We start from the raw sequence: 114011 nt of genomic DNA, 5'->3' as shown, positions 1-114011 counted from the left end.
GCCGGTCGCGGCCAGGACGAAATGGCGACGGTGCCATATGGGGAGAACGGAGCAAGACGACAACGTGCTGCTGGATGCACTGAGGGAGCTCAATGGTTGGGTAGCGGATGATGCCGGCCGCCTGTCGCGGTCGCTGCCGCTCGACGATTCCCAGCACGCGGAGCTCGCCGAACACATCAAGATCTTCGCCGACACGCTCGGCGTCAGGCCGGACGTCTCGCGCACCGATGAAGCCACGCTCATCGTGCTCGCCAGCGAAGGCGGGTTCAGTCTCACCGACGTGACCTTCGCGGGCCGCGTCGAGACCGCCTACATCACCATCGCAGGAGAGCTCGCGGCACAGCAGGACCCGAGCTCCAAGGGCCGCTTCCGCTGGCTCAGACGGGGCGAATGACCCGAACCGCACGGCGGATCGCCGGGGACCCCACCTCCCCGCCGGTCCGCCTTCTTCATGCCCGGGCACGCCTGCACTGACGCGAATGGCGCGGCACGCTCACGGCATGGCCGCGCCCTCTCAGGAGGGCACCACGGCCTCCGGGTCGTGGCCCTGCGCCGAGCGGGCGCCGTCGACCGGCAGCACGGCGCCGCTGATGAACGACGACTGCTCCGAGAGCAGGAACGCCACCGTGTCGGCCACCTCGCCCGCCTCGCCCGCCCTGCCGAGCGGATGCAGCTCCTGCATGGCCGCCTCGACCTGCGCGTACACGGCCGTACCGGAGTCCTCCAGCGCCCGCAGCCGCTCGGTCGCCACCGACCCGAGCGCGAGCGCGTTCACCCGCACGTTCCAAGGGCCGTAATCGACCGCCAGCGCCCGCGTGAGGCCCTCGATCGCGGCCTTGGCGGTCGCGTAGGGCAGCGCTCCGCGCACGGCCCGCTGCGCCTGATGGGACGAGATGTTGACGATGCTCCCGGGGACACCCTGGACGCGGAACGCGGCCACTGCGGCGGCCGACCCGGCCAGGCACGGCTGGAGGTTGCGCCGGACCAGCTCCGCGACGGCCGCACCGCCCGCCTCGTGGAGCCAGGCGTCGCGGAACACCGCGGCGTTGTTGACCCAGCCGGTGAGCGCGCCGAGGGATTCGGCGGCGGCGACGGCCCGCGCGGCGACGGCGTCGTCGCCCGCGTCGCCCACGACCACCCAGGCCCGGCTCTCGCTGATGGCCTCGTCGAGCCATTCGAGCTGCTCGTCGTGCAGCTCGATGACGACGACCGCGCGGTCGTCGCCGAGGAGCCGTTCGGTGATCGCCCTGCCGATGCCCTGCCCGCCGCCGGTCACGACCGCGACTTCCCGCTGTCTCGGCTCACGCTGCATGGCCCACCTCCGAATCGAAGACGCCGCGACCGAACGTCGCGGCGTCAGATTCCTTAGTGCTCAAGGAAAGGCGTGTTTAAACCTGGGCACGGCGGGATTGCCGTGCCTCGGAGCCCGAAGGCGCTGCCGCGCACGGGGTCTGCGTTCCCGGAAGTGGCGAGGTCTACACGTTGAAGCGGAACTCGACCACGTCGCCGTCGGCCATGACGTAGTCCTTGCCCTCCATGCGGACCTTGCCGGCGGCTTTGGCGGCCTGCATGGTGCCGGCCTCCATGAGGTCGTCGTAGGAGACGATCTCGGCCTTGATGAAGCCGCGCTGGAAGTCGGTGTGGATCTCGCCGGCGGCCTCGGGGGCGGTCGCGCCGCGCGGGATGGTCCACGCCCGGGTCTCCTTCGGGCCCGCGGTCAGGTAGGTCTGGAGGCCCAGCGTGTGGAAGCCGACGCTCGCGAGGCGGTCCAGGCCCGGCTCGCTCTGGCCGGTGGACTCCAGCATCTCGCGGGCCTCGTCGGGTTCCAGGTCGACCAGTTCGGACTCGAACTTGGCGTCCAGGAGCACCGCGTCGGCGGGCGCGACGAGGGCGCGCAGCTTGGCGGCCAGCGCTTCGTCGCCGACCTGGTCCTCGTCGACGTTGAACACGTAGATGAACGGCTTGGCCGTCAAGAGGTGCAGGTCGTAGAGGTGCTCGGTGTCGAGGCCGGCGGCGAACACGGTCTTGCCGCCGTCGAGGACCTCCTGGGCCTGCTTGACCGCGGCCACCTTCGGGGCCTTGGTCTTGTCCATGCGCGCTTCCTTCTCGAGGCGCGGCAGGACGTTCTCGATGGTCTGGAGGTCCGCGAGGATCAGCTCGGTGTTGATGGTCTCGATGTCGTCGATCGGGGAGACGCGGCCGTCGACGTGGGTGACGTTGCCGTCCTCGAAGACCCGCACGACCTGTGCGATGGCGGAGCATTCGCGGATGTTGGACAGGAACTTGTTGCCCTTGCCCGCGCCTTCGGAGGCGCCCTTGACCAGGCCCGCGATGTCGACGAAGGTCACGGTCGCGGGGAGGATCTTCTCCGAGTCGTAGACCTCGGCCAGCTTCGGGAGCCGGGCGTCCGGGACGGCGACGACGCCGACGTTCGGCTCGATGGTCGCGAACGGGTAGTTCGCCGCGAGGATCTCCGAGCGGGTCAGCGCGTTGAACAGCGTGCTCTTGCCGACGTTGGGCAGGCCGACGATACCGATGCTGAGTTTCACGAGGGTCAAGTCTAGGCGGGCCCGTGGCGCCGTTGCACGGCGCGCGCGAGGATGGAGTGGGGGCCCACGCCCCGGCGGGGGCCGGGCGGCTGGTTCGGCGTGGCCGGGGCGCGGGACCCGGCTCTGTCAGGCGAGCAGCAGGCCGATGCCGAGGGTCACGACGCCGAGGGCGAGGCTCGCGGCGCCGACGAGGACGATCGCGATGAACCTGTTCGGCGCGGTGCGGCCCGCACCCGCCATGGCGGCGAAGAACCCGCCGGACATGAGGACGGCGGCGGTGGGGATCGCGATGCGGGCGGTCCAGCCCCAGAAGCCGTCGAGGCCGGTCGCGTCGGCGAGGATCAGGCTGACGAGGCTGAGGATGACGAGGACGCCGGCGTGGGCGTGCCCGGCGCGGGAGAAGGACTTCTGGAAGTCGGTGAGCGGGACCTTGCCTGCGGCGATCCTGAGCAGGAACATGCCGCCGAACTCGATGGTGACGATGGTGAGCAGGCCGATCCCGGCGATGATGCGGGAGGCGTCGCTCAGGGCGAGAGTGGACTCGAACATCAGGGGCTTCCAATCGTGTGTGGTGTGGAACCCAACGTACGCCCCGGTCTTGACAGTGTCAAGTTAGTTGCCTCGGTGGCCGCAGTGGTGTTTGACACTGTCAAGATCCGCGCTACAGTGGCTCTCGTGACCGATCGCTACCACCACGGCGACCTGCGCCGGGCCCTCATCGACGCCGCCGTGGCGTCCATCGCCGAGACCGGGCCGAGCGCGCTGAGCCTGCGCGCCGTCGCCAAGCTGGCGGGCGTCTCGCACGCCGCGCCGGCCCACCACTTCGGCGACAAGGCCGGGCTCCTGACCGCCGTCGCCGCCGAGGGCTACGACCGCTTCGCCGACGCGCTCGACACCGCCTGGGCGGCCACGGGCGACTTCGTCGAGGTCGGGATCGCCTACGTGCGCTTCGCCATCGACAACAAGGCGTATTTCGAGACGATGTTCCGACCTGAACTGCTCCATGAGGACGATCCCGACCTCGCCCGCGCCGAGGCCCGCTCGCGCGCCGCGCTCGTGCGCGGCGCGGGGGATGCGAAGCCCGGGCCGGACGGGGCGCCGCCGGACTTCAACGCGAGCGCGCTGGGCGCGTGGTCGCTCGTCCACGGCTTCGCCGGACTGCTCATGACCGGCAACTTCCCGCCCGCGGTGGTCGCCGATCCCGAAGGCGCCCTGCGGGAGATCGGGCGGCACGTCCGCTTCGGCCCGATTGACTAGTGGCTCACAACTAGATTGCGCACAACTTAGTTGTGCGCTATGTTCGTGTGCATGGACAAGACACCCCGGCTCCGGGAGCAGGCCTGCTTCGCGCTGTACACCGCCTCCCGCGCGGTCATCGGCCTGTACCGGCCGATGCTCGACCAGCTCGGGCTGACCTACCCGCAGTTCCTGGTCCTCATGGCGCTGTGGGAGACCGACGGCCTCACCGTGACCGCCCTCGGCGACGCGCTCCAGCTCGACTCCGGCACCGTCTCCCCGCTGCTCAAGCGGCTCGAGGCCGCCGGGTTCGTCGAGCGCCGCCGCGGTGCGGACGCCGGCGACGAGCGCCGCGTGACCGTGCACCTCACCGAGGCCGGGGCCGCGCTCGAGAGCCGCGGCTGCGAGGTCACGCAAGTGGTCGGCGGCGCCTCCGGGATGTCCTATGAGGAGCTGGTCGCCTTGCGCGACAAGCTCAACGAGTTCACCGAGTCCATCCGCACCCGCGAGACCACCGAGTGAGAAGGAGACACCATGAAGGCGCTTTACACTGCCCATGCCGTTTCGACCGGCGAAGGCCGCAACGGCCACGTCACCGGCGGCGACGGCCTCATCGACTTCGACGTCCGCATGCCGCCCGAGCTCGGCGGCCCCGGCGGCGCCCCCAACCCCGAGCTGCTGTTCGCCGCCGGCTACGCGGCCTGCTTCCACAGCGCGCTCCAGAGCATCGCCCGCTCGGCGAAGGTCGACCTCGGCGCCTCCGAGGTCCAGGCCAGCGTCGGCATCGGCAAACTGGACGGCGGCGACGGCTTCGGCCTGAACGCCATCCTCGAGGTCTCCATCCCCGGCCAGCCCCGCAGCATCGCCGAAGGCCTCGTCGCGCAGTGCCGGTCAGCCCGGCTGCCCGCTCTTCCCCTTGCGGAAGATCTTGCGGCCCAGCCACACCAGCGGGTCGTAGCGGTCCCCGGCGACGCGCTCCTTCATCGGGATGATCGCGTTGTCGGTGATCCTGATGTGCTCGGGGCACACCTCGGTGCAGCACTTCGTGATGTTGCACAGGCCCAGGCCCTGGTCGTCCTGCGCCTGCTCGCGGCGGTCACCGCGCGCGTCCAGCGGGTGCATGTCGAGCTCGGCGGCCCGGATGAACAGGCGCGGGCCCGAGAACGGCGGCTTGTTCTCCTCGTGGTCGCGCACCACGTGGCAGGTGTTCTGGCACAGGAAGCACTCGATGCACTTGCGGAACTCCTGGCTGCGCTCCACATCGACCTGCTGCATCCGGTACTCGCCCGGCTCCAGGCCCTCCGGCGGCGCGAACGCCGGCATCTGCCGGGCCTTCTCGTAGTTGAACGACACGTCCGTGACGAGGTCGCGCACCACCGGGAACGTCCGCAGGGGAGTGATGGTCACGGCCTCGCCCTCCTCGAAGAGGTTCATGCGGGTCATGCACATTAGCCGCGGCATCCCGTTCACCTCCGCCGAGCACGAGCCGCACTTGCCGGCCTTGCAGTTCCACCGCACCGCGAGGTCGGGCGCCTGCTCGGCCTGGATGCGGTGCACCACGTCGAGGATCACCTCGCCCTCGTTGACCTCGACGTCGAACTCGGCGAAGCCGCCGCCCTCGGCGTCGCCCCGCCACACCCGGAAGGTCCTCTCGCTCATCGGCTCTCCTCCTCTGTCGACGAGGACTGGTACTCCTCGGGGGTCATGTACTTCGCGAGCTCCGTCTGCTCGAACAGGCCGAGCAGCTCCGGCGTCATCGCCGGCACCGCCTGGCGCTCCAGCCGCACCCGGCCGTCCTCGAGCGAGGCCACCAGGTTCACCTTGCGCCACTGCGGGTCCATGCCCGGCGCGTCCTCGCGGGTGTGCCCGCCGCGCGACTCGTCCCGCTCCAGCGCGGCCATCGCGGTCGCGACCGAGCAGACGTACATGTTCCGCAGGTCCAGCGCCAGGTGCCAGCCGGGGTTGTAGGCCCGGCCGCCGATCGCGGTGACGTTCGCGATGCGCTCCTCCAGCGCCGCCAGTTCGGTCAGCGCCTCCTCGAGCTCGCCCGCGCGGCGGATGATCCCCACGAGGCGGCCGTTGATCTGCTGCATCGCGTCCTGCAGCGCGTACGGGTTCTCGCCGTCGTTCCCGAAGGGCCGCAAAGCGTCCTCCACGGCCGCCGCGATCGCCGCCTCAGCGAGCTCTGGAGGTTCCGTCGCCGAGGCGTGCGCGGCGGCGTACTCGCCCGCGCGCTTGCCGAACACCAGCAGGTCCGAGAGCGAGTTCCCGCCGAGCCGGTTCGAGCCGTGCATGCCGCCCGAGACCTCCCCGGCCGCGAACAGGCCCGACACCGCCGACGCGGTCGTGTCGGCGTCGACCTCGATGCCGCCCATGATGTAGTGGCAGGTCGGGCCCACCTCCATCGGCGCCGCCGTGATGTCCACATCGGCCAGCTCCTTGAACTGGTGGAACATCGACGGCAGGCGCTCGCGGATGTACTCGGCACTGCGCCGGGACGCGATGTCGAGGTACACGCCGCCGTGCTCGGTCCCCCTGCCCGCCTTCACCTCCGAGTTGATCGCCCGCGCGACCTCGTCGCGCGGCAGCAGCTCGGGGGGCCTGCGGTTGTGGTCGGGGTCGGTGTACCAGCGGTCGGCCTCCTCGGGGTTGTCGGCGTACTGCGCCTTGAACACCTCGGGGATGTAGTCGAACATGAACCGCACGCCGTCGGCGTTCTTCAGCACCCCGCCGTCGCCGCGCACCGACTCGGTGACGAGGATGCCGCGAACCGAAGGGGGCCAGACCATCCCGGTCGGGTGGAACTGGATGAACTCCATGTTGACCAGCTTCGCCCCGGCTCGCAGGGCCAGCGCGTGGCCGTCCCCGGTGTACTCCCACGAGTTCGACGTGACCTTGAAGGACCGCCCGATCCCGCCCGTGGCGAGCACGATCGCGGGGGCCGCGATCGCGATGAACCGGCCCGTGCCGCGCCGGTACCCGAAGGCGCCCTTGACCGCGCCGCCCTCGGTGAACAGCTCGGTGATCGTCGTCTCGTCGATGACCTGGAGCCGGTCGGGGCTCTCGCCCACCGCCTCGTCGTCCTGCTGGAGCGAGACGAGCTTCTGCTGGAGCGTGCGGATCAGCTCGAGCCCGGTGCGGTCGCCCACGTGCGCCAGGCGCGGGTACTCGTGGCCGCCGAAGTTGCGCTGGCTGATCTTGCCGTCGGCGGTCCGGTCGAACAGGGCCCCGTACGTCTCGAGCTCCCAGATCCGGTCCGGCGCCTCCTTGGCGTGCAGCTCGGCCATCCGGTAATTGTTGAGGAACTTGCCCCCGCGCATGGTGTCGCGGAAGTGGACCTGCCAGTTGTCGTTCGCGTTGACGTTCCCCATGGCGGCTGCGGCGCCGCCTTCGGCCATGACGGTGTGCGCCTTGCCGAACAGGGACTTGGAGATCACGATGACGCTCTTGCCCGCCAGCCGCGCCTCGACCGCGGCCCGCAGGCCCGCCCCGCCCGCGCCGATCACGAGGACGTCGCAGGCCAGGTGCTCGACCTCGGTGATGTCGTTGTCGCTCATGCCCATGCCCCTTTAACCGATGAACCGGAGGTCGGTGATCCAGCCGGCGGCGACGGCCATGACGTAGCAGTCCGTGAGCGCCAGCGACGCCAGGGTGATCCAGGCCCACATCATGTGGCGGCTGTTGAGAGCGCTGGAGAACGTCCACAGCCGGTACCGGACCGGGTGCTTCGAGAAGTGCTTGAGCCGCCCGCCCATCACGTGGCGGCAGGAGTGGCAGCCGAGGGTGTAGCACCACAGCAGCACCACGTTGGCCCACAGGATGACGTTCCCCAGGCCCAGGCCGAAGCCGTCGGGGGAGTGGAACGCCAGCACCGCGTCCCAGGTGTTCACCAGGGAGATTGCGACGGCCAGGTAGAAGAAGTAGCGGTGGAAGTTCTGCAGCAGCAGCGGGAACCGGGTCTCGCCGGTGTAGCGCGGGTGCCCGTCGGGGACGGCGCACGCGGGCGGGGAGAGCCAGAACGACCGGTAGTAGGCCTTGCGGTAGTAGTAGCAGGTGAGCCGGAACGCCAGCAGGAACGGCAGGCTCAGCGCCGCGTAGGGGATCAGCGGGTGGTCGGGGAGGAACCGTCCGAAGTGGGCGGATTCGGGGACGCAGCCCTCGGAGACGCAGGGGGAGTAGAACGGCGTCAGGTAGTGGTAGTCCGCGACCCAGTAGTCGCCTTGGTAGAAGACCCGGAACGTCGCGTACGCGACCCAGGCGGTAATGCCGAGCACCGTCAGGATCGGGCCCCGCCGCCAGTTGTCGGTCCGGAGGTTCCGCGCGGCTATGGCGGCCCGGGGCGACGAGACGGCACTGTCTTCGGTCGTGGTCATCAGCGCAGGATATCCCTGAACCTGTGACGTAAGTCCATGGGGTACATCACAATCGCGAGCATTATTCCGACTGGGGCTGTAGATTGCAAAGTTTCATTTGAAGCCTTGTCATGTCTCCTGCGGCGCAAGTGAACCGGGACGGCCCCGCGCTGGCTAGGCTTGCACCCATGAGCGCACGCGGCATCCGCCCACCCGTCACCCCCCACCGCCCTGACCGGAGCAGGCGCTCGATCCTTTTCGTCCACGCCCACCCCGACGACGAGACCGTCGGCACCGGCGCGACCGTCGCCCACTACGCCGCCCGCCCCGACGCGCACGTCACCATCGTCACCTGCACCCTCGGCGAAGAGGGCGAAGTCCGCGTCCCCCACCTCGCCGGCCTCGCCGCAGACCAAGCCGACCAGCTCGGCGGCTACCGCTACTGGGAGTACCGGCAGGCCACCGCCGCACTCGGCGTCCAGGACACCCACTTCCTCGGCGGCGTCGCCCGCTACCGCGACTCCGGCATGATGGGCCTGCCCTCCAACCGGCACCCGCGCGCGTTCTGGGGCGCCGACGTCGACGAGGCCGCCGCCGACCTCGTGGCGCTCATCCGCGACCGCACCCCCGAAGTCCTCGTCACCTACGACCCCGACGGCTTCTACGGCCACCCCGACCACATCCAGGCCCACCGCGTCGCCATGCGCGCCGCCGAACTCGCCGCCGACCCCGCCTGGCGCCCCGCGCTCGGCGCACCCCACGACATCCGCAAGATCTACTGGACCACCATGCCCCGCAGCATCATCGAAGCCCAGTTCGAGGCCTTCGCCAGCGCCACCGACAACCCCTTCGCCGACGCCGCCTCCGTCGACGACCTCCCCTTCGGCGTCCCCGACGACCAGATCCACGCCTGCGTCACCGGCGACCCCGCCCGCAAACGCGAGGCCATGGCCGCCTACGCCACCCAGATCGCCCCCGGCGACTGGCTCGACGTCCTCGGCGACAAACTCGGCGACGACGCGCTCGCCGCCGAGCACTACCGCCTCGTCAAAGGCGAGCCGGGCCCCGGTGACGGCGAACACGGCTGGGAGACCGACCTTCTGGCCTGACCTGGGATTCCGCGAGGCCCGAAAGGGGTACCCCGGGGAGTTATGGACCCTTGGACTTATCTCGGCCCCCTCGGACTCGCACTGCTGCTCGGCCTCGTCGTCGGCGCCGAACGCGAATGGCAGGGCAAGCCCGCCGGCATGCGCACGCACGCCCTCATCGCCGTCGGCACCTGCCTGTTCGTCCTCGCCGGCCGCTTCGGCTTCCCCGAGACCGTGCCCGGCACCGCCGGCGTCGACCCCGCCCGCATCGCCGCGCAGGTCGTCACCGGCATCGGCTTCCTCGGCGCGGGCGTCATCTTCTTCAACAAGAACATCGTCCACGGCATGACCACCGCCGCCTCCATCTGGTCCACCACCGCCATCGCCCTCGCCTGCGGCGCCGGCCTCTACTGGGCGGCCGTCGCCGTCGCCGTCGCGCAGCTCGCCATCGTCGCCGGACTCGCCCCCGTCGAGAACGCCCTCGCCCACCACGCGAGGCACGCCGGACGCCTCCAGGTCCGCTACACCAGCTCCGGCGCGCTGGCCGCGGTGATCGCCAAATGCACCGAAGAGGGGTACAAGGTCACCGAGATGCAGGGCGAGGACGGCGACGGCTACGAGCGGACCACCGACTTCGTCCTCTCCGGCCGCGGCCAGGTCGGCGAACTCACGGTGAAGCTCAGGACCATCGACGGCATCGAAAGCGTCAAGTACCACGAAGAGCAGTCGGACATCGTCTGAGGCGGGCACGGCCCGGCTAACGTCCAGCGATGAGCCCCGCGACCGCACGGGAACGGGGCCACCTCGGCTGGACATCGGACAAGGGGCACGACGTTGCGACCACACCACCTCGCCGCACCCGCCCTGGCGGCGATCGCGGCCGCCCTGCTCGCGGCATGCGGTGACGAACCCGCGCCCGCGATGACGACCACTGGCGAGCAGGTCGCCGAGAGCGTCGTCCGAACGCTGGAGGTGCAGACCGGCGTGGTGTTCGAGGCCGACTGCGGCGACGAGGAGGGCCTCGTCGTCGCCGACGACCTGGAAGTTCCCTGCACCGTGGTCGATCCCGCCACCGGCGTCGAGCAGGACGCCACCGCCGTCTTGGAGATCATCGGCCGCAACGAGGGATGGCGGACCAGGGTCGAGATTGCGGAAGGGCCGAGCGCCGCCAGTCCGACCGGCCCCGAGGGCGGATCCGACTAGGCGGCGTTCGAAGTCTGCTACGGGCGTTGCCACGAAGGCCCCAGAGGCGGGGATTGAGGCGGTGCAGGCTTGGTCGATAGGAGCGCTACCTGCGAGTCTGGCGCGCCCGGCAGGATTCGAACCTGCGACCATTGGATTAGAAGTCCAGTGCTCTATCCAGCTGAGCTACGGGCGCCGGGCGGGGCCGCACAGGGCGCCGCGCCAGCGCAAGAATACCTGGGCACCGGCCCGTGAGGGTACCGGGGAGTCCAGAAGAGGGCATGGATACGGGGCGTCGCAAGAACACCCCAAACGATTCTCCACGACGCCCCGGAATTGCTGACCCACATCAATGAGTAGTCCTTGCGAGCCTGAGTGTCAAGCGCCGCAGGGCGTGTTGACGCCGATTCGTTATCTCGCCCCCTTGTGGGCGGCAATGCCCGCTATGCGTCCGGACCGCTTGGGGCCCTTGCGGACTTCCAGGGTGAAATCCGGCACCGGCCTGCCGCCGCGGCGCGGATCGGCCTGGGGCCGTGCCGTTCGCGCGCAGCCGCCGCCGCTGGCGCGGCCGTGCCACACTTGCACCAGAGCCAACCGTGAGGAGCGGGCATGAGCGAGGACCAGTCACCGGGCGAACGCGGTCCGGTCGAGGCCAGGGACCAGGCTCGCGGGCCGGTCATCCTGCGCGGCATATCGACTCGGGCCTGGGAGCACCCCGCCGACCGGGGCGCGCTCGTCGCACTGCGGGAGCTGCGCGGCTTCGACATCGTCCTGCGCAAGGTCTCCGGGATGGTCTCCGAGCGGGCCCTGCGCCTGAGCCTCATGGGCTCCTCGATCCGCGTCGACCGCCACCAGTACTCCCGCGTCTACGAGGCCTACCAGCAGGTGGGCGCCGTGCTCGACGCCTCGGAGCTGCCGGAGCTGTACATCACGCGCGACCCCGACCTGGGCGGGATGTGCATCGGCATCGACAAGCCGGTGATCGTGATCAACTCCGGTTCGATCGAGCTGCTGGACGACGCCGAACTGAAGTTCCTGCTCGCGCACGAGCTGGGCCACGCCCTCTCCGGGCACGGGCTCTACCGCACGCTGCTGATGGTGCTGGTGCGGCTCACCACCTCGGTCGCCTGGATCCCGGTCGGCGTGGTCGGCCTGCGGGTCATCACCGCCGCGCTCTACGAGTGGAGCCGCAAGTCCGAGCTCTCGGCAGACCGGGCCGGCGTATTGGCGGTGCAGGACCCGGCCGCGGCCATCCGCGTGATGGCGAAGCTCGCCGGCGGGGGCGATCTGCACGATGTGGACACTGCGGCGTTCCTGGAGCAGGCCAAGGAGTTCGAGACCGGCGGGGACCTTCGCGACAGCTTCCTCAAGCTCATGCTGCTGGAGCAGCGCAGCCACGACTTCGCCGTCGCCCGCGCGGCCGCGGTCAAGTCGTGGATCGACGACGGCGAGTACCGCGAGTACCTCGCCGGCGACTATCCGAAGCGCGAGGACGACAAGGACGCGTCGATCGCGGCCGAGGCCAAGGCCGCCGCGAACTCGTACCGCCACGTCTTCCAGACCTCGGGCGACCCGCTCGCCAAGGTGCTGCGGAAGGTCCGCGAAGGCTTCTAGACGCACGGCAACGGGCCCGGTCCAATGAGGACCGGGCCCGTTCGCGTCCGCTAGCGCTTGAGCTTCTCCAGCAGGAGGGCCTCGGCCACGCAGACCCGCTCGAACATCGCGATGTCGAGCGACTCGTTGGGGCCGTGCGGGTTCGAGTACTGGTCCTCCACGCCCGTCACCAGGATCGCGGCCTCGGGGAACAGCTCCTGGAACGTGGCGATCATCGGGATCGAGCCGCCGACGCCGATCTCCACCGGCTCGGTGCCGTCCCAGGCCTCCGCGAACGCCGCGCGCGCGGCGTCGTAGGACGGGCCGGTCGCGTCGATCGAGCACGGGTCGCCAAGGCCGCCTTCGGGAGTCACCGTGACCTCGGCGCCCCACGGGGCGTTCGCCAGGAGGTGCTCCTCGACGGCCTTGAGCGCGTTCGCGGCCGAGTCGCCCGCCGCGAGCCGGAACGAGACCTTCGCGCGCGCCCGCGGCTGCAGCGCGTTCGCCGACTCCGCGGCGCCCGGCGCGTCGATGCCCAGCACGGTGGCGGTCGGCTTCGACCACAGGCGCTCGGTCAGCCGCCCGGTGCCGATGAACTCGGCGCCCGGCAGCATCCCCGCCTCATGGCGCAGCGCCGCCTCGTCGTAGTCGAGGTCCGAGCTGCGGCCGGTGACCAGGCCCGCGACGGCCACATCGCCGGCGTCGTCGTGCAGGGTCGCCACGAGCCGCGCCAGCGCGGTCAGCGCGTCCGGCACCGGCCCGCCGAAGAGCCCGGAGTGCACCGCGCCCTTGAGGACCGCGACCTCCACGTACACGTTGATGACGCCGCGCAGCGTCGTGGTGAGGGCCGGGACCTCGGTGCGCCAGTTCTGCGAGTCGGCGATGACCACCACGTCGGCGGCCAGGAGTTCCCGGTGCTCGCGCAGCAGCGCCTCGAGCGTGGGGGAGCCGAACTCCTCCTCGCCCTCGATGAGGAGCTTCACGCCCACGGGCGGCTTCCCGCCGTAGGCGCGCAGCGCGGCGACGTGCGCCATCACGCCGGCCTTGTCGTCGGCGACGCCGCGGCCGTACAGCCGCCCGTCCTTCTCGACCACGGTGAACGGGTCGGGCTGCTCCCACTTCGCGAGGTCGCCGACCGGCTGCACGTCCTGGTGGGCGTACAGCAGGACCGTCGGCTGGCCCGCGGGGGCGGGGAAGTGCGCGTACACGCTCGGCTGCCCGCCGCCGTGGGAGAGCTGGCGGGTCTCGGCCGCGCCGGCCTCCTCGAGGAGGCGCTGGACGGCGTTCGCGCCCTGGCGGACCGGCTCGTGGTCGAGTCCTTCGAAGGCGATCGCCGGGATCTTGACGAGGGCCTCCAGATCGGCGCGCACCGCGGGCATGGCGGCGCGCACCGCATTCACTACATCGCTCATGAGGCGCAAGTGTAGAGCGGGTCTAGACTCGGCGGCGTGATGCAGCGGTACCGATTCGTCCTCGCACCTCGCTGGCTCCTGCTGACGCTGGCGGGCCTGGTCGTGATGGTCGTGTGCGTGCTGCTCTCCCAGTGGCAGTGGGGCCGCGCGGTCGAGCGGGCGGCCGCGAACGACGTCATCGAGCACAGCCGCGAGGCCGCACCGCTCGACGCGACCCTGCCCCCCGGGGAGGGCCTGGACGACGACGTGCGCTGGACCCTCGTGGAGGCCACCGGCGTGTACGACGCCGAGAACGAGATCGTGCTGCGCGCCCAGACGAACAACAGCCTCAACGGCTTCGAGATCGTCACGCCGCTCGTCCTGGAGGACGGCACCGCGATCCTCGTCGACCGCGGCTTCGTGCCCTCCGAGAACACCGGCAGCGTCCCCGACTACCCCGAGGCGCCGAGCGGCGAGGTCACCGTCACCGGCCGCGTCTACGAGTACGAGGAGTCCAGCGGCGGCGTCAGCGAGACCGGCGGGCACCTCGAATCGCGCCGCCTGAGCATCGACATGCTCGGCCCGCACCTGGACTACGAGCTGCGCTCGGCGTGGATCGCCGACATCGAGCCGGCCGAGGGCTTCACCGCCCTGGAGACGCCCTCGTTCAAGGACTGGCAGAACTACTCGTACGCGGTCCAGTGGGCGCTGTTCGCGGCCATGGTCCCCCTCGGGTGGGTCGTCCTCGCGCGCCGCGAGCGCCGCGACATGGACACCGAGGACGCCGAAGCAACGGCAACGGCCCCCGGCGGTGAGCCGGAGGCCGCTGCGTCGTCCGAGGCGGTCAATCCCCGTACATGATGTCGTGTGACGGGGGTTTGAACTTGACCTCCTCCACGCCCTTCAAGGCGTCCCTGAAGATCTTCCCCGCCGTCTCCTTCGACTTGGTCGTGTTCGACTTGCCCACCGGGTTGAAGATGTAGTCCGGGTCGGCCATGAACGCCCCCACCGTCAACTGCGGCGTGTAGCCCAGGAACCACGAGGCCCGGTCGCCGTCCGTCGTACCGGACTTGCCCGCCACGGGCCTCCCGGCCAGTTCGCCCACGACCCGCGAGGTGCCCCAGGGCCCGCACTGCGCGCCCTTGCGCTCGGTCTCGGTGACGCACCGGCCGGCGTCGGTCGCGGCCCGCGCCACGTCCGCGTCCAGCTCCTGGTGGCAGCGCGGCGTGGCCGCGTCGAGTTCCTTGCCGTGGGGGTCGATGATGCGCATCGCCGGTATCGGCTCGCAGTAGAGCCCCTCGGCGGCGAGCGTGTTGAAGACGTTCGTCATCTCGATCGGCTGCACGTCCGAGACGCCCAGGGTGAACGGCCCCCAGCCCGAGCGCCGCTCCTCCGAGGCGTAGTACGCGTCGCCCTCGGAACGCCACTGCAGGCCCATCCGCTCGGCCATCTCCACGGCCTTGTCCGCTCCCACCCGGTCGATGAGCTGCGCGAAGTACGTGTTCACCGACATCCCGAACCCGGACCACATGTCGCGGGTGCCCGCCATCGCGGCCGAGCCGTTCTTCGGGCACCACCTGCCGCCGCACGCCGTGGTCGCCGAGACGAAGCTCGTCGCCACCCGGTTGGGGGAGTTGATGTTGTAGTCCAGCGGGTAGCCCGCGTCGAGCGCCGCGAGCATCGTGAAGACCTTGAACGTCGAACCGGCCTGGTAGCCGCCCTCCGCGCCGCCGCCGAGCACCGGGTTCACGGTGTTCGGGTAGTTGCCCTTGCGGTCGAAGGACGGGTTCGAGTGCGGGCCGTTGTGCTTCTGGTCGTACGAGAAGGTCCGGTTCAGGCCCATCGCCTTGATCCGGCCCGTGCCCGGCTCCATCACCACCGCGCCGTGCGCGAGCCTCGACTCCTGGCCCTTGGCGCTGTTGACGTGCTTGTTCGCCGTCTTCTGCAGCTCGGGGTCGAGCGTGGTGATGATCGTGTACCCGCCCTGGCGCAGCTCGCGCTCGCGCTCGGCCGGGGTCGCCCCGAAGGCGTCCTGCTCCCGCCACCAGCGGCGGAAGTAGTCGCAGAAGAACCCGAACTCGGTCGGCGTGCCCTGGATGCCGATGCACGAGTTCGGCGGGTCCGAGACCGCCAGCTCGATCGGCAGGCCGCGCACCTCTGAGGCGTCGCCCCGCGAGAGGTAGTCGATGTCGACCATCCGGTCGAGCACCCAGTTGCGGCGCTCCAGCGCCCTCGACTGGTCGGAGGTGATCGGGTCGTACGCCGAGGGGGCCTGCACGAGCCCGGCGAGCGTCGCCGACTCCTGGAGGTTCAGTTCGGACGGGTGCTTGGAGAAGTAGACCTGGGCGGCGGCGAAGATCCCGTACGCGTTGTGCCCGAAGTACGCCTGGTTGAGGTAGCGCTCGAGGATCTCGTCCTTGGTGAGCTGCTCCTCGACGGCCATCGCGAGGCGGGCCTCACGGAGCTTGCGGGTGGCGGTCTGCTCGGTGGCCTCGATGACCTCGTCGATGGACTCGGCGTTGAGCTGGAGCGCGCCGCGCACGTACTGCATGGTGATCGTGGAGGCGCCCTGCTCGACCCCGCCGGAGGAGTTGTTGGCGACCATGGCGCGCACGATGCCCCGGTAGTCGACGCCGTTGTGCGTGTAGAACCGGGCGTCCTCGGCGGAGACCATGGCCTGCTGCATGACGGGCGCGACCTCGTCGAGCGGGACGTGGCGGCGGAACTCGTCGTAGAAGAGGCTCACGAGCGTCTCGCCGTCGGCCGCGTACACGTACGAGGTCAGCGGCGGGTCGGTCTCGGTGACCTCCACGGAGAGCGTGTCGATCGAGTCGAAGCCGGCTTTCGCGCTCAAGCCGGCCATCGCGGCGAGCGGGAACACCAGGGCCGCGATCGCGAGCCCAGCGAGCAGGCTCGTGCGCAGCAGCGCGTACACGCCTTCGGCGGATGGTCCGGGTTCGTCGCTCCCATGTGCGGACAGTCCGGGCACACGGTGCTGGCGGGGTCGATCACGCATATATCCAGCCTAGGGCACATGGAGGGCCCCAAGGTGAAAAAACTCACGAGGGCCGGCACCGCTTTCCCGAACGCCTCGAACGCAATGCGAGCTCGCATAACTCTGGCCGAATCGCGCATCGCGGGTTTCGCGTAACAGGCTCGCAATCCGCCGGTTAGATGCTCGCGACGAAACGCGCATACGCTTGTCGAGTCTTAACGGGGGAGTGCTGGAGGAGGCACACGTGTCGGTCTACGAGATCGGGCTGCGGCTGCAGGGCAAGTCGGTGCTCGTCGTCGGCGGCGGTTCCATTGCCGGCCGCCGGGTGCCGCGCCTGCTGGCCGCCGGCGCCCGCGTCCTACTGGTCGCCCCTGAGGCCACCACCACGCTCTCCGACTACGCCGCCGCCGGCGAGATCCAGTGGGAGCGGCGCGAGTGGCGCTCGGGCGACGGGGACGACGCCTGGTTCGTGCTCGCCGCGACCGACGCCCCTGACGTGAACGCGGCCGTCGCCGCCGAGGCCGAGGCCCGCCGCACCTGGTGCGTGCGCGCCGACGACGCCGCGGCCTCCGACGCCTGGACGCTCGCGCACACCGAGTTCGACGGCGTCGCCGTGGCGGTCTCCGCCTCCGGCGACCCGCGCCGCGCCGCCTCGATCCGTGACTCGATCGCCGCGGGCCTGCGCACCGGCGACATCGACGCCCCCCGCAGCCGCACCGCCCGCCCCGCGGGCGTGGCCCTCGTCGGCGCGGGCCCGGGCGACGCCGACCTCATCACCCTCCGCGGCCTCGAGCTGCTCCGCCAGGCCGAAGTGGTCGTCTCGGACCGGCTCGCCCCGCAGGAGCTGCTCGACATGCTCGGCGAGGACGTCGAGATCGTCGACGCCGCGAAGCTCCCGTACGGGCGCCACACCACGCAGGAGCAGATCAACGCCGTCATGGTCGAGCGCGCCCTCGAAGGCAAGTTCGTGGTGCGCCTCAAAGGCGGCGACGGGTTCGTCTTCGGCCGCGGCGCCGAAGAGCTCGACGCGTGCCTCGAAGCCGGGGTGCCCGTCGAGGTCGTCCCGGGCCTCTCCTCCTCCATCGCGGGACCGGCCGCCGCCGGCATCCCCGTGACCGAGCGCGGCGTCGTGCACGACTTCACCGTCGCCACCGGCCACGTCCCGCCCGGCCCGCAGAGCAAGGTCAACTGGGCCGCGCTCGGCGCCGGGAACGGCACGATCGTGTTGCTCATGGCCGTCAAGAACCGCGCCGCGATCGCCGCCGCGCTGATCGAGGGCGGGCGGGCGCCGCAGACGCCCGTGCGCATCGTGGAGAACGCGACCACGAAGAACCAGACCGTCCGCAATTGCGTGCTCGCCGACCTCGGTGTCACCGAAGCGCACCACCCGTCCGTCATCGTCATCGGGGACGTCGCCGGGAGGGCCCGCGAACTGTGAGTTCTCGCAGGTAGACCCTGAAATTGCGGCGGCGCCGGAGGTTCACTCCGGCGCCGCCGCAGTTTTACCTGATCCACTCTTTACAAGCCCGACCACAGGCCGTAATATTCGTCCATCAACAGCGCAGCGATCGTTGCGCTAAACCACCGTGGTCACGTTCTGCACCACCGGTGTACTTCCATTCAAGCGGGTGCTCCCGCTGACCCTTTCTGTCCTTTTTGGAGTGTGCATGCGCATTCGTGAGTTCTCCGCTGAGCTCGCTTCGCGGCTCAAAGTCGCCTACGCGGTCCGGAATGTCGACCTGACATCACCCGGGCTGACCCTGGTCGACGGATGCGCGCCCCGACCCGGCCACATCCTGGCCGCACGGGTCGACGCGATCGGCCACCACAACTGGCTCGAGCTCGGCAACGGCCGCAAGGCCGCCATCTACCCCGGGGACGAGATCCTCCTGGCCTTCGGCGAGCGCTACGCGCCCGACCAGTACGAGTCCCGCGTGCCCGAGGTCCTCGGCAGCTCCGTGGACCTCGTCGCCGCCGGCGGCGTCGCGGGCGAGGTCCTCTCGCGCCACGGCGACATGCGCCCGCCCACCCGTCTGGAGCCGCTCGGCATCCTCGCCGACCGCGAAGGCGTGCCGATCGACCTGCGGCGCTACAACGTCCTCGCCCCGTTCGGCCTCGGCGACCACCCGCCCGTGGTGTGCGTCGTCGGCACCTCCATGAACGCCGGGAAGTCCACCACCGCCGCCAGCGTGATCCGCGGCCTGTCGCGCGGCGGCCGCCGCGTCGCCGGCATCAAGATCACCGGCACCGGCGCCGGAGGCGACCCCTGGATGTTCCGCGACTCCGGCGCGGTCGTCGCCGCCGACTTCACCGACGGCGGCTACCCGACCACCGCGGGCATCCCGGTGCCCGAACTCGCCGAACTCGCCCAGACGCTCTACCACCACGCCGCCGCGCACGACGTCGACGCCGTGGTCATGGAGATCGCCGACGGCATCCTCCAGTCCGAAACCTCCGCGCTCCTCGAGCACCCGCTCGTGCGCGAACTCGTCGACGGCGTGGTCCTCGCCGCGGCCGACGCCGCCGGAGCCCGCTACGGCGCGATGCACCTGCGGAGCCTGGGCCTCCCGGTGATCGCCGCCTCCGGCAAGCTCACCCAGTCCCAGCTCGCGATCCGCGAGGCCATGGCGGGCATGGACGCCCCGGTCTACACCCCCGGCGACCTCGCCGAGGCGCACGTGGCCCAGGAGATCCTGGCGCTCGCCGGCGTCGCCCGCGCCCGCCGCGCCGGCGTCCTCGAGCTCGGCGAGGCCGCCTAGCGAAGACCCATGCGAAGACGGCAATCGGCGGCGTCCAGAACGTCGCCGAACGAGAACAGGCAGGCAGACGACCAAGGCGGTGCGTACAACGCACCGCCGCTTTGTGTTCTCAGGACACCATTTGCACTGGCCGTACGCATCGGTAACGTGACCCGCTCAGGCCACTTTGGCCCACCCCGGACCGATACCGTCTTGTGACAATGGCAGCCTAGTCCTAGTTGCGCTGACGAATTAGGCTCGGATTCGTGTGCCGCCCCCGAGGCACCACCAGGGGCCCTTCTGGCGCTCGCGCCCCGAACAACCGGCATAGCTGACCCCGCAGAGGATTTCCCCCTTATGACCATTCGCAACGTCGATGCCCGACGCCTCAATGTCAAGGGCCTGCTCATCGCGATAGGCCTGCCGGTGGTGCTGGTGGGCGCGCTGGTCGCGACCCTGCTCGGCACGGGTGCGTTCAGCCGCGACAGCGAGTTGGAGGATGAGAGCCTGTGGCTGTGGACGACCCCGGCCGGCGAGATCGCCCGGGTCAACGGCCTCACCGCCGCCACCGACGTCCGCTTCCCCCTCACCGACGCGGCCGGCAACGAAGTGCAGATCGTCCAGACCGACTCACACCTCCTCCTGCGGGAGATCGCGTCCGGCAAGGTCTCCGCGATCGACCTCTCCACCCTCGAACTGACCGGCTCGGCCGAGACGGCCCCCGGCGAGGGCGTGCGCCTGGCGCTGGCCGATGAGGGTGCGTTCATCATCGACCAGACGCAGGGCCTGGTGAACCAGGTGGATCCGAGCAGCCTTACGGCGATCGGTGATCCGCTGCAGTTCCCGGCCGGGCTCACCGGCGGTGCGTTCGACAAGTCGGGGAAGTTGTGGGTCGGCGTGCCGCGCGAGGGCACGATCGTGCAGATCGAGCCGAAGGACCAGGGCGCGAAGACGGTGGCGACCGAGGTCGTGGCCGAGCCGCGTCAGGAGCTGGCGCTCACCGTGCTCGGTGACGGTGTGGCGGTGTTGAACTCGACGGCGAAGCAGATGACGACGCTGCGCTCGGATGGGCGCAAGTCGGTGACCGATGTCGAACTGGTCGGACCGGCCGAGACGGCGGACACCAGCCCGGGCACGATCGCCTCGGTCACGGTCACGGACCCGCCGTCGGTGATCACGGTGAACGATGAGGAGTCGAAGCACTTCTCGATCGCGGCGGCCCCGTCGAACCTGCTGGGCGCTTCGGTGGAGTTCCATCAGCGGATCTATGTGCCGGACGGGTCCTCGGGCCTCGTGTGGGTGTACGACCTGGACGGCAAGGAGCTGGACCGGATCGAGATCGACGCGGGCGGCGGCCCGGTGGAGATGTACCACACCGGTGACACGCTGTTCGCGAACGCGGTGAACACGAACGCGGCCGTGGTCGTGTCCTCGGACGGGAACGCCCGGCAGGCCGAGAAGGACCGCGACGACATCCTCGGCGGCAACGCCCCGCCCGAGGACGAGGAAGCGACGGGCGACGAAGGCGACGAGGAGGGCGACGAGGAGTCCGCTCCCCAGATCGGCCCGCCCGGCGCGGTCACCAACCTCCGCGGCACGGTCGGCGACGGCCTCATCAACCTCTCTTGGGACGCCGCGCCGAACAACGGCTCCGCGCTCACCAAGTACACGATCGAAGGCGCTGGCGAGACCTGGGAGATCGCCCCGGACCAGCGGGTCCTGGAGATCGGCGACCTCACCAACGGCACGCCCTACACCTTCACCGTGACCGCCCACAACGCCGAGGGCCAGGGCGACAGCGCCACTTCGCCGACGATCACGCCCTCGGCCGACGTGCCCGACCCGGTCGGCAGTGTCGAGGCAACCGCCAACAAGGACGGCACCGTCACCGTGAAATGGGACGAGGCCAACGGCCAGGGCAACGACGTCAGCGGCTACCAGGTCGAGGCCATCGCCTCCGGGACGCAGGTCGTGGTCGGCCAGTCCGACTCGACCTCCTTCACCGTTCCCGAAGGGGGTGGGCTCGACTACGGCACCCAGTACGTGTTCCAGGTGACGACCCTCGCCGGAGCCGCGGCCTCGTCGCCTTCGGCGCCGTCGAACTCGGTGACGCCGTTCAACGTGCCCGACGCGCCGAGCAGCCTCCTCGCAGAGACCGCGAGCGATGCGGCCGGATCGATCGACGTGACCTGGCAGCAGCCGTCCAACAACGGCCGCGACATCACCGAGTACATCGTCAGGGCCGGCGCCCAGACCGTCTCGGTCGCCGGGAACACTACGACTGCCCGGGTTTCGGGCATCGAGAACGGCGCCACGGTGCCGGTCTCGGTCGTCGCGGTGAACGAGGCCGGCGAGTCCGCGCCCGCCGAGACCACCTCGAACACGATGAGCGAGCCGACCGTTCAGATCAGCGGCCACTCGGCGACCGCGGACTCGATCACCCTGAACCTGACCTCCGATGACGGCGGCGGCGAAGCGACCTGCCAGCTGCTCCGCGACGGCCAGACGCCCGTCACGGAAGGTTCGTGCGACAGCCTCACCCAGAACGGACTGAAGGCCTCGACCGAGCACACCTACACGGTGAAGATCACCAACCCGGCTGGTAGCGCCACCACCGGCAACTACACCGCGAGCACCTCAGTCGTCAACGGCCAGATCTACTTCGGCTGCGACGAGGGCATGGACACGAGGTACTGCAGGTCCGCCGACGGCATCGCCGTCTACTCCGCCGCGACCAACAACGGGGACTCGATCGGGAAGACGCACTCCGGCGACCGGCACAAGGCCTACTGCTGGACCACCGGCAAGTTCGTCGCGAGAGGCGGCCAGGAGAGCGACGGGAACAACGACTACCACCCCGGCAAGAACGACTCCGACAAGTGGATCAAGATCGACTACGCTGCCAATGCGTACGTTCCTTTCGTCTGGATCAACATCGACGGCGTGGACAAGAACTCCACCGGCGACCTCCCGGCCTGTTAGCGAGCGAGAGAGATGACAACCCATGCACGACACCGAGCACACCCATCCGCTGCGAGTGCCTAAGCGCATGCAGCAGCCGGTGACGCTGGGCGCCGCGCATGCCGAGCAGTTCGCGGCGACCTTCGAGGCGCTCGCCGCGGCCGTCGACACCGTCCTGCTCGGCAAGCAGGAGGTCGTGCGGCTGGCGCTGACGGCGATGTTCTCCCAGGGCCACATCCTGCTCGAGGACGTGCCCGGGACCGGCAAGACCACGCTCGCCAGGACGATCGCCGCCGCGGTCTCCGGGCAGTGGCGGCGCATCCAGTTCACGCCGGACCTCCTGCCCTCTGACGTGTCGGGCGTGACGATCTTCAACCAGTCCAGCGGCGCCTTCGAGTTCCACCCCGGCCCGGTCTTCGCGAACATCGTGATCGCCGACGAGATCAACCGGGCCAGCCCGAAGACCCAGTCCGCGCTCCTGGAGGTCATGGAGGAGGGCCGCGTGACCGTGGACGGCAACCCGCACCAGGTGCCGCAGCCGTTCCTCGTCGTGGCCACCCAGAACCCGGTCGAGATGGACGGCACCTACCGCCTCCCCGAGGCCCAGCTCGACCGCTTCCTCGTGAAGCTCTCCGTCGGCTACCCCGTGGAGGCCGCGGAGATCGAGGTCCTGCGCGGCACGCACCAGCGCAGCCCCGAGCACCTGGCCCCGATCGTCGACACCGAGACGGTGGCGCAGATGGCGGAGATGGCGAAGAACGTCTACATCGCCGAGCCGCTGTACGCGTACCTCGTGCAGCTCGCGAACGCGACCCGGAACCACCCGCAGGTGGCCGTGGGCGTCAGCCCGCGCGGCCTCATCGCGCTCACCCGGGCCGCGAGCGTCTTCGCGCTCTCGCAGGGCCGCACGTACATCATCCCGGAGGATGTGAAGGCCCTCGCCGGACCGGTGTTCTCGCACCGCATCCAGACGGCCCCCGACGCGGCCATGCGCGGCATCACCGGTGCCCAGATCGTCGCGGACGCCTTCGACCAGGTGCCCGTGCCGCTGCCGGCCTCGGCGGCATGAGCGAGACCGGTCAGGCCACCGGAGCCGGACCGGGCGAGGTCGATAAGTCCATTTTGTCCCGTCGGAGGCGCGGGCGCCGCAGCGCCGCAGCCGGTTCGAGGTCCGCGTCGCGCGTGCAGAACCTCGCCCTCGCCGTCCCGGTCACCGGACGCGGGGTCGCCCTCGCCCTCGCCGCGGTCGGACTGCTGCTCGCCGGCTGGGTCTGGGGCTACCCGGAGTTCGCGACCCTCGGCGCCGCCGCCGCGCTCGCCTGCGTCGCCGCCGGCTCGGTGATCGCCGCGAGGCCGCGCCTCGAAGTCGAACGCTCCGTCACCCCCGACCGGATCTCCGTGGGCCACACCGCCACGATCCACCTCAACGTGCGCAACGCCGGCCGCTGGCGCGCCGTGAACGCCCGCGCCGTCGACGCCTACGGCGGGAGCGGCCTCGAGACGCGCCGCGTCGCCGTCCCCCTCGCACGCCTGCGCCCGGGCCGGAGCGCCGGGGCGAGCTACGAGATCCGGGCCGAGCGCCGCGGCGTGGTCGACGCCGGGCCGCTCGGCATCGGCAAGCGCGACCTCCTCGGTCTCGCCGCGACCGCAGGGAACTTCGGCCCCACTGCGCGCCTGTGGATCCACCCGCGCCTCCACCAGCTCGCCCGCACCCCGGACGGCCTCGCCCGCTCCCTCGAAGGCACCGCGGACAAGGTCGAGCAGGGCTCGCTCACCTTCCACGCCTTGCGCGAGTACGTGATCGGCGACGAGCTGCGGCACGTCCACTGGCGCACCTCCGCGCGCATCGGCAAGCTCATGGTGAAAGAGCACCTCGACACCTCGCTGCCGACCGTCGCCATTGCCATCGACGACCGCGCCGAGGCCTGGGCCGCCGAAGGCGCGCCGGCCGGGCAGCCCTGGGCCGCGCCGTTCGAGGCCGCCTGCGAGGCCGCCTACTCGGTCCTCACCGCCTGCTTCCGCGCCGAGTACCACGCCGCGCTCGTGCCCGCCTCCGGCGCGGTCGTCTCCGGGGCCGGCCGCGACTCCTACGGCGACCTCCTCGCCGAGCTGAACCCGGACGCGAAGGACTCGCTGAGCACCTACGTCTCCCGCCTCACCGCCGCCCGCTACGGCGACACGCTCGTGTGGATCACCGGCACCGAGCCGCCCACGGACCGCCTCGCGACCCTCAAGCGCGCCTACCCCACGGTGATCGCCGTGCACCTGGCGACCGGGCTCCCGACCTCGGCCTCGCTCGCCGGGGGCGTGCCCACGATCCGCGCCGCCGACGGCGAGCAGTTCGCCGCGGCCTGGAACAACGGCGGGACCCGGCTGTGAGCACGGCGAACACGAACCAGAGGCGGCAGCGCCGCGCCCGCTACCGCCTGCGCGTCGCCGCCGTCGCCGCCTCGCTCACGCTCATGTGCCTGGTCGCCGGCACCGTGGCGGCGCGCGTCTACCACGGCCGGATGCTCCTGCTCCTGGTCGCCGGGGCCGCGTTCGCGGCGTTCGCGATCGGCTTCGCGCTGCGCAACCGGCCCGCGTTCCTCGCCCCCGGCGTCTCGGCCGCGGGCCTGGCCGCCTACCTGCTCGGGGCCATCGCCCTCACGAGCGACGGCACCGACCCGCTCGGCGTGACCGCGGTCGACGCGCTGGTCAACGCCGTGCCGCGGACCTTGACCGCGCTCATCCCCGTCGAGCCCGTGCCCGACACCGTGGTCGTGCCCGTCTTCCTGACCTGGCTCGCGGCGACGCTCTCGTGCGAGTTCGCGATCCGCTACGGCCGCACGCTCCTGGGCTGCCTGCCGCCGACGCTCCTGTACGGCGCGGGCCTGTACCTCGTCGGTCCGAACGCCGACGCGGGCCCGCTCTACGCGATCGCCTACTGCGTGCTCGCCGCCGTCGCCCTGGCGGTGACCGCTGCGCCGCCCGAGCGGCGGCCCGACCGCGACGCCACGGTTGAGGGCCAGGCGCCGTCGCGCACACCCGCCCTCGTGGGCGCGGTCGTCACCACCACCGTGCTGGTCGCGGCGGTCGCGGTCCTCGGCCCGGCCGCGGCCCGGCTGGTCACGACCAGCCCCGGGGACCCGCGCGAGTACGTGGAGCCGCCGCAGCTCACCGACATCGACCTCAACCCGCTCGTGCGCATCGCCGAGTGGGCGCAGTCCCCCGACAAGGAGCTGTTCAAGGCGGACACGAGCGCGGACGCGTGGATGCGCCTCGCCGTGCTCACCGAGTACGACGGCACCACCTGGCAGTCCACCGGCGACTTCCGGACCGCGGGCACCGTGGTGCCGGGCGCGGGCGAGGCCACCTACTCGGCCGACGTCGAGATCATCGGGCTCGGCGGCAAGCTCGTGCCGGCCCCCGCCGATCCCGCGGGCGTCACCGATCTGCCGATCGCCGTGAACCTCGAGACGAAATGCCTGCTCACCCCGGACGGCCTCGCCACGGGCACGAGGTTCCACATCGACGCCGCGCTCGTGGGCAACGATCCGGCCGGCGCCGAGTCGGCCCGGCCCGACCTCTCGGACGCGACCACGGTCGCGGTCCCGCCCGGGACCCCGGAGATCATGGTCCAGATCGCCGAGTACATCAACGCCACCTACGACACGCCTTTCGAACGGGCCCAAGGGCTCGCGGACTTCCTCTCCCAGCACTACGCCTTCGACGCCGACGCGCCTTCAGGCCACGACATGCCCGCCCTCGGGTTCTTCCTCGGCAGCCCGGTGACGGCGGGCGGCCAGCGCGGCACCTCGGAGCATTTCGCCTCCGCGTACGCGGTGATCGCCCGCATGGCGGGCCTGCCGAGCCGGGTGGTGGTCGGTTTCGACGTGCCCTCGGGCGCCAGTACGGTGACGGCCGCGCAGGGCCAGGCCTGGCCGGAGGTCGCGTTCGACGGGCCGGGGTGGGTCCGGTTCGATCCGATGCCTGCTGCGGGGGTCGCTCCGATTCCGCCGGAGGACACGTTGGAGAAGATGGAGGAGGAGACGCCGAGCCCTGAGGAGGCCGAGGGCGGCGGCGGTGAGGCCGAGGACTTCAACGACGAGGCGCTGGAGCAGGACGGCGACTTCAACGAGGAGGCCGGGCAGGAGGACGCGGGCATCCCGCGCTGGGTCTGGTACGCGGCGGCGGCGCTGCTGCTGGCCTGCGTCCCGTTGGCGCTCAAGGCGAGGCGGGCCCTGCGGCGGCGGCGCCGGCTCCGGAAGGGGACGCCGGCCGAGCGGGTCGCGGGGGCCTGGGCCGAGGTGCTGGCGGAGGCCGGCCGGGCGGGTGTGCGGGTGCCCGCGCATGCGAACGCGGAGGAGGCCGCGGTGCGGCTGGCCGCGCTCGAGGCGGATGTCGGGGCGCTGCCGCGGCTGGTGAACGCCGCGGCGTTCGCGCCGGGGGCGGTCTCGGACGCCGACGCGGATGCGGCCGCGGCTCTGGTCGCCCCGTTCTCACGGACAATTCGGCATCAAGTGAATTGGGTGAGGCGTTTCCTCACTTAACTTGTGGCCGTTACGAGTTGTTTCGACCGTCGAAAATTGATCTAGGGCGGGCCGATCCCACTCCGTGGTGTTGACCTGGCAGACTGTGACGTATGGAGAACCCCTTCTTCTCTGTCCGTTTCCGCGGATACGACCGTGCCCAAGTCGACCGTGCGGTGGCCCGCATCAGGCAGGCCACCGATGCCGGCGCGCCTCCGCACCCCGACTCCCTCAAGAACCTCGGCTTCCAGTTGACGTTGCGCGGCTACGACACCAGGGAGGTCGACGAGTACTTCACCGAGGTCGCGAGAACCCTTCGAGGCGGCTAGTCTGGGGGCGTGACCGCGCAGGACCCGTACCAACCTCACATGCAGCAGCCGCCTCAGGCGCCGCCCGTTCCGCCGGTCCACGGCTACCCGCAGCCGCAGCCGCAGCCGCAGTACCAGCACCTTTATCCCATGCAGCCGATGCAGCCCGTCTGGCAGCCGATGGCAGTCCCCGCACCTGTCCTCGTCGACGGCTTTCCCCTCATGTTCCCGCGGCTCAAGCCGATCCCTTCAGGTCCGGCCATCGGTTCGCTGGTGGCCGGGATCGCGGGGATCGGCGGTGCCGTGCCCGGGCTGATCGGCGCGATCTTCAGCCCGTGGGCGGGCCTCACGTTCTTCATGTCCGCGGCGCTCTTCGGCATCGGCTCGGTCTCCCTGGCCGTGTACGCGAAGCGCCAGATCCGGTACGCGCAGGGCGGCGTCTCGGGCAAGGGCATCGCGACGACCGGCCTGATCCTGGGGCTCGTGGCCTGCGGGCTCGCGCTCCTGGTCGGTTTGATCTCCCTGGTCAACGCTTAGGCGACACGGAACGGCGGCCCGCTCGCGTTGAGCGGGCCGCCGTTCCGCGCGTCTAGCAGTAGGTGTTGAAGTGCGACTGGATCGCGCTCTTCTCGGCGGCGTTCACCGTGAGGTCGTACAGGTACTTCACGTGCGTCCAGGCCTTGACGTAGTCGCAGCGCACGGAGGTGTTCGGCGGCATCCACTCGGCGGGGTCCTTGTCGCCCTTGGCGGAGTTGATGGAGGTCGTGGCGATCCACAGCTGCGGCGAGCTGATGTCGTTGGCGAAGGCCTGGCGCTCGGAGGTGCTCCACTGGCTCGCGCCCGAGGCCCAGGCCTCGGAGAGGGCCACGACGTGGTCGACGGTGGCGTTGGAGACCGTGGAGGTCCAGACGTTGTCGAAATCGGACTGCCAGGAGCCGGAGTCGGGCTGGCAGTCGGAGCCGGTCTGGACGTTCGAGCCGTCGCGCTTGAGCACGTACTGGCGGGCGGTGCAGCCGCCGCCGACCGAGGACCAGTGCGGGAAGAGGTCGCGGTCGTAGGAGTCGCCGTTCGACTCGTTCGCGACGGTGAGCTGGTTGAGTTCGGACTGCGCGGTGGAGAGCGAGGGGATGCCCGGGGGCCGCACGGCCTCGGCGGGGGCGGCGTCGAGCACGATCACGGAGAGGACGGCGAGCGAGGCGGCCGCCGCGAGGGCGAGGGCGCGCTTCGAGACGCGTTTGACTGCAAGCATGGAGGCTCCTGTGGGGGAGTGACCGGCGGTTTCAGGGGGACGGGCGGGAACGGCGCACGCGAATGCGATGTTCACTCGTGAATCATCGAATCATGGGATGTCAACGCCGCGCAAGGGGCGAAGTCAATCTTTTACCCACAGGACATTGCATACTTACGAAATCATCCCGATGTGGACATCCAGGCGCGCGCGACCCGCGACGCGCAAGTCCGGTTTCGCGCGTGGACGAATGGGTACGATCGCGGCATGACGATCAGCGGCACCGAATCGCGCCTCGACGGCCTCGCCCTCACCTACCTGCCCGAAGACCTCGGCACCCCCTCGGATTTCGTGACCGAATGGGAGGGCGTCGACTGCACCCAGCGCGTATGGGAGACCGAGATCGAGCCCGGCACGTGGCGCGTCGACCTCCAAGTGCAGGTCATGCGCGCGCCGCGCCTCAAGGACGGCCAGGCCCTCAAGGGGTTCCTCGCCGAGTACCACGAGCGCGGCGACGACTGGAGCCCGAGCGCCTTCGGCGACGACGGCTTCGCGAGCGAGCGCGAGATCGCCCGCCTCATCGAGCCGGGCCTCGCCGTCGAGGTGCGCGACCCGTTCGAGCGCAAGGGGTTCGAAGCGGTCAAGGCCGTGGCCGAGGGCATCCGCTACCCCGAATGACCTGCGCCTTCGAGAGTGCAGATCACATTCCGCATTCGGCGCTTTCCCATTAGGTTAGGCTCGCCTATGCTCTAGGGCGTGCCCGTCGCCCGACTCCGACCCGCCCGGACCGCGCGCGGGGCCCGCAACCGGGCCCTGCCCGTCGGGGCCTCCGCGATCGCCTTGGGGCTCATCGTGATCGCCTCGCTCGCGATCGGCGCCCGCGACCTCACCCCCGTCGAGGTCTGGCACGGCCTCACCCGCACCGACGCCATCGCGGCGGCCGTCGTCTGGGAGCAGCGCGTCCCCCGCACCGCCGTCGGCCTCCTCGCCGGGGCCGGCCTCGCCGTCGCCGGGGTCCTCATGCAGACCCTCACCCGCAACCCCCTCGCCGACCCGCGCATCTTCGGCGTCGCCGCCGGCGCCAGCCTCGGCGTGGTCATCGGCCTCAGCGTCCTGGGCCTCACCGGCATCGGCCAGTACGTGTGGCTCGGCATCGCGGGCGCCCTCGCCGCCGGACTCATCGGCTACGCCGTCTCCACGGTCGCCGCCCGGAACACCGGCGGCGGCACCGTCACCTACGCCCTGTGCGGGGCCGCCCTGGACGCCAGCCTCTCCGCGATGGTCTACGCCGTGCTCGCCACCGACGTGCACTCCTTCGACCAGTACCGGTTCTGGGCCGTCGGCTCCCTCGCCGGACGCGACGCCGAAGTCGCCTGGGGCATGGCCCCGTTCCTGCTGGGCGGCCTCGTCCTCGCACTCCTGGCGGCCCGCGGCATGGACGGCCTGCAGCTCGGCGCCGAAGCCGCCGCCGGCCTCGGCCACCGCGTCGGCCTCACCCGCGCCACCGCCGCCGTCACCGTGGCGCTCCTGACGGGCGCGGCCGTCGCGGCGGCCGGCCCGATCGGCTTCATCGGCCTCGCCATCCCGCACCTCGCCCGATGGGCGGTGGGCGCGAGCCACCGCGCGCAGATCGCCCTGAGCCTCATGCTCGGTCCCTGCATGCTGCTGACCGCCGACGTCATCGGACGAGTGATCGTCCCCGGCGAAGCCCCCGCGGGCATCATCTGCGCCGTCATCGGCGCACCGCTGCTCATCGTGCTGGTCAGGCGCGCTCGCCAGATTTACGGCTCGCAAGCTTCGAGGGGACGGTGACGGCATGAGGCGCCTTGCGAACACCCCCGCCCGAAGCGAAACGGCCGCGCCGCTCCCCGGCCGCACCGTCCTGCGCTCCGGCCCGCTCTCCCTCACCTGGCACCGCCGCAGCGCCGCCGTCTGCGTGCTCCTCCTCATCGCCCTGCTCGCGGCCGTCACCGCCGCACTCTGCCTGGGCGACACCTACATCACCTTCGCGGACACGATCGCCACCCTCACCGGCACCACCGGCTACGACCGCACCGTCGAGGTCCTGCGACTGCCCCGCACCGTCCTCGCCGTCGCCGCCGGGGCCGCCCTCGGCATCGCCGGCGCGCTCATCCAGTCCGTCGCCCGCAACCCCCTCGCCAGCCCCGACATCATCGGCGTCACCGCCGGAGCCGGGCTCGCCGCGACCTTCGCGCTCACCGCCGGGCTCGCCTACGCCCTCCTCGCCCCGGCCGCCCTCGCCGGCGGCCTCGCCGCCGCAGCGCTCGTCCTCCTCACCGCCTCCCGCGGCTCGCTCTCCGCGCCCCGCTTCGTGCTCGCCGGCGTCGCCGTCGCCGTCCTCCTCAAGTCCGGCACGCAGATCCTCCTGCTCTCCGCCGACGCCATCGACGCCCAGCGCGCCCAGATCTGGCTCATCGGCACCCTCGCCGGGCGCGGCTGGACCGAGACGGCCTTCCTCGGCGCCTTCCTCCTCCTCGCCCTCCCCGCACTCGTCTGGGCGCAGCGCGCCCTCGACACCACCGACCTCGACGACCCCACCGCAATCGGCATCGGCGTCCGCGTCACCGGCCGCCGCATCGGCCTCGCCGTCCTCGGCATCGTCCTCGCCTCCGCGGCCGTCTCCCAGGTCGGCGCCGTCGAGTTCGTCGCCCTCGCCGCGCCCCAGGTCGCCCGCCGCCTCGCCCGCACCTCCCGCCCGCCCCTGCTCGCCTCCGCCCTCACCGGCGCCGTACTGCTCGTCCTCGCGGACTGGCTGGGCCGCACCGCATTCGGCGACTACCAGATGCCCGCCGGCGTCCTCACCGCCGCGCTCGGCGGCGTCTACCTCATCTACCTGCTGCTGACGAAGGGAACCCGAAATGAGAAGAAGACTGCTGGCCTTCGGCGCCGCCTCGGCCTGCGCGCTCGCGCTGGCCGCATGCGGGACGTCTGACCCGGCCGCCGAACGCAACGAGGCCGAAGGCGAGACCCGCACCATCGAGCACGCCATGGGCAGCTCCGAGATCCCCGCCGAACCCCAGCGGGTCGTCGTCCTCGACACCGACAAGATCGACACCGCGCTCTCGCTCGGCGTCACCCCGGTCGGCGCGGCCCGCGCCGGAGAGACCGAACTGCCCACCTACCTCGGCGACCTCTCCGGGGTCACCGTCGTCGGCACCACGTCCGAGCCCGACCTGGAGGCGATCGAGGCCCTCGAACCCGACCTCATCCTCGGCTCGAAGTTCCGCCAAGAGGCGTTCTACGACGAGCTGAACGCGATCGCCCCGACCGTGTTCACCGAGCAGGTCGGCGTCACCTGGAAGGAGAACTTCCTCCTCGACGGCGACGCGCTCGGCAAGGGCGAGGAGGCGAAGCAGCTGCTCGACGATTACGAGGCCCGCGCCGCCGAGTTCGGCGCCTCCCTCGGGGACGCGATCAGCACCGAGGTGAGCCTGGTGCGGTTCATGCCCGACCAGATCCGGGTCTACGGCCCGGACTCGTTCTCCGGCATCGTGGTCGGCGACGTCGGCCTGGCCCGGCCCGAGCTGCAGCAGCTGGCCGACGCCGACGACAAGCGCTTCGCCGAGGTCTCTGCCGAGGAGCTCGACACGGTCGGCGGCGACGTGGTCTTCTACTGCGCCTATGGCGCCGACGGCGCGTCGATGCTCGCCGACTACACCGGCGGTGAGCTGTGGCAGTCGATCGCGGCCGTGCAGGGCGGCAAGGCCTACGAGGTCGACGACGAGGTCTGGATGACCGGCATCGGGGTCACCGCCGCCGGCATGATCCTGGACGACCTGGAGCAGTACCTCCAGGCCTGAGCGAACGACCAGGGCGCGTCCCCCTGCGGGGCGCGCCCTTCGCGCTGCCCGATGGGGGCCCATTGCGGCCCAACATCTTTCTGCACGCCTGCGGAGCACCGCGATCAGCGCGGGTGTGCGCGTGTCCGAGCCGAACGCCCGCATCCGGCCTCGCGCACCTGCGCATTCCGGCCCGGGACACCATGCTTGAGCGGCCGCGACGCGGCGCCGAGGTGACGTCCGCCGACCGCCTGGTCCCTTATGCTTACCGGACTGATCGGACAAAAGCGACTTTCGATGCGCGCTCGAATCGGTATCTCCAGTTTCTCCAGCGATCACGCAGGGACATGCACACAGTGAAGACTTTTGCCAGACTGGCGACGGCCGCCGCCGTCGTCGCGGCCGGTGCCCTCGTCGGCGCCCCGGCTGCGGCGCAGACCACCGGATGCGGCTACGGGACGGACGGCGAGTTCGCCAACACGATCTGCTGGATCGACATGAGCGGCTTCGACCAGGCCCAGGCGATGGAGGCGGCCGGGCAGCCGATGTCCATCGAGCTGACCCCCGACTACACGATGACCTTCACCTTCAAGGTCGCCCCCGGTGCCGACGGCTACCGCGTGCTCAAGCCGACGGCGTTCCCCACCTACGGCAAGGCCCCGATCGGCAACACCGTCTACCGGGACACCCCGGGCAAGCCCGCGCTCTACCAGCAGGTGAACGCCGGGACCGGCGCCGCAGGCGACCTCGGCACCCTCACGATCGACGACCTGGTGGTCACCGGCCCTGACGGCGCCGCCGTCGACGGCTACGGCATCGTCATGGCCGACGCCGAGACCACCAACCGCCAAGAGGGCCTGACCTTCTCGTCCGACAAGCCCATCGAGGAGCTGACCCGCGCGACCATGCCCGACGCCCAGCCCGCGTGCGGGCAGGAGCTCTCGGGGATCGGCACCACCTCGGTGACCTGCAAGGGCAACACCGCGGGCGGCCTCCCGGTCGACGAGATCATCCTCTACTCGGTCGCTCCCACCACCGCGACCATCGGCTTCCTCGACCGCACCGCGAACGCCGTGCAGGGCGTCGCGTTCGGCATCCTCACCGCGAAGGTCGGGATGGACAAGACCGTGGTCGACAAGACGGCCGAGTCCGACTCGTTCGCCTTGACCATCGAGGACGAGCACGGCGACCTCATCGGCGAGGGCTCCACCGACGGCGGCGACTCCGGGACCATCGAGTCCCAGACGGTCCTCGCGTCCGTCGGCGGCCGCGACTACACGCTCGCGGAGACCGCCGAAGGGGACACCGACCTCGCCACGTACACGCAGGACTGGACGTGCACCAACAACGGCGCCGACGACCCGTCGCTGCCCTCGGGCGACGGCACGTCGCAGGTCGTGAAGGTGAAGGTGGGCGACGACATCCGCTGCACCGTCACCAACACCGGCACGCCCCCGGGCCCGTCGCCGAGTCCCAGTCCCGGCCCGAGTCAGAGCGGCTCCGACGGCCCGACCGATCCCGGCACCTCTGACGACTCCGGCGACGGGGCGCTCCCGGTGACCGGCGCTTCCGCGATGCTCTACGGCACACTGGCCGCGCTCGCCCTCGCCGCGGCCGTGGTCGGCTGGCTCATGATCCGCCGCGCCCGCCGCGCCGACGACGAGTGGCCGAGCATCTGATCCCTTGAGCGGTAAGGAAAGGGGAGGCCGGGCCTCAAGGCCCGGCCTCCCTCTTCGCTCATGGCTCGGCGCAGCGACCCGGTCTCCCGATTCGCATGCGGATCAGACGGTCGCTCGATCTCCCGTGGCGCTCAAGACTCAGGCCAGCGGCTCGGCATCCTCGCGGCTCCTGGCGCGCACCGCCGCGATCATCACCGCGCCGGCCCCGAGGAGGAACACGGCCGCCGCCACGACCACGATGTACAGGCTCTCGCCGGTGAGCGGCAGGTCGTCGTCATGCGCGGCACCCATCGGAGCGTCGCCGGCCGGGCTCTCGCCGGGACCATCGCCCGGCCCGCTCCCCGCGTCACCGGTCCCGGGACCACCAGGTCCGGGCCCCGGACCCGTCGTCGGCCCGTCCGGCTCGGAAGCGACCAGTGCGAAGTCGGCGACCGCGTCGCCGCAGGTGCCGGTGTTGGCGACGGTCTGCTCCTCCTCGCCGTCCACCTCGTACCCGGCCGGAGCGGTGATCGCCACCGTGTGGCTGCCGGCCTTCAGGTCGCCGACGCTGTACATGCCGTCGTCCCCTGTGGCCGCCTGCTTCGGCGCCTCGCCTTCGGGCGTCACGACGAGGCCGACACCGGCCAGCGGCTCGCCGCCGGGACCGGTCACGGTCCCCACGACCGCGGCGGGCTTGGCGTACGTGAAGTCGATGCCGTCCACATCGGTGCCCGCCAGTTCCACGTTCCGCGTCGTCGCGCCTGCGGCGGAATGCCCCTCGGGCACGTCGACCTCGACCGTGTAATCGCCGGCTGCGAGGCCCGCGAACGCATAGGCGCCCGCCGCGTCGGTCACGGTCGACTCGGTCGATCCGCCGGGCCGGGTGAGCGTCACCGTCACCCCGGGAACGGGTCCGCCGCACGCGACGGCCTCGCCCGCCAGCTTCGGCAGCGCCGAGAGCACGAAGTCCTGGCCGGTGATGGGCGTGGTCTGCCCGGGCGACACGGTGATGTCGCGCCGGCCCGCGCCCTCGTACTCGTACTGCTCGGGCTTGTCGATGGTGATGCTGTGGTCGCCCGCGGCGACCTCGTCGAACAGGTAGTCGCCCTTCGAGTCGGTGACGGTGGTCCTGGTGGTGCCGTCCTCGAGGGCGACCGTCACCGTGACGCCGCCGAGGTGCTCGCCGTCGGTGGTGGAGACGTTGCCGCTGACCGAGGTCGGCACGATGTCCCGCAGCCGGAAGTCGGCCGGGGCCGCGGGGCAGCTGCCGAGGTCCACCTCCTGGCGGCCGGGGCCGTCCGTGATCTTCCCGGGGGGCGCGATGACCTCGACGGTGTAGGTGCCGCCGACCATGTAGTCCGGGAACGAGTAAGAGCCGTCGTCGCCGGTGGAAGTCGCGGCGACCACGTTCCCGGCGCGGTCGACGGCGTTGACCGTCACCCCGGCGGCCGGGGCTCCGGAGTCGGTGACCGACCCGGTGATGTCGCAGCCCAGCGAGGCGAACCAGGTCTGGTAGACCGGGAACCCGGCGCGGCGGGTGAACACGAAGGTGAGCGAGGCGACCGGTGCGGTCGGTTCGAACCAGCCGCTCGCGCCGTCCGTGTCCACCGCCGCGGCGTTGCCGGTCAGCGTCTCGGTCGCGGCGTCCCAGGTCGGCACGTCGGTGCCGTCCCGCGTGCAGGAGGGGCCTCCGGGGGAGGAGGCGCTGCAGTAGTTGAAGGCGCCTTGGAACCCGAGCTCGGCGGCCGTCAGGGCCGACCCGTCCGGGCCTTTGGCGATCACCTTGACCTGGTCGGCGTCGATGTCGCCCAGCGCGAAGGCCCAGCCGCCGGGCGGCACGGGCTCGTTGAAGGCGTACGTCGTGTAGGAGGGCGAGTCGGGCCGGTCGGCCTGGGGCCGCAGGTTGACATAGGGCTGGTGCTTCGAGGTCCCGTACTTCGCGCCGATGTCGGTCCCCGCCGACAGCCAGTTGGACTCGCCGGACATGACCCCGACCCCGCCGCCGCGCGAGTTCGACTCCATCCCGGCGGTGATCGCCGGGCTGGTCGCGAACGTCATGTCGGCGTGGAAGTCCCCGGACTCGCCCGCGAACGGCCCCCACTCGCCCCACGCCCCGCTCGCCTGCGCCCGCGCCGGCCGCTCGAACACCAGCCCGCTCGAGACCAGCGCCAGCAGCACTGCGAGCAACGCAACCGAAACCCTTATGGACACTCGACTCGCGTACATGCAGGCAGCCTAAGGCAAAAACCGCACCATACTGCGTCAACGTTCCATAGTGCCCGAAAAACCGAAACCTGCCCGAACCCGTCCGGCCCGCCGGAAGCGACTGCCTGGCGGCTGCGAGGCGGTCACGGCCGTCGCGGGGGAGTGGCCGGCGCCGGTGCCGTCAAAGGTGCGATGGCGCTCATGGCCTGGTCGAGCAGGTCGCCGAGCGACTGTTCGTTGTCGTCGCCCACCCATCGGGTCATGGCGGCGTCGAGTGCGGCCAGGGCGGCGCCGACGAGGGAGGCCGCGGCGAACTGCCCGAGCTCGCCGCCGTCCTCGGACGGGCGGTGCTGCAGCACGTCGGCGAGGGCGACCCGCCAGAGGGCGTGCTTCTGCAGGTGAGTGGCGTGCAGTGCAGGGGTCTGCAGGATCATGCGGGTGATCAGGAGCGACTGGGGCTGCTCGCTCAGGCCCTGCACGACGCCGTCGAAGGACCGGCGCAGGGCGGGCCAGGGGCGCTCCTCGTCGGGGCGTGCGGCGAGGGCCGCGGCGAGCTGCCGGCCCGTCTCCACGAACCACTGCCCGAACACGTCCTCCTTGCTGGAGAAGTAGCGGTGGAAGCTGCGGCGGGACAGGCCGGTCGCCGCCGCGATCTGCTCCACTGTGGTCGCCTCGAACCCCTGCTCCACGAACAGCTCGAGTGCTGCCTGCGCCAGCTCCGCGCGCACCATGTTGCGCGTGCGCTCGCGCAGTCCCGCTTTCGGCTCCTCCATGACCCCAGGCTACACCGATCGACACGAAGAGTCGCCTCGAGCACACCGGGCCGGACTTGACACAGTGAGACATGTTTGGCGTATAGTGAAGTCACGGCGGCGACGCGGCACCAGGCCCGACGCCGATTCCTCCCGGCCCCCGCCGGGACATCGAAGGGATTTCCAATGACGAAGACATGGCTCATCACGGGCGCTTCCCGAGGCTTCGGCCGCGCCTGGACCACCGCCGCACTCGAGCGCGGCGACCGGGTCGCCGCCACCGCCCGCGACACCGACACCCTCGACGAACTGCGCGACCGCTTCGGCGACGCCCTGCTCCCGATGCGGCTCGACGTCAACGACCGCAGCGCGGACATCGCCGCCGTCCAGGCGGCGCACCGGCACTTCGGCCGCCTCGACGTGGTGGTCAACAACGCGGGCTACGGCCACTTCGGCACCACCGAGGAGGTGACCGAGGACGAGGTCCGCGCGCAGATGGAGACCAACTTCTTCGGTGCACTGTGGATCACCCAGGCCGCGATCCCGCTGCTGCGCGAGCAGGGCGGCGGCCACATCGTCCAGGTCTCCAGCATCGGCGGCGTGACCGCGTTCCCCGGCCTGGGCGTCTACAACGCCTCGAAGTGGGCGCTCGAAGGATTCACCGAGGCGCTGGCCGGGGAGGTGGCCGGGTTCGGCATCAAGACCACCCTGATCGAGCCGTCCGGCTTCGCGACCGACTGGGCCGGCGCGTCCGCGAACCGCTCGGAGCCGAACCCGCTGTACCAGCCGCTGCGGGACGCGATGGCGAGCTGGGGCGACGGCCCGACGCCCACGGCGAAGGACAGTGTCGCGGCGGTGTTCGAGGCCGTCGACGCGGCCGAGCCGCCCACCCGCCTCATCCTGGCGTCCCAGGGCTACGACCTGGTCCTCGCCGTCCACGAGCAGCGGATGGCCACCTGGCGCGACTGGGAGAAGACCGCCCGCTCGGCCGACCCCGAGTGAAACGGCCGAGGTCGCGGACGCACCGCGGGCTCGTGCGAAACCCAGGCCTGGAGCGCGAGGCCGCCTGTCTCTCAGCGCCCCATAGGGCCTGAAAGCACCGAAGCCCCGGCAGAGCCGGGGCTTCGGTGCTGTGTATCTACGTATCTACTTGTACTCCCGAGCGGATTCGAACCGCCGTTTCCGCCTTGAGAGGGCAGCGTCCTAGGCCCCTAGACGACGGGAGCTTGGCCTGTGTTTTCGCGGCTTGCCGCGGCAACGACGACAACTATACATGGATTACCCGGGGGGTCCGCAACCGGGATGCCGCTTGTGATGCGGCCTACCCTTCGGGCCCTTCGCGAGCGAGTGCGGGCCGGGCCGGTGCCGACACCTTTTCAGGTGAACCCCCGTTGCACCGGGCTCCGGCCCGCCGAGCGACTGTAACGCGATCCGCCGCCGGGCGGCGGCCGATCCTACTGGTTGGCGCTCTCGGCCTGACCCGTGATCTCGTCGAGCCAGGCGGCGTCGACGCCGTCGTGGTAGTTCACGAGCTTCGCGGTGTAAGCGGTGTCGCCGACCTTCGCGGAGACACTGGCGATGACGCCCACGGTGGTCACGCAGATCTCGTACGCGCCCACGGGCGAATCCGCCGCGCCCCGCACGTCGACGCAGTCGGCCAGTTCGCCGGCGAGCGTCGTGTCGGAGAACTCGGCCGAGGCCGAGGGGTCGGCGGCGGTCTCGGAGAGCCAGGCGGCCACGGTCTCCTCGGGGGGCAGGATGCCCTCGAGCTCCTGGCTCAGCCACACGCTGAGCTCGGCCGCGTCCTCGCCGGCCCAAAGGCGGGGCCGGTCCTCGACGACGACGGCCGCGGTCCCGGCCTCCGGGTCCACCGCGACCAGCACCGACTCCTCCGAGCCCTCGATGAGGTACTCGGCGGTGTAGGCGGGCTGGTCGCCTTCGACGAGGCGGCCGCCCAGCTCGGTGAGCGCGGCCTGGTCCTCCGACGCCGACTCACCGCCGTTCGCCTGGTCCGAGCAGCCGGCGAGGGCCAGGAGCGCCGCCGCGCTCAATACAGCGCAGCGCCGCAGGGGCTTCTGCAGGATCATGGGGCTCCACTTCCATTGCGCGAGGCGAGGGGGATTGCCGTAGCGCAGCCGGCATCCGGGGGGCGCGCCTAGCACAGGTGTCTGATCTGAGATAGGACTCCACCATATAGCGGTCCGTCCACGCCCCATGTAACACGAGCGCCCGCGTCGCGGGCAACACTAATTCCCGACGCGCGGAACCCGCAGGACGCGCCCTTTTAGCGGCTCGGAGGCATCGCCGACCCGCCTAGGGCGTATCCTCGGGAGCTGTGGCCGACGCAGTGTCGGGTCGGCCGAAATCCTTCGGACACGGCCCGGTAATGGGGCCGGTCGTCAGATTCGGCTATTTCAGGAGTGACAGTGGCTGCAATTGAAGACATCCGGGCACGGGAGATCCTCGACTCCCGCGGCAACCCCACCGTCGAAGTGGAGATCCTGCTCGACGACGACACGCTGCAGCGGGCGGCCGTCCCGTCCGGCGCCTCCACCGGCGCCTTCGAAGCCATCGAGCTGCGCGACGGCGACAAGAACCGCTACCTCGGCAAGGGCGTCGAGAAGGCCGTCGACAACGTCAACGGTCCGATCCGCGAGGCCCTGATCGACATCGAGGCCTCCGAGCAGCGCCTGGTCGACCAGGCCCTCCTCGACGCCGACGGCACCCCCGACAAGTCCAACCTCGGCGCGAACGCCATCCTCGGCGCCTCGCTCGCCGCGGCCAAGGCCGCCGCCGACTCCGCCGAGCTCCCGCTCTACCGCTACCTGGGCGGCCCCAACGCGCACCTGCTCCCGGTGCCGATGATGAACATCCTCAACGGCGGATCCCACGCGGACTCCAACGTCGACGTGCAGGAGTTCATGATCGCCCCGATCGGCGCCCCCACCTTCAAGGAGGCCCTGCGCTGGGGCGCGGAGACCTACCACGCGCTCAAGTCGGTCCTCAAGGAGCGCGGCCTCTCCACCGGCCTGGGCGACGAGGGCGGCTTCGCCCCCAACCTGGAGTCGAACCGCGCCGCGCTCGACCTGATCGCGGTCGCCGTCGAGAAGGCCGGCTACAAGCTCGGCACCGACATCGCCTTCGCGATGGACGTGGCCGCCACCGAGTTCTACACCGACGGCGCCTACCTCTTCGAGGGCCAGAAGAAGACCGGCGAGGAGATGAGCGCCTACTACGAGGAGCTCATCGCCGCCTACCCGTTCGTGTCCATCGAGGACCCGCTCTCCGAGGACGACTGGGCCGGCTGGTCCGCGCTCACCGCCAAGGTCGGCGACCGCCTGCAGATCGTCGGCGACGACCTGTTCGTGACCAACCCCGAGCGCATCCGCCGCGGCATCGACGAGAAGGCCGCAAACGGCCTCCTCGTCAAGGTCAACCAGATCGGCACGCTCACCGAGACCACCGACGCCGTCGAGATGGCCCACCGCGCGGGCTTCGGCTGCATGATGAGCCACCGCTCCGGTGAGACCGAGGACACCACGATCGCCGACCTGGCCGTCGCGATGTCCTGCGGCCAGATCAAGACCGGCGCCCCGGCCCGCTCGGACCGCGTCGCCAAGTACAACCAGCTGCTGCGCATCGAGGAAGACCTCGGCGACGCCGCCCGCTACGCCGGCGCTTCGGCATTCCCGAAGTTCGGAAAGTAAGCGGCACCGCAGTAAGACGACAGGCCCTCGCGCTTCAGCGCGGGGGCCTTCGGCCTTCCCCGATCGACTAGGCTGGGCCCGTGAACGCGAGCCGCCGACCCAGCCATCCGGGAGGACGATCCACCGGACCCGGCCGCACCCGTGCCGCCCGCCGACCCGCCCCCGGGACCGGCCGCGCCGAGGTCAAGCGTGTCCGCTACCGGCCCGGCCGCAAGGTCTCCCGCCGCGCCGCGATCGTCGCCCTCGTCCTCTCCGCACTGGCCCTGGCCTACGCCTACCCGCTCCGCACCTACGTCGAGCAGCGCATCGAGATCAACCGGCTCGAAGCCGAGCAGTCGGCCCAGTCCGAGCACATCGAGGAGCTCGCCGCCGAACGCGTCAAGTGGGACGACCCCGAGTACGTCAAGGCCCAGATCCGCTCCAGCCTCCTCCTCGTCCCGCCCGGTGAGGACCTCGTCATCGTCATCGACGAGGACGACCCCAAGCACACCGGTGGCGCAGACGACGAAGCGACCGAGGACCAGGCCTGGTACGACGAGCTGGCCGATACCTTTGCAGACGCCGACCGAGTCGAACCAGACGAAACAGAGGAACCAGCAGAGTGAAGGCTGTGCAACCGCAGGACGCGCCACTGCAGACGGCACCGAACGGCGGAACGCCGTGAAGCCCGCCGACTGGCCCCAGCAGCCCGAACCCGTCTCCGAGGCCGACGCCGCGGCCGTCCGCAAGCAGCTCGGGCGCCCCATCCGCGGCGCCCACGCCGTCGCGTGGCGCTGCCCCTGCGGCCAGCCCGCCGTGGTCGAGACCGAACCGCGCCTGCCCGACGGCACGCCCTTCCCGACCACGTACTACCTGACCTGCCCGAAGGCCGCCTCGGCCATCGGCCGGCTCGAAGGCGGCGGGGTCATGAAGGACATGAACGCCGCCCTCGGCGACGACCCCGAACTCGCCGCGCAGCACCGCCGCGCGCACGAGGACTACCTGGCCCGCCGCGCCCGGCTCGGCGACGTGCCCGAGATCGCCGGCATCTCCGCCGGGGGACTGCCCGACCGCGTCAAGTGCCTGCACGCCCTCGTCGGCCACGCGCTCGCCGCCGGACCCGGCGTCAGCCCCATGGGCGACCAGGCCATCGAGATGCTCCCCGAATGGTGGCAGCGCAGCAGCTGCGCCACGGGAACCGAGGAGGACGAATGACCCGTCGCGTGGCCGGCATCGACTGCGGCACCAACTCCATCCGCCTCCTCATCGCCGACATCGACGATGCGGGGCGCCTCCACGACGTGGTCCGCCGCATGGAGGTCGTGCGCCTCGGCGAAGGCGTCGACCGCACCGGCCGCCTCTCCGACGCCGCGCTCGAGCGCACCCGCGTCGCGCTGGCCGACTACACCGCCCAGATCCGCGAGCACGGCGTCGAGGCGGTGCGCATGGTCGCGACCTCCGCGAGCCGCGACGCCGCGAACGCCGCCGACTTCAAGGCCATGGTCTCGGCCGAGCTCGGCCAGGACCCCGAGGTCATCACCGGCGACGAGGAGGCCCGCCTCTCCTTCACCGGCGCGGTCGCGACCCTGCCGGTCCATGAAGGACAGCGCCTTCTCATCGACATCGGCGGCGGCTCGACCGAGTTCGTGCGCGGCACCGGATCCGTGGTGGCCGCCGCGATCTCGGTGAACGTCGGCTGTGTGCGGATGACCGAGCGGCACTTGCGGTCCGACCCGCCCCGCGCGGACGAGATCGCCGGAGCCGTCGCCGACATCACCGGCATCGCCGACGGCGCGCTGGCGGTCGCCGACGCGGGCCGCGAGGCGACCGAGCTCGTCGCGGTGGCGGGGACGGCGACCACGATCGCCGCTATCGCCCTGGGGCTCAAGGCCTACGATGCGGACGCGATCGACGGGACGCGGCTCTCGTACGAGCAGGTCGCCCAGGTGACCGCCGATCTGGCCGCCGCGGACCACGAAGCGCGCCTGGCGATCCCGGTGATGCACCCGGGGCGCGCCGACGTCATCGTCGGCGGCGCGCTCGTGCTGCGAACGATCATGGAGCGCAGCGGCATCGACTCGGTGCTCATCAGCGAGCACGACATCCTCGACGGCATCGCCCTGTCGGCGTAGACGAAGCGAGACGACACGGAGGCGGGGGCCCCCCGGGGGGGGGGCCCCCCCCGGGGGGGGGGGGGGGCGCCGCCCGGGGGGGGGGGTTGACCCCCCGCCCCCCCCCGGGGGGGGCCCCCCCCCCGGGGGGCCCCCGCCTCCGTGTTCGTGATGAGCGCTCGCCTTCGGCTGTTGTCGGACCCTAGGGGGAGCATGACATCGGGGGTCCCGGTTCCGGCGAAGCTTGCGAGCCGTCGATTGGCACGTCGTCCGATGTGAAGGCTAGTGCCGGAAACATCCGTCAGGCTCGGCGGTCAGGCCTCCTGGAGTTCCCGCTCCTGCGCCTTCGCCGGGGCCCGCCACAGCTCGGCCGCGAGCCACAGGGAGGCCACCGTCACGAGTGCGCCCCAAGCGATCCGGCCGCTGTGCGGCAGGAAGAACTGCGGGAGCATCGTCACCAGCAGCACCGCGAGCGGCACCGCGCTCCACTTGTTCAGCGTGCCCGAGCGCCACACCGCGACCGCCGCGAGCACCGCGGCGACCGCGATCAGGACGAGGCCGATCAGGAAGACGCCCATGGCGGTCGGGTCGTACCGGAACGCCTCGCCGACCTCGGCCATCGTCGCGTCGCCGTCCTCGACGGCCCGCTGGCCGATCGCCTTGAGGCCGTAGACCTCGGCGCCGTAGTACGAGATCGTCAGGGCCGACCCGATGTACCCGATCGTCGCGGCCGCGAAGGCCGTCTTCTCGTTCCGGGTGCCCTCGAGGTGGCCGCGCAGCGCGCCGTAGCCGAGCGGGAAGAGGATGAGGCCCACGATCGCGGCGATGTGGGCGATCGACCAGCTGGCGCTCGTCCAGGACTCGGCCCCTTCGAGCGTGGTCTGGTCGAGCCGCGGCGCGGCGGCCTCGTAGACGACGAAGAGGACGCCGGCGAGGGCGAACGCCAAGGCGCCCATGCGGGCTCGGGGGTCGGTGGAGGGCTTGGACATGACTGCTCCTTGGGGGTTCAGTGCTCAAAGTTGAGAGCACTGCTCTCTGTTGAGAGCAATGATTGCACACGCGCCGCGACAATGCAAGAGCGGTGCTCTTGTGTCGGTACAATGGGTCGATGAACGCGCCGAGAACCGCCAGAGAGCGCGCACGCGCCGAACTCACTGCCGAGATCCTCGCCGCGGCAAGGCGTCAGCTCGCCGAGGGCGGCGCCGCGATGCTCTCCCTGCGCTCCATCGCGCGCGAGCTCGGCATGGCCTCCTCGGCCGTGTACCGCTACTTCTCCAGCCGCGATGAGCTGCTCACCGCCCTGATAGTGCAGTCCTACAACGAGATCGGCGAAGCCGCTGAGAACGCGGACCTTCCCGGCGCCGCACCGCAGGAGCGCTGGCTCGCCGTCTGGCGCGCGGTGCGGGAGTGGTCCCTGGCCCACCGCCACGAGTACGCGCTCATCTTCGGCACGCCCGTGCCCGGCTACGTCGCACCGCACGTCACCATCGAGGTCGCCGGCCGCATGCCGCTCACCCTCGCGCGGATCGTCGCCGACGCCAGACGGGACGGGAACCTCACGCCCGCAACGGGGCCGGTCTGCCCGGCCGAGGCCATCACCCCGGACATGCTCATGCTCCTGGAGGGCGAGTCGTTCAGCCCCGACGAGGTCGCCCGGCTCATCTTCTGCTGGAACCGGCTCGTCGGCATCATCGGCTACGAACTCCACGGCCACCTCGCCAACGTCACCGCGGACGACGCCCTGTTCTTCGACCACACCGCCCGCACCGAGGGCGCGTACATCGGCCTGCCGTTCCGCTGACGCGGCGCAGGGGCCGAAGGCCGGCGGGTCGGGCCTCAGTTCTTGAGGACCAGCGCCACCACGATCGCCGCGATGACCAGCACAACCCCGAGGGCGGCGACCGCCCACGGCCAGCGCCGCGGCGGCTTGTGCTCGGCGACGTCGCCGACGACGACAGTGACGTTGTCCGGTCCGCCGCCTTCGAGGGCGAGCCGCACGAGTTCGTCCGCGGCCGCCTGGGGGTCGGCGAAGTCGCGGAGGACGTTCTCGATCACGGCGTCGCCGACGACGTCGCTGAGGCCGTCGGAGCACAGCATGTACCGGTCGCCGATCAGTGCCGGGCGGGTCTCGAAGTGCGCGGGGGCGGGATTGGCCTGCAGCACGCGGGTGACGACCGACTTGTACGGGTGGTCCTGGGCTTCGGCGGGGGTGATCGCGCCTTCGTCGACGAGGTGCTGGACGTACGAGTCGTCCACGGTCACCTGCACGAAGTCCTCGCCGCGCACCTGGTACGCCCGCGAGTCTCCGATGTGGACGATGTCGACCGCGCTGTCGCCCAGCCACAGCCCGGTGAGGGTCGTTGCCATGCCCTCGGACTCGGGGTTCTCGGCGACGGCCGCGCGGATGCGGTCGCGGGCGGCCTCGACGACCGCGCCCAGCTCGGCGGTGGCCTCGACGGGGGAGCGGCGGGCGAGCCGTGTCACCTCGGCGATGGTCACGCCGCTGGCGACCTCGCCGGCGGCCGCGCCGCCCACGCCGTCGGCCACCGCGAGGAGCCGGCGCGACGCGAGGTGGGAGTCCTCGTTCAGGTCGCGGACTTTGCCCACGTCGGTCGCGGCGCCGTAGCGCCAACGCAATTCAGTCACAGGCGATCACCACTGATTCCGCACCGGGATTCGGCTGTCTGTTCAAAGCTTGGCCGTTCGAGGGACATGGGCGCAAGTGTAGTGTCCCGCCACTCACAGCACGCGACCGTTGATCCCGGTGCGCCCGCACTCGTCCGTGCTGCGGTGTATCCCCCGTTCGTGCCACCCTGCGACTCCGGTGCTGAGCTGCGACGACACCACCTTTACAGTGGATTCAGCCCGCCTTGCCAGCCCTCGAGGAGCACCCATGCAGACGGTTCTGGCCGACCGGTACGTCCTGGAGCGCGAGATCGCGCGCGGTTCGGTCGGCGTCGTGTGGCGCGGCCTCGACCAGGTCACCGGCGACCTCGTCGCGGTGAAGATCCTCCGTCCGGAGCTGCGCGGCGAGGAGGAGATCTTCGAGAGCTTCCGGGCCGAGGCCGGCATCCTGCGCACCCTCGACCACCCGGGCGTGGTCTCCGTGAAGGACTTCATCGTCACCGACGCGGTGTGCGCGGTCGTGCTCGAGTTCATCGAAGGGCTCGACCTGCGCGAGCACCTGCGCCTCCACGGGCCGCTCTCGGCCGCTGAGGCCGCGCGCCGCTGCGCCGGCGCCGCCGAGACCCTCGCGGCGATCCACCGGGCCGGGTACCGGCACGGGGACGTCAAGCCCGGGAACCTGATGCTGGCCGGGACCGAGAGCCTGAAGTTCATCGACTTCGGGATCGCGCGCGCCGCCGCGTCCAAGACCGCGCCCTCTCACGGCACCCCCGAGTACATCGCTCCCGAGGTCGCCTCGGGCGACTCCGCCAGTCCCGGCGTGGACAACTACGCGCTCGGCCTGGTCCTCTACGAGGCGCTCACCGCCCACAGCGCCTACCGCGGCGGCTCGATCACCGAGGTGGTCGAGCGACACCTGACGCGGATCCCGGTGAAGCCCGCCGCCGTGGACGCCGAGCTGTGGCGGATCGTCGAGATGCTCCTGGCGCTCGACCCGCGCGCCCGCGGCGACCTCGACGCGGTCGCCGCCGACCTGCGCCGCCTCGCCCCGCGCCTGTCGAACCAGCCGACCGCGCCGATCGCGCCGAAGCTCAAGGAGCGGGACGCGACCGCGACCTTCAAGTACGACCCGGTGACGCCTCACGCGCCCGAGATCGAGGCGGGTGCGCTGGGCGCGATGCTCACCGCGACCGAGGGGGGCCCGTCGGACGGGGACGACCGCGGGGGCGCGGTGTACGGCGAGGAATCCGAGAAGCTCGGCCGCGGCTGGCTCATCGGCCTCGCGGCGGCGGGATGCTTCGTCGTGATCGCCGTGATCTGGGCCTTTCTGGTGGTTACCCGCCCTGATCTGCCGGATGAGGACGATGTGGCCGATCCGTCCCAGAGTGCGAGCGAGACCGCGCCCGTCGAGGACGAGTCCTCCGCCGCGTCAACGGAACCGAGCCCGGAGGCGAGCGCCACGCCCAGTGAAGCGCCGACCACTCCTCAAGGGCCGGACGTGGAGAGCGAGTCCCCTGGCCAGAATTCGGATGAAATGTCCGAATCGGAAGACGACGGCGGTGATTCCACTGAGGGCGGTTCCGACGACGACTCGCCCGGATCGGATCTCATCGGATCACCGATGCCCCGCAACTGAAAGCGATCGCGACAGTCGATAATGATCCGTGACCGCCGGGCGACGCCGAGTCATCGCAACCCATGGGGGCGATCGGGATCACATGATTGGAATTCTCGAAACAGGCGTTGCAATCCAGCGAACGACTCCAACCGTTTCACAAGGCTTGCAGCGTAATCCGTGAGCCCATCCAATCAAGTATCGGTAACGGTCTATCGACACATTGGAGCTGTCCACTTGTCATGGCGGCATCCACATGGCATCCTGTCGGGCATGGCAGGAAAAGAACTCAACGCAACCTCAGCAGCATTGCTGGGCTTGCTTCACGAAGGACCGATGACCGGCGGACAACTCATGGCGGAGGCGACCCGTCGCCTCGGTCCGTACTGGACCATGACGCGTTCGCAGGTCTACCGCGAACTCCCGGCGCTGGCCGAAGGCGGACTCGTCCGCGTCGGGAAGCCGGGGCCCCGAGCCTCGGTGCCCTACACGATCAGCGCCAACGGCAAGCGGGCGTTCACCCGCTGGCTCAACGAGCCGGCCCGAATCGGCCAGCTGCGCGACCCCGTCGCGCTGCGCACGGCCTTCCTCGACTACCTCTCCAAGGACACCGCCGAGGAGATGTTCGCCGACGCGACCGAGCAGCACCAGGAGGCCTTGGCAGAGGCCCGCGCCGCTGCGAAGGACTACTCGGACGAGGACCCGAACGCGGCGATCGCGATGGAGTTCGCGATCGGCTACCACCGCTCGGCCCTCAGCTGGCTGAAGAAGCGATAGCGATAGGCACCACACCCGGGTAGCGACCCGGGGTACGACGATCAAGCACGAACGGGACGCGGCCCCAGCGGGGGCTCGCGTCCCGTTTCGTATGAGCCCGAATACAGGCGTAGTCTGATCTGTTGTGACCAGTGTCGATGTTTCCGCCGATCTCCGTGAACTGAAGGCGACGCTCAGCAGCGTCGAGGCCGTCCTCGACCTTCCCGCGCTCCGGCGCGAGCTGGCCGAACTCGAGGCCGCGGCCGCCGACCCAGGGCTGTGGGACGACACCACACAGGCCCAGAAGATCACTTCACGCCTCTCCTACGTGCAGGCCGAGCTCAAGAAGCTCGCGTCCCTGCACGAGCGCATGGACGATGTCGCCATCATGTTCGAGCTGGCCGACGACGAGTCCGACCCGGGCGCCGCCGCCGAGGCGGCCACCGAGCTCGACTCGATCCGCAAGGCCGTCGACGAGCTCGAGGTGCGCACCCTCCTCTCCGGGGAGTACGACGAGCGCGACTGCGTCCTGACCGTGCGCTCCGGTGCCGGGGGCGCCGACGCCTGCGACTTCGCCGAGCAGCTCATGCGCATGTACCTGCGGTGGTCCGAGGCCCACAACTTCGGCACGGAGGTCTACGACATCTCCTACGCCGAAGAGGCGGGCATCCGCTCGGCCACGTTCGCCGTGAACGGCCCGTACGCGTACGGGCACCTCTCGGTCGAGCAGGGCACGCACCGCGTGGTGCGCATCAGCAAATACGACAACCAGGGGCGCCGCCAGACCGGCTTCGCGGCCGTCGAGGTCGTGCCGGCCCTGGAGCAGACCGACGAGATCGAGGACATCCCCGAGGACGAGATCCGCGTGGACGTCTACCGCTCCTCGGGCCCCGGCGGGCAGGGCGTCAACACCACCGACTCGGCGGTGCGCCTGACCCACCTCCCGACGGGCATCGTCGTCTCCTGCCAGAACGAGCGCTCGCAGCTGCAGAACAAGGCCACCGCCATGGGCGTCCTCAAGGCCAAGCTCCTCCAGCGCAAGCGCGACGAGGAGCGGGCGAAGGTCGACGAGCTGCGCGGCTCGGCGACGGCCTCGTGGGGCGACCAGATGCGCTCCTACGTGGAGCACCCGTACCAGATGGTCAAGGACCTGCGCACCAGCTTCGAGACGGCCGACGTCAAGGGCGTCTACGACGGCAACATCGACGGCTTCCTCGAGGCCGGCATCCGCTGGCGCAAGAGCGGCGAGAAGACCGCCGAGTAGCGCCGCAGGGGACCGTAGATCCTATACGAAACCGGATCTACGGTCCGTTCCCGTGGCCGCCCGGTGACGCTCCGACGAGCGTTCATGGGCCGCCTGACCATGCGGGCTTCCCCCGTTCGGCTGAAATCGCGTCGTTACCCTTGCACGGCCGTGACATATGGGGCTGAAACTGCGGAATATGCCACGCTTGTACTGGAGCCGCCCGACCGGCCCGGCGGTTCGGCGGTTAGACTCCGCCTCGTGATTCAGCTTGAGGGTGTAACCAAGCACTACCCCCGGTCGAACCGCCCGTCGGTGGAGGACGTGAACGTCTTCATCGACAAGGGAGAGTTCGTCTTCTTCATCGGTCCGACCGGTGCGGGTAAGTCCACGATGATCAAGCTCCTGCTGCGCGAAGAAGTTCCGGACAAGGGCAGGATCTCCGTCGGGGACACCGACGTGACGAAGCTGCGCCGGTGGAAGGTCCCCGCCTACCGGCGCAGCATCGGCTGCGTGTTCCAGGACTTCCGGCTGCTGCCCAACCGCACGGCCGCCGAGAACGTGGCGTTCGCGCTCGAGGTCATCGGCAAGCCGCGGTCGGTCGCCCGCCGGGTCGTCCCCGAGGTGCTCGAACTGGTCGGCCTCGGCGGCAAGGAGCACCGCTACCCGCACGAGCTGTCCGGCGGCGAGCAGCAGCGCGTCGCGGTCGCCCGCGCGTTCGTCAACCGGCCGCTCCTGCTGCTGGCCGACGAGCCCACCGGTAACCTCGACCCGGACACCTCGATCGAGATCATGCGGCTCCTCGACCGGATCAGCCGCACCGGCACCACCATCCTGATGGTCACCCACGACTCCAACATCGTGAACCAGATGCGCCGTCGCGTCATCGAGATCGAGAACGGCCAGATCGTCCGCGACCAGGCTCGCGGCGTCTACGGCTAAGCGGAAGGCAGATTCAGAGCACATGCGCGCGAAGTACGTGATGTCCGAGGTCTTCCTCGGACTGTGGCGCAACATCTCCATGACCGTCGCCATGATCATCACCATGGCCGTCTCGTTGTCGATGCTCGGCGCGGGCCTGCTGCTGTACAACCAGGTCGACGTGATCGAGGAGCACTACCAGACGAACCTCGAGGTGGTCGTCTACCTCGAGCGCGACATCGATCAGGAGACGACCGACCAGATCAACGCCGAGCTCAAGGACAACGACCTCGTCGCCGAGGTCGTGTACGAGTCCAAGGAGAAGGCGCTCGAGCGCTTCCAGGAGACCTTCGAGGACTCCCCGGACCTCGTGAAGTCGGTCGACGCCGACGTCCTGCCCTCGGCGTTCCGCGTCAAGATGAAGGACATCGCCGACGCCCCCGAGCTCATCAAGCAGTTCGAGAGCCGCGAAGGGGTCTACCAGGTCACCAACCAGCGCGAGATCCTCCAGCAGGTGTTCGACATCCTCGGCGGGGCCCAGCGCCTCACCCTGGTCATCGCGCTCGTGCAGGGTGTGGCCGCGCTCATGCTGGTGGCCAACACGATCCAGGTCGCCGCGTACTCGCGTCGCCGCGAGGTCGCGATCATGAAGCTCGTGGGCGCGCCGAACTGGTTCGTCCAGGCGCCGTTCGTCCTCGAGGCGGTCTTCGCCGCCGTGATCGGCTCGATCTTCGCCTTCGGGACGCTCATCGCCGCGAAGTACCTGGTGATCGACGGGCAGTTCGAGGAACTCTTCCAGCTGATGCCCGAGATCAAGATGCAGGCGATCCTCGTCCTGCTGCCGATCCTGGTGGGCGTCTCGGCGGTGATCAGCGCGATCACGGCGTGGATCACCTTGCGCTTCAACATCAAGGTCTGACCCCGGGCACGTACCACTACAGAGGGTAGTGTTCCGAATACCCTGAACGTCCGTCGCAGATGGACTAAATTCAGGCCTTATGAGACGAATCGGTGGGCTGCTCGCGGTCCTGCTCCTGGCAGGGTCCGCGAGCAGTCCCGCGTTCGGGGTCTCGCAGTCAGAGCTCGACCAGGTCGAGCGCGAGAAGGCCGAGATGGCCGCGCAGCTCGAGAACGCCTCGGACGAGGTGCGGCAGGCGGGCCAGGTCCTCGCCGAGACCGAGGCCGAGCTGCCCGGCGCCGAGCACGCCGTCGCCGTCGCGCAGGGTCGCGTCGCCGCCGCCGAAACCGAAGCGGCCCAAGCTGAGCGCGAGGCCGATGCCGCGCGCGAGGCGCTCCAGGCGGCCGAGGCCGAGTACCAGGCCGCGCGCGAGGCCGTCGAGGCCGCCCGCGAAGCCCGCGCCTCCCTGCTTGCCGCCACGGCCCGCGGCTCCGAACTGCTCACCGTGGACGCCGTCCTCGCCTCCGGCGACCCCCAGACCGCCGTCGACGGCCTCACCTACCTCGAGTTCATGATGGACGGCAAGAACCGCGCGGTTGAAGAGGTCACCCTCGCCCGCCGCGAGGCCGCCAACGCCGAGAACGCCGCGTCCCTCGCCGAGACCGAGGCCGAGGCCGCCGAAGCGGCCGCCGCCGAGGCGCTCGCGGCCGCCGAGACCCGCTACACCGAGGCCCAGGCCGCGCAGGCCGCCGTGCAGGAGCTCGTCGGCCGGCACGAGGCGGCGCTCGCGGTCGCCGAAGGCGCCCGGGACAACGCCCAGTCCGAGTACGACCAGCTCGAGGCCGAGTCCGAGCGCCTCGCCGACCAGCTGCGCCAGGCCCAGGCCGACGAGGACGACGACGATTCGAACGGCTCCGGCGGGGGCTCCTCCGGTGGCGGCGGCGGCGGCTTCGTCGTGCCGGTCGACGGCTGGAAGTCCTCCGACTACGGCTGGCGGCGCCATCCGATCTACGGCACCACCCGCCTGCACGGCGGCACCGACTTCGCCGCCGGCACGGGCGCGGAGATCCACGCCGCCGACTCCGGGAAGGTGGTGTACGCGGGCTGGAGCTCCGGCTACGGCCAGCTGACGTGCATCAGCCACGGCGGGGGCGTGTCGACCTGCTACGCGCACCAGTCCGAGATCTGGGTGAACGACGGCGAGTACGTCGACCGCGACGAGGGGATCGGAGCGGTCGGCAGCACCGGCGACAGCACCGGCCCGCACCTGCACTTCGAGGTCCGCGTGCACGGCGACCGGGTCAACCCGGTGGGGTACCTGCCCAGCTGTCTGTGCCGGTAGCGAATCGCTCCCCGCTCTCCGAAATCACGGCTCGCAAGCTTTGCCGAGCGGGGGCGCTCGCGAAGCCGCAAATCAGAGTCGCCAGACACATGTTCGATCGTTAAGCTTGCTGCGTGTCCAAGAAGCAAACGCAGGAGAAGGTCAAGCACTCGGGTCCCGAGCGCTCGGTCGTGACGACCAACCGCAAGGCCCGGCACGACTACGAGATCCTGGACACCTACGAGGCCGGCATGGTCCTCTCGGGGACCGAGGTCAAGGCCTTGCGCCAGGGCAAGGGGAACATCGTCGACGCGTACGCCGAGATCTACAACGGCGAGGCGCGGGTCCACAACCTGCACATCCCGGAGTACGACTTCGGGACGTGGACGAACCACCCGCCCCGGCGCATCCGCAAGCTGCTGCTCCACCGCGGCGAGATCGCCAAGCTGGCGCACAAGCTCGACGAGCCGGGCCTGACGCTCGTGCCGCTCTCGGTGTACTTCCTCAACGGCTACGCCAAAATGGAGCTCGGGCTCGCCCGCGGCCGGAAGAACTACGACAAGCGCCAGGCCATCGCCAAGCGCGAGTCCGACCGCGAGATCGAGAAGGCCATGGGCCGCGCCGCCAAGCGCGGCGGGAAGTGACCGGGGGAATATCGGTTCGACGCCCGCCGTTGGACTGGGTTAGAATTCCACAGCACGACTGCAGTACCTACAACTGAACAGGGTGAAACACTCACTCACCAAGTCTCGGGGCTGATCGGTTTCGACTCCGTATGTTGAGGTGAGGGAAGCGGGTCGAGGAAGCCAACGCTGTCTCGTAAACCAACGTTGGAAACCAATAAGTGCCAACGCAAAACGCACTGACTTCGCTCTCGCTGCTTAAGCGACTGTGAAGTTGCCGCTCCAGGGGCGCATCCGCTCTGGGTTCGCGGCATCATTTAAGGATGCTGGGCCGACGTCTTGATCGCTGGGACGGAAGGCCGAGATTATCGGCGATTAGAGCCCGCCACACCGTCTCGTCCGCGTGATCGGTGGGGCTCGATAAAAGGCACAGCGGACTGCACCCGGAGAAGTCTCACAGATGCAGCGGAGGACCAGGGTTCGATTCCCTGCAGCTCCACGGCCATACGGGCCGGGCCCGGACGCGAAGGCGTCCGGGCCCGGCCTTTTTCATGCCCGGTTCCGGGCCCGGACGCCGCGTGCCATCGGGTTCACCGGGCGCGGTGGGTGTTTTGTCCGTAAGATCACAATATGCACACTCTGTTGTCGGTCCTGCACGTGCTGCTGGCCGTCGCGTTCGTCGGCCCGGCCATGCTGACGCCGTGGCTGGGGGAGCGGGCGCTGCGGGAGCGGGACGGCGACCGCGTGCACCGCGCCGGGCGGCGCTGCATGGCCTTCAACGCGCTCACACTGGTGGCCGCGCTCCTGGGGGTCCTGACGATGATGACGAGCGAGCGGTACTCGTTCGCCGACCCGTGGGTCATCATCGCCTCGACGCTCTATGCGGTGGCGGTGGTCAACGGCGCGGCCGTGATCCCCGGCGTGCTCGCGCGCATCGGCAAGGAGCTCCAGGACGCGCACGGCACCATGGACGGCGAACTGCTGGAACAGCATCGGGGGCGGCTGCTGGCGCTCTCGGGGCTGAACATCGTCTTCTACGCGGTGGTCGTGATACTCATGGCCTGGCGGCCCGGTGCTTGATCTACGGCTCCGCAAGCGTTCGCCGTGAGTGCGGCCCGGTGCTTGATCTACGGCTCCGCAAGCGTTCGCCGTGAGTGCGGCCCGGAGCTTGATCCGCAGGCGACCGCCGCGAGTGCGGCCCCATGCGTGAGCCACATGCAGCGGCCGGGGTCCTCAGTTCATGACGGGGTCGGCGGGGAACTGCGCCACCGCGGAGAGCATGCCGCCCTGGCGCTTCCACACCATGGCCCACAGCTCCTCGGGGTTGGCCGAGAACGGATCGGCGGGCAGGGCGTCGAAGACCATCCAGGCCCCCGCGTCGATCTCGTCCTCCAGCTGCCCCGGCGCCCAGCCGGCGTAGCCGGTGAAGACCCGCATCCCCTCCAGGAGCGGCGCGACCTCGTCGGGGTCCCGGGCCAGGTCGAGCGTGCCGAGGCGCCCGAGCACGGGCCGGAACGCGTCGTTGAAGGGCGCGTCCGCCTTCCGCCAGCCCAGTCCGATCGCCGCGTCGGGCTGCACCGGTCCGCCCTCGAAGAGGACGGCGGGGTGTCCCGCCAGATCGGCCCACTGGTCGAGGTAGTGGACGACCTTCCGCTCGGTGGCCCGGTTGAGGACCACGCCCAGCACCCCGTCGGACTCGTGCCCGACGCCGATGACGACCGTGCGGTCGAAGTTGGGGTCCTGCAGCGTGGGTGTGGCGACGAGGAGACTGCCGACGAACGACTTGGTGCGCGCCGGTGTTGTTTCGCGACTGACCATGGGGCCACCTCCGTTCTGCGCCCGCCTCCGCGAATACGTCCCTGACTCGGGTTCGCCCCGGTTCTCCCGGCACGGTAACCCGCGGGGGCGCGCTTGCAGCAAGGTTCCCGCACTTTCCGAGGAAATACACCGTGGTGTCGGGAGCCCGACAGTTGTTTCCTCACTGAGGGTGCACGAGGCCCGACGATCCGGTGTCCAGGTCGTAACGCACGGTTCCGCAGTCGTCGCAAGTGGAGAAAACGGCCCCAGGAGTTCCCTGGGGCCGTTGTGAAGCAGTGGTGCCGGAGCGGTGCTACCGGAGGCCGGCGAAGAGGTCGTCCTCGGGCAGGCGCGACTCGATGCGCGTCTCCACGAGCTCGTAGTCCTCGGTGGGCCAGGCCTTCTGCTGGAGCTCGCGCGGCACCGCGAACCAGAACCCGTCAGGGTCGACCTGGGTCGCGTGGGCCTTCAGCGCCTCGTCGCGGATGTCGAAGTACTCGGCGCACTCGACCCGCGTGGTGACCCGCTCGCTCTTGTCGCGGGTCCAGTCGCCCGCGTCCATCCAGTCCTTGTACGGCGACTCGAGCCCGGCGTCGAGCATCGCGTAGTGCAGGGCCTCGATGCGCGCCTTGCCGAACGAGTGGTTGTAGTAGAGCTTCAGAGGCTGCCACGGCTCGCCCAGGCCCGGGTACCGCTCCGGGTCGCCCGCGGCGGCGAAGGCCGCGACGGAGATCTCGTGGGTCTTCACGTGGTCGGGGTGCGGGTAACCGCCCTCTTCGTCGTAGGTGGTGACCACATGCGGTTTGAACGAGCGCATGATCTCCACGAGCGGGGCGGCGGCCTCCTCGGTGGGCACGAGGTAGAACGCGTCCTCGGGCAGCTCGGTGCCGGAGTCGGGGAGCCAGCCGTCCGGGAGCCCGGAGTCGATGAAACCCAGCCAGTGCTGCTCGACGCCCAGGATCTCGCGGGCCCGGGCCATCTCCTCGTTGCGAATGCGCGGCAGGTTCTCCTGCACCTCGGGGCGGTCCATCTTCGGGTTGAGCACGTCGCCGCGCTCACCGCCGGTGCACGTCACCACGAGCACCTCGATGCCCTCGCGCACGTAGCGCGCCATCATGCCCGCGCCCTTGCTCGACTCGTCGTCGGGATGGGCGTGCACGCACATGAGGCGCAGCTTGCTCTGGTTCGTCACGTCGGTCAACCTCACTGGCGGGTGCTTCTAGTGGTAAGGCTCGGCGCACGGAACCGACTCGCGCACTGCGGTGGTTGTCGGCTCTGGCATTCTGTGCAACGATACTCGATAATCATTACTTCCCGGTTCTGCCAGGAACCGCGGCTCCGGCGGTGAAACCGCTGATCGCGAAGGAAAGCGACGCAATGACTGAGATGCAGACCACGGATGGGCGCGTGCCGGCTGTGTCTTTCACAGACCCGGCCGACGTGACCTTTCCTGACGGTCGCTACGGTCGCCGCCGCGAACCCAGGCGCCGCCGCCCCGCGGTGACCGCGGTCCTCACGATCGGCGTCGTCCTGGCCGGCCTCGTCGCCGCCTACCGCCTCTCGGAACTGTACGGCCAGAACGAGGTCTCCGAACGCCTGCGCGGCTTCGACGACTCCGTCCCGGGCCAGGTCACCGTCGAGTTCGAGGTCTACAAGCCGGCCGGCGAGGGCGCCACCTGCGCCGTCAGGTCCCGCGACCTCGCGGGCGCCGAGATCGGGTACGCCGAGGTCGAGATCCCGGCGGACGATGCCACCCATGTGGTGATGTCGTACCCCCTCGCAGTCGAGGGCGTGCCCAACACCGGCGAAGTCCTGAGGTGTTGGCAGACGGACTGACTATTGACTTTCGGCCCGTCGCACCGCGTTTCGGTCGGCGGGCCTTTCGCTATCCGGGGTGAACCCCGGGTCGCGAGGACGTTCACGCAGAGGCAGGACCTCGCAGTACGGATCGCACTATTCGGAGGATATGGATCACATGGCTACCGACGCTAACCAGGGCACTTGGCTCACACAAGAGGCCTTCGACCGCCTTCAGGGCGAACTGGACGAACTCATCGCGAACCGTCCCGCCATGGCAGCCGAGATCAACGCCCGCCGTGAAGAAGGCGACCTCAAGGAGAACGGCGGCTACCACGCGGCCCGCGACGAGCAGGGCAAGCAGGAGGCCCGCATTCGCCAGCTCCAGGACCTGCTGCGCAATGCGAAGGTGGGAGAGGCGAACGACAGCGACGAGATCCAGATCGGCACCGTCGTGACCATCGCCTTCGACGGCGACCCCGACGACACCGAGAAGTTCCTCCTGGGCTCCCGCGAGATCTCGGCGACCACCGACCTCACGGTGTACAGCCCCGACTCCGCACTGGGCGCGGCCATCCTCGGCCACAAGGTCGGCGACACCGTCTCCTACAAGACCCCCAGGGACACCGAGATCTCGGTGAAGATCATCGACGCCGAGAAGTTCTTGGGCTGAGAGCACTGACGCGAACGCCGCGGGACCCGAACGGGGCCCGCGGCGTTGTGCTTTCTGGATCCGTTGCGCGCCTAAGCGCGCGCCGACCAGCCGACGTCGATCCGCTTGCCGTACTTGTCGAAGTAGTGCAGCGCATCCATGTGCACGGCCACCGTGATCGGCTGCCCGGCCGAGACCGGGATGTGCGGAGGCAGGCGGAACACCAGGTCCGCGGGCTTGCGGATCGGGCCCGTGTCGGCCTCGCGGCGCTCGACCGGGGCCTGCCCGAACCCGGAGAACAGGCCGCTGAGGCGGCGGCGCGGCTTCGAGCCGCCCCGCGCCAGGTCCGGCTTGTCGCCGATGCCGTCCGGCACCACCGCCGTGGCGCCGATGTCGAGGAACACGAGCGTCTCGTGGCCGTGGTGCTCGTAGAAGCGCACGCGGCCCGCGATCGACTGGCCCGGGTGGCCGTCGGCCACCGGCGCCAGCGCCTCGGCCCGCATCCCGACCACGATGTTCTCGCCGTGGTAGCGGGCCACGGCCCGCCCGCGCAGGTCGTGCCACGGCAGCCGCAGCTCCTGCTCGCCGAAGTCAAGGGCCACATAGCGATCGAGGTACACGTTGACGCGCGCTTCGAGGAGGTTCATGCGCGGGGTGCCGAGGAACGCGGCCACGTACATCGTCGCCGGGCGCTCGTAGACCTCGTCCGGGGTGCCCACGTCCTGCAGGACCCCCTTGCGCATCACCGCGACCCGGTCGGCCATCGTGAGCGCCTCGGTCTGGTCGTGCGTGACGTAGAGCGTCGTCGCGTCGTGGCGGCGCACCAGGGAGGAGATCTCGGTGCGCAGCTCGGCGCGCAGGCCCACGTCGAGGTTCGAGAGCGGCTCGTCCATGAGGAAGAGCTTGGGGCGGCGCACGAGCGCGCGGCCCATGGCGACGCGCTGCTGCTGGCCGCCGGAGAGCTGGTTCGGCTTGCGGTCCTTGAGGTCCGAGATGCCGAGGGCGCTGGCCATGTCGCCCACGGCGTCGGGCACGGACTGGGCGCCGTTCTGCTTGCCGAGCTTGAGGGGGAAGCCGATGTTGTCGGCGACGGACATGTGCGGATAGAGCGCGAAAGTCTGGAAGATCATGGCCGCGTTGCGGTCTCGCGGCGGCAGTTCGTTGGCGTACTCGCCGTCGAGGAGGATCTCGCCGTCGGAGGGGGTCTCGAGGCCGGCGACCATGCGGAGCACTGTGGACTTGCCGCAGCCGGACGGGCCGAGCAGGACGAGGAATTCGCCGTGGTTGACTTCCATGCTCAAGGAGTCCACGGCCAGGGTGTCTCCGGGGAACACCTTCGAGACGTTCTTCAGCGTGACAGCAGTCACCGTTGACTCCAGGGGTGCTAAGGGGATGGATTTGTCGTCAATCCCGGCGAGGCCCCGCGAGGCCTGCGGGCCGTGAGGCCGCCTGGTGAGTCGGCAGGTCGGACGGGCGGTCGGTGCGGATGACTCGTAGGCTTCTTCCCGGTTAAGGATTGACGCTTAGTAGCTTAAGCCTTCCTTATCCGATGCGTAACGGCGGTCACCCGCGATCGCAGGAGGTGAACGCCGGTTCACACTAGGTACGACCTGCGGTTTCAATGGCGCGACGCAGCGCCCAAGCGGGCCGAAGGTCGGCATATCGGCATACAGTAACCGCTTTCTCGCCTGGGGCCGCCCTGCCGGGAACCGCTGTCCGGCGGGTTCGCGGGGACTGCCGGGGCCGCGCACTACGATCGAGGCGTGACGCAACTCGTGACACTCAACGACGTCCGCGCCGCGGCGGCCGAACTCGCCGGGATCGTGCGACGCACCCCCCTCGAACCCTCCCGCGACCCCGTCCTCGACGGTGTCCACCTCAAATGCGAGAACCTGCAGCGCGCCGGGTCCTTCAAGATCCGCGGCGCCTACATGCGCGTCTCGCACCTCACCCCGGCCGAACGCGCCCTCGGCGTCGTCGCCGCCTCCGCGGGCAACCACGCCCAAGGGGTCGCCCTCGCCGCGTCCACCCTCGGCATCCGCTCCACCGTCTTCATGCCCGAGCCCGCACCGCTCCCGAAGGTGGCCGCCACCAAGGGGTACGGGGCCGACGTGATCCTCGGCGGCCTCACCGTCGACGACGCCCTCGAATCGGCCCACAAGTTCGCCGCCGAGACCGGGGCCACCCTCATCCACCCCTTCGACCACCACGACATCGTCGCCGGACAGGGCACCATCGCCCTCGAGATCCTCGAGCAGCTGCCCGAGACCGGCACCATCGTCACCTCGGTCGGCGGCGGCGGGCTCATCGCCGGCATCGCGGCCGCCGCGAAGCAGCTCAAGCCCGGCATCCGCATCATCGGCGTCCAGGCCGAAGGCGCCGCCGCCTACCCGAACTCCCTCGCGGCCGGGCGACCCGTGCGACTCGAGAAGATGCACACCATCGCGGACGGCATCAAGGTCGGCCGCCCCGGCGACGTCCCCTTCGCACACGTTGCCTCCCTTGTGGACGAAATAGTCACCGTCACCGAGGAGGACATCAGCCGCGCCCTCCTCTCACTCCTGGAACGCAACAAGCTCGTCGTCGAACCCGCCGGGGCCACCGCATACGCCGCGCTCCTCAACTACTCGGTCGACTACGACACCCCCACCGTCGCCGTCATCTCCGGCGGCAACATCGACCCGCTGCTGCTCATGCGGCTCATCGAACACGGCCTCGGCGCCTCCGGCCGCTTCATGCGCGCCAACCTGCGCTGCCCCGACCGGCCCGGTGCGCTCGCCTCGATCCTGCAGCTCGTAGGCGCCTACGGCGGCAACATCGTCGACGTCTACCACCAGCGCAGCGACCCGCGACTTTCCGTCGGCGAAGTCGCCGTGGACCTCTCGATCGAGACCCGCGGTTCCGAACACGCGACCGAAATCGTTGCGGCCCTGCGCGACGCGGGGTATTTCGTGTCGGTGGAGGGTCCTAGCATCTGAGTCATGAACAAACCGCTTGAAGAACTGATGGAGCCCGGCTGGGCCAAGGCCCTCGCCCCCGTCGCCGACGACGTCGCCAAGATGGGCGAGTTCCTCCGCGCCGAAGTCGCCGCCGGACGCCGCTACCTGCCCGCCGCCGAGCACATCCTGCGCGCCTTCCAGCAGCCGTTCGACGACGTCAAGGTGATCATCGTCGGCCAGGACCCCTACCCCACCCCCGGCCACGCCATCGGCCTCTCGTTCGCCGTCGCCCCCGACGTGCGCCCCATCCCCAAGAGCCTGGTCAACATCTTCAACGAGTACCGCGACGACCTCGGCTTCCCGCTCCCGGCCAACGGCGACCTCACCCCCTGGGCCGAGCAGGGCGTCCTCCTGCTCAACCGCTCGCTGAGCGTCGCCCCCGGCACGCCCGCCTCGCACCGCGGCAAAGGCTGGGAAGCGGTCACCGAGCAGGCCATCCGCGCCCTCGCCGAGCGCGGCGGCGCGTCGGTCGCCATCCTCTGGGGCAACGACGCGCGCAAGCTCAAGGACCTCCTCGGCGCGGTCCCGGCCATCGAATCGGCCCACCCGTCGCCGCTGAGCGCCCGCCGCGGCTTCTTCGGCTCCAAGCCCTTCAGCCGCGCCAACGCCCTCCTCGTCGAGCAGGGCGGTGAGCCGGTCGACTGGCGGCTTCCGGCGCTGCAGGAGTCCTAGGGCCCGCGGGATACGGTTGACCCGTGATCGAGATCCTGGCGCAGCAAGAGTTCGGGCCGGAGCGCGACCAGGCGATGGCCGGGCCGCTCGGGCTGTTCGTGACCGTGTTCCTCGTCGTCGTGACGATCTTCCTCATCAGGGGGATGAACAAGCACGTCCGCCGGTTGAACGAGCGGGTCGAGCGCGAAGCGGCCGAGGCGGAGGCCGCCGCGGCGACCGACGCCGGGCGAGACGACCCCGCTCACGCTTAAGGGCGCACCATGCCGCGCAAGAACCGCCGCCAGAGCGAAGCCCGGCGGCCGACATCGGGCGCTCAGGACCCGAGCCTGATCGACGGCCCGGACGGACCCGTCCGGGTCCGCCGCATCCCCGGCGCCGGGGCCGAGAAGACCTACCGGTGCCCCGGCTGCGACCTGGAGATCCAGCCGGGCACGCCCCACGTCGTCGCCTGGGCCGACGACGGCGACGGCGGCGACCGCCGCCACTGGCACACCGGCTGCTGGAACGCCAGGAGCCGTCGTCAGCCCGGACGCTGGCGCTGAACCACAACCGAACGATCTGAGGGGCGGGGCCGCGAGGCCCCGCCCCTCGGCACGCCGCCCCTCGGCACGCCGCCCCTCGGCACGCCGCCCCTCGGCACGCCGCCCTTCGGCACGCCGCCCTTCGGCACGCCCCCCAGCACGAGGCCAGGTTCGCGTGCCAGGTGTGCCACACGCGGTGGTGCCGATCGCCTTCCAGCGGGGATAATTCCGGCGTGGCTGTCATCAGATCCGCGAGCATGCTCCCTGCCGAACGCAAGGCGCTCACGCTCGAAACCGCCGACGGGCTCGAACTCGTCGGCGAACTCGCCCTGCCCGCCGACCGCGCGCCCGAGGCGACCATCATCTGCGTCCACCCGCTGCCCACCCATGGCGGCATGATGGATTCGCACATCTTCCGCAAGGCCGCCTGGCGGCTCCCCGCGCTGGCGAACATGGCGGTGCTGCGGTTCAACACCCGCGGCACCGAGTCCCAGCAGGGCACGAGCCAGGGCGCGTTCGACAACGGCGTGGGCGAGCGCTTCGACGTCGCCGCGGCGGTCGAGTACGCGGAGTTCGCGGACCTGCCGCGGGTGTGGCTCGTGGGCTGGTCCTTCGGCACCGACCTCACCCTCAAGTACGGCCTGGAGCCGGGAGTCGAAGGAGCCGTGCTCCTCTCGCCGCCGCTGCGGTACTCCAAAGAGGACGACCTGGAGCGGTGGGCCGAGGACGGCCGCCCGCTGCTGGCGCTCATTCCCGAGCAGGACGACTACCTCCAGTACCCGGAGGCGAAGCAGCGCTTCGCGGCCGTGCCGCAGGCGGAGGTCGTGGAGATCGCCAACGGCAGCCACCTGTGGGTCGGCAAGGCCGAAGAGGCCCTGGACCGGATCGTGGGCCGCATCCTCCCCGAGCACGCGCCGGTGCCGACCACATGGCACGGCCCGATGGAGCGCGGCGACACCTCCGCCTACGCCAACAAGACCGTCGCCGCCTTCGGCGGATTCCTGCCGAAGCCCGAACGCGACTGAGCTTCGGGCAGGACCCGCTCCGAGTCGGGCTCGCAGCCGCTTGAATCCGGCTTCCTGAAGCCGCCTTCAGGCGGCTTCAGCGTGGCTTCAGGTTCGGCCTCCCATCATGGAGCCACGCCGGAAGGACCGGCGTAGCAGACCGGCTCAGACGAGGAGGCCGAGATGACGGCCAAGCAGGCGGCGCGAACCATGAGCGGGCGGGTCCTGAGGACCGCAACGGCAACAGGGCCCGGTCACCAACGGCCCGGCGGTATCGCACCGGCCGCGGTCTCCGGGGTGCCGTGCGTTCAGGCGCACTCGAGGAAGTCGGCGATGGCGGTGGGCAGCGCCGCGTCGGTGCAGTCGGTGACGGCCACGAGGTCTTCACCCTCGATGCGCCACACCCTGCGCTCGGTGGCGCCCTCGCCGTCGCCCCCGGAGCCGCCCGGATAGTCCACAGTGGCGGCCACGTAGTCGCCCTCCTCGGCGCACCAGCTGTCGACGATCCGGCCGTCTTCCAGCTGCTCGTCGATGCGCCCGCCCAGCAGGGCCGGGTCGGAGCAGAACGTCTCGGTGCTCTCGGGGTTGGTGGCCGCATAGGTCGCCAGTGCGGCGCCACCGAGGAGCGCTCCCGTGAGGGCGACCCCGGCGGTGGCCGTGGCGATGGAGCGCAGCCGCGGGCGCAGGCCGACGCGTTCGCGGCCGGGCCGGTAGGGCGCGAGTTCGGTCGAGACCGCGACCGTCACAGGGCGAAGGCCGCGCCGGGGGAGGAGGCCGTTGGCGACGGTGTCGGGCCGGGGGCCCTGGGCCTTGGGGCCGGAGAGCTGGAGGCGGGTGAGCTGCTCGCGGAAGGCGTCGGCGGTCGGCCGGCGGCGCGGGTCGGGGCTGAGGGCCGCGCCGATCATGTCGGTGAGCTCGGCGTCCACGCCGGGGATGTGCGGCACGGGGGCGGCGCGCAGCAGGGGGTCGGCGGCGTCCTCGCGGGCGTGCCGGACCCACGGAAGCCGACCGCCGAGAGCGGCGTAGAGGGCCGTGGCGAGGGCGTAGACGTCTCCGGAGGGGCTCGCGGCCACCTCTCCCGCGACGGCGGCGTCGAGGTGCTCAGGGGCGGTGTAGGGGCTCGGGGGGAGGGGCGCGGCCAGGACGGGGGCGGTCACGTCGTAGGCGGTGAGCTGGAGGTGGCGGGCGGTCCCGACGAGGATGTGGGACGGCTGGATGGCACCGTGGATCAACCCGGCGCGGTGGTAGACGGCGACGGCGTCGCTCAAGGCCACGCCGAGGGCGCGCACCTGCCCGGGAGGCATCGGCCCCTGCTCGGCGAGGAGGTCGGCCAGGCTGCGCCGGGCCGTGCCGACCGCCAGGTAGGGGCGGCCGTTCTCGGTGAGCCCGACGGCGGTGCAGGGGGACAGGTGGGGGTGGGCGGGGAGGCCGGTGAGCTTCGCGGCCCATTCGAGGAACACCTCGCGTCGGGAGCCGTCGACGCGCTCATGGGCGACGGTGACGCACAGCAGATCGGTGGGGCCCGTCGCGACGGTGCCGCTGAAGACGCTGCACACCGCGTCCCGGTGCAGTAAACGGTGTACGGCGGCGGGTCCGATGGTCTGGGTGGTCGACATCCTCACCTCCTCCGGGGGGTCAGCTGTTCGGTGTCGTGATTTGGCACTAAATGTGAGGCTAACCCATCCGATCGGTCAAGCGGTAGTCGGCCGTAGGGATGTGGGACGATCAGGTGAGGAAGTAAATACGCACAGTTATTTTCATTGAGGTGTCACGGGTTCGATGTGCCGCGAGGGAGTCGAGTGTCGGAATTCGTCGTTGTTGGAAAGCAACGATTCGGACACGAGACGCATCCGCTGTTGACGGTTGTGGAAAAACGTTGAACTATCGAATCCGTCTTGACCCCAGGGCGTCGTCGGTCGTGCACCGGCACCGCCCGGTACGAAGGAGTACTAAGCAGATGAACGTCAACCGACGACACCTGATGACCGGAACCATCGGCGCGGCCGCAGTCGCCATGGTCGCTTCCGCCTGCGCCTCTGAAGAAGGCGGCGGCGACGGCTCGGGCGGCAAGAAGGTCGGCATCGCGATGCCGACCAAGACCTCCGAGCGCTGGATCCTTGACGGCGACAACCTGAAGGCCGCGTTCGAGGAAGAGGGCTACGAAGTCACCCTCCAGTACTCGAACGACGTCGCCGCCGACCAGGTCAGCGCCATCGAGACCATGGTCGGCCAGAACGTGGACGTCCTCGTCATCGCCGCGATCGACAACAAGTCCCTCAGCGGCGTCCTCGCCCAGGCCAAGGGTCAGGACATCACGGTCATCGCCTACGACCGCCTCATCCTGGACACGCCGGACGTCGACTACTACGCGTCGTTCGACAACACCAAGGTCGGCACCCTGCAGGGCACCTACATCGTCGAGGCCCTCGACCTCGCCAACCAGGCCGGCCCGTTCAACATCGAGCTCTTCGCCGGGGCGTTGACCGATAACAACACCCAGTACTTCTTCAACGGCGCCTGGGAGGTCCTCGAGCCCTACGTCACCGGCGGCCAGCTCGTGGTGAAGTCCGGCCAGACCACGCTCGAGCAGATCGCCACCGAGAACTGGGACGGCGCCGTCGCGCAGGAGCGCATGGACAACATCCTGTCCAACTTCTACAACGACGGCTCCCAGGTCGACGCGATCCTCGCGCCGTACGACGGCATCAGCCGCGGCATCATCGCCTCGCTCCAGGGCAGCGGCTACACCGAGATGCCCGTCGTGACCGGCCAGGACGCCGAGGTCGAGTCCGTGAAGTACATCATCGACGGACTGCAGTCGATGACCGTCTACAAGGACACCCGCGAACTCGCGGCCACCACGGTCGACATGGTCGTCGCGGTCCTCGACGGCAAGGAGCCCGAGGTCAACAACACCGAGACCTACGACAACGGCAACAAGGTCGTCCCGGCCTACCTGCTCGAGCCGGTCAGCGTGGACGTGAACAACTACCAGGAGATCGTCGTCGACTCCGGTTACATCGACGCCGAAGAACTGGCCTAACGGTCACCGCCAGACCTTTCTCTCAGGGACGCCCTGCCCGCCATGGGCGTCCCTGAACCTCTCTCCCCAGAGCAGTCCAATCTTTCAAAATGGGACGAAGCAATGTCTGAAGACATCCTCCGAATGCGGGGGATCACCAAGCGGTTCCCGGGCGTGCTCGCACTGTCCGGGGTCGCGTTGGGGGTCAAGCGGGCCACGATCCACGCACTCGTCGGCGAGAACGGCGCCGGCAAGTCGACGCTGATGAAGATCCTGTCGGGCGTCTACGCCTACGGGGACTTCGACGGCGAGATCGAGTTCGACGGTGAGCCCGCCCAGTTCAAGAACATCCGCGACTCCGAAGCCGCCGGCGTCGTCATCATCCACCAGGAGCTCGCCCTCGTCGGGGAGCTCTCCATCGCCGAGAACATCTTCCTCGGCAACGAGCGCAAGCGCGGCGGTGTCATCTCCTGGGACCGCACCAACACCGAGGCCGCCCGCCTCATGCAGAAGGTCGGCCTCCACGACAACCCGGCCACGCTGGTCGAGAAGATCGGCGTGGGCAAGCAGCAGCTCGTCGAGATCGCCAAGGCCCTGTCCAAGGACGTCAAGCTCCTGATCCTGGACGAGCCGACCGCCGCCCTCAACGACTCCGACTCCGAGAACCTCCTGGAGCTGCTCCGCCAGCTCCGCGAGGAGGGCGTCACCAGCATCATCATCTCCCACAAGCTGGGCGAGGTCCTGTCGGTCGCCGACCGGATCACCGTGCTGCGCGACGGCCAGTCGATCGAGACGATGGAGACCGAGGCCGGCGCCGTCACCGAGGACCGGCTCATCAAGTCCATGGTCGGCCGCGACCTCGAGCACCTGTACCCGCCGCACGACCCGAAGATCGGCAAGGTCTTCTTCGAGGTCAACGACTGGACGGTCTACCACCCTGAGCAGCGCGACCGGGTGATCGTCAACAAGGCCTCGCTCAACGTCGCCCGCGGCGAGATCGTCGGCCTGGCCGGGCTCATGGGCGCCGGGCGCACCGAGTTCGCGATGAGCGTCTTCGGCCGCAGCTGGGGCTCGAACATCTCGGGCGAGGCCACGATGGACGGCAAGCGACTGCACGTGCGCGACGTCCCCGAGGCCATCGAGGCCGGCCTGGCCTACGCCACCGAGGACCGCAAGCACTACGGCCTGCACCTCGACTACGACCTGCGGGAGAACTTCACCCTCCCCGGGCTCGACCGGCTCTCCTCGCGCGGCGTCGTCGACCAGGACAAGGTCAACGCGGTCTCCGAGCGTCTGCGCGTCGAGTTCGGCGTCAAGGCGCCGTCGGTCTACTCGCTCGCCGGCAACCTGTCCGGCGGCAACCAGCAGAAGGTCGTGCTCGGGAAGTGGGTCTTCACCGAACCCGAGCTGCTCATCCTCGACGAGCCGACGCGAGGCATCGACGTCGGCGCCAAGTACGAGATCTACGAGCTGATCCACAAGCTGGTCGACCAGGGCAAGGGGGTTCTCATGATCTCCTCCGAACTGCCAGAGCTGCTCGGCATGTGCGACCGCATCTATGCGATGAGCGCCGGCCACATCACCGGTCAGGTCGACCGGGCCAACGCCACACAGGAAGAGCTGATGCGTCTCATGACCCTTGAGACCGCCAGCGGGGGAGAAGAGCAACGCCAATGACCACCGTCCCGACCAAGACCCGGCCGAGCTTCCTCTCGGCAGTGCGCAACATCAACCTGCGCGCCTACGGCATGATCATCGCCCTGGTGCTGATCATGATCCTGTTCCAGGTCCTCAACGTGACCCTGCAGAACGAAAACTTCATCACGCCGCTGAACATCACGAACGTGATCCTGCAGAACTCGTACATCCTGATCCTCGCGATCGGGATGATGCTGGTCATCGTCAACGGCCACATCGACCTGTCGGTCGGCTCCGTGCTGGCGTTCTGCGGCGCCATGTCGGCGATCGCCCTCTCGGACTGGGGCTGGCCCTGGTACGTCGCGGTGCTCTTCGCCGTGGCCCTGGGCGCCGCGATCGGCGTCTGGCAGGCGTTCTGGATCGCGTACGTGCGCATCCCGGCGTTCATCGTGACCCTCGCGGGCATGCTCATCTTCCGCGGCCTGACCCTCAAGGTCCTGGACGCGGAGACGAAGGGCACCACCGGCACCTTCAACGAGCTCGCCTCCGGCTACCAGTTCATGGGCGTCGACCTGCGGGTGCCGACCCTCGTGGTGGGCATCCTGGGCGCGGCCCTGTTCGTGTACTTCTCGGTGCGCAGCCGCAGCCGCCAGGTGAAGGCCGGCATCGCCGCGTCCTCCCAGACGACCTGGCTGATCAAGACCGCGGCGATCGCCGCGGTCATGCTCGCCGCCGCGTACACGTTCTACTCGTACAAGGGCCTGCCGATCATCGGCTGGATCCTGCTGGGTCTGGTCCTGCTGTTCACGTTCATCGCGAACCGCACCGTGTTCGGCCGCCACGTCTACGCGGGTGGCGGGAACGAGAAGGCCGCGATGCTCTCGGGCGTCAAGACCAAGCAGACCACGTTCTTCGTCTTCGTGATCATGGGTGCGCTGGCCGGTCTCGCCGGCGTCATCGTGACCGCCCGCCTGCACGCGGCGACCCCGGGCGCGGGCAACGCGTTCGAGCTCGACGCCATCGCGGCCTCGTTCATCGGCGGCGCCTCGGTCACCGGCGGCGTCGGCACGATCATCGGTGCGGTCATCGGTGGTCTCGTGATGGGCGTCCTGCGCCAGGGCATGCAGGTCCTGGGCATCGCGACCGACACGGTCCAGATCATCCTGGGCCTGGTCGTGCTCGCCGCGGTGCTGTTCGACGTGTGGAACAAGAAGCGCGCCACCGGCGGCGGCCTGATGCCGCCGATCGTCGGCACCACCCCCGGCGGTGCGGGCGACGCCAAGCGCAAGGCCAAGGAGGGCACTGACGAGGAGCCCACCAAGGCCGGGACGCTCGACGCGACCACGGATGACAAGCCCATCTCGTAGTCGCTCACGTTGGATCTGAGGGCCCGCAGCGCATATGCGCTGCGGGCCCTTTCGCGTGCGGCCGTCCACGAACCCCCACCCTCCCGAGAGGGGAAGGAACCCTAGCGCCCAGCTTTGCTCGGGGGACCGACGAAAACGGGGGTCGGCGGCGGCCGTGTCACCCGAAAGAGTCGGGCGAGCATCGTCGGGTGCGGGGTGCGGGGTGCGGGGTGCGGGGTGCGGGGTGCGGGGTGCGGGGTGCGGGGTGCGGGGTGCGGGGTGCGGGGTGCGGGGTGCGGGGTGCGGGGTGCGGGGTGCGGGGTGCGGGGTGCGGGGTGCGGGGTGCGGGGTGCGGGGTGCGGGGTGCGGGGTGCGGGGTGCGGGGTGCGGGGTGCGGGGTGCGGGGGACATGCGAAAGGGCCCGGTGCGGATCTTCGCACCGGGCCCTCCCGTTCGTTTCGCCTGCTTAGGAGAACGAGACCTTCTCTGCGGCGCCGCTGTTCTGCTTGCCGCCGCCCTGGGGCCGCTTGCGGGCGTTGGTCGGCTTGTTCACCGCGGCCTCGGCGGTCGCCTCCTGGACGGCCTGCTCGGCCGCCTTCGGGGGCTCCTCGGCGCGGGCCGCGCGGGCCTCTTCGATGAGCTTCTTCGCCTGCGCGCGGGCCGTGGCCAGGATGGCCTCGGAGTCGCGGCGCGCGGTCTGCTTGGCGGTCTTGGAGAGCTCCTCGGCGCGGCGCTTGGCGTTCTCGGCCTTCTTCTCGGCCTCGGACACGTACTGGTCGCGCTCGGAGCGGACCTGCTCGGCCTCCATGCCGGCCTGCTCGAGGATGCGCGCGGCTTCCGCCTTGGCCTCGGCGAGCAGCCGCTCGCGCTCGGTCTCGATCTCGGTCAGCTGCGCGCGGGCGCGCTCCACTTCGGACTCCGCTTCGACCCTCGCCCGGTCGGCGTTCTCGCGCAGCTTGGCGGCCTCCGCGGCGGCCTCGGCGGTGACCCGCTCGGCCTCGGCGGCGGCCTGCTCGCGCAGGCGGGCCGTCTCGGCCGCGGTCTCCTCGGTGAGCTTGCGGGCGGCGACCTCGGCGGCCTCGCGCTCCTTGCGGGAGGCGTCGGCCGCCTCCTCGCGCAGGCGCTGGGTCTCGCGCTCGGTCTCCTCGGCCAGCCGCAGTGCGCTCGCCTCGGCGGCCTCGCGCTCCAGGCGGGCGGCCTCCTCGGCTTCGGCGGTGAGCTTCGCGACCTTCTCGTCGGTCTCGGTGGTGAGCCGCTGCGCTTCGGCCTCGGCCTCCTCCAGGCGCCGCTGGGCGTCGAGGCGGAGGCGCTTGGCCTCGTCGGCGGCCTCGGTGCGCGTGAGGGTCGCATTGTCGGCCGCCTCGGCCCGCACCCGCGTGGCCTCGCTCTCGGCGTCGGTGCGGACGGTCTGCGCGAACGTCTCGGTCTCCTGCTTGAACTTCTCGAGGTTCTCGACGGCCTCGGTGCGCAGGTCCCGCAGCTCGGCCTCGTGCTCGGCGCGCTTGCGCTCGGCCTCGGCCTCCGCTTCGGCGGCGATCCGCTCGGCCTTCTCGCGGGCCTCGCTGATGACCTGCTCCGACGCGAGAGCGGCGTCGTCCTTGAGCTGCTGGGCCTCGGCGCGGAGGCGCTCGACGTGAGCGACCAGCTGCCGGGTCTGCTCGTCAGCCGCGGCGCGCTTGTTCTCGGCGTCCTGCTCGGCCTCGGCCACCAGCGCGGCGGCGCGCTCCTTGGCCTGGTCCACCATGGTCTGCGCTTCGCGGGCCCGCTTGTTGATCTCGGCGTCGATGATCGCGCGCCGGTCGGCCTCGGCCTTCTCGGCGGCGGCCCGGCGGGCCTTCAGCGTGGTCTCGAAGTCCTTGCGGGCCTGCTCGATCTGCGCCTCGGCCTCGCGAAGACGGTTGTCCGCGTGGTGGTGCAGGTGCTGGGTCTGCGCGTGGGCGTTGGCCTTGATCTCCTCGGCCTGCTCCTCCGCGAGGGTCAGCATGTGCTCGATCCGCACGCCCAGGTGCCGGTACGAGGCCTTGTCGCCCGCGGCACTGCGGCGCCTGAGCTCCTGGATCTGGGCTTGCAGCTGCTGGATCTGGATCACGAGCCGGTCGATCTGCGCGACCGCCTCCGCCCGTTCACCTGCGAGGGTGTCCATCTGGAGCTGCATCTGCTGCAGGAACCGCTTGACCTGTCCCTTGTCGTATCCGCGCAAGGCGGTCTCGAACTCGTACTCGACGGGTCCACCCTCGTTGAATCCGGTCAGCAGTTCCGAGTCGTCCAGTCTGTCTTCACGCGCCATACCCTCATCCTCACGTAAGCCGCGTCCCGTCACGCCCGGCAAGGGACCGGATGTGACGGGACGCGGCCGAAGCTGTGGTTCCTCCACCGTCGACCTACGCCTGCGATCATTCTTCACGGTCGCAGACTTCGACGGTAACGCGGATTCGCCAGGTTTACTTGTCGTCCTGTTTTTCTACTTGTCGTCGCCCTGCTGCCCAAGGGCGCCACCAAGGGCGCCGCTGACCAGACCGCTGAGATTGCGCAGCGTCTCCTGCACCTGGTCCCGCTTCGCGGTGAGCTCGGCCACCTTGGTCTCGGCGTCGGTCGTGACGCGTTCGGCGTCCGACTTGGCGTCCGCGAGCAGCCGCTCGGCCTCGGACTTCGCGTCGGAGACGAGCTTCTGCGCGTCCTTCTTGGCCTTGCTGGTGGTCTCGCTCGCGTAGTTGTCGGCCTCGGAGCGCTTCTCCTCGCCGCGGGTCTCCGCGGCCTTGGCGCGCTCCTCGGCGTCGCGGGCGCGGTTCTCGGCGTCGGACACGAGCTTCTGGGTCTCGGCGACCGCGCGGGTGTGGCGGTCGGACTCCTCGCGCTCGGCCTTCTCCTTGCGCTCGGCCAGCTCGAGGTCGAGGGCCTGGAGGTCCTTGTCGCGCTTCTCCTTCGCCTCGGCGAAGAGCTTCGCGGCCTCGGCGCGCTTCTCCTCGGCCTCGCGGGCGGCCTTGGCGCGCAGCTGGGTGATCTCGCGGTCCGCCGTGGCACGGAGGGTCGCGACCTCGCGCTCGACGGAAGCCTTGAGCTCGGCCACTTCGTGGCCGGTGGCGGTGCGCAGCTGCTTGGTCTCGCGCTCGGCGTCGGCGCGGAGGGTCTCGCACTCGCGGCGGGCGTTGGTCCGCAGCTCCGCGACCTCGCGCTCCACCTGCGTGCGGAGGGTGTTGGCCTCGCGCTCGGCGTTCTGCTTCAGGGAGCCGGCCTCGCCGCGGGCGGCGTCGGTGATCTCGCGGGACTCGAGGCGGGCGGCCGAGAGGATGCCCTCGGTCTCGCGCTTGGCCTCGGCGCGGTGCTCGTTCGCCTGCTCCTCGGCCAGCCGCAGGATCTGCTCGACCCGGGTGCCGAGCCCGGAGAGCGTCGGGCGGGTGTTCTCCTCGAGCTGCTTCTGCTGCTCGGCGAGGCGCTGCTCGAGACCCTGGATGCGCTGCTCGGCCTGGCGCAGACGACGCTGGGCGTCGGTCATCCGCTGCTCGGCCTCGGTCCGCTGCGACTCGGTCTGCTTCAGCTTGCCGAGGTTCTTCTGGATGAACTCATCCACCTGGTGTCGGTCGTAACCCCGCAACTGCACGGGGAATTCCGGCACCGATTGGTCGTTGTCGAAAAAGGTACTGCTGGAGGGCTGCTGCGACATGGACCAATACTTGCAGACGCGAATGCGAATGTCGACAGCAAGGTCAGGGGTTTGTGGAGGGCGAACCACCCGCAACACTAGCCGCAAAACGGTCGAAATCCTTGAAACGACACGGAAGTCGCCAGCGGTGAAGTTTCGGCGTCCTTCGCGTGTCACCCGAACGACGTCGTCTATCCGACAGTGCGCGTGCCCTCACCGTCGCCCTCCGACAGCGGACCTGCAAGGGCCCTATGCGGGTTCGACCAGTTCGACCAGGACGCCTCCGGCGTCACGCGGGTGCACGAAGTTGATCTTGGAGCCCGCGGTGCCTTGGCGGGCTTCGTCGTAGAGGAGCCGGCACCCGCGCGCCCGCAGCGCGGCCGCCGCCGTCTCGACGTCCTCGACGGTGAACGCCAGCTGCTGCAGCCCCGGCCCCTTCGACCCGATGAACTTCGCGATCGGCGAGGCGTCCCCGATCGGCGCGAGGAGCTGCACCTGCGCGCCGCCCTCGGGCCACGCGACCATCGCCTCGACCACCCCCTGCGCCTCGTTCACCTCGCGGTGCACCTCGGTCCCGCCGAGCGCGCCCGCATACCACTCCAGGGCCGCATCCAGGTCCGGGACCGCGATCCCGACATGATCGATGCGCCGCAGTCCGATTCCCTCAGTGAACGTCATACGATCGAGGGTATCGACCAACGGAGGTCTCCATGAACGACGACAACACCGTCATCCTCGCCAGTGCCCGGACACCCATCGGGCGCTTCAACGGCGCGCTCAGCGACATCCCCGCCACCGATCTGGCCGGGACCGCGATCAGAGCCGCACTCGAACGCGCCGGGGTCGACCCCGGCCGCGTCGACCAGGTCATCCTCGGGCAGGTCCTGCCCGCCGGATGCGGACAGAACCCGGCCCGCCAGGCGGCCGTCGCGGCCGGGCTGCCCATGAGCATCCCGTCCCTGTCGGTCAACAAGGTCTGCCTCTCGGGGCTCACCGCCGTCGGCCTGGCCGACCAGCTCCTGCGCGGCGGGGCCGCCGACGTCATCGTCGCCGGGGGCATGGAGTCGATGAGCCGCGCCCCGCACCTGCTGCCGGGCTCGCGCCGCGGCTTCAAGTACGGCGAGACCGTGCTCCTGGACCACCTCGCGCACGACGGCCTCACCGACGCCTACGACGGCATCTCCATGGGCGAGTCCACCGAGCGCCACCTCAAGGGCCGCTCGATCACCCGCGAGGACCAGGACGCCTTCGCCGCGTACTCGCACCAGCGCGCCGCCAAGGCCGCCGAGCGGCTCGCCGAGGAGATCACCGCCGTCGAGACCCGCAAGGGGCTCGTGGACGCCGACGAGGGCGTCCGGCCCGAGTCCACCGCGGCCGGCCTGGGCCACCTGCGACCGGCGTTCACCGAGAACGGCACCATCACCGCCGCCACGGCCTCGCAGATCTCCGACGGCGCCTCCGCGCTCGTCCTCGCCAGGAAGTCCACCGCCGTCGCGAACGGCTGGACCTGGACGGCCGAGATCCTGGCGTACGCCACCGTGGCCGGGCCCGACAACTCGCTGCTCGACCAGCCGGCCAACGCGATCGCCAAAGCCCTCGCCATGGCCGGCGTCGCGGCCGCCGACCTCGACGTGGTCGAGATGAACGAGGCCTTCGCCGCCGTGGTCCTGGCCTCGGCCGAGACGCTCGGCGTCGACCTCGAACGCGTGAACCCCGACGGCGGGGCCATCGCGCTCGGCCACCCGATCGGGGCCTCCGGGGCGCGCCTCGCCCAGACCCTCGCCCGTCAGCTCGGCCCCGGCCAGTTCGGAGCGGCAGGGCTGTGCGGCGGCGGCGGCCAGGGCGACGCGATCGTCCTCAAGGGAGCCTGATGCAGGTCAGTGACCTGGTGGCGGCGGCCCGTGCGGGAGACCGCCGGGCCACCGCCCGCCTCATCACCGCCGTCGAGAACAGCACGGCCGACGCCCCCGAGGTCGCGCGCCTCGCCACCGGCGGCGACGCGCTCATCATCGGCGTCACCGGCTCGCCCGGCGTCGGCAAGTCGACCCTCGTCTCGGCGCTCATCACCGCCTGGCGCGAATCCTCCTTGCGCGTGGGCGTCCTCGCCGTCGACCCTTCGAGCCCCTTCAGCGGCGGCGCGATCCTCGGCGACCGCGTCCGCATGGCCGACCACGCCCTCGACCCCGGCGTCTACATCCGCTCCGTCGCCACCCGCGGCCATCTCGGCGGCCTCGCGGCCACCACCGGCGCGGCCGTGCGGCTCCTCGAAGGCGTCGGCTTCGACGTCGTCATCGTCGAGACCGTCGGCGTCGGCCAGGCCGAGGTCGAGATCGCGGCCCTCGCCGACACCACACTCCTCCTCCTCGCACCCGGCATGGGCGACGGCATCCAGGCCGTCAAGGCCGGGGTCGTGGAGATCGCGGACGTGTACGTCGTCAACAAGGCCGACCGGCCCGGCGCCGACGGCACGGTGCGCGACCTCCGGGCCCTCATGAGCCTCGTCCGCCGCGAACCAGGCGAGTGGCGCCAGCCGATCTGCTCGACCGTGGCCTCCGAGGCCAAGGGCATCGACGACCTCGTCGCGGCCATCACCAAGCACCGCGACTGGCTCGCCGGGGGCGACCACCTCGCCGACAAGCGCCGCCGCCGCGCCGAGGCCGAGATCCGCGCCCGCGTCGACGCCGAGCTCCGCCGCCGCTACACCGTTCCTGAGGCGCTGGCCGAACAGGTCGCGAACGGCGAGACGGACGTGGCGACGGCGGTGGGAAGGGTTCTGGGCGACACCGCGTAAACCGCTTCGCATGCCTGCATGCGTGCTCCTTACACTTGACTGGTGACAGACGCAGCGAAGAAGACACCGGACATGGAAACCCAGCTCCCGAAGACGTACGCGCCCGTAGACGTAGAGGCGCGACGCTACGCGAAGTGGGTAGCCGACGGTCGCTTCAAGGCTGACGACGCCTCGGACCGCGAGCCCTACGCCATCGTGATCCCGCCGCCGAACGTGACCGGCCAGCTCCACCTCGGGCATGCGCTCAACCACACCCTCATCGACTGGATGGTGCGGCGCGAGCGCATGCGCGGCAAGGAGGCCCTGTTCCTGCCGGGCACCGACCACGCCGGGATCTCGACCCAGAACGTGGTGGAGCGCCAGCTCGCCGACAAGGAGGGCCTCTCCCGCCACGACCTGGGCCGCGACGCCTTCGTGGCGAAGGCGTGGGAGTGGAAGGACACCTACCACGAGCGCATCTCCTCGCAGATGAAGAAGATCGGCGACGGCGTCGACTGGGACCGCGAGCGGTTCACGCTCGACGAGGGCCTCTCCAGCGCCGTGCAGACGATGTTCAAGCGCATGTACGACGACGGCATGATCTACCGCGCCGAGCGCATCATCAACTGGTGCCCGCGCTGCATGACCGCGCTCTCCGACGCCGAAGTGGAGCACCAGGACGACGCGGGCGAGCTCGTGTCCATGCGCTACGGCGACGGCGAGGCCTCGATCGTGGTGGCCACGACCCGTCTGGAGACGATGCTCGGCGACACCGCCGTGGCCGTCCACCCCGACGACGAGCGCTACAAGCACCTGCTCGGCACCACCGTCGAGGTGCCCTTCACCGGCCGGCGCATCCCGATCGTGGCCGACACGCACGTCGACCCCGAGTTCGGGACCGGCGCGGTCAAGGTGACCCCGGCGCACGACCCGAACGACTTCGCGATCGGCCAGCGCCACGACCTCGCCTCGATCCTCATCATGGACGAGCGCGGCATCATCACCGCGCACGGCCCGTTCCAGGGGCTCGACCGGTTCGAGGCGCGTTCGGCGATCGCGTCCGCGCTGCGCGCCGAGGGCCGCATCGTGGCCGAGAAGCGCCCGTACGTGCACGCGGTCGGCCACTGCGAGCGCTGCGACACCACGGTGGAGCCGCGCCTGTCGCTCCAGTGGTTCGTGAAGGTCGAGCGCCTCGCGAAGCTCGCGGGCGACGCGGTGCGCAGCGGCGAGACGAAGATCTACCCGCCGGAGATGGAGAAGCGCTACTTCGCGTGGGTGGACAACCTGCTCGACTGGTGCATCTCGCGCCAGCTGTGGTGGGGCCACCGCATCCCGATCTGGTACGGCCCCAATGGCGAAGAGGTGTGCGTGGGCCCGGGCGAGACCGCCCCGGAGGGGTACACGCAGGACCCCGACGTGCTCGACACGTGGTTCTCCTCGGGGCTGTGGCCGTTCTCGACGTTCGGCTGGCCGGAGGAGACCCCGGCGCTCGACAAGTTCTATCCGACGGCCGCGCTCATCACCGGCTGGGACATCATCTTCTTCTGGGTGGTCCGGATGATGATGTTCGGGACCTACGCGATGGGCAAGGCGCCGTTCTCCGAGGTGGTCCTGCACGGCCTGCTCCGGGACAAGAACGGCGTGAAGATGTCGAAGTCCCTGGGCAACGGCATCGACCCGCTCGAGGTGGTCGACCGGTTCGGGGCGGACGCGCTGCGGTTCATGCTGGCGCGCGAGGCCAACCCGGGCGCCGACGGCATCGCGTCGATCGAGCTGGCCGAGGTCGCCCGGAACTTCTGCAACAAGCTGTGGAACGGCACCCGGTTCGCGCTGATGAGCGGGGCCACTGTGGAGGGCGAGCTCCCCGCTGACCTCTCGCTCATCGACCGGTGGGTGCTCTCGCGCCTGTCCGGCACGATCGCCCAGGTCGATGCCCACTTGGAGCAGTACGAGTTCGCGAAGGCCATGGACGTGCTCTACCACTTCGCGTGGGACGACGTGTTCGACGTGTACCTCGAGCTCACCAAGCCGGTGCTCGGTGCGGGCGGCCAGGCCGCCGACGACACCCGGCGGGTGCTCGGCCACGTCTTCGACCAGCTGCTGCGCCTGCTGCACCCGGTGATCCCGTTCGTCACGGAGGAGCTGTGGCTGACCCTCACCGGCACTGAAGAGCAGGGCGACTCGCTCACGGTGGCCGCGTGGCCGACGCCGTCCGATGTGGACGAGGAGGCCGAGCGGCTGGTGGCGGCCATGCAGCACGTGGTCGTCGAGGTGCGCCGCTTCCGCTCGGACCAGGGTGTGAAGCCCAGCCAGCGGGTGGCCGCGCGCATCAGCGGCCTGGACGCGGCGGGACTGGGCGACCAGGAGTGGCTCATCCGCTCGTTCGTGAAGCTCGACGCCGAGCCCGAAGGGTTCGAGCCGACCGCTGAACTCGCCGTGTCCGACCAGGTCACGGTCGCGCTCGACACGTCGGGGACGATCGACGTCGCCGCCGAGCGGGCCCGTCTCGACAAGGCGTTGAAGGCCGCCGAGAAGGAGCTGGCGGGCACCGTGGGCAAGCTCGGCAACGAGGCGTTCCTGTCGAAGGCGCCCGACGCCGTGGTCGACAAGATCAAGGCGCGCAAGGCGACCGCCGAAGCCGACATCGCGCGCATCACGGCGCAGCTCGAACGACTGGCGTAATCGGGGCCGCGGGCGCCCATCCGGGCGCCCGCGGCTTTCACAGTGCACATATATGGCTCGCAAGCATCGCCATGAGCCGGGGGAGACAACCACATTGAACGCCGAACTGGCGCAAGTCGAAGCGCTCCTGGAAGCCCGCGGGTTCTCCCGCTGGGACTTCACGCTCGACCGCATCAAGCAGCTGCTCGACATGATGGGCGACCCGCAGCGGTCCTTCCGGTCGATCCACATCACCGGCACCAACGGCAAGACCTCGACCTCGCGCATGATCGAGCGGCTCCTGCGCGGGCACGGCCTGCGCACCGGCATGTTCACCTCGCCGCACCTCAACAGCGTCAACGAGCGCATCGCGATCGACGGCGAGCCGATCAGCCCTGACAAGCTCGCCGCCCAGTACTACGAGATCGCGCCGCTCGCCGAACTCGTCGACCGCGAGGCCTCCGAGCCGCTCACCTACTTCGAGATGACGGTGGCGCTCGCCATGGGCGCGTTCGCGGACACGCCGATCGACGTCGGCGTCGTCGAAGTGGGCCTCGGCGGCGAGACCGACTCGACGAACGTCCTGAACGCCGAGGTCGCGGTCATCACCCCCATCGGGATCGACCACACCAAGTGGCTCGGCGAGACCCTCGCCGAGATCGCGACCATGAAGGCCGGGATCGTCCACGAGGGCTCCACGCTCGTCACTTCGACGCAGGAGCGCTCCGCGATGGAGCCGCTGCTGCGCCGCGCCGGCGCCGTCGGCGCGAAGCTCGTGCCCGAGGGCCGCGGCTTCGAGGTCACCGCCCGCGAAGTGGCCGTGGGCGGGCAGCTCATCACGATCGAGACCCGCGCCGCCCGCTACCAGGACCTGTTCCTGCCGCTCCACGGCGAGTACCAGGCCCACAACGCCGCGCTGGCGCTGGCCGCCGTCGAAGTGCTGCTGGGCGCGGGCGAGCCGAAGGCGCTCGACGCCGAGGTCGTGGGCGAGGCGTTCGCGGAGTTCTCCTCGCCCGGCCGCCTCGAGGTGGTGCGGACGGCGCCGACGGTGGTCCTCGACGCCGCGCACAACCCGGCGGGCATGGAGGCCATGGTGAAGGCCGTGGAGGAGGAGTTCAACTTCCGCAAGCTCGTCGGGGTCGTGGGCATGCTGGGGGACAAGGAGACCGACCACATGCTCGAGCTCCTGGAGCCGCTGCTCGACGAGATCGTGATCACGAAGTCCTCTTCGGACCGGGCGATGCCGGCGGCGACGCTCGCGAAGATCGCCAAGGAGGTCTTCGGCGAGGAGCGGGTCACCGTGCTCCCGCACATGGCCGACGCGATCGCGCGCGCGGTCGAGCTCGCCGAAGAGGCCGACGACATCTACGAATCGGGCGGCGGCGTCCTGATCACCGGCTCGGTGTTCACCGTCGCGGACGCCCGCCAGCTGCTGGTCGGCCGTCGTGGCTGAGCACGACGAGCATGTGACGCCCGAAGAGGCCGAGGAGCCCTGGAGCGAGCCGGACGAGGGCCGCTCGGGCCTGCGCGACCCGGCCCGGGCCGCGCGCAGCCTCGCCGCGATGGCGCTGAGCTTCGAGGCGCTGGCGCTGCTGCTGGCGATCGTGCCGATGCGGATGATCCTGGACGACGCGACGCTCGCGGTCACCGTGGTCCTGGTCCTCACCGTGGTGTGCATCGTCTTGGCGGGCATGGCGAAGCGCCCCTGGGTCTGGCAGGCGGGCGCGGTGGTGCAGCTCGCGCTGATCGCGTGCTGGCCGATCCACTGGGCGCTCGGCGTGGCCGGGATCGTGTTCGGCCTCGTGTGGGCCTACTGCTGGTACGTGAAGATCGCGCTGGAGAGGCCCCCGAAGCGGTGACATCGGCATTGCGGACCGAACGGCTCGTGCTGCGCCCGATAGCGGCCGACGACGCCGAGGCGATGCAGGTCATGAACGCCGATCCGGAGGTCATGCGCTACATCGGCGCCGGTGTCCCGCTCACCCCGGCGGAGACCGAGGCCCGCACGGCGAAGGCGGCGGCGCACTGGGACGCGTACGGCTGGGGCGTCTTCGCCGCCGTCGAGGTCGACACCGGCACGCTGGTGGGCTGGGCGGCGCTGGCGACCCCGACGTTCCTGCCGGAGATCCTCCCGGTCACCGAGCTCGGCTGGCGGATGCGCCGCGACCGCTGGGGCCGGGGCTATGCGCCCGAGGCGGCGCGCGCGGCGGCCGGGTTCGCGTTCGGTGAGCTCGGGCTCGACCGGGTGGTCTCGTGCATCCACGCCGAGAACGCCGCTTCGATCCGCGTGGCGGCGAAGCTCGGCATGTCGTTGGAGCGCGAAACGCTGATCCCGGGCTTCGAGGTGCCCTGCAAGGTCTTTGAACTCAAGGCCTGAGGGGGCTCAGTCGCAGCCGCCTCCACCGCCGCCCGAGTCGCCGCCTCCGCCACCGGAGTCGCCGCTCGGGCCGCAGTCGCTCGAGCCTGCGCCGGAACCGCCGCTGTGGCCCGAGTCGTAGTACGGGGTGCCGGACGAGCTCGAGTACCCGCCGCCGCTGCGCCGAGTCTTGGACGCCGAGGCGGTGAACGCCGAGGCGATGATGCACACCCCCACGATGACGGCGACGACGACGAGGCAGATCGCAGTTTGCATCCGAACTCCTTCGCGGGTGAGGGGTGCTCAGGGTACCGGCGCCGCGCCAGTCGCAGGCGCCGCTCAGCGTCCGCCGCCGCGGAGGGCCTGTCGCCCTTCGTCGGCCGCGGCCCAGCCGCCGGGGATCGGTTCGCCGGACGGGTCGCCGCCGCGTTCGGTCGCGAGCCGGGCCGCCTTGCGGCGGTGGTGGTCGCGGATGCCCGTGACCAGGGCGGCGGCGCTGACGGCGCCGATGATCACGCCCGCGAGGATCAGTTCGACCATCTCGACTCCTTGCGCCTGAAGGGTACCGGTACGCCCGGTTTGCCGACCCTACTCATAGGACGCTCGAAAGCCCTGTCGAAGACGCCTCCCGTCTGTCGGGTAAGCGACACATCGCGTTCTGCGAGGCGGTTCGCGTCACATGGGCGTGCGATAGTGGACCTGTCCGATTCGGCCCTGTGAGCGCTCGGCGGTGATCCCCTGTGAAGATGCAGCCTCGGCAACAGCTCCTGGACATCTGGCGGGCCCAGGTGGCCTACAGCTGGCGCGCTACCGAGGAGGGCGGCAAGCGGAAGGTCTGGCACTGGGGCGGCCGCAACCAGTCCGACGCCGTGGGCGACGCCCAGCAGCTCCTGTGCCTGCTGTACCCCGCGCAGGAACTCGTGGAACTGCGCTACGCCGACCCTGACGCGACCAGTGACGCGGTGCTCGGCGCCCTCTCCGGGCTCGGCGACGCCGTCGAGATCCCGATCCGGATCATGCGGCTGGTGAAGGACTACATGGAGCGGCACGTCGACGACGAGGGCGTGCCCGTCTACTCCGGCGGCTCCAACATGCACCGGGTCGACCGCACCCAGAAGGCCAGCCCAGAGCAGCGCGCCGTCGACGTCACCGAGGGCTTCGCGCTCGCGATCCCGCTGTGCCTCACGGCCTTGACGTTCCTCGCCGACTTCCAGCCCACGGTCGACCGGATGGGCCGCGCCGACCTCATCAAGGAGCTCGAGCACGTCCAGCAGGCCATCCACCGCCGCCTGCTCGGCGCGATCACCGGGCTGCTGCGGTCCTTCGCGGTCGCCACCTTCGACGCCGACGACGAGTTCGGCCGCCAGCTCATCGCCCTCATCAACGTGGACGGCCAGCCCGACCGCAAGATCGTGCGCCGCTTCCGCGAGGCCTCCGAGGAGATCATCGCGACCCTGCGCACGATCACCGTCGGCTCGGGCGGCACCGCCGGCGTCGAGGCCCCCACGAAGCTCTTCGAGATCGGCTGGTCCTGGTCGGTCGTGGAGAAGGCCCCGGACATCCCGGACGTCTCCGACACCTCCACGCAGCGCCCCGGCCGCGCCTTGGACGCCCCGTACCAGTACTTCACCGTGGTCGCCCTCGAAGCGATCGCGACCCTGTTCTCGCCCAGGGTCATGCGCCGCAACCTCCTCACCGAGGAGGAGCAGCGCCTCGCCCAGAACCTCCAGGTGCGCATGGACGTCACCCGCGCCTACTGGGCCATGGTGGCCTCCTTCGGCGGCGGCTCGAAGTGGCCGCTCGAGGACGTCCCCTGGCGCACCACCGACGGCCTGGAGTACGACTACTACTCGCTCCTGGTCTGCGCCGTCGCCACCGACACGTTCGGCGCCTCCCGCGGCGGCGACGACGACCTCATCCGCCTCGGCGACGTCCTCATCGAACTCGCCAACCGCGGCCGCATCACCCGCCGCGCCCTCGCCGGGGACCAGGCCGTCCAGATCCACTTCCCCGGCGTGAAGTCCCTGCTGACCGGCATCGAGAAGCTCGACGGCCCGCCCATGGTCTGGAACATGGTCGACTTCGCGCCGCTGCTGCTCAAGCGCCTCTACCACGCCGCGGGCCTGCTCGTCACGATCGAGGCCCGCGCCGAACTGCTCGAAGTGGCCGACCTCGTCTGGGACCACCTGGAGCGCAGGCGCATCCGCGAAGGCGCGGCCGCGCGCCTGTGGGACCAGCCCAAGCAGGTCTACGGCGAACTCGGCAACTGGTTCGAGGACCCCTCCTGGCACTTCACCATCCGCGTGGTCGAGGCCATGGTGCTCGCCGCCCAGTTCGCGACCTCCGAACCGGCCCGCTCCCGCAGCCTGGAGGACCTGGCGCACGAACTGCTCGTCGAGGCCGAGCACGTCTACGACCAGGAGCTCCTGCGCGGCTCCGGCCACGCCGGACCCGCACTGGCGCAGGAGATCCGCTCGGTGGGGCTGACGATCAGCCACGCCAAGGACGTCGTCGACGAGCGCCCCGGCACCGCGTTCTCCCTCGGCGTCAAGGCGCTCATCGACCTCGACCGGCTCATCGCCGCCGGGCGCGACGCCGAGACCGGAGTGTGACGATGCTGCTGTTCGCGACCTCCGACAAGGGCGGCACGGGACGCTCCGTGTCCTCGTGCAACCTGGCCTACCGGCGCGCCCTCCAAGGCGCCAACGTGTGCTATGTGGACTTCGACTTCGGCTCGCCCACGGCCGGCGCGATCTTCGCCATCGACGACCTCGACCACGGCACCTACGGCAACGGCATCCACGAGTACCTCCAGGACCTCGCCTCCGAACCCGAGCGCCACTCCGTGTGGTCGGCGACCGACCGGGCCGAACTCCAGGCCAGGCCCGACGGCGCGGGCGAACTCGTGCTCTGCCCCGGCGACGCCGACGGCTCCGAGTTCCCCGGCGACGACACCACAGTGGACCGCTGCGTGAAGCTCCTCCAGGAGCTCTCGCGCGAATTCGACCTCGTCATCGTCGACCTCTCCGCGGGCCGCTCCCACGCCACCGAGATGGTCATGGCCGCCACCGCCCGCCCCGAGCTCGCCAACCTCCCCTGGCGCTGGATCGTCTACCACCGCTGGACCAAGCAGCACGTCATCGCCGCCCACTCCCTCGTCTACGGCGAACGCGGCCTCGTCGAGACCAGCAAGGCCCTCGGCGAGGACTACCAGCGCAAGCTCCTCGCCTCCATCCGCTACGTGCGCACCGCCGTCGTCGACCCCGACGGCGCCGACCTCTCCGGCCTCAAACCCACCCAGGTGCGATGGCTGCGCAAGATCGACGCCGACCTCCACCAGATGGCCGCCCGCCTCAAACTCGGCCGCATGAACCTCCTCGGGTCGGTCCCGCTCGACCCGGTCCTGCAGTGGCGCGAGCAGATCATCACCGACGCCGACACCGTCACGCTCGACATCGCCAACCAGGAGACCGTCAAGGCCTTCGCCGAGCTGGCCGTGCGCTCCGCCGAGGAGCTGTTCGTGCCCGGCCTCGAGGCCATCGCCCGCGGCATCGATTGAGTGGACCCATGAGCTACGAAGAGACCAGCGCGAAGCAGCGGACCGAGCGCTTCGGCATGTCCCACCTGTCGATCGAGGTCGGCCACCTCTACGCCGACGACCTGGCCCGGCCCGACACCCTCAAAGCCGAGATGGCCTCCGCGGCGGCCTGGGTCCACGGCACCACCGAAGCCCTCTCCAAGCGACTCGGCGGCCGCCGCCCGCGCGTGAGCACCTGCTACCTCGTGGACGACTACAGCCAGCAGGGCATGCCCCCGCCCGAGGAGCTCATCGGCGTCATCGGCGAGGCCGCCGCCGACGCCGGCCTGCGCATCGACTACCTCGCCCGCGAATCCGCCTGCGCCCACATGGGTCCGCTCAACCTCGCCGGGCTCGTGGCCGACCGGATCGTGTTCGAGCCGCCGCCGGGCGCCAACGGCTCCCGCCCCGCGGTCGCCCGCTCCGGCTGGCTCTGCAACGGCGTGCCCAGCCCCAAGCCCAAGGGCATCGCGATGGGCGTGCCCGACCAGTGGCGCCCGCCCAGCCAGAACGCCAAACGCGACCACTCCGTGTTCCTCGACGTCGAGCTGTGGAGCGACACCGAGCAGGGCCGGCGCTGGTCCTGCCCGATGCTCGCCGCCGTCTGGCAGCTCCTGCGACTCGGCGTGCTGCGCAACCAGGGGCGCCGCATCGGCGTGCCCGAGGCCGTCGCCGAAGTCGTACCGGACGAGCACGGCCACGACCCCGACCGCCCCGCGCGGGCCCGCTTCCCCGAGACGTGGGAGGCGATGCCGCCGATCCTGCAGCTGGAGCCCGCGGCGTTCCCGTTCCCCGCCTACCGCACCGTCTCGATCCTCTCGGTCAACTACCTGGAGGTCGAGCACGCGGTGCGGGTCATCTGCGGGTCCGTGCGGCCCGAGGCGAGCGCGGTCGAGATCATCCGCAAGTCCGCCGAACGGGAGGGCCTGGTCCTCCCCGACGAGCTCGTCGACCGGCTCAGCTACATCTTCCAGGGCCCGCTCTAGGACAGGCCCCAGCTAGCGGTGGAACACGCCGCCCGGGCCGCCGGACTGGCGCTGGCGGTGCTCCATCAGGTCGAGGATCTGCGCGGCCAGATCGGCTGCGCCGTAGTCGATCTGGGACCGCACCCGCTCGGTCATCGTCGTCCACTGCCGGGTCAGGCCGGGACGCCGCTCCAGTGCGTCCCACATGAACTCGAGGTCCGTGGAGGTGCGGGCGCCGGCCGACCACAGGTGCAGCAGGTGGTCCACGACCGGCCGGAGCGTGCGCAGCGTGTGCCGCGAGTCCTCGCCGATCTTCGCGAGCGCGACCCGCGCGGCGACGGCGGTGAGCAGCCAGTCGTGGACGGCGAGGTCCTCGGCGGCGGCCGCCACCTGCTCGGGGTCGACGGGCCCGGTGACCATGCGCAGGCGTCGCCTGTTGTTGCCCGCCAGGCGGAACGCGACCGCGGCGGGCTGGCCGGGGTCGGTGATCGCGGCCCAGCGCAGCCTCGTGGAGCCGGTCTTGATGGGCGGGCGCTGGTCGAACATGGGCCGGGCGAGGACGTCGTGGATCGAATGGCGGGCGACCGCGGCGGTGTCGAGGAGTTTCGCGCGGTCGGGGCGGTTCTCGGCCACGAGGTAGCCCTCGGCGAGGCGGGGCGCGTCGAACCTGCCGATGGTCTCGAGGGTGCCGGGCTTGGCGAGGTAGTACGACCACGGCATGCGCCGCGGGTGCTGCGAGGGGGTGACCGCCGCCCAGGCTGAGCCCTGGAGGAGCTGCCCGCCGGTGAGGACCGCGCGTGAGGCGACGGAGCCGACGGCCCGCAGGGACCCGTTGCGGTCGTCCTCGTCGGTGTGGTGGCTGTCGGGCTTGGGGCCCAGCGGGAGCCGACAGTCGACGCCGTGCAGGAGCGCGGGCGAGGCCGTGTGCGGGACCGGCCGCGCCCATTGGACGACGGTCTCGCCGACGGCGAGCGAGAGCGCCGCGCGGGCCTCCTCGGGGGTGAGGGGGCGCGAGTGCGGCAGCAGCGCGGTGTGGATCTCGCCGACGATGAGCATGGGCGCTCGCTCCTGTTCGCTTGGGCGGGAAGGCAGCGCCCAGGGCCTGTCCGGTGGACCCGGACGGGCGCTGTCGCCTCACCCGGATGCACCGGACGGTCCCTAGTCGCGCTCCCGGTGCTCGGTGATGGCCAGGCCGTGGCCGTCGGGGTCGCGGAAGGCCGCGGCCCGCATCTCGTAGTTCTGGCCGAGCAGTGCGGTGCGCGGCAGGTGCAGGAACTCGACGCCGGCCTGGTTCATCTCCGCGAAGGTGGCGTCGATGTCGCCGACCTCGAACGTCAGGTGCATGACGCCGGTCTCGCCGGGCGGCGCGTCCGGCCGCTCCCACAGGAGGATCTTGCCGAACCCGGCGTCGAGGATCGCGGCCTCGTCGGTGCGGTCGGCGATGTGGAGTCCCAGCGCGTCGGTGTAGAACTCGACTGAGCGCTGCAGGTCGGCGACGACGAGTGTGGCGGCCACGTCGGTGACGTCGGTGCCGCCGAGCCGCTGCTCCGAGAGGAGCAGTTCGGCCAGGTCGTCGGCGAGGCTGCTGCCTTCGGCGGAGGTCCGCTGCCGGGGCGGCGACGGCGCCTTGAGCTTCGTCACCGCTTCGGCGATCGGTCCTTTCGGCGGAGGCGGGTCCGCGGGCGGCGGCGTCGCGGGAGGCGGGACCGGCGCGGCCGTTGCCGTCGCGCTGCCGTGCGATCCCGGCGCGTCGCCGCCGACCTGGTCGGTCGGGAGCGTGAACGCCCCGGTCGGGGCGTGGTTCGGCGGCGGGTCGTTCGGCGGCGGGTCGTTCGGCAGCGGCGCGGACTCGGCGACGGGCGCCGGCGGTGCGGGCTCGTCGTCTTCGTCGTCGATGAGTTCGGCGTCGATCGGCTCGGTGATCAGCGTCCGCCCCGGCGGGGGCACGACGGCGGCGCCTTCCGGTTCGGCCGCAACGGGTTCGACGATCACGACCGCGGGCGCGGTGGTGTACACCGGGGCGGGGTCCGCCGCCGCCTTGGCCGGCGCAGGGTTCGTCTCAGGGCGCGCGGGAGGCTCGAACAGGTCGTCGAGCGAGCTCGCGGCCGGTTCCTTCACCGCGGCAGGGCGCGGCGGGTCGTCCTCCACGATGAGGTCCTCGAGCCGGTGCTGCCCGATGAGTGGCGGGGCCGGGACCGGCTGCGGGAAGCGGCGCGCCGAATGCTCGACGGTGACGAACGCGATGCACCCGGCGAAGCAGGCGAACGCGGTGATGGCGATGCCGACGCTCTGCGCGCCGACCGCCATGGAAGCGAGGAAGAAGGAGAGGATCAGTAAAGTGATGGCGCCGACCGCGTGGGAGGTGCGCCACCGCATCCGCCTGTCGCCGTTGAGGGTCGTGCCGATCGCCTCGCCGCCCGCCGCATGGTGCTGCCGAGAGTGCAGGTCTTTGAGGGCGTGCTGGTTGATCGCCCACCAGCGGGCCTCGCGCGAGCGGCGCTGCTGGTCGAGCATGAGCCGCTGCTGGCGCAGCTGCTCGGCGGTCGCGCCCCGGCCCATCGGCTGGCGTGCGGTGCGGGGCATCGGCTTGCCGGGCGCGGCCTTGCGGACGCCGGGCTGCGCCTTCTTCGGGGCACCGCCCTTCGCGCCGCCTTTCGCGCCTCCGCGCGCGGCCCCGCCTTTCGCGCCGCCCCTGCTGGGCGCCTTGGAAGGCCGGGGGGCCGGCCTTGGTGGTTGGCTGCCACGTGCCATCGGGGACACCTCATCCACAACTGGGAGAACCGGGTTGCAACGTGAATCGTACGTGGGTGAGGCAACGGACACAACATCCCTTACGATGGCAGCCAGAATCCGACTGACACTTTCGAGGAGTCCTCCCGTGGCCGAACAGCGCACGCTCGTCCTGATCAAACCCGACGCGGTCCGGCGCGGGCTCATCGGCGAGGTCCTGTCCCGCTTGGAGCGCAAGGGGCTGCGCGTCGAGCAGCTGCGGCTGCGGACGATGGACGCGGCGCTCTCGGACGCGCACTACGCCGAGCACGTGGGCCGCGAGTACTACGACGGGTTGAAGACGTTCATGACCTCCGGACCCCTGGTGAGCCTGGTGGTCTCCGGTGACGAGGCGATCCCGGTGGTGCGCAAGCTGGCCGGTGCGACCGACGGCCGCAAGGCCGAGCCGGGCACGATCCGCGGCGACTTCTCGGTGTCGAACCAGCAGAACCTCATCCACGCCTCGGACTCGGAGGAGTCCGCGAAGCGCGAGATCGACCTCTGGTTCGCCGCTTGAGCACTGGTGACCGCACCACTGACGACGCTGGCAGCGGCACGGAGCTCATGCGGGCCGTCTAACTCGGTATGAGGTGCGGCCCGCCGGCGGTGGGCCGCGTCAGCGCCTCCAGGTCGGCCTGCGTGTCGACGTCGAGCGGGTCGCCCGGGCACGCGACCTCCCGCACCAGGTGCGGGTTCGCGGCCAGGAAGTCCCGCGCGCCCCGGTCGCCCACGGCGCCGGCGGCGATCGCGTCCAGGTGCTCGCGCGCGAAGTACATCGGGTGGCCGCGCCGGCCCGCGTAGACGGCGACGGCGATCGCCGCGCCCTCCTCGGCGGCGTCGATGACGCGCCTGACCGCCTCGGGGACGATCCGCGGCTGGTCGACGAGGGTCACGACGACCCCGTTGTAGCGCTCCGGGACGGCCGCGAGTCCGGCCTTGAGCGAGGTCGAGAGCCCCTGCCCCCAGCGCCGGTTCATGACGGGCGTGAACGCCTCGGTGGCGGCGGCGAGCGCCTGCTCGGCGCCCGCGCCGAGCACGGCGAGCACCTGGCGGCACCCGCCGGCGTGCAACGTGGCGACGGCCCGGTCGAGCAGGCTGCGGCCGTCGAACTCGGCCAGGGCCTTCGGTCCGCCGAAGCGCCGTCCGGCGCCCGCGGCGAGCACGAGGCCCGCGGTGTTCTTCATGTGTTCCCCCCTTTCACGGCCCCGGTCGGGGCCGCGTTCACTCCAGGCTCACCGCGAGGGCGAGGTCCATCCGGTCGAGGGGGTTGCGCAGATCGCGGCCGGTCAGCTCTTCGACCCGCCGCATCCGGTACCGGACGGTGTTGACGTGCAGGTGGAGGCTCGCGGCGCACTGGCGCCAGGAGCCGTCGCATTCGAGGAAGCGCCGCAGGGTCGGCAGCAGGTCGGAGCGGTGGTGCGCGTCGTACTCGAGCAGCGGGTCGAGGACGCGGGTGCGGAACGCCCGGCTGACGTCGGCCGGGACGGCGGCCAGCAGCATCCGGTGCGAGACGAGGTGGTCCGGTTCGGCGATGTCGACGCCGCCGGGGCGCGGCTGCGCGAGCGCGGCCGTGTGCCGGGCCTGCTCGAGCGCGCCGCACAGGCCCGCGGGCGAGCGCACCGGGTCGGCGAGGCCGACGCTCACGGCCCCGTTCCCGCCGAGCCCCGAGAGCACCTTCGCGCACTGCCGCGACCAGTCAAGGAGCCGCGGCCGCTCTTCGGCCGAGCCGGCCGGGCCCGCGAGCACGGCGACCGTCTCGTCCCCGATCGTGGCCCAGGCGGCGACGGGCGGCTCCAGCGGATCGCCCGCTTGACCGGCGACCGCCTCGGCGACCACGACCTCCCGCAGCGCGACCGGCTCGCCGACCGCGGCGATGACGGTGACCGTGCCGCCGACCGGCAGGCCCGCCGAGCGCATCAGGTGCTCGTCGACCCGGCCCTCCCGCAGGGCGGCGACCAGTTCGACGTGCGGCGCGGGCCGTACCGCCGGGTCGTCGAGTTCGAGCATGAGCAGGGCCGCGAGCTGCTCGGCGACGAGCCGCCGCTCCGGCGCCCAGTGCGTGTGGTCGTCGTCGATGACGAGGAACCGGCCGGTGTGGAGGGTCGAGCCGATGCCGAACACCGAGTACGCGCGGTGCCGGTCGAGGGTCACCTTCTGCGGCAGCCGCTCCGCCGCGTGCGCGCGGGTCACGACCGCGGCCCGGTCGGTCTCGCCGAGCTCCAGGCCGCCGCGCAGCGCCCGCCCCGTAGGCGACAGCACCTGGCACTCCATGCCCAGTTCGCCGCGGATCAGCTCGAGGATCTGGCCGATCCCGTCGGCGGCGATGAGCCGCCGGTGCCGGTCCAGCAGTGAGGCGAGGTCGCCCGAGCGGCCCACCGAGAGCCGCTGCACGATCCGCTCGGTGATCTCGGCGAACGCCACCGCCGCGTCCACGGCGAACAGCGGCAGGTCGTGGCGGGCGCACGCGTCCACCAGGTCCACCGGCACCGAGTGGAACTCCGGATGGTCGCCCGCGCCGAGCGCCGTCACCCCCGCCGCGATCAGGTTGCGCACGTAAGCGTCCGAGTCCTGCTCGGCCCGGCGCCACATCAGCCCGGTGAGCACCAGCTCGCCGCCTGAGAGGTACCGGCGCGGGTCGTGCATGTCGGTCGGCACGACCCAGCGGATCTCGCGGTCGAGGTGGTGGCGGCCCGAGACCAGGGTCAAGCCCAGTTCGGGCATCTGCAGCAGTGAACGGAGTCGCATGGTGTGGCCCCCAGGGGTCCGGCCTTCACAGGCGCGTCGGGACGCGGTAGGCAACTCCACCATAGCGCCGCCCAGCTGGAGTCTTTGGACGATCCTCCAGCATTTAACGGCGGGGAAACCAAGCTTTCATAGCCGAACACAGTGCCCCCGGCCTCGGGTTTCGGCTTCACTTATCCCACACGGCGAGTTCGTGCGACGGTGAAGGCGGCGAGCCGTCTACAGAGAATGGACCAGGAGGCGCCGATGTGGACTCTCGAAGCGTTCGACACCGCTGACGCCGAGGACGCGGTGGAGGTGCTCACGGCCTGCTGCGCCTCCCGGGCCTGGGCCGAGAAGCTCGTCTCGGGCCGCCCGTACGGGACCGTGGCCGCACTGCGGGCCGCCGCACTGGCCGGCTTCGACGAGCTCCCGGAAACCGAACTCGCCGTCGCCCACGCCGCGCACGCCCCCATCGGGAAACCGAAACCCGCCGGGCAGGACCAGTGGTCGCGGGGCGAGCAGTCCCGCGCGCTGGCCGCGGGCGAAGCGGTCCGGGACGAGCTCACCGCGGTGAACGCCGCCTACGAGCGCCGCTTCGGGCGGGTCTTCCTCATCTGCGCCACCGGCCTCACCGGCGAGGAGATCCTCGCCGAAGCCCAGCGCCGCCTGGGCAACGACGACGCGACCGAGCACCGCGAAGCGGTCGCCGAACTGCGCAAGATCGTGGCGCTGCGGCTCGAGAAGGCGGTGCGGCCGTGAACGAACCGTGCACCGTGACCTCCCACGTCCTCGACGCCGTCGCGGGCCGGCCCGCCGCCGGCCTCCTCATCACCCTCCTCAGGCTGGACCGCGACGGGTACACCGCGCTCGCCTCGGCCCCCACCGACGAGGACGGCCGCGTCGCGGGCTGGCGCACCGCGCCTGGCCCGCACAAGCTCCGCTTCGAGACCGGCGCCTGGTTCGCACTCCGGGACGTCCCCACGTTCTACCCGGAGGTCGAGATCGCGTTCACCGCCGCCGCGGGCCACAGCCATGTGCCGCTCCTGCTCAGCCCCTTCGCCTACTCCACGTACAGGGGGAGCTAGCCATGCCGTACGCCATGGGCCCCAACAACTACGGGAAATCCGGGATACGCCTGGTCCGCGTCGCCCGCGACACCGCCCGCCACGGCCTGCGCGACCTCACGGTGCACACCGCGCTCTCGGGCGACCTCGACGCCACGCACTACACCGGCGACAACACCGGCGTCCTGCCCACCGACACGCAGAAGAACACCGTGTACGCGTTCGCCCGGGACGGCATCGGCCCCATCGAGGCCTTCGCCGAGCGGCTCGCCCGCCACTTCGTCGACGCGACCCCCGCGATCACCGCCGCCCGCGTCCAGATCGAGGAGCACGCGTGGACGCGCATCGGCGACCACTCCTTCACCCGCGGCGAAGGCGGCGAGCTGCGCACCACCGAGGTCGTCTACGACGGCACCAGCGCCCGCACCGCCTCCGGCGTCCGGGACCTGCTCCTGCTCAACACCACCGACTCCGAGTTCAACGGCTTCCTCGCCGACGAGTACACGACCCTGCCCGAGACCGACGACCGCATCCTCGCCACCGCCGTGACCGCGACCTGGGACTACCGGGCCGAACCGGATGACGGCGGCGCCTTCTACGACCAGGCGTTCAACGCGGCGCGCGGGGCGCTCCTCGCCGCGTTCGCGGACACGTACTCGCTCTCGCTGCAACAGACCCTCCACGCCGTCGGCGAGCGCATACTGAAGGCGGTTCCCGAGGTCGGCGAGGTGCGCCTGTCGCTGCCGAACCGGCACCACTACCGCTTCGACCTCGAACGGTTCGGCCTCGACAACCCCGGCGTGGTCTTCCAGGCCGGAGACCTGCCGTACGGGCTGATCGAAGGCACGGTCCGAAGGGAGGCGGCATGACAGCGCCCATCACGACGGCGGGCGCCGCCCCCGCCCGCCCGGACTTCGACTTCCACCGCCCCGCCGGCCTCGACGAGGCCCTGCGCCTCCTCAACGCGCACCCCGAGGCCGTGCCCGTCGCGGGCGGCACCGACCTCATGGTCGCCGTCAACTACCGCCACACCCGGCCCACCGCGATGCTCGACCTCACCCGCCTCCCCGAACTGCGCGAATGGTCCGACGAAGGCGACTCGATCCGCATCGGCTCCGGCGTCCCCTACGCGAAGATCTGCGCCGAACTCGCCACGGTCCTGCCCGGCCTCGCCGCCGCCGCCCGCACCGTCGGCTCCCCACAGATCCGCAACCGCGGCACCCTCGGCGGCAACCTCGCCACCGCCTCCCCGGCCGGCGACGGCCACCCGCCGCTCCTGGCGACCGGCGCGGCCATCGAGATCGCCTCGGTCGGCGGCACCCGGACCGTCCCGGTCGCAGCCTTCTTCACCGGCCCCAAACGCAGCGTCCTCGCCCCCGGCGAACTCATCACCGCCATCACCGTGCCGAAGGCGACCGGGCCGCAGCAGTTCCTGAAAGTGGGCACGCGCAACGCGATGGTCATCGCCGTCTGCTCCCTCGCGGTCGCCCTCGACCTGGACGCGCGCCGCCTCGGCACCGGCATCGGCTCCGCCGGACCCACACCCCTCACCGCGCCCGACGCGAACCTGATCGAACTGCCCTGGAACCGGCCGGACCTGTTCAACGACGCCCTCGCGGAGGAGTTCGGCCGCCGCGTCGCCGCCGCCGCGCGACCCATCGACGACGTGCGCGGCACCGCCGCGTACCGGCGCCACGCACTGGCGGTGTGCGCCTCACGGGCCCTGCGGCGGGTCTGGACCGCCGCCCACGGAACGGAGAGCACCCGATGAGAGTCCAGATGCGCGTCGACGGCGAGGCCGCGGTCGCCGAGATCGACCGGCCGGGGGAGAGCCTGCTCGCCACCCTGCGGGACCGCCTCGGCCGCTACGGCACCAAGAACGCCTGCGAGCAGGGCGAATGCGGGTCCTGCACGGTGCTCCTGGACGGCGACCCGGTCTGCGCCTGCCTCGTCGCGACCGCGCAATGCGAAGGGCGCGAAGTGAAGACGGTGGTAGGGGCGGTGCCCCGGCCGGTGCGCGACGCGTTCATCGCGTGCGGCGCCGTGCAATGCGGGTTCTGCACCCCCGGGCTCCTCGTCTCGGTGGCCGACCTCCTCGCCCGCGACGGCGACCCGAACGACGTGCAGATCCGCGAAGCGCTGGCCGGCAACCTGTGCCGGTGCACCGGGTACGAGAAGATCATCGACGCCGTGCACGCGGCCGCCGAGGCGATGAGCGACGGGACACCCGCCCCCTCCCGCCGCCACTGGATCACGACCCCGGTAGTCCCAAGCGCCGCAAGCGATGCGACGGAGGCCGCGCCATGACCGCGCTGGTGATCGAGAACGCCGCGATCGCGGTGGTGGACCCGGCCGGGACCGAGCACCGGCGCGGCCACATCGTCGCCGAGCACGGCGTCATCACCGCCATCGGCGAAGGCCCCGCCCCGCGCCTCGAAGACGCGCAATACATCGACGGCACCGGCTGCCTCGCCACCCCGGGCCTGGTGAACACCCACCACCACCTCTACCAGTGGGCCACCAGGGGATACGCGACCGACCACAGCCTCTTCGAATGGCTCGTCGACCTCTACCCGGTCTGGGCCCGCATCGGCCCCGCGCACGTCGCCGCCTCCAACACCGCCGGCCTCGCCTGGCTCGCCCTCTCCGGCTGCACCACCGCCGCCGACCACCACTACGTCTACCCGAAAGGGCACGCCACCGACCTCATCGAGGTCCAGATCGCCGCCGCCTCCCAGATCGGCGTCCGCCTCCACCTCGCCCGCGGCTCCATGGACCGCGGCGTGAGCGACGGCGGCCTCCCACCCGACCACCTCGTCGAGGACATCGACGCCGCCCTCGCCGCCACCGCCGACGCGATCGACCGCCACCACGACCCCGCCCCCGGCTCGATGCTGCGCATCGCCGTCGCCCCCTGCTCCCCGTTCTCCGTCTCCACCGAACTGCTCCGCGAATCCGCCGCCCTCGCCCGCGACAAGCGCGTCCGCCTCCACACCCACCTGTGCGAGACCCTCGACGAAGCCGAGTTCTGCCAGAACGTCCACGGCTGCGACCCGGTCGAGTACATGGACAAAGTCGGCTGGATCGACGCCGACACCTGGCTCGCCCACGCCGTCCACCTCGACGCGAACGCCCAACGCCGCCTCGGCGCGGCCGGCACCGGCGTCGCCCACTGCCCGTCCTCCAACGCCCGCCTGGGCACCGGCCTCGCCGACGTCCCCGCCATGCTCGACGCGGGCATCCCCGTCGGCCTCGGCGTCGACGGCGCCGCCAGCCAGGAGGCCGGGCACCTCGGCGAGGAACTGCGCCAAGCCCTCTACACCGCCAGGCAACGCAAAGGCCCACATGCGATGGACGCCCGCACCGCACTGCGCCTCGGCACGATCGGCGGCGCCCGCGTCCTCGGCCGCGACACCGAGATCGGCTCACTCGAGAACGGCAAGCAGGCCGACATCGCCCTGTGGGACCTCACCGGCCTCGGCCACGCCGGCATCGCCGATCCCATCGCGGCCCTGGTACTCGGACCGCCCGCACCCCTGCGGCTCCTCACCGTCGCCGGGAACCCGATCGTCGCCCACGGCGAACTGCGCACCGCCGACACCGCGACCCTCGCCCGCGACCTCGCCACCGCCAGCGCGAACCTCAGGGAGGCCCGCGATGCCTGACGCATTGCACGAGCCGACCGGCCGCACCGCGAACACGTCTTCCGCGCCCGCGCCCGCCGGACCGGTGCCCGCTTCGACCGCCACCGCCGCCACCGAGCTTCCGACCCCGCCGACAAGGGCAGCCGGCGGGGTCGGAACCCCAACACCCCGCCTCCCCGGCGGCGTCGGATCCAGCCCCACCCGCCCCGACGCCGAAGCAAAGGTCAACGGCACCTTCGACTACGCCTCCGACCTGGACTTCCCCGGGATGCTGTGGGGCCACACCCTCCGCAGCCCCCACCCCCGCGCCCGCCTCAGCGCGATCGACACGACCGCCGCGCTGGCGATGCCCGGCGTCGCCGCCGTCCTCACCGCCGCCGACGTCCCCGGGAAGCTCCACTACGGACTCATCGAGGCCGACCAGCCCGTGCTCGCCCTCGACCAGGTCAACTACGAGGGCGAACCCGTCGCGATCATCGCCGCCGAGACCCTCGACCTCGCCCGCCGCGCCGCCGAAGCGATCACCGTCGACTACGAACCGCTCGAACCCGCCTGCGACCCTGAGGAAGCCGTCGAAGCCGGCAGCTACTTCCGATACCAGCCCGTGCGCCTCGGCGACCCGGACGCGCAGACCCCGGCCGCCGTGGTCACCCGCGATTACGTGGTCGGCATGCAGGACCAGGCACCGCTCGGCCCCGAGTCCGGCGCGGCCGTCCCCACCGGCGACGGCGGCGTCGAACTCTATGTGGCGACCCAATGGGTCCACTCCGACCTCGAGCAGATCGCGCCCTGCCTCGGCCTGGAACCGGACCGCATCCACATGGCGATCGCCGGCATCGGCGGCGCGTTCGGCGCCCGCGAAGACCTCTCCGTGCAGGTCCACATGGCGATGCTCGCCCTCGCCACCGGCCGCCCCGTGAAGATGATGTACGACCGGGCCGAGTCCTTCTGGGGCCACGTGCACCGCCACCCGGCGCGGATGCGCTACGAGCACGCCGCCGACGCCGACGGGAGACTCCTGTACGTGAAGGCCCGCATCGTGCTCGACGGCGGCGCGTACGCCTCCACGACCGAGGCCGTCGTCGGCAACGCCGCCTCACTCGCCGTGGGCCCCTACGAAGTCGAACACGTGAGCATCGACGTGTGGGGCGCACGCACCAACAACCCGCCGTGCGGCGCGATGCGCGGCTTCGGCGGCGTCCAGACCTGCTTCGCCTACGAATCCCAAATGGACGCCCTCGCCGAAGCGCTCGGCCTCGAACCCCTCGAGTTCCGGCGCCGCAACGCGGTCGCCCAGGGCTCCAAACTCATCACCGGCCAGATCGTCGACGCCTACGACCCGTCCCGAGCCGACGGCGGCAGGCCCTTCTCACCGCTCGCGGACATGCTCGGCCGGTTCAAGGACATCCCGGTCCCCGCCGTACCCACCGGCCGCGACATCGTCGAACTGCCCGGAGGCACCGGCAACACCACGCACGGCGAAGGCGTGCGCCGCGGCGTCGGCTACGGCGTCGGACTCAAGAACATCTGCTACTCCGAAGGCTTCGACGACTACTCGACCGCCAGCGTCCGCCTCGAACTCGTCGACGGGCAGACCGTGGCGTTCGTCCACACCGCCGCCGCCGAAGTGGGCCAAGGGCACTGGAGCCTCCAGGCGCAGATCGTCCGCACCGAGCTGGGCGTCGACCGCGTCGAACTGCTCCCCAACGACACGAAGGCCGGCTCCGCCGGATCCTCCTCCGCCTCACGCCAGTCGTACATGACCGGCGGCGCCGTCAAAGCCGCCTGCGAAGCCGTCCGCGAACTGCTGCACGACCACGATCTCGCCGACGGACCCGTCGAAGCCACCCGGGAGTTCCGCCACCGCGCCACCAAACCCATGGACCCCGTCACCGGCCAAGGCGAATCGCACGTCCAACTCGCCCTCGCCGTCCACCGCGCCACCGTGGACGTCGACGTGGAACTCGGACTCGTCAAAGTCGTGGACCTGACCTGCGTCCAGGATGTCGGGAAGATCATGAACCCGGTCGCCCTCGAAGGCCAGATCCAAGGCGGCTCCGCGCAGGGCCTCGGCCTCGCCGTCATGGAAGAGATGATCACCGTCCAAGGGCGCGTCAAGAACGCCTCCTTCACGGACTACCTCATCCCCACCATCCTCGACATGCCGCCGATGCGCCTGCGCATCGTCGAGAACGCCGACCCCGAAGCGCCCTACGGACTCCGGGGCGCGGGCGAACCGCCCACGCTCTCGTCCACACCCGCGATCGTCGCCGCCATCCGCGACGCCACGGGCCTCGCACTCACACAGATCCCGGTCAGGCCCGAACACCTGACCGCCCACTTCGGGAGGCAGCCATGAGGGACATCGCCGCGACACTCCGCGCCTGGATGGACGAAGGCAAACCGTTCGCGCTGGCATCGGTGGTCGACATCGTGGGAGCCTCGCCGCGCCCGCTCGGCACGGCGCTCGCCGTCGACGGGGACGGCACGGCCGTGGGCGGCGTCTCGGGCGGATGCGTCGAAGCCGCTGTGTACGGCCGCTGCCAGGAGGTCCTCGAGACGGGTACCGCCGCGGTCGACACCTACGGTGCGACCGAGGAGGAGCGGTTCTTCCTCGGCATCACGTGCGACGGCACGATGGACGTGCTGGTCGTGCGGGTCGAACCGGACGACCCGGCCATCAACGCGACCCTCGACGCGGTGCTCGCGGGCGAGTCCGCCTCGCTGGTGCGCGTCGTCGAGGGCCCGGATCTGGGCGCGGCGGTGGCCATCAGCGCCAACGGGTTCGCGGGCCGTCTCGAACTCGGCGCGATCGACCTGCCGGCGGTCTCGGGCCGGGTCGGCCGGTTCGCCGTCGAGGACTACTCGCCGCCGCCGGACCTCTACGTGTACGGCGCCGTGGATTTCGCCGCGCCGATCGTGCGGATCGCCAGAAGCGTCGGGTTCAAGGTCACGGTGTGCGACGCGCGGCCCGTGTTCGCCACCGAGATCCGCTTCCCTGATGCCGATGCGATCGTCGTGGACTGGCCGCACCGCCACTTCGCCGCAGCCGAGGTCGACGCGACCACGGCCGTCGTGGTGCTCACCCACGATGAGAAGTTCGACCTCCCGCTCCTCGAACTCGCCCTCGTCTCCGAGGCCGGGTACGTCGGCGCGCTCGGTTCCCGCGCCACGCATCGCGACCGGCTCGAACGGCTCCGCGCGGCCGGACTGGACGAGCAGGCGCTCGCCCGCCTCCGCTCGCCGATCGGCCTGGACCTCAACGGCCGCACCGCCGATGAGACCGCGCTGTCGATCGTCGCGGAGATCGTCGCCGTCAGGAACGACGCGCGAGCCGGGTTCCTCACCGGGGCGGACGGCCCGATCCACCACTGAGCTGAGCGGGCGGCAGCGGCAGCCTCCGGCGACCCGACGCGCCGGGGCTCGAACCCAAGTCCGAGTCGGCCACGGGCCACGGGCCACCGGCCACCGGCCACCGGCCACCGGCCACCGGCCACCGGCCACCGGCCACCGGCCACCGGCCACCGGCCACCGGCCACCGGCCACCGGCCACCGGCCACCGAGCCTTACCACCGAACCGCAAGCGCAGCAACCGAGCACCGAGAACCGAAGGAGCCGATGATGGTCCACATGTTCCTCAACGGAGGCGGCATGAAAGGCGGGAACCTCCACCACCTCATCGGCGGCGCGCCGTTCGTCGGCCCCGCCACGACGCTGCCGATCTACCGGCTGCACTCGGTCGGCGACGACCACCCGGCCCTCCAACTCGCGCCCGAAGGCCAGGGCTCGGCCATCGAAGGCGAGCTCTACGACATCGACCTCAGCGTCCTGCGCACCTCCCTCCTGCCGGCCGAACCGGCCGACCTCGAACTCGGCGTCGTCGGCATGGCCGACGGCACCGAAGCGCTCGGCATGCGCCTGCGCGACGACTGCGCCGACCTGCCCGAGCTCATCGACATCACCGCCCACGGCTCCTGGCGCGCCTACCGCGCCACGAAGGCCGAGGCCCCATGAGCCTGAAGCGCCACCTCCGTTCCGAGAAACCGGACCCGATCGCCGACCCGCGGCCGGCAGGCCGAACACCGGCGAGACCGTCGAAGCTCATGCGTCGCAACGGCACCGCTGGGACCATCCCGGGCGGCGGCCATGACCACAACACCACAGGTCCTCGCGCGGATCGCGACTCCGGTCCCGATCTCGGCCCCGGCCCCGGACTTGGCTGCGGCCAAGGCCGGGGCCCCAGCCGCGTTGCCGAACCGTCCACCCGAACTCTCGCGCCCGCCCATCGCACCTCCACCGTCGTCGTCAACGGGCCCGCCACAACAGCGACCATCTCGTCACCGAACGAGCACCTGGAGTCACCATGATGACCGACCCCTACGACATTGCCGCTCCCGTCATCTACGACCTGGTGCTCCGCTCCCGCCGGACCGTCCTCCCCGATGGTGAGCGACCCGCCGCCGTCGCCATCGCGGGCGAGCGCATCGCGGTCATCGGCGACTACGACGAGCCCATCCCCGCCCACCGCACCGAGGACCTCCGCGACCTCGCCCTCCTGCCCGGCCTCGTCGACACACACGTCCACGTCAACGAGCCCGGCCGCACCGAATGGGAGGGCTTCGCCACCGCCACCCGCGCCGCCGCCGCGGGCGGGGTCACCACGATCGTCGACATGCCGCTCAACAGCCTCCCGCCCACCGTCGACACCGCCGCGCTCGCCGCCAAACGCGACGCCGCCCGCGACCAGACCTGGGTCGACACCGGCTTCTGGGGCGGCGCGATCCCCGGCAACGACACCGAACTCAAGGGCCTCCACGACGCGGGCGTATTCGGCTTCAAATGCTTCACGGCCCCTTCAGGAGTCGACGAGTTCCCGCCGCTCGACACCGCCGGCCTCCACCGCGCGTGCGCCACCGTCGCCGCCCTCGACGCCCTCCTCCTCGTCCACGCCGAAGACCCCGCGCACCTCCACGCCGCCGACACCGCAGGGCGCATTCACGGCTCGCAAGCATCACCGAGCAGCGCCTTCGGCAGCTTCCTCGCCACCCGGCCGCCCGAAGCCGAGACCAGTGCCGTCCGCGAGGTCATCGCCGGCGCCCGCGCCACCGGCGCCCGCGTCCACCTCCTCCACCTCGCCGCGGCCGAAGCCCTCGCTGACATCGACGCCGCCCGGCGGGAGGGCGTGCGCATCACCGTCGAGACCTGCCCCCACTACCTCCACCTCGCCGCCGAACGCATCTTGGACGGCGCCACCGCCTTCAAATGCTGCCCGCCGATCCGCGGCGAAGCCAACCGCGAAGCCCTCTGGGACGGGCTCGCCGACGGCCGCATCGACATCGTCGTCTCCGACCACTCGCCCAGTCCGCCCGGCATGAAGACCGGCGACTTCGCCACCTCCTGGGGCGGCATCGCCTCACTCCAGCTCGGACTCCCCGTCATGTGGACCGAAGCGCGCCGCCGCGGCCTCGCCCTGGCCGACCTGGCCCGGTGGATGTGCACCGGCCCCGCCGACCTCGTCGGCCTCGACCGCAAGGGCCGCATCGCGACCGGAGCCGACGCCGATCTCGTCGTCTTCGACCCGGACCGGGAGTGGACCGTCCGCGCCGAAGACCTCCTGCACCGCCACCCCGTGACCCCCTACGACCGCGAGACGCTGACGGGCGGGGTCGTCTCGACCTGGCTGCGCGGCAAGCGCATCGACACCGACGCCGCGCCGCGCGGCCGCCAACTGCGAAGGAGCCCGCGATGACCCCCACGCTCGAACCCGGCGACCACCTGCAGGACCCGGACCACTGGCGGGCCCTGCCCGACCTCGCCGCCCGCGCCCTCGGCGGCGCCGTGCTCGCCGCCAACGACGAGTCCTTCGCCGAGAAGGAGAGCCTCATCCGGCCCTACCCGGTCGTGCACCAGGCGCACACGTTCGGCCATAAAGGACAGATCTACGACGGCTGGGAGACCCGCCGCCGCCGCGAAAGCGGCCACGACTGGGCGATCGTCCGCCTCGGCATCCCCGGCACGATCAGCGGCATCATCGTGGACACCGCCTACTTCACCGGCAACTACCCGCCCCGCATCTCGGTCGACGCGTGCCGGGTCGACGGCCACCCCGCCCTCACCGACATCCTGGAAGCCGACTGGCGGCCCCTCGTACCGGTCGCCGATGCCAAGGGCGACAGCGTGAACGAGTACGCCGTCAGCGACACGCGCCGCTGCACCCACGTGCGCCTCAACATGCATCCGGACGGCGGCATCGCCCGCCTCCGCGTCCACGGCACCCCCGTGCCCGACCCGACCGGCTTCGCCGACCTGCCCCTCGACCTCGCCGCGCTCGCCAACGGCGCCGCCGTCACCGGCGCCTCGAACGCCTTTTACTCCAACCCGGTCGGCGCCATCATGCCCGGCCTGCCCGCCAGCCAGGCGGACGGCTGGGAGACGGCCCGCCGCCGCGAACCCGGCAACGAATGGCTCGACGTGCGCCTCGCCGGCCGCGGCACCGTCCGCGTCGCCGAGCTCGACACCACCCACCTCAAGCACAACGCCCCCGGCTGGGCCGCGATCGAGGCGCACGACGGCGACACCGCGTTCACGCTCCTGCCGCGCACGAAACTCCAGCCGGACACGCCGCATCGCTTCGTCCTCGACAACGACAGGCCCGCCACCTCGGTGAGGCTGCACATCTTCCCTGACGGCGGCATGGCGCGGCTGCGCCTCTACGGGCGCCTCACCGACGACGCCCTCGCCGAAATGCGGCGGCGCTTCGATGCCGCCTAGCGCTATTCTGCGGCGATGACCGAACCCGCCCAGACCCCCGAGGCCAGTTCCGCCGAAGACTTCTTCCGCACCGAGGTCCGCGCCGGACGCGTCGTCAAGACCGAGGTCAACGCGAAGGCCCGCGTCCCCGCCTACAAGCTGTGGATCGACTTCGGCGAGCACGGCGTCAAGCAGTCGAGCGCGCAGATCACCGCCCGCTACAGCGCCGAGGAACTGGTGGGGCGCATGGTGGTCGCCGTGACCAACTTCCCGCCGCGCCGCATCGCGGGCTTCAAATCCGAGGTGCTGGTCCTCGGCGTCCCCGTCGAGGGCACTGACGAGGTGGTGCTCCTGGCCCCCGACGCGGACGTCCCGCTCGGCGCGCGCGTCGCCTGACGGCTAGGGCAGTCCGGTGAATCCGGGAGGGCCGGATGCACCTGACGGGCCCTAGGCCCGGATCGCCGTGTACACGGTGTTCGAGGACCGCCCGCGCGTGTACGGGTTGTCGAACCAGACCCGCTTGGCCTGCACGCCCGTGAAGACCTCCATCAGGACCTTCATGAACTCGGGCTCCGGAGGGTCGTCCGACCAGATCGCGAACACCCCTTCGGGCTTCAGGTGCGCGGCCATGGCCCGCATGCCCGCGGCGGTGTAGAAATCGGCGTGCGGGGAGTGCAGGACCCGGCTGGGGGAGTGGTCGATGTCCAGCAGGATCGCATCGAAGGCCCGGCCGGGCCGCTCGGGATCGAACCCCTCGTCGCTCATCGCCGCGGCGAAGAAGTCCGCGCACGCCAAGTGCACCCGCTCGTCCGCCGCCAAGCCCACCGTGTCGGGCAGCAGGTCCCGCTCGTGCCAGTCGATGACCGCCTCCGAGTACTCGATCACCGTCAAGTCCCGCACCCGCGGGTCCTCAAGGGCCGCAAGGGCGGTGTAGCCCAGGCCGAGGCCGCCGACGATCACCTCGAGGTCCCCGCCGCCGCTCAACCGGGCCAGGCCCAGGTGCGAGAGCTCCCGCTCGGCCACGGTGAACAGGCTCGACATGAGGAAGTCCTCGTCCAGCTTGACCTCGTAGACCTCGGCCCGCACCTCAGGGTCGTACCGCCGCCGCAGACTGATCTCGCCCATCGGCGAATCACGCCAGCCCAGTTCCTCGAATCGCGTCATCACCGCACCATCGAACCATCAGCGGTCCAGCGTGCGGCGACCCGCACCGCTAATAGCCGTTCTCGACCACGTTCCGGAGCGGCTCGCCCGCCGCGAAACGCCGGATCTGCTCGCCCACCCGCGGGTACACCCGCTCGATGAACCCGAGCACCGCGCCGCCCACGTGCGGCGTCACGATCGCGCCCTCCAGGCGCCACAGCTCGTGGTCGGCGGGCAGCGGCTCCGGTTCGGTCACGTCGAGCGCGCACCGCAGCCGCCCCGAGGCGACCTCCGCGGTCAGCGCGGCAGTGTCCACGATCTTCCCGCGGGCCGCGTTCACCAGCAGCGCGCCGTCGCGCATCCGCGCCAGGAACGCCGCGTCGACCAGGCCCTCGGTCTCCGGCGTCAACGGCACCATGACCACCACGACATCGGCTTCAGGAAGGAGCCCGGGGAGGTCCGCGAGCGTCCCGACGCCCGGCCGCGCCGTGCGCGCCACCATCTGCACCTCCATGCCGGAGGCCTCGAACCGGCGCGCCACGGCCGCACCGATCGAGCCGGCGCCGATGATCACGGCGCGCTTGCCCGACAGCGTGGTGCCCCAAGCGAGTTCCCACTTGCCGTCGGGCTGGTTGCGGGCGAACACGTCGAACCGCCGCACGGAAGCGAGCGCCGCGGCCATCACCCACTCGGCCGTCACCTCCGTGTGCGCGCCGCGGTTGTTGCACAGCAGCACGCCGTCCGGGACATGCGGCACCCAGTTCTCGACACCCGCACTGAGCAGCTGCACGACCTTGAGGTTCGGCATGTCGTCGAGCACTGGCGGCGTCGAGTACGACATGCCCGGCAGCGTCGCCTTGGGCGCGGCCGGCGGCACCAGGAACTCGACGCCAGCGGGGTCGGACGGGTAGTCGCCGCCGTCGTACACCTCGACGACCACGCCGTCGGGGACTGCACCGAGCTGGTCGAGCCCGGCCTCATGGGGGATCCAAGCCTTCATGCGGCCATCGTAAGGAGCGCCCGCCGCGAAGCGACGGCGCCGACCAGAACCCGAGAACCGGTCACAGAGCGGCCGACCCGGACGGCGCGTTTTTTTATCGCCTTCCCCGCATCCGCCGATCACGCGCTTTCAGAAGCCCCTCTCATTGCGGCGCAGCGCCAAGCGGAACAGCGCACCCCCTTCGGGCGCGTCGAGCACGTACACCATGCCGTGATGCTCCAGCGCCACGTCCTGCACGATCGCCAGCCCCAGGCCGGCGCCGCCCTCGTCGCGGCTGCGGGACTCGTCAAGCCGCACGAACCGGTCGAAGATCCGCCGCCGCTGGCCCTCGGGCACGCCGTTGCCGTCGTCGGCCACCTCCAGCCGCAGCCAGTCGTCGTCCTCGGCCGCCAGCCGCACCGAGACCTCCCCGGCCGCGTGGCGCTGCGCGTTCGCGAGCAGGTTCCCGACCGCCCGCGCCAAGTGCCCGCGCACGCCCCACACCGACAGGTCCTCCTCCACCTCGAGCCGCACCGGGACCCGGTCGGTGGCGGCCCGGCGGGCCACCTCCTCCCGCACCAGCTCCGTGAGCGGCACCGCCACGTGCGGGGGCCGCTCCCCGGCGTCGAGGCGCGCGAGCAGCAGCAGGTCGGTGGAGAGGTCCTGCAGCCGCGTCACGTCCCCGAGCGTGGCGTCCAGGTCGAGCAGTTCGGGGTGCTCCTTGGCGATCTCCAACTGCGTGCGCAGGATCGCGAGCGGGCTGCGCAGCTCGTGCGAGGCGTCCGCGACGAACCGGCGCTGCTGCTCGACGGACGCGTCGAGCGCCGCGAGGGTCATGTTGGTGGTCCTGGCGAGGCTGTGGATCTCATCGCGGCTCGCGGGCACCGGCACCCGCCGGCTCAGGTCGCCGCCGGTGATCTCGATGAGCTCCTTCTGGATCGCCCGCACCGGCCGCAGCGCCCGCCTGACCACCAGCCAGGTGACCACGGCGACCACGAGCAGCAGCGGCGCCAGCGCCCACGCCATCGCGGCCCCGACGCTGTCGACGGCCTCCTCCTGGGTCTCAAGGGAAGCGCCCGAGTAGACGGCGTACGTGCCGCCGTCCGGGGCCGTGGCGGAGAGCGAGGCGAACCGGTAGGACGGCTCGTCGCCGGGCAGGTCCACCGTCTCGAAGTTGACGGTCGACCCGACCGCGCCGCCGGCGGCCGTGGTGCTCGGGGCGTCGTCCGAAGGCGTCGGGGCGTCGTCGTCATCCGCGTCGTCGTCCTGGTCGTCGCCGTCATCGTCGTCATCGTCGGTCTCGGTCGCGGTCCGGGTCTGCGCCGGCTCGCTCTCGACGGGGACCGGATCGGGTTCGGGGGCGAAGGCGCCGACCGCATCCGCGCCCGCGAGGTCTTCGCTGGCCGCGACCACCTTCCCGTTCGCGTCCACGATCTGCACGAGCTCGTCGTCGTCGGGCAGTTCGATCGCCGTAGGCGCGACGCCGGAGGCGAGCTGGCCGGCGACGGACCGCGCGCCGACCTCCGCGGTGAGTTCGGCGCGGCCGTAGAGGTTGTCGCGCAGCAGGGTCACGACCAGGAGCCCGGCGGCGACCAGGGCCACCGCGACGACGAGGATCGCGCCCACGGTGGCGCGCGCCCGGACCGAATCGGGCCGCCAGAAGGGCTTCTTACCCTCGGCGCGCTTCATGGCCCGCCGGATCTCGGCCCGCTGCGCCTTGCTCGCCTCGGGCCTAGCCACCGTCGGCCGCCAGTCGGTAGCCCGCGCCGCGCACGGTCGCGATCGAGGTGCGTCGGTAGGGGGCGTCGATCTTGCGGCGCAGGTTGGAGACGTATACCTCGACGATGTTCACGTCGCCGTCGTAGGCGAAGTCCCACACGTGGTGGAGGATCTCGGATTTGGACACGACCTCGCCGGCGCGGCTCGCCAGGAACTCCAGGACCGAGAACTCCTTCGAGGTGAGTTCGACGGGCTCGCCGCCGCGCCGGCAGGTGCGGGTGGCCGGGTCGACGGTGAGGTCGCCGAAGCGCCACACGGTGGGGGCGGCGGCCGCGGACCGGCCGCGGCGCATCATGGCGCGGATGCGCGCCTGGAGGACCACGAAGGAGAAGGGCTTGGTGAGGTAGTCGTCTGCGCCGGTGTCGAGGCCTTCGGCCTCGTCGTATTCGCCGTCTTTGGCGGTGAGCATGAGGATCGGCGTGCTGACGCCCTCTTGGCGGAGGGCCGCGCAGACCTGGTAACCGTTCATGGCAGGCAGCATGATGTCGAGGATGATCGCGTCGTAATCGCCGATGCGGGCCATCGACAGGCCGGTCCGGCCGTCATGGGCGAGGTCGACGGCGTACCCCTCGGCCGCCAGCCCTGCGGCGACCATCTTGGCCAGCCGCTGCTCGTCTTCCACCATCAGCAATCGCATGTCCCGAAGCTTGACACAGCGAACCTGAAGCCAACCTGAAGTCGCTCGCGAACGTGCAGAACAGGCCGCTGCCAGGCAGAACACCCGAGCCCGCCGTTTTCCCCGACTTTCCTGAAGACGGCTTCAGGTGACTTCAGCTTGGCTTCAGGTTCGGACGCGCATGGTTGCCGACATCAGATCCGCACAGCAGCGAGAGGACACGACATGAACGCTCCGACCGACACCCAGCAGGCTTCGAACCCCGACCAGCCCGAGGCGACCCCGCGCCGCCGCTTCCGCGGCCGCCAGCGCACCCTCGTCATCGCCGGTGCCGCGGGCGTCCTGCTCCTCGGCGGCGGTGCCGCCGCCGCGTTCGCGGCGGACGAGATCGACGACCGGGACGACCGCGCCGAGCAGGCGGCGGACGACGCGAACGGTTCGGACGACCGCTACGACGACGACCGCGACGGCACCGATGACGACGACTTCGTGCTCCCTGCCGAGGCCATCGGTGAGGACGCGGCCGTCGAGGCCGCGCTCGCGGAGGTCGCGGGCGAGGTCTACGACGTCGACCTCGAAGGCACCGCCGAGGCCCCGGTCTGGGTGGTCGAGGTGACGGACGCCGACGGCGCCGACTGGGACGTCGCGGTCAACGCCCTCGACGGCAAGGTCACCGATGTGTTCGCCGACGACGACGCGAACGACGACGACGGTGACGACGACAACGACGGCACCGATGACGACAACGACAACGATGACAACGACGCCGACGACCGGGACGACAACGACAACGACTAGTGGCAGGCCCGGCCCGCCCGGCCCTCTCGGACCGGGCGGGCCGGGCACTACCGCGCGGCCGCACCGGCGTCATCGACCCCCGATGACGCCAATGCGGCTGAGCCGCTAACTCGACACCGACCCGCATCGCGGGTCCACAGACCAGAACGGGCCGGACCGTCCGGACTCGAGCGGTATGCCAGCCGTTCGGCTCCGGCCCGAAACATCAGGGCGGGCGGGGTGGGGGGAGGGGGCCCCTCTCCCCATTTCTCGCATTGAGGATCTTGCGCTCGGTCCTAGGCCGGCGCTACTTCACCTTGTAAGTGAGGCAGGCGAACTGGCCGATGCTCTTGGCCTCGGTCAGTTCGAGGTGGTGGGAGAGGATCCGGCGCGGCAGGATCGGGGCGCCGTCACCGAGGAAGACCGGCGCGAGCGATGCGCGGATCTCGTCGAGGAGCCCGGCGTCGAAGAACTGGCCGACGAGGTCGCCGCCGCCCATGAGCCACCGGTCCTTGTCGCCGGCGACCGCGACCATCTCGGCGTGGACCGCCTCGACGTCGCCGGACACGAACCGGATGTCCTTGCCGGGCACCGCCGGGAGGTCCCGGCTCGTGAACACCCACAAAGGCACTTCGTACTCCCACTTGTCCGGGTTCTCGAGCAGGTGCTCGTGCTCGAGGATCCACTCGTACGTCGTGGAGCCCATGCAGATCGCGCCGACCCCGGCGACGAACTCGCCCATCTCGTCGAGCGGGGTGTCCGCATCCCCGCCCTCCTCCTCGGGATGGCCTCCCGGCACGGTGAAGAGCCACTCGAGGGAGTTCTCGGGGTCTGCGAGGTAGCCGTCGATGCTGGTCGCTGTGTTGTACACGGTTTTCGCCATCCCGCCAGCAAATCACGTCCCACCGACACCCGCAAACGAACCCGTTCGAACAGTCCGCGCCTCGCGGAATCCCTTGATCCCCATGCCATTCGCCGCAGTCGGGGGAGTATCGCCGACAGGTCGCGGGACCGCAGTGCCGCCCTGGCGGATCGACGGCGCAGGACGCAGTGCCGCGCGGAATCCGACGGGGCAGGACTGCAGCGCCGTGCGAGACGTTCGGCGGCGCGGGACCGCAACGCCGCCCTGGCGGACCGACGGCGCGGCACGTGAGGCGCCCTGGCCGGGATTGGTCATGGCGTCCCGCAGGGCGCCGCCGCAAGCCGGATGGATCTGTCGGCTTCCTGACATTACCCGTTTTGTGCATGAACGCGCTCTTCATCGTAATTAGGTTGAGATCACGTCATCAGGCGTAAGCATGATCAAGTCACCAAAGGGGTGATCCTGGTAATGAAGAGGTTCTTCACTGCCATCGGCGTCATTGCGGCCGCGCTCGCGCTGTCGCTCTCCGCCATGTCCTCGGCCGCCGCGGCTCCGCGCGTACCCGTGGACATGCCGACGCCCGTGAAATCGCGGATCGAGAGCACCGACGTCCCGGCCACCGCCGCGGAGCAGCGGACCTGCAGGGCCCGCTTCGCCGAAGGCGTCAACCACCGCCGTCTCGCCGAGACCGGCTCGGCGATCCTCGAGGTCATCCCGGCCGACACCTGGGTACCGGTCTCCTGCGAGCGAGGCTCCGGCGGCGAGTACCGCGCCTGCGGCCTCACCAGCGACTACTGGATGGAGGTCTACTGGAACGGCGCCTGGGGCTACAGCGCCTGGTCCTGCGTCCAAGACTGGGAGTACACCTCGTAGCGGCCGAAACCGAACGCCCGCATCGCAAGGGCTGGGAAGCGCTGTTGCGCCCCGGCCCTCTCGCGTCGGCGCGGGCCTGAAATCCAACGCCCGCATCGCAAGGGCTGGGAAGCCTGTCGCGCCCCGGCCCTCTCGCATCGGCGCGGGCCTGAAATCCAACGCCGCATCGCAAGGGCTGGGAAGCCTGTCGCGCCCCGGCCCTCTCGCGTCGGCGCGGGCCCGAAGTCCAACGCCCGCAACGCAGAAGGGCCGGGAAGCGCTGTCGCGCCCCCGGCCCTCTCGCGTCAGTGCGGGACCCTCAAGCGGTCAACCGCAGCACGTTCCCGATGATCCGGTGCCCGTGCGCGCCCGCCGCGGTCAGGATCGACTCAGGGTGGAACTGCACGGCGAACCAGCGCTTCCCGGGCGCCTCGATCGCCATGACGACCTCGTCGATCGCCGCGGTCGCCGCGAAATCGCCCTTCACCTGGTCGGGCGTGGCGTACAGCGAGTGGTAGCGCGCCGCGACCACCTCGGCCGGCAGCCCGTCGAACAGGCCCCCGCCGGTCACCTTCACGTTCCCGGGCTTGCCGTGGCTCGGCTGGTCCAGCAGCGACAGCGAACCGCCCGCGTGCTCCACCATCGCCTGCAGCCCCAGGCAGACCCCGAACACCGGCAGGCCCCGCCGCTGGAGCTCGTCGAGCAGCCCGGCCGTGCCGAAGTCCTGCGGCCGGCCCGGCCCGGGCGAGAGCACCACCAGGTCAGGGTCGGTCTCGGCCAGGACCTGCGCGGCGTCGAACCCGAACCGCATGGTCGTGACCTCGCAGCCGTGCTGGCGGAAGTAGTCGCCGAGGGTGTTCACGAACGAGTCCTCGTGGTCCACCAGCAGGACCTTGCGGCCGTTGCCCGCCGGTCCGCCCGCGACCTCGATCGGCTCGGGCACCACAGCGGCCGCGCCGATCCCGCCCGCCGCGGTCTCCAGCAGCGCACGGGCCTTCAAGTGGGTCTCGGCCTCTTCGGCGTCCGGGTCGGAGTCGTACAAGAGGGTCGCGCCCGCGCGCACGCACGCCACGCCGTCGCGGATCTGCGCCGTGCGCAGCGTCAGGCCCGTGTTCATCGACCCGTCGAACCCGATGAAGCCCACCGCACCGCCGTACCAGCGCCGCGGCGTCGTCTCCTGCTCCTCGATGAACCGCATCGCCCAGGTCTTCGGGGCGCCGGTCACCGTCACCGCCCACATGTGGGTCAGGAACGCGTCCAGCGCGTCCATCTCCGGCCGCAGCCGCCCCTCGATGTGGTCCACGGTGTGGATCAGCCGCGAGTACATCTCGATCTGCCTGCGCCCCAGCACCTTCACGGAACCGGGCACGCATACGCGCGCCTTGTCGTTGCGGTCCACGTCGGTGCACATCGTCAGCTCCGACTCCTCCTTCGAGGAGCCGATGAGCAGGGCGATCTGCGAGGCGTCGTGCATCGGGTCGTCCCCGCGCGCGATCGTCCCCGAGATCGGGCACGTCTCCACCCGGTCGCCCGAGACCCGCACGAACATCTCCGGCGAAGCGCCCACGAGGTACTCGCGCTCGCCGAGGTTGAACAGGAACTCGTACGGCGCCGGATTCGCGGTCCGCAGCCGCTCGTAGAACAAGGTCGGCGAATCGCACGCCGCGTACATCTCGTGGCCCGGCACGACCTCGAACAGATTGCCCGCCTTGAACTCCTGCCGCGCGCGCCGCACCGTGTCGGCGTACACGCCCGGCACCGGCCCGTCAGGGACCGACTCGGCCTGCACGTAGTCCAGCGACTCGGTCTCGCGCGAGAGGCCCTTCGTGGAGCGGCCGCCGAACGAGAAGTCGTAGCGGCGCACCTGCGCGGTCTCGCGCTTGCGGTCGACCACGTAGATCTCGTCGGCCAAGTGCAGCACCAGGTCGCGGGCGTCCTCGGGCCGGTCCTTCGCGAACGGGATCGGCTCGAACTGGTAGGCCAGGTCGTACCCGAACGCGCCCCACAGCCCCAGGTACGGGTCGTCGCAGCGCAGCGCCTCGATGATCACCCGCAGCGCCGAGAACGCCGTCGGCAGCTTCGAGCGCAGCTCCTCGGGAACCCGCTCGGTCGGCGTCGGCACCTGGACGTGCACCTCGCGGTCGCACCGGGTGACCTCGCCGACCTCGGCGGCCGTCAGCGCATCGGCGAGCACGTCCACGAGCAGGAACCCGCGGGCGTTCAGCTGCCGCACGGTGACCTCGCGCCCGCGCGCCACGACCTCGAGGGACGGGTCGACATAGGCGAGGTGGTAGCGCGAGTACCGGCCCGGGTACTCCATGCCGCTCGACAGGACCCCGCCGCGGCGGGTCTCCACCTGCGCGACGATCGGCGTCAGGTCCGGGTCGTCGAGCTCGCTGACGTGGCGTTCGACCGTCACGCCGGCGGGTGTCAGAAACTTGGTCATCGGCCCTCTCAATGGGTCTCAGGTCCCGACTCGAGGCGGCCGACCCCGGATACGACGAAGCGACCGCCAGAGAGACGGTCGCTAACTTCTTGCACGCAAGAGCAGGGACGCCGCCTCAGCGACGCCACCACCAGTTGCGTGCGTGGATTCTCACAGGCCGAATACTACATGCCCGATGGGTGGGATCGCCGCCGGTGCGCTGCGGCGACGTGCCGCCGTGCCGCGCCGCAAATCGCTCGCGAACCGAGGCGGGGGCGGCGCTACACTTGCGTACAACAGCGTCGACCCGGCCATCACCGGCGAGCTTCCGGAAGAACCGGCCCCACCGCGGCAGCGCACCACGCAGCCGCACCGGTGGAGCCCCAGTAGAACCGGACGGACGCGGCCCGTCACGCCGCCGAATCGAGCGGGCGCGCCGGCTTCACCAGAAGCAGGCCGCCAAGCGAGGTGGTACCGCGGGTCAGGCCCCCAAAGCCCCGACTCGTCCTCGCACACCGTAAGTCCGCAAGGCGTGTGTGTGAGGAGACACCGGTCCCATGGCCTATCCACTCGACGACCCCGCACGGGGCGTACCCGCGAGCCCGAACCTGCCCGAGGTCGAGCGCCGCGTGCTCGACTTCTGGACCAAGGACGACACCTTCGCCGCCTCCATCGAGAACCGCGAAGCGGGCGAGAACGGCGCGAACGAGTTCGTCTTCTACGACGGCCCCCCCTTCGCCAACGGCCTGCCCCACTACGGGCACCTCCTCACCGGCTACGTCAAGGACATCGTCCCCCGCTACCAGACGATGCGCGGCAAGCGCGTCGAGCGCCGCTTCGGCTGGGACACCCACGGCATGCCCGCCGAGGTCACCACCGAGAAGGAACTCGGCCTCAAGTCGAAGGCCGACATCGAGGCGTACGGCGTCGACCGGTTCAACGCCGCCGCCAAGGCCTCGGTCCTCCAGTTCACCGACGACTGGGTCGACTACGTGACCCGCCAGGCCCGCTGGGTCGACTTCGAGAACGACTACAAGACCCTCGACCTCTCCTACATGGAGAGCGTCATGTGGGCCTTCAAGACCCTCCACGACAAGGGCCTCATCTACGAGGGCTACCGCGTCCTCTGGTACTGCTGGCGCTGCGAGACCCCGCTGGCCGCCACCGAGACGAAGATGGACGACACCTACCGGGACCGCCAGGACCCGGCCGTCACCGTCGGCCTCGACGTCACCACCGAGGGCCCGCTCAACGGCGTCAAGCTCCTCGTCTGGACCACCACGCCCTGGACCCTCCCGTCCAACCTCGCCGCCGCCGTCCACCCGGACGTCGACTACGCCGTCGTCGAATCCGAAGGCTCGCGCTATCTGCTCGCCGAGGCCCGCCTCGCCGCGTACGCCCGCGAACTCGGCGAGAGCCCCGAGATCCTCGCCCGCTACAAAGGCGCCGACCTCGTCGGCCTGCGCTACAACCCGCCGTTCGACTTCTTCACCGGCCGCGAGAACGCCCACCAGGTGCTCACCGCCGACTACGTGACCACCGATGACGGCACCGGCGTCGTCCACATCGCCCCCGCCTTCGGTGAAGAGGACAAGCTCGTCACCGACGCCGCCGGCATCGAACCGGTCGTCCCCGTCGACGACTCCGGCAAGTTCACCGACGAAGTCCCCCCGTACGCGGGCGTCCACGTCTTCGAGGCCAACAAGCTCATCATCAAGGACCTCAAGGACACCCAGCGCCTGCTGCGCCACGACACCTACAACCACAACTACCCGCACTGCTGGCGCTGCGGCTCCCCGCTGATCCAGCGCGCCCTCTCCGCGTGGTTCGTGGCCGTCACCAGCTTCCGCGACCGCATGCTCGAGCTCAACCAGCAGATCGACTGGACGCCCGGGCACATCCAGGACGGCCAGTTCGGCAAGTGGCTCGCCAACGCCCGCGACTGGAACATCAGCCGCAACCGCTACTGGGGCGCCCCCATCCCGGTGTGGGTCTCCGACGACCCCGCCTACCCGCGCGTCGACGTCTACGGCTCGCTTGCCGACCTCGAACGCGACTTCGGCGTGCCCGTCCACGACCTGCACCGGCCCGGCATCGACAACCTGGTGCGGCCCAACCCGGACGACCCCACGGGCAAGTCCTCGATGCGCCGCGTCCCCGAAGTCCTCGACTGCTGGTTCGAATCGGGCTCCATGCCGTTCGCGCAGGTCCACTACCCGTTCGAGAACGCCGACTGGTTCGAGCACCACTACCCGGGCGACTTCATCGTCGAGTACACGGCCCAGACCCGCGGCTGGTTCTACACGCTGCACGTCCTCGCCACGGCCCTGTTCGACCGGCCCGCGTTCCGCACCGCGCTCGTCCACGGCACGCTGCTGGGCGAAGACGGGCAGAAGATGTCGAAGTCGCTCAGCAACTACCCGGACGTGCGGGAGTCGTACGAGCAGTTCGGCTCCGACGCGATGCGCTGGTTCCTGGTGTCCTCCCCGGTGCTGCGCGGCGGCGACATGCCGGTCACCGAGACCGGGTTCCGCGACGCCGTCCGCCAGGTCGTCCTTCCCTTGTGGAACGTGTGGTACTTCTACACGCTCTACGCGGGCGCGGCCGGCTACGAGGCGACACCGGAGCAGGCGCGGGCGACCGCGCTGGCGAGCGAGCACCGGCTGGACCGGTACCTGCTGGCGAAGACGCGCGAGCTCGTCGAGTCGACCACCGCGATGATGGACGCCTATGACCTCGCGGGCGCGACCGCCGCGTTCCGCTCCTACCTGGAGAGCCTCACCAACTGGTACGTGCGCCGCTCGCGCGACCGGTTCTGGGAAGGCGACGAGGACGGGTTCGCCACGCTCGCAACCGCGTTGAAGACCGCGTGCGAGGTGGCTGCGCCGCTGCTGCCGCTCATCAGCGAGGACATCTGGCGGGGCCTGACCGGCGGCCGCTCGGTGCACCTCGCCGACTGGCCCTCGGCCGAGGACCTGCCCGCCGACCACGCCCTGGTCGAGGCGATGGACGCCGTGCGCGAGATCGCCTCGGTCGGCCTGTTCATGCGCAAGGCCCGCAAGCTCCGGGTGCGCCTGCCGCTGGCGAAGGCCACCGTGGCGACCGGGCACGCCGAGCGGCTCGCGCCGTTCGCGGACCTGCTCAAGGACGAGCTGAACGTCAAGGCCGTCGAGTTCGACTCCGATGTGAGCGCCTACTCGAAGTCCGACCTGAAGCTGGTCCCGCGCGTGCTCGGGCCCCGGCTCGGCAAGGACGTGCAGCGGGTCATCAAAGCCGTGAAGACCGGGGACTGGACCGTCGAGGACGGCACAGTCACCGCGGGCGGCGTGGTCTTGGAGGACGGCGAGTTCGAGCTGACCATGGTCGCGGTCGACGCCGACCACACCGAGGCCCTGCCGAACGGCGCGGGCGTCATCGTGCTCGACACCGAGGTCACCCCGGAGCTCGCGGCCGAGGGCCTGGCCCGCGACGTGGTCCGGGTGATCCAGCAGGCCCGCAAGGACGCCGACCTGAACGTCAGCGACCGCGTCTCGGTCGTTCTCGACGCCGCGGCCGGAGTGCAGGCCGCGATCGAGACGCACCGCGAGTTCGTCCAGGCCGAGACCCTCGCCCTGGAGCTGACCTTCGGCGCGCTGGACGACACAGCCACCAGCGGCGAAGCCGGAGAGGTGACGGTCAAGGCAGCGGTGACGAAGCAGTAAGTACTGCAAAGTGCGAGGGGCCCGGACGCCGTCAGGTGTCCGGGCCCTGTCGTTTGATTCGGAAGCCCGAATCGCTGCCCGACGCGGTGCGTCGGCAATGATGCTGGGCGATGTGTGTGCGGTGTTCGGAGCGGGCGCGTCGGCTGGTTGCCGACGCGCCCGC

General features: G+C 70.8%; 102 protein-coding genes, 2 tRNA genes, 1 other RNA gene and 2 pseudogenes. 72 read left to right on the top strand and 35 right to left on the bottom strand.

The window, feature by feature from the left end; all coding sequences use genetic code 11:
* Window positions 1-37 precede the first annotated feature (37 nt).
* The gene (locus tag QWI33_RS04900) at window positions 38-394 is read left to right on the top strand and encodes a hypothetical protein (RefSeq protein WP_289955469.1); all 357 of its coding nucleotides are present in this window, start codon (window positions 38-40) and stop codon (window positions 392-394) included.
* 120 nt (window positions 395-514) lie between these two features.
* On the opposite strand, the gene QWI33_RS04895 is transcribed toward QWI33_RS04900, so the two are convergent.
* From QWI33_RS04895 to QWI33_RS04885, 3 genes are all read right to left on the bottom strand, one after another.
* The gene (locus tag QWI33_RS04895; protein WP_289955467.1) at window positions 515-1312 is read right to left on the bottom strand and encodes an SDR family NAD(P)-dependent oxidoreductase; all 798 of its coding nucleotides are present in this window, start codon (window positions 1310-1312) and stop codon (window positions 515-517) included.
* Between the two features lie 163 nt (window positions 1313-1475).
* Window positions 1476-2549, bottom strand: coding sequence for a redox-regulated ATPase YchF (gene ychF / locus QWI33_RS04890; protein WP_289955465.1), 1074 nt, complete (start codon window positions 2547-2549; stop codon window positions 1476-1478).
* 126 nt (window positions 2550-2675) lie between these two features.
* The gene (locus QWI33_RS04885) at window positions 2676-3098 is read right to left on the bottom strand and encodes a hypothetical protein (RefSeq protein WP_289955463.1); all 423 of its coding nucleotides are present in this window, start codon (window positions 3096-3098) and stop codon (window positions 2676-2678) included.
* A 126-nt stretch (window positions 3099-3224) separates the two neighbouring features.
* Between QWI33_RS04885 and QWI33_RS04880 the strand changes: the two genes are divergently transcribed.
* The 3 genes and pseudogenes from QWI33_RS04880 to QWI33_RS04870 all read left to right on the top strand — a co-directional run.
* On the top strand, window positions 3225-3806 hold the full coding sequence (locus QWI33_RS04880; RefSeq protein WP_289955462.1) for a TetR/AcrR family transcriptional regulator: 582 nt from the start codon (window positions 3225-3227) through the stop codon (window positions 3804-3806).
* Window positions 3807-3857: 51 nt separating this feature from the next.
* Window positions 3858-4307 carry a MarR family winged helix-turn-helix transcriptional regulator gene (locus tag QWI33_RS04875; protein WP_289955460.1) on the top strand — a complete coding sequence of 150 codons (450 nt, stop codon included), beginning with the start codon at window positions 3858-3860 and terminating at the stop codon, window positions 4305-4307.
* A 12-nt stretch (window positions 4308-4319) separates the two neighbouring features.
* A pseudogene (locus tag QWI33_RS04870) lies at window positions 4320-4613 on the top strand (Ohr family peroxiredoxin); the annotation flags it as partial.
* A 72-nt stretch (window positions 4614-4685) separates the two neighbouring features.
* On the opposite strand, the pseudogene QWI33_RS04865 reads toward QWI33_RS04870, so the two are convergent.
* The 3 genes and pseudogenes from QWI33_RS04865 to sdhC all read right to left on the bottom strand — a co-directional run.
* A pseudogene (locus tag QWI33_RS04865) lies at window positions 4686-5444 on the bottom strand (succinate dehydrogenase/fumarate reductase iron-sulfur subunit); the annotation flags it as partial.
* The gene (locus tag QWI33_RS04860; protein ID WP_289955456.1) at window positions 5441-7342 is read right to left on the bottom strand and encodes a fumarate reductase/succinate dehydrogenase flavoprotein subunit; all 1902 of its coding nucleotides are present in this window, start codon (window positions 7340-7342) and stop codon (window positions 5441-5443) included. The gene QWI33_RS04860 and the pseudogene QWI33_RS04865, both read right to left, overlap by 4 nt.
* 12 nt (window positions 7343-7354) lie before the next feature.
* Window positions 7355-8158, bottom strand: a complete 804-nt coding sequence (gene sdhC, locus QWI33_RS04855; RefSeq protein ID WP_289955451.1) for a succinate dehydrogenase subunit SdhC — start codon at window positions 8156-8158, stop codon at window positions 7355-7357.
* Window positions 8159-8325: 167 nt separating this feature from the next.
* Here sdhC and mshB point away from each other — a divergent pair, with 167 nt between their 5' ends.
* The 3 genes from mshB (at window position 8326) to QWI33_RS04840 (ending at window position 10428) form a co-directional block, all read left to right on the top strand.
* Entirely contained in the window at window positions 8326-9246 is a 921-nt protein-coding gene (mshB, locus tag QWI33_RS04850; protein WP_289955449.1) for an N-acetyl-1-D-myo-inositol-2-amino-2-deoxy-alpha-D-glucopyranoside deacetylase, read from the top strand.
* Window positions 9247-9288: 42 nt separating this feature from the next.
* Window positions 9289-9966, top strand: coding sequence for an MgtC/SapB family protein (locus QWI33_RS04845; protein WP_289955448.1), 678 nt, complete (start codon window positions 9289-9291; stop codon window positions 9964-9966).
* 93 nt (window positions 9967-10059) lie between these two features.
* Entirely contained in the window at window positions 10060-10428 is a 369-nt protein-coding gene (locus QWI33_RS04840; RefSeq protein WP_289955446.1) for a hypothetical protein, read from the top strand.
* Window positions 10429-10526: 98 nt separating this feature from the next.
* Here the strand turns inward: QWI33_RS04840 and QWI33_RS04835 are convergent.
* Window positions 10527-10603: transfer RNA gene (locus tag QWI33_RS04835), tRNA-Arg, on the bottom strand.
* A gap of 413 nt (window positions 10604-11016) precedes the next feature.
* Here QWI33_RS04835 and QWI33_RS04830 point away from each other — a divergent pair.
* On the top strand, window positions 11017-12021 hold the full coding sequence (locus QWI33_RS04830; protein ID WP_289955445.1) for a M48 family metallopeptidase: 1005 nt from the start codon (window positions 11017-11019) through the stop codon (window positions 12019-12021).
* 50 nt (window positions 12022-12071) lie between these two features.
* Here QWI33_RS04830 and QWI33_RS04825 read toward each other — a convergent pair whose 3' ends face one another.
* The gene (locus QWI33_RS04825) at window positions 12072-13412 is read right to left on the bottom strand and encodes a dipeptidase (RefSeq protein ID WP_289955443.1); all 1341 of its coding nucleotides are present in this window, start codon (window positions 13410-13412) and stop codon (window positions 12072-12074) included.
* Window positions 13413-13451: 39 nt separating this feature from the next.
* Here QWI33_RS04825 and QWI33_RS04820 point away from each other — a divergent pair, with 39 nt between their 5' ends.
* The gene (locus QWI33_RS04820; RefSeq protein ID WP_289955441.1) at window positions 13452-14252 is read left to right on the top strand and encodes an SURF1 family cytochrome oxidase biogenesis protein; all 801 of its coding nucleotides are present in this window, start codon (window positions 13452-13454) and stop codon (window positions 14250-14252) included.
* Here QWI33_RS04820 and QWI33_RS04815 read toward each other — a convergent pair.
* Window positions 14236-16407: a transglycosylase domain-containing protein gene (locus tag QWI33_RS04815; protein ID WP_289955440.1), complete on the bottom strand. Its 2172-nt coding sequence runs from the start codon at window positions 16405-16407 to the stop codon at window positions 14236-14238. The two genes, QWI33_RS04820 and QWI33_RS04815, sit on opposite strands and share 17 nt — an antisense overlap.
* 223 nt (window positions 16408-16630) lie before the next feature.
* Between QWI33_RS04815 and cobA the strand changes: the two genes are divergently transcribed.
* The 8 genes from cobA to QWI33_RS04775 all read left to right on the top strand — a co-directional run bounded on the left by cobA (window position 16631) and on the right by QWI33_RS04775 (window position 27441).
* A complete protein-coding gene (gene cobA / locus QWI33_RS04810; protein WP_289955438.1) occupies window positions 16631-17824 on the top strand; it encodes a uroporphyrinogen-III C-methyltransferase in 1194 nt (397 codons plus the stop codon).
* Window positions 17825-18053: 229 nt separating this feature from the next.
* Entirely contained in the window at window positions 18054-19145 is a 1092-nt protein-coding gene (locus QWI33_RS04805; RefSeq protein ID WP_289955436.1) for a hypothetical protein, read from the top strand.
* 336 nt (window positions 19146-19481) lie between these two features.
* Window positions 19482-22106: a fibronectin type III domain-containing protein gene (locus tag QWI33_RS04800; protein WP_289955434.1), complete on the top strand. Its 2625-nt coding sequence runs from the start codon at window positions 19482-19484 to the stop codon at window positions 22104-22106.
* A 67-nt stretch (window positions 22107-22173) separates the two neighbouring features.
* Window positions 22174-23154, top strand: a complete 981-nt coding sequence (locus tag QWI33_RS04795) for an AAA family ATPase (protein ID WP_435367557.1) — start codon at window positions 22174-22176, stop codon at window positions 23152-23154.
* Window positions 23155-23267: 113 nt separating this feature from the next.
* Window positions 23268-24464, top strand: a complete 1197-nt coding sequence (locus QWI33_RS04790) for a DUF58 domain-containing protein (protein WP_289955430.1) — start codon at window positions 23268-23270, stop codon at window positions 24462-24464.
* The gene (locus tag QWI33_RS04785) at window positions 24461-26617 is read left to right on the top strand and encodes a transglutaminase TgpA family protein (RefSeq protein ID WP_289955429.1); all 2157 of its coding nucleotides are present in this window, start codon (window positions 24461-24463) and stop codon (window positions 26615-26617) included. The genes QWI33_RS04790 and QWI33_RS04785 overlap by 4 nt, the downstream gene beginning before the upstream one ends.
* A gap of 92 nt (window positions 26618-26709) precedes the next feature.
* Window positions 26710-26925 carry a DivIVA domain-containing protein gene (locus tag QWI33_RS04780; RefSeq protein WP_289955428.1) on the top strand — a complete coding sequence of 72 codons (216 nt, stop codon included), beginning with the start codon at window positions 26710-26712 and terminating at the stop codon, window positions 26923-26925.
* Window positions 26926-26964: 39 nt separating this feature from the next.
* Complete coding sequence (locus QWI33_RS04775) at window positions 26965-27441, top strand: hypothetical protein (RefSeq protein WP_289955426.1); 477 nt, start codon at window positions 26965-26967, stop codon at window positions 27439-27441.
* A gap of 52 nt (window positions 27442-27493) precedes the next feature.
* On the opposite strand, the gene QWI33_RS04770 is transcribed toward QWI33_RS04775, so the two are convergent.
* Window positions 27494-28153, bottom strand: coding sequence for an HNH endonuclease family protein (locus tag QWI33_RS04770; RefSeq protein ID WP_289955425.1), 660 nt, complete (start codon window positions 28151-28153; stop codon window positions 27494-27496).
* Window positions 28154-28399: 246 nt separating this feature from the next.
* Here QWI33_RS04770 and QWI33_RS04765 point away from each other — a divergent pair, with 246 nt between their 5' ends.
* The 5 genes from QWI33_RS04765 (at window position 28400) to QWI33_RS04745 (ending at window position 33611) form a co-directional block, all read left to right on the top strand.
* The gene (locus QWI33_RS04765) at window positions 28400-28810 is read left to right on the top strand and encodes a hypothetical protein (RefSeq protein ID WP_289955424.1); all 411 of its coding nucleotides are present in this window, start codon (window positions 28400-28402) and stop codon (window positions 28808-28810) included.
* Between the two features lie 78 nt (window positions 28811-28888).
* Window positions 28889-29944 carry a FecCD family ABC transporter permease gene (locus tag QWI33_RS04760; RefSeq protein ID WP_289955422.1) on the top strand — a complete coding sequence of 352 codons (1056 nt, stop codon included), beginning with the start codon at window positions 28889-28891 and terminating at the stop codon, window positions 29942-29944.
* 4 nt (window positions 29945-29948) lie between these two features.
* Window positions 29949-31085, top strand: a complete 1137-nt coding sequence (locus QWI33_RS04755) for a FecCD family ABC transporter permease (RefSeq protein WP_289955420.1) — start codon at window positions 29949-29951, stop codon at window positions 31083-31085.
* Window positions 31012-31953, top strand: a complete 942-nt coding sequence (locus QWI33_RS04750; protein WP_289955417.1) for an ABC transporter substrate-binding protein — start codon at window positions 31012-31014, stop codon at window positions 31951-31953. Before QWI33_RS04755 ends, QWI33_RS04750 begins: the two co-directional genes overlap by 74 nt.
* Before the next feature lie 326 nt (window positions 31954-32279).
* Window positions 32280-33611 (top strand): CshA/CshB family fibrillar adhesin-related protein, encoded by a 1332-nt coding sequence (locus tag QWI33_RS04745; RefSeq protein ID WP_289955415.1) that lies wholly within the window; start codon window positions 32280-32282, stop codon window positions 33609-33611.
* 138 nt (window positions 33612-33749) lie between these two features.
* Here the strand turns inward: QWI33_RS04745 and QWI33_RS04740 are convergent, their stop codons facing one another.
* Together QWI33_RS04740 and QWI33_RS04735 are read right to left on the bottom strand one after the other, a co-directional pair.
* A complete protein-coding gene (locus tag QWI33_RS04740) occupies window positions 33750-35768 on the bottom strand; it encodes an MSCRAMM family protein (protein WP_289955642.1) in 2019 nt (672 codons plus the stop codon).
* 170 nt (window positions 35769-35938) lie between these two features.
* Window positions 35939-36568 carry a TetR/AcrR family transcriptional regulator gene (locus tag QWI33_RS04735; RefSeq protein ID WP_289955413.1) on the bottom strand — a complete coding sequence of 210 codons (630 nt, stop codon included), beginning with the start codon at window positions 36566-36568 and terminating at the stop codon, window positions 35939-35941.
* Window positions 36569-36733: 165 nt separating this feature from the next.
* Between QWI33_RS04735 and QWI33_RS04730 the strand changes: the two genes are divergently transcribed.
* Window positions 36734-37549: an SDR family NAD(P)-dependent oxidoreductase gene (locus QWI33_RS04730; protein ID WP_289955411.1), complete on the top strand. Its 816-nt coding sequence runs from the start codon at window positions 36734-36736 to the stop codon at window positions 37547-37549.
* A 151-nt stretch (window positions 37550-37700) separates the two neighbouring features.
* Here QWI33_RS04730 and QWI33_RS04725 read toward each other — a convergent pair.
* Window positions 37701-37773, bottom strand: a tRNA-Glu gene (locus tag QWI33_RS04725).
* Between the two features lie 228 nt (window positions 37774-38001).
* Entirely contained in the window at window positions 38002-38634 is a 633-nt protein-coding gene (locus QWI33_RS04720) for a hypothetical protein (RefSeq protein ID WP_289955410.1), read from the bottom strand.
* Between the two features lie 339 nt (window positions 38635-38973).
* Between QWI33_RS04720 and eno the strand changes: the two genes are divergently transcribed.
* The 4 genes from eno (at window position 38974) to QWI33_RS04700 (ending at window position 42365) form a co-directional block, all read left to right on the top strand.
* Window positions 38974-40254, top strand: coding sequence for a phosphopyruvate hydratase (eno, locus tag QWI33_RS04715; RefSeq protein WP_289955408.1), 1281 nt, complete (start codon window positions 38974-38976; stop codon window positions 40252-40254).
* An 80-nt stretch (window positions 40255-40334) separates the two neighbouring features.
* Window positions 40335-40859 (top strand): FtsB family cell division protein, encoded by a 525-nt coding sequence (locus tag QWI33_RS04710; protein WP_289955406.1) that lies wholly within the window; start codon window positions 40335-40337, stop codon window positions 40857-40859.
* Between the two features lie 55 nt (window positions 40860-40914).
* On the top strand, window positions 40915-41448 hold the full coding sequence (locus tag QWI33_RS04705) for a DUF501 domain-containing protein (RefSeq protein ID WP_289955405.1): 534 nt from the start codon (window positions 40915-40917) through the stop codon (window positions 41446-41448).
* Window positions 41445-42365, top strand: coding sequence for a Ppx/GppA phosphatase family protein (locus QWI33_RS04700; RefSeq protein WP_289955402.1), 921 nt, complete (start codon window positions 41445-41447; stop codon window positions 42363-42365). The genes QWI33_RS04705 and QWI33_RS04700 overlap by 4 nt, the downstream gene beginning before the upstream one ends.
* A gap of 293 nt (window positions 42366-42658) precedes the next feature.
* Here the strand turns inward: QWI33_RS04700 and QWI33_RS04695 are convergent, their stop codons facing one another.
* Window positions 42659-43333 carry a hypothetical protein gene (locus QWI33_RS04695; RefSeq protein WP_289955401.1) on the bottom strand — a complete coding sequence of 225 codons (675 nt, stop codon included), beginning with the start codon at window positions 43331-43333 and terminating at the stop codon, window positions 42659-42661.
* A 119-nt stretch (window positions 43334-43452) separates the two neighbouring features.
* On the opposite strand from QWI33_RS04695, the gene QWI33_RS04690 reads away from it, so the two are divergent.
* Window positions 43453-44145: a TetR/AcrR family transcriptional regulator gene (locus QWI33_RS04690; RefSeq protein ID WP_289955399.1), complete on the top strand. Its 693-nt coding sequence runs from the start codon at window positions 43453-43455 to the stop codon at window positions 44143-44145.
* A gap of 35 nt (window positions 44146-44180) precedes the next feature.
* On the opposite strand, the gene QWI33_RS04685 is transcribed toward QWI33_RS04690, so the two are convergent.
* Window positions 44181-44990: a PP2C family protein-serine/threonine phosphatase gene (locus QWI33_RS04685; RefSeq protein ID WP_289955398.1), complete on the bottom strand. Its 810-nt coding sequence runs from the start codon at window positions 44988-44990 to the stop codon at window positions 44181-44183.
* Window positions 44991-45237: 247 nt separating this feature from the next.
* Between QWI33_RS04685 and QWI33_RS04680 the strand changes: the two genes are divergently transcribed.
* From QWI33_RS04680 to QWI33_RS04640, 9 genes are all read left to right on the top strand, one after another.
* Window positions 45238-46605 (top strand): serine/threonine-protein kinase, encoded by a 1368-nt coding sequence (locus tag QWI33_RS04680; protein ID WP_289955396.1) that lies wholly within the window; start codon window positions 45238-45240, stop codon window positions 46603-46605.
* A 252-nt stretch (window positions 46606-46857) separates the two neighbouring features.
* Window positions 46858-47361: a PadR family transcriptional regulator gene (locus tag QWI33_RS04675; protein WP_270115076.1), complete on the top strand. Its 504-nt coding sequence runs from the start codon at window positions 46858-46860 to the stop codon at window positions 47359-47361.
* 124 nt (window positions 47362-47485) lie between these two features.
* Complete coding sequence (prfB, locus tag QWI33_RS04670) at window positions 47486-48604, top strand: peptide chain release factor 2 (RefSeq protein WP_289955393.1); 1119 nt, start codon at window positions 47486-47488, stop codon at window positions 48602-48604.
* Between the two features lie 240 nt (window positions 48605-48844).
* On the top strand, window positions 48845-49525 hold the full coding sequence (gene ftsE, locus QWI33_RS04665; protein ID WP_289955391.1) for a cell division ATP-binding protein FtsE: 681 nt from the start codon (window positions 48845-48847) through the stop codon (window positions 49523-49525).
* A 22-nt stretch (window positions 49526-49547) separates the two neighbouring features.
* Window positions 49548-50423: a permease-like cell division protein FtsX gene (gene ftsX, locus QWI33_RS04660; RefSeq protein WP_289955390.1), complete on the top strand. Its 876-nt coding sequence runs from the start codon at window positions 49548-49550 to the stop codon at window positions 50421-50423.
* Between the two features lie 79 nt (window positions 50424-50502).
* A complete protein-coding gene (locus tag QWI33_RS04655; protein WP_289955388.1) occupies window positions 50503-51744 on the top strand; it encodes a M23 family metallopeptidase in 1242 nt (413 codons plus the stop codon).
* Window positions 51745-51857: 113 nt separating this feature from the next.
* Complete coding sequence (gene smpB / locus QWI33_RS04650; RefSeq protein ID WP_270115071.1) at window positions 51858-52367, top strand: SsrA-binding protein SmpB; 510 nt, start codon at window positions 51858-51860, stop codon at window positions 52365-52367.
* 107 nt (window positions 52368-52474) lie between these two features.
* Window positions 52475-52848, top strand: a transfer-messenger RNA (tmRNA) gene (gene ssrA, locus QWI33_RS04645).
* Window positions 52849-52976: 128 nt separating this feature from the next.
* Entirely contained in the window at window positions 52977-53426 is a 450-nt protein-coding gene (locus QWI33_RS04640; protein WP_289955383.1) for a DUF2269 family protein, read from the top strand.
* A 153-nt stretch (window positions 53427-53579) separates the two neighbouring features.
* On the opposite strand, the gene QWI33_RS04635 is transcribed toward QWI33_RS04640, so the two are convergent.
* Entirely contained in the window at window positions 53580-54164 is a 585-nt protein-coding gene (locus tag QWI33_RS04635; protein WP_289955381.1) for a YqgE/AlgH family protein, read from the bottom strand.
* A gap of 292 nt (window positions 54165-54456) precedes the next feature.
* Complete coding sequence (mca, locus tag QWI33_RS04630; protein ID WP_353895397.1) at window positions 54457-55308, bottom strand: mycothiol conjugate amidase Mca; 852 nt, start codon at window positions 55306-55308, stop codon at window positions 54457-54459.
* A gap of 275 nt (window positions 55309-55583) precedes the next feature.
* On the opposite strand from mca, the gene QWI33_RS04625 reads away from it, so the two are divergent.
* Entirely contained in the window at window positions 55584-55979 is a 396-nt protein-coding gene (locus tag QWI33_RS04625) for a DUF4307 domain-containing protein (protein WP_289955378.1), read from the top strand.
* 139 nt (window positions 55980-56118) lie between these two features.
* Window positions 56119-56613 carry a transcription elongation factor GreA gene (gene greA / locus QWI33_RS04620; protein WP_289955376.1) on the top strand — a complete coding sequence of 165 codons (495 nt, stop codon included), beginning with the start codon at window positions 56119-56121 and terminating at the stop codon, window positions 56611-56613.
* Between the two features lie 71 nt (window positions 56614-56684).
* Here greA and QWI33_RS04615 read toward each other — a convergent pair whose 3' ends face one another.
* Window positions 56685-57959, bottom strand: coding sequence for an ABC transporter ATP-binding protein (locus QWI33_RS04615; protein ID WP_289955375.1), 1275 nt, complete (start codon window positions 57957-57959; stop codon window positions 56685-56687).
* A gap of 396 nt (window positions 57960-58355) precedes the next feature.
* Between QWI33_RS04615 and ilvA the strand changes: the two genes are divergently transcribed.
* From ilvA to QWI33_RS04590, 5 genes are all read left to right on the top strand, one after another.
* On the top strand, window positions 58356-59570 hold the full coding sequence (gene ilvA, locus QWI33_RS04610) for a threonine ammonia-lyase (RefSeq protein WP_289955373.1): 1215 nt from the start codon (window positions 58356-58358) through the stop codon (window positions 59568-59570).
* Window positions 59571-59573: 3 nt separating this feature from the next.
* A complete protein-coding gene (locus tag QWI33_RS04605; RefSeq protein ID WP_289955372.1) occupies window positions 59574-60263 on the top strand; it encodes a uracil-DNA glycosylase in 690 nt (229 codons plus the stop codon).
* Between the two features lie 23 nt (window positions 60264-60286).
* Window positions 60287-60514, top strand: a complete 228-nt coding sequence (locus QWI33_RS04600; protein ID WP_289955370.1) for a hypothetical protein — start codon at window positions 60287-60289, stop codon at window positions 60512-60514.
* Between the two features lie 9 nt (window positions 60515-60523).
* A complete protein-coding gene (locus QWI33_RS04595) occupies window positions 60524-60805 on the top strand; it encodes an Rv1322 family protein (RefSeq protein ID WP_289955368.1) in 282 nt (93 codons plus the stop codon).
* A gap of 236 nt (window positions 60806-61041) precedes the next feature.
* Complete coding sequence (locus tag QWI33_RS04590) at window positions 61042-61809, top strand: alpha/beta hydrolase (RefSeq protein WP_353895396.1); 768 nt, start codon at window positions 61042-61044, stop codon at window positions 61807-61809.
* A 287-nt stretch (window positions 61810-62096) separates the two neighbouring features.
* Here the strand turns inward: QWI33_RS04590 and QWI33_RS04585 are convergent, their stop codons facing one another.
* The gene (locus tag QWI33_RS04585; protein ID WP_289955364.1) at window positions 62097-63404 is read right to left on the bottom strand and encodes a protein kinase domain-containing protein; all 1308 of its coding nucleotides are present in this window, start codon (window positions 63402-63404) and stop codon (window positions 62097-62099) included.
* Between the two features lie 341 nt (window positions 63405-63745).
* Here QWI33_RS04585 and chvE point away from each other — a divergent pair, with 341 nt between their 5' ends.
* The 3 genes from chvE to mmsB all read left to right on the top strand — a co-directional run bounded on the left by chvE (window position 63746) and on the right by mmsB (window position 67815).
* A complete protein-coding gene (chvE, locus tag QWI33_RS04580; protein ID WP_289955362.1) occupies window positions 63746-64831 on the top strand; it encodes a multiple monosaccharide ABC transporter substrate-binding protein in 1086 nt (361 codons plus the stop codon).
* Between the two features lie 102 nt (window positions 64832-64933).
* Entirely contained in the window at window positions 64934-66487 is a 1554-nt protein-coding gene (gene mmsA, locus QWI33_RS04575; protein WP_289955360.1) for a multiple monosaccharide ABC transporter ATP-binding protein, read from the top strand.
* Window positions 66484-67815: a multiple monosaccharide ABC transporter permease gene (mmsB, locus tag QWI33_RS04570; RefSeq protein WP_289955358.1), complete on the top strand. Its 1332-nt coding sequence runs from the start codon at window positions 66484-66486 to the stop codon at window positions 67813-67815. Before mmsA ends, mmsB begins: the two co-directional genes overlap by 4 nt.
* Before the next feature lie 445 nt (window positions 67816-68260).
* On the opposite strand, the gene QWI33_RS04565 is transcribed toward mmsB, so the two are convergent.
* From QWI33_RS04565 to mce, 3 genes are all read right to left on the bottom strand, one after another.
* Complete coding sequence (locus tag QWI33_RS04565; RefSeq protein WP_289955356.1) at window positions 68261-70081, bottom strand: DivIVA domain-containing protein; 1821 nt, start codon at window positions 70079-70081, stop codon at window positions 68261-68263.
* 174 nt (window positions 70082-70255) lie between these two features.
* On the bottom strand, window positions 70256-71455 hold the full coding sequence (locus tag QWI33_RS04560) for a cell division protein DivIVA (RefSeq protein WP_353895356.1): 1200 nt from the start codon (window positions 71453-71455) through the stop codon (window positions 70256-70258).
* A gap of 228 nt (window positions 71456-71683) precedes the next feature.
* Entirely contained in the window at window positions 71684-72112 is a 429-nt protein-coding gene (gene mce, locus QWI33_RS04555) for a methylmalonyl-CoA epimerase (protein WP_289955347.1), read from the bottom strand.
* A 32-nt stretch (window positions 72113-72144) separates the two neighbouring features.
* Here mce and QWI33_RS04550 point away from each other — a divergent pair, with 32 nt between their 5' ends.
* From QWI33_RS04550 to QWI33_RS04525, 6 genes are read left to right on the top strand one after another with little or no spacing between them, the layout of a single operon-like run.
* Window positions 72145-73305, top strand: coding sequence for an acetyl-CoA C-acyltransferase (locus QWI33_RS04550; RefSeq protein WP_289955346.1), 1161 nt, complete (start codon window positions 72145-72147; stop codon window positions 73303-73305).
* The gene (gene meaB, locus QWI33_RS04545; protein WP_289955343.1) at window positions 73305-74225 is read left to right on the top strand and encodes a methylmalonyl Co-A mutase-associated GTPase MeaB; all 921 of its coding nucleotides are present in this window, start codon (window positions 73305-73307) and stop codon (window positions 74223-74225) included. The genes QWI33_RS04550 and meaB overlap by 1 nt, the downstream gene beginning before the upstream one ends.
* A gap of 42 nt (window positions 74226-74267) precedes the next feature.
* Window positions 74268-76886 (top strand): valine--tRNA ligase, encoded by a 2619-nt coding sequence (locus QWI33_RS04540; protein WP_289955341.1) that lies wholly within the window; start codon window positions 74268-74270, stop codon window positions 76884-76886.
* A gap of 52 nt (window positions 76887-76938) precedes the next feature.
* Window positions 76939-78318 (top strand): bifunctional folylpolyglutamate synthase/dihydrofolate synthase, encoded by a 1380-nt coding sequence (locus tag QWI33_RS04535; RefSeq protein ID WP_353895355.1) that lies wholly within the window; start codon window positions 76939-76941, stop codon window positions 78316-78318.
* Complete coding sequence (locus tag QWI33_RS04530) at window positions 78311-78724, top strand: DUF4233 domain-containing protein (protein ID WP_289955337.1); 414 nt, start codon at window positions 78311-78313, stop codon at window positions 78722-78724. Before QWI33_RS04535 ends, QWI33_RS04530 begins: the two co-directional genes overlap by 8 nt.
* A 26-nt stretch (window positions 78725-78750) precedes the next feature.
* Window positions 78751-79242, top strand: coding sequence for a GNAT family N-acetyltransferase (locus QWI33_RS04525; RefSeq protein ID WP_289955335.1), 492 nt, complete (start codon window positions 78751-78753; stop codon window positions 79240-79242).
* A 6-nt stretch (window positions 79243-79248) separates the two neighbouring features.
* Here QWI33_RS04525 and QWI33_RS04520 read toward each other — a convergent pair whose 3' ends face one another.
* Entirely contained in the window at window positions 79249-79497 is a 249-nt protein-coding gene (locus tag QWI33_RS04520) for a hypothetical protein (protein ID WP_289955333.1), read from the bottom strand.
* Window positions 79498-79560: 63 nt separating this feature from the next.
* Complete coding sequence (locus QWI33_RS04515) at window positions 79561-79761, bottom strand: hypothetical protein (protein WP_289955330.1); 201 nt, start codon at window positions 79759-79761, stop codon at window positions 79561-79563.
* Between the two features lie 206 nt (window positions 79762-79967).
* Between QWI33_RS04515 and QWI33_RS04510 the strand changes: the two genes are divergently transcribed.
* From QWI33_RS04510 to QWI33_RS04500, 3 genes are read left to right on the top strand one after another with little or no spacing between them, the layout of a single operon-like run.
* Window positions 79968-81833, top strand: coding sequence for an SCO2524 family protein (locus tag QWI33_RS04510; protein WP_289955329.1), 1866 nt, complete (start codon window positions 79968-79970; stop codon window positions 81831-81833).
* A gap of 2 nt (window positions 81834-81835) precedes the next feature.
* Entirely contained in the window at window positions 81836-82780 is a 945-nt protein-coding gene (locus QWI33_RS04505; protein WP_289955327.1) for an SCO2523 family variant P-loop protein, read from the top strand.
* Window positions 82781-82788: 8 nt separating this feature from the next.
* The gene (locus tag QWI33_RS04500; RefSeq protein WP_289955325.1) at window positions 82789-83784 is read left to right on the top strand and encodes an SCO2522 family protein; all 996 of its coding nucleotides are present in this window, start codon (window positions 82789-82791) and stop codon (window positions 83782-83784) included.
* A gap of 12 nt (window positions 83785-83796) precedes the next feature.
* On the opposite strand, the gene QWI33_RS04495 is transcribed toward QWI33_RS04500, so the two are convergent.
* Together QWI33_RS04495 and QWI33_RS04490 are read right to left on the bottom strand one after the other, a co-directional pair.
* Window positions 83797-84819, bottom strand: a complete 1023-nt coding sequence (locus tag QWI33_RS04495; RefSeq protein WP_289955323.1) for an SCO2521 family protein — start codon at window positions 84817-84819, stop codon at window positions 83797-83799.
* Between the two features lie 102 nt (window positions 84820-84921).
* A complete protein-coding gene (locus QWI33_RS04490; RefSeq protein WP_289955321.1) occupies window positions 84922-86514 on the bottom strand; it encodes a VOC family protein in 1593 nt (530 codons plus the stop codon).
* Window positions 86515-86599: 85 nt separating this feature from the next.
* On the opposite strand from QWI33_RS04490, the gene ndk reads away from it, so the two are divergent.
* Window positions 86600-87049 (top strand): nucleoside-diphosphate kinase, encoded by a 450-nt coding sequence (ndk, locus tag QWI33_RS04485; protein ID WP_353895354.1) that lies wholly within the window; start codon window positions 86600-86602, stop codon window positions 87047-87049.
* Between the two features lie 58 nt (window positions 87050-87107).
* Here ndk and QWI33_RS04480 read toward each other — a convergent pair whose 3' ends face one another.
* Both QWI33_RS04480 and QWI33_RS04475 read right to left on the bottom strand, forming a co-directional pair.
* On the bottom strand, window positions 87108-87716 hold the full coding sequence (locus QWI33_RS04480; RefSeq protein WP_289955319.1) for a nucleotidyltransferase family protein: 609 nt from the start codon (window positions 87714-87716) through the stop codon (window positions 87108-87110).
* Window positions 87717-87753: 37 nt separating this feature from the next.
* The gene (locus QWI33_RS04475; RefSeq protein ID WP_289955317.1) at window positions 87754-89277 is read right to left on the bottom strand and encodes a PucR family transcriptional regulator; all 1524 of its coding nucleotides are present in this window, start codon (window positions 89275-89277) and stop codon (window positions 87754-87756) included.
* 243 nt (window positions 89278-89520) lie between these two features.
* Here QWI33_RS04475 and uraD point away from each other — a divergent pair, with 243 nt between their 5' ends.
* The 12 genes from uraD (at window position 89521) to QWI33_RS04415 (ending at window position 101110) form a co-directional block, all read left to right on the top strand.
* Window positions 89521-90015, top strand: coding sequence for a 2-oxo-4-hydroxy-4-carboxy-5-ureidoimidazoline decarboxylase (gene uraD / locus QWI33_RS04470; protein WP_289955314.1), 495 nt, complete (start codon window positions 89521-89523; stop codon window positions 90013-90015).
* On the top strand, window positions 90012-90341 hold the full coding sequence (gene uraH / locus QWI33_RS04465; RefSeq protein ID WP_289955313.1) for a hydroxyisourate hydrolase: 330 nt from the start codon (window positions 90012-90014) through the stop codon (window positions 90339-90341). The genes uraD and uraH overlap by 4 nt, the downstream gene beginning before the upstream one ends.
* A 2-nt stretch (window positions 90342-90343) precedes the next feature.
* Window positions 90344-91189, top strand: coding sequence for a factor-independent urate hydroxylase (pucL, locus tag QWI33_RS04460; protein WP_289955311.1), 846 nt, complete (start codon window positions 90344-90346; stop codon window positions 91187-91189).
* The gene (locus QWI33_RS04455; RefSeq protein WP_289955309.1) at window positions 91186-92091 is read left to right on the top strand and encodes an FAD binding domain-containing protein; all 906 of its coding nucleotides are present in this window, start codon (window positions 91186-91188) and stop codon (window positions 92089-92091) included. Before pucL ends, QWI33_RS04455 begins: the two co-directional genes overlap by 4 nt.
* Window positions 92088-92627 (top strand): (2Fe-2S)-binding protein, encoded by a 540-nt coding sequence (locus tag QWI33_RS04450; protein ID WP_289955308.1) that lies wholly within the window; start codon window positions 92088-92090, stop codon window positions 92625-92627. Before QWI33_RS04455 ends, QWI33_RS04450 begins: the two co-directional genes overlap by 4 nt.
* Entirely contained in the window at window positions 92624-93985 is a 1362-nt protein-coding gene (locus tag QWI33_RS04445) for an 8-oxoguanine deaminase (protein WP_289955306.1), read from the top strand. Before QWI33_RS04450 ends, QWI33_RS04445 begins: the two co-directional genes overlap by 4 nt.
* On the top strand, window positions 93978-96323 hold the full coding sequence (locus QWI33_RS04440) for a molybdopterin cofactor-binding domain-containing protein (RefSeq protein ID WP_289955305.1): 2346 nt from the start codon (window positions 93978-93980) through the stop codon (window positions 96321-96323). The genes QWI33_RS04445 and QWI33_RS04440 overlap by 8 nt, the downstream gene beginning before the upstream one ends.
* On the top strand, window positions 96320-97339 hold the full coding sequence (locus tag QWI33_RS04435) for an XdhC family protein (RefSeq protein WP_289955303.1): 1020 nt from the start codon (window positions 96320-96322) through the stop codon (window positions 97337-97339). The genes QWI33_RS04440 and QWI33_RS04435 overlap by 4 nt, the downstream gene beginning before the upstream one ends.
* A gap of 246 nt (window positions 97340-97585) precedes the next feature.
* Complete coding sequence (locus QWI33_RS04430; protein WP_289955299.1) at window positions 97586-97978, top strand: allophanate hydrolase-related protein; 393 nt, start codon at window positions 97586-97588, stop codon at window positions 97976-97978.
* 349 nt (window positions 97979-98327) lie between these two features.
* Complete coding sequence (gene allB / locus QWI33_RS04425) at window positions 98328-99713, top strand: allantoinase AllB (RefSeq protein ID WP_435367549.1); 1386 nt, start codon at window positions 98328-98330, stop codon at window positions 99711-99713.
* Complete coding sequence (alc, locus tag QWI33_RS04420; protein WP_289955296.1) at window positions 99710-100735, top strand: allantoicase; 1026 nt, start codon at window positions 99710-99712, stop codon at window positions 100733-100735. The genes allB and alc overlap by 4 nt, the downstream gene beginning before the upstream one ends.
* 15 nt (window positions 100736-100750) lie before the next feature.
* Window positions 100751-101110 (top strand): tRNA-binding protein, encoded by a 360-nt coding sequence (locus QWI33_RS04415; RefSeq protein ID WP_289955294.1) that lies wholly within the window; start codon window positions 100751-100753, stop codon window positions 101108-101110.
* A 51-nt stretch (window positions 101111-101161) separates the two neighbouring features.
* Here QWI33_RS04415 and QWI33_RS04410 read toward each other — a convergent pair whose 3' ends face one another.
* The 4 genes from QWI33_RS04410 to QWI33_RS04395 form a co-directional block, all read right to left on the bottom strand.
* Window positions 101162-101881 (bottom strand): polyamine aminopropyltransferase, encoded by a 720-nt coding sequence (locus QWI33_RS04410; protein ID WP_353895353.1) that lies wholly within the window; start codon window positions 101879-101881, stop codon window positions 101162-101164.
* A gap of 46 nt (window positions 101882-101927) precedes the next feature.
* Window positions 101928-102857: a 2-hydroxyacid dehydrogenase gene (locus QWI33_RS04405; RefSeq protein WP_289955291.1), complete on the bottom strand. Its 930-nt coding sequence runs from the start codon at window positions 102855-102857 to the stop codon at window positions 101928-101930.
* 129 nt (window positions 102858-102986) lie between these two features.
* Window positions 102987-104525, bottom strand: coding sequence for a sensor histidine kinase (locus QWI33_RS04400; protein WP_353895394.1), 1539 nt, complete (start codon window positions 104523-104525; stop codon window positions 102987-102989).
* Between the two features lie 43 nt (window positions 104526-104568).
* Window positions 104569-105252: a response regulator transcription factor gene (locus QWI33_RS04395; protein ID WP_289955287.1), complete on the bottom strand. Its 684-nt coding sequence runs from the start codon at window positions 105250-105252 to the stop codon at window positions 104569-104571.
* A gap of 204 nt (window positions 105253-105456) precedes the next feature.
* On the opposite strand from QWI33_RS04395, the gene QWI33_RS04390 reads away from it, so the two are divergent.
* Complete coding sequence (locus QWI33_RS04390) at window positions 105457-106029, top strand: PepSY domain-containing protein (RefSeq protein WP_289955286.1); 573 nt, start codon at window positions 105457-105459, stop codon at window positions 106027-106029.
* A gap of 286 nt (window positions 106030-106315) precedes the next feature.
* On the opposite strand, the gene QWI33_RS04385 is transcribed toward QWI33_RS04390, so the two are convergent.
* Window positions 106316-106891 carry a dihydrofolate reductase family protein gene (locus tag QWI33_RS04385; RefSeq protein ID WP_289955283.1) on the bottom strand — a complete coding sequence of 192 codons (576 nt, stop codon included), beginning with the start codon at window positions 106889-106891 and terminating at the stop codon, window positions 106316-106318.
* A 447-nt stretch (window positions 106892-107338) separates the two neighbouring features.
* Between QWI33_RS04385 and QWI33_RS04380 the strand changes: the two genes are divergently transcribed.
* Window positions 107339-107743, top strand: a complete 405-nt coding sequence (locus QWI33_RS04380; RefSeq protein WP_289955282.1) for a hypothetical protein — start codon at window positions 107339-107341, stop codon at window positions 107741-107743.
* 298 nt (window positions 107744-108041) lie between these two features.
* Here QWI33_RS04380 and QWI33_RS04375 read toward each other — a convergent pair whose 3' ends face one another.
* Entirely contained in the window at window positions 108042-110168 is a 2127-nt protein-coding gene (locus tag QWI33_RS04375; protein WP_289955279.1) for an anthranilate synthase component I, read from the bottom strand.
* A gap of 536 nt (window positions 110169-110704) precedes the next feature.
* Between QWI33_RS04375 and ileS the strand changes: the two genes are divergently transcribed.
* Window positions 110705-113848 (top strand): isoleucine--tRNA ligase, encoded by a 3144-nt coding sequence (ileS, locus tag QWI33_RS04370; RefSeq protein WP_289955277.1) that lies wholly within the window; start codon window positions 110705-110707, stop codon window positions 113846-113848.
* The last annotated feature ends 163 nt before the right edge of the window (window positions 113849-114011 follow it).

The organism is Glycomyces tritici, assembly GCF_030403505.1.
This window is presented reverse-complemented; position numbering and strand designations above follow the sequence as displayed.

Excerpts from the sequence above, each read along its gene's own strand:
- QWI33_RS04585 (WP_289955364.1), bottom strand. The coding sequence starts at position 63,404 with ATGTCGACCACCCAGACCATCGGACCCGCCGCCGTACACCGTTTACTG.
- uraD (WP_289955314.1), top strand. The coding sequence starts at position 89,521 with ATGTGGACTCTCGAAGCGTTCGACACCGCTGACGCCGAGGACGCGGTG.
- mmsA (WP_289955360.1), top strand. The coding sequence starts at position 64,934 with ATGTCTGAAGACATCCTCCGAATGCGGGGGATCACCAAGCGGTTCCCG.
- QWI33_RS04765 (WP_289955424.1), top strand. The coding sequence starts at position 28,400 with ATGACGATCAGCGGCACCGAATCGCGCCTCGACGGCCTCGCCCTCACC.
- QWI33_RS04450 (WP_289955308.1), top strand. The coding sequence starts at position 92,088 with ATGAGAGTCCAGATGCGCGTCGACGGCGAGGCCGCGGTCGCCGAGATC.
- QWI33_RS04490 (WP_289955321.1), bottom strand. The coding sequence starts at position 86,514 with ATGGCACGTGGCAGCCAACCACCAAGGCCGGCCCCCCGGCCTTCCAAG.
- QWI33_RS04475 (WP_289955317.1), bottom strand. The coding sequence starts at position 89,277 with ATGCGACTCCGTTCACTGCTGCAGATGCCCGAACTGGGCTTGACCCTG.
- QWI33_RS04435 (WP_289955303.1), top strand. The coding sequence starts at position 96,320 with ATGAGGGACATCGCCGCGACACTCCGCGCCTGGATGGACGAAGGCAAA.
- QWI33_RS04825 (WP_289955443.1), bottom strand. The coding sequence starts at position 13,412 with ATGAGCGATGTAGTGAATGCGGTGCGCGCCGCCATGCCCGCGGTGCGC.
- QWI33_RS04775 (WP_289955426.1), top strand. The coding sequence starts at position 26,965 with ATGCAGCAGCCGCCTCAGGCGCCGCCCGTTCCGCCGGTCCACGGCTAC.
- QWI33_RS04640 (WP_289955383.1), top strand. The coding sequence starts at position 52,977 with ATGCACACTCTGTTGTCGGTCCTGCACGTGCTGCTGGCCGTCGCGTTC.
- QWI33_RS04495 (WP_289955323.1), bottom strand. The coding sequence starts at position 84,819 with ATGCTCATCGTCGGCGAGATCCACACCGCGCTGCTGCCGCACTCGCGC.
- sdhC (WP_289955451.1), bottom strand. The coding sequence starts at position 8,158 with ATGACCACGACCGAAGACAGTGCCGTCTCGTCGCCCCGGGCCGCCATA.
- QWI33_RS04900 (WP_289955469.1), top strand. The coding sequence starts at position 38 with ATGGGGAGAACGGAGCAAGACGACAACGTGCTGCTGGATGCACTGAGG.
- QWI33_RS04400 (WP_353895394.1), bottom strand. The coding sequence starts at position 104,525 with ATGAAGCGCGCCGAGGGTAAGAAGCCCTTCTGGCGGCCCGATTCGGTC.
- QWI33_RS04590 (WP_353895396.1), top strand. The coding sequence starts at position 61,042 with ATGCTCCCTGCCGAACGCAAGGCGCTCACGCTCGAAACCGCCGACGGG.
- QWI33_RS04700 (WP_289955402.1), top strand. The coding sequence starts at position 41,445 with ATGACCCGTCGCGTGGCCGGCATCGACTGCGGCACCAACTCCATCCGC.
- QWI33_RS04675 (WP_270115076.1), top strand. The coding sequence starts at position 46,858 with ATGGCAGGAAAAGAACTCAACGCAACCTCAGCAGCATTGCTGGGCTTG.
- QWI33_RS04720 (WP_289955410.1), bottom strand. The coding sequence starts at position 38,634 with ATGATCCTGCAGAAGCCCCTGCGGCGCTGCGCTGTATTGAGCGCGGCG.
- QWI33_RS04755 (WP_289955420.1), top strand. The coding sequence starts at position 29,949 with ATGAGGCGCCTTGCGAACACCCCCGCCCGAAGCGAAACGGCCGCGCCG.
- QWI33_RS04515 (WP_289955330.1), bottom strand. The coding sequence starts at position 79,761 with ATGGTCGAACTGATCCTCGCGGGCGTGATCATCGGCGCCGTCAGCGCC.
- QWI33_RS04690 (WP_289955399.1), top strand. The coding sequence starts at position 43,453 with ATGAACGCGCCGAGAACCGCCAGAGAGCGCGCACGCGCCGAACTCACT.
- QWI33_RS04430 (WP_289955299.1), top strand. The coding sequence starts at position 97,586 with ATGGTCCACATGTTCCTCAACGGAGGCGGCATGAAAGGCGGGAACCTC.
- QWI33_RS04505 (WP_289955327.1), top strand. The coding sequence starts at position 81,836 with ATGCTGCTGTTCGCGACCTCCGACAAGGGCGGCACGGGACGCTCCGTG.
- allB (WP_435367549.1), top strand. The coding sequence starts at position 98,328 with ATGATGACCGACCCCTACGACATTGCCGCTCCCGTCATCTACGACCTG.
- QWI33_RS04405 (WP_289955291.1), bottom strand. The coding sequence starts at position 102,857 with ATGAAGGCTTGGATCCCCCATGAGGCCGGGCTCGACCAGCTCGGTGCA.
- QWI33_RS04805 (WP_289955436.1), top strand. The coding sequence starts at position 18,054 with ATGCGCATTCGTGAGTTCTCCGCTGAGCTCGCTTCGCGGCTCAAAGTC.
- QWI33_RS04730 (WP_289955411.1), top strand. The coding sequence starts at position 36,734 with ATGACGAAGACATGGCTCATCACGGGCGCTTCCCGAGGCTTCGGCCGC.
- QWI33_RS04445 (WP_289955306.1), top strand. The coding sequence starts at position 92,624 with ATGACCGCGCTGGTGATCGAGAACGCCGCGATCGCGGTGGTGGACCCG.
- QWI33_RS04875 (WP_289955460.1), top strand. The coding sequence starts at position 3,858 with ATGGACAAGACACCCCGGCTCCGGGAGCAGGCCTGCTTCGCGCTGTAC.
- QWI33_RS04680 (WP_289955396.1), top strand. The coding sequence starts at position 45,238 with ATGCAGACGGTTCTGGCCGACCGGTACGTCCTGGAGCGCGAGATCGCG.
- QWI33_RS04415 (WP_289955294.1), top strand. The coding sequence starts at position 100,751 with ATGACCGAACCCGCCCAGACCCCCGAGGCCAGTTCCGCCGAAGACTTC.
- QWI33_RS04500 (WP_289955325.1), top strand. The coding sequence starts at position 82,789 with ATGAGCTACGAAGAGACCAGCGCGAAGCAGCGGACCGAGCGCTTCGGC.
- chvE (WP_289955362.1), top strand. The coding sequence starts at position 63,746 with ATGAACGTCAACCGACGACACCTGATGACCGGAACCATCGGCGCGGCC.
- mmsB (WP_289955358.1), top strand. The coding sequence starts at position 66,484 with ATGACCACCGTCCCGACCAAGACCCGGCCGAGCTTCCTCTCGGCAGTG.
- QWI33_RS04820 (WP_289955441.1), top strand. The coding sequence starts at position 13,452 with ATGCAGCGGTACCGATTCGTCCTCGCACCTCGCTGGCTCCTGCTGACG.
- ftsX (WP_289955390.1), top strand. The coding sequence starts at position 49,548 with ATGCGCGCGAAGTACGTGATGTCCGAGGTCTTCCTCGGACTGTGGCGC.
- QWI33_RS04815 (WP_289955440.1), bottom strand. The coding sequence starts at position 16,407 with ATGCGTGATCGACCCCGCCAGCACCGTGTGCCCGGACTGTCCGCACAT.
- QWI33_RS04560 (WP_353895356.1), bottom strand. The coding sequence starts at position 71,455 with ATGTCGCAGCAGCCCTCCAGCAGTACCTTTTTCGACAACGACCAATCG.
- QWI33_RS04550 (WP_289955346.1), top strand. The coding sequence starts at position 72,145 with ATGAACGACGACAACACCGTCATCCTCGCCAGTGCCCGGACACCCATC.
- QWI33_RS04695 (WP_289955401.1), bottom strand. The coding sequence starts at position 43,333 with ATGTCCAAGCCCTCCACCGACCCCCGAGCCCGCATGGGCGCCTTGGCG.
- QWI33_RS04745 (WP_289955415.1), top strand. The coding sequence starts at position 32,280 with ATGCACACAGTGAAGACTTTTGCCAGACTGGCGACGGCCGCCGCCGTC.
- ileS (WP_289955277.1), top strand. The coding sequence starts at position 110,705 with ATGGCCTATCCACTCGACGACCCCGCACGGGGCGTACCCGCGAGCCCG.
- QWI33_RS04655 (WP_289955388.1), top strand. The coding sequence starts at position 50,503 with ATGAGACGAATCGGTGGGCTGCTCGCGGTCCTGCTCCTGGCAGGGTCC.
- QWI33_RS04795 (WP_435367557.1), top strand. The coding sequence starts at position 22,174 with ATGCAGCAGCCGGTGACGCTGGGCGCCGCGCATGCCGAGCAGTTCGCG.
- meaB (WP_289955343.1), top strand. The coding sequence starts at position 73,305 with ATGCAGGTCAGTGACCTGGTGGCGGCGGCCCGTGCGGGAGACCGCCGG.
- QWI33_RS04395 (WP_289955287.1), bottom strand. The coding sequence starts at position 105,252 with ATGCGATTGCTGATGGTGGAAGACGAGCAGCGGCTGGCCAAGATGGTC.
- QWI33_RS04440 (WP_289955305.1), top strand. The coding sequence starts at position 93,978 with ATGCCTGACGCATTGCACGAGCCGACCGGCCGCACCGCGAACACGTCT.
- QWI33_RS04380 (WP_289955282.1), top strand. The coding sequence starts at position 107,339 with ATGAAGAGGTTCTTCACTGCCATCGGCGTCATTGCGGCCGCGCTCGCG.
- pucL (WP_289955311.1), top strand. The coding sequence starts at position 90,344 with ATGCCGTACGCCATGGGCCCCAACAACTACGGGAAATCCGGGATACGC.
- QWI33_RS04770 (WP_289955425.1), bottom strand. The coding sequence starts at position 28,153 with ATGCTTGCAGTCAAACGCGTCTCGAAGCGCGCCCTCGCCCTCGCGGCG.
- QWI33_RS04565 (WP_289955356.1), bottom strand. The coding sequence starts at position 70,081 with ATGGCGCGTGAAGACAGACTGGACGACTCGGAACTGCTGACCGGATTC.
- greA (WP_289955376.1), top strand. The coding sequence starts at position 56,119 with ATGGCTACCGACGCTAACCAGGGCACTTGGCTCACACAAGAGGCCTTC.
- QWI33_RS04595 (WP_289955368.1), top strand. The coding sequence starts at position 60,524 with ATGCCGCGCAAGAACCGCCGCCAGAGCGAAGCCCGGCGGCCGACATCG.
- mca (WP_353895397.1), bottom strand. The coding sequence starts at position 55,308 with ATGTGCGTGCACGCCCATCCCGACGACGAGTCGAGCAAGGGCGCGGGC.
- mshB (WP_289955449.1), top strand. The coding sequence starts at position 8,326 with ATGAGCGCACGCGGCATCCGCCCACCCGTCACCCCCCACCGCCCTGAC.
- QWI33_RS04455 (WP_289955309.1), top strand. The coding sequence starts at position 91,186 with ATGACAGCGCCCATCACGACGGCGGGCGCCGCCCCCGCCCGCCCGGAC.
- QWI33_RS04480 (WP_289955319.1), bottom strand. The coding sequence starts at position 87,716 with ATGAAGAACACCGCGGGCCTCGTGCTCGCCGCGGGCGCCGGACGGCGC.
- QWI33_RS04375 (WP_289955279.1), bottom strand. The coding sequence starts at position 110,168 with ATGACCAAGTTTCTGACACCCGCCGGCGTGACGGTCGAACGCCACGTC.
- QWI33_RS04385 (WP_289955283.1), bottom strand. The coding sequence starts at position 106,891 with ATGGCGAAAACCGTGTACAACACAGCGACCAGCATCGACGGCTACCTC.
- QWI33_RS04535 (WP_353895355.1), top strand. The coding sequence starts at position 76,939 with ATGGCTCGCAAGCATCGCCATGAGCCGGGGGAGACAACCACATTGAAC.
- QWI33_RS04780 (WP_289955428.1), top strand. The coding sequence starts at position 26,710 with ATGGAGAACCCCTTCTTCTCTGTCCGTTTCCGCGGATACGACCGTGCC.
- QWI33_RS04800 (WP_289955434.1), top strand. The coding sequence starts at position 19,482 with ATGACCATTCGCAACGTCGATGCCCGACGCCTCAATGTCAAGGGCCTG.
- ndk (WP_353895354.1), top strand. The coding sequence starts at position 86,600 with ATGGCAGCCAGAATCCGACTGACACTTTCGAGGAGTCCTCCCGTGGCC.
- QWI33_RS04510 (WP_289955329.1), top strand. The coding sequence starts at position 79,968 with ATGCAGCCTCGGCAACAGCTCCTGGACATCTGGCGGGCCCAGGTGGCC.
- QWI33_RS04895 (WP_289955467.1), bottom strand. The coding sequence starts at position 1,312 with ATGCAGCGTGAGCCGAGACAGCGGGAAGTCGCGGTCGTGACCGGCGGC.
- QWI33_RS04885 (WP_289955463.1), bottom strand. The coding sequence starts at position 3,098 with ATGTTCGAGTCCACTCTCGCCCTGAGCGACGCCTCCCGCATCATCGCC.
- QWI33_RS04605 (WP_289955372.1), top strand. The coding sequence starts at position 59,574 with ATGAACAAACCGCTTGAAGAACTGATGGAGCCCGGCTGGGCCAAGGCC.
- QWI33_RS04860 (WP_289955456.1), bottom strand. The coding sequence starts at position 7,342 with ATGAGCGACAACGACATCACCGAGGTCGAGCACCTGGCCTGCGACGTC.
- alc (WP_289955296.1), top strand. The coding sequence starts at position 99,710 with ATGACCCCCACGCTCGAACCCGGCGACCACCTGCAGGACCCGGACCAC.
- QWI33_RS04520 (WP_289955333.1), bottom strand. The coding sequence starts at position 79,497 with ATGCAAACTGCGATCTGCCTCGTCGTCGTCGCCGTCATCGTGGGGGTG.
- QWI33_RS04830 (WP_289955445.1), top strand. The coding sequence starts at position 11,017 with ATGAGCGAGGACCAGTCACCGGGCGAACGCGGTCCGGTCGAGGCCAGG.
- QWI33_RS04750 (WP_289955417.1), top strand. The coding sequence starts at position 31,012 with ATGAGAAGAAGACTGCTGGCCTTCGGCGCCGCCTCGGCCTGCGCGCTC.
- QWI33_RS04390 (WP_289955286.1), top strand. The coding sequence starts at position 105,457 with ATGAACGCTCCGACCGACACCCAGCAGGCTTCGAACCCCGACCAGCCC.
- mce (WP_289955347.1), bottom strand. The coding sequence starts at position 72,112 with ATGACGTTCACTGAGGGAATCGGACTGCGGCGCATCGATCATGTCGGG.
- QWI33_RS04735 (WP_289955413.1), bottom strand. The coding sequence starts at position 36,568 with ATGGAGGAGCCGAAAGCGGGACTGCGCGAGCGCACGCGCAACATGGTG.
- QWI33_RS04635 (WP_289955381.1), bottom strand. The coding sequence starts at position 54,164 with ATGGTCAGTCGCGAAACAACACCGGCGCGCACCAAGTCGTTCGTCGGC.
- QWI33_RS04845 (WP_289955448.1), top strand. The coding sequence starts at position 9,289 with ATGGACCCTTGGACTTATCTCGGCCCCCTCGGACTCGCACTGCTGCTC.